Origin of the sequence: Comamonas testosteroni (assembly GCF_014076415.1) — a bacterium.
In the GTDB taxonomy this organism is placed as follows: Bacteria; Pseudomonadota; Gammaproteobacteria; order Burkholderiales; family Burkholderiaceae_C; genus Comamonas; species Comamonas testosteroni_F.
Genome location: NZ_CP043568.1, coordinates 2,443,762 through 2,556,243 on the forward strand (window position 1 = coordinate 2,443,762; position 112,482 = coordinate 2,556,243).

Annotated in this window: 109 protein-coding genes and 4 riboswitches (2 of these 113 cut by a window edge); of the genes, 51 read left to right on the top strand and 58 right to left on the bottom strand. The window is 59.6% G+C overall.

The features are described 5' to 3' along the window. From F0P97_RS11135 to F0P97_RS11180, 10 genes are all read left to right on the top strand, one after another. Window positions 1-39: the 3' portion of a thiolase gene (locus F0P97_RS11135; protein WP_182286756.1), read on the top strand. 1,125 nt of this gene lie to the left of the window's left edge; 39 of the gene's 1,164 nt are visible here — the last part of the coding sequence; the start codon falls outside the window, past its left edge; its stop codon occupies window positions 37-39. 13 nt (window positions 40-52) lie between these two features. Then, on the top strand, window positions 53-739 hold the full coding sequence (locus F0P97_RS11140; RefSeq protein WP_182286757.1) for a 3-oxoacid CoA-transferase subunit A: 687 nt from the start codon (window positions 53-55) through the stop codon (window positions 737-739). After that, window positions 736-1,395, top strand: coding sequence for a 3-oxoacid CoA-transferase subunit B (locus tag F0P97_RS11145; protein ID WP_182286758.1), 660 nt, complete (start codon window positions 736-738; stop codon window positions 1,393-1,395). Before F0P97_RS11140 ends, F0P97_RS11145 begins: the two co-directional genes overlap by 4 nt. Beyond that, window positions 1,395-2,582 carry an acyl-CoA dehydrogenase family protein gene (locus F0P97_RS11150; protein ID WP_182287177.1) on the top strand — a complete coding sequence of 396 codons (1,188 nt, stop codon included), beginning with the start codon at window positions 1,395-1,397 and terminating at the stop codon, window positions 2,580-2,582. Before F0P97_RS11145 ends, F0P97_RS11150 begins: the two co-directional genes overlap by 1 nt. A gap of 5 nt (window positions 2,583-2,587) precedes the next feature. Further along, entirely contained in the window at window positions 2,588-3,754 is a 1,167-nt protein-coding gene (locus F0P97_RS11155; protein WP_182286759.1) for an acyl-CoA dehydrogenase family protein, read from the top strand. 12 nt (window positions 3,755-3,766) lie between these two features. Then, complete coding sequence (locus F0P97_RS11160) at window positions 3,767-5,887, top strand: 3-hydroxyacyl-CoA dehydrogenase NAD-binding domain-containing protein (protein ID WP_182287178.1); 2,121 nt, start codon at window positions 3,767-3,769, stop codon at window positions 5,885-5,887. Beyond that, window positions 5,884-6,297, top strand: a complete 414-nt coding sequence (locus F0P97_RS11165) for a PaaI family thioesterase (protein WP_182286760.1) — start codon at window positions 5,884-5,886, stop codon at window positions 6,295-6,297. The genes F0P97_RS11160 and F0P97_RS11165 overlap by 4 nt, the downstream gene beginning before the upstream one ends. Before the next feature lie 137 nt (window positions 6,298-6,434). Then, a complete protein-coding gene (locus F0P97_RS11170; RefSeq protein ID WP_182286761.1) occupies window positions 6,435-7,592 on the top strand; it encodes a CaiB/BaiF CoA transferase family protein in 1,158 nt (385 codons plus the stop codon). Between the two features lie 87 nt (window positions 7,593-7,679). After that, on the top strand, window positions 7,680-8,657 hold the full coding sequence (locus F0P97_RS11175; RefSeq protein ID WP_182286762.1) for a Bug family tripartite tricarboxylate transporter substrate binding protein: 978 nt from the start codon (window positions 7,680-7,682) through the stop codon (window positions 8,655-8,657). Window positions 8,658-8,667: 10 nt separating this feature from the next. Next, window positions 8,668-9,441 carry an enoyl-CoA hydratase gene (locus F0P97_RS11180; RefSeq protein ID WP_182286763.1) on the top strand — a complete coding sequence of 258 codons (774 nt, stop codon included), beginning with the start codon at window positions 8,668-8,670 and terminating at the stop codon, window positions 9,439-9,441. Between the two features lie 712 nt (window positions 9,442-10,153). On the opposite strand, the gene F0P97_RS11185 is transcribed toward F0P97_RS11180, so the two are convergent. Further along, window positions 10,154-11,410: a hydantoinase/carbamoylase family amidase gene (locus F0P97_RS11185; RefSeq protein WP_182286764.1), complete on the bottom strand. Its 1,257-nt coding sequence runs from the start codon at window positions 11,408-11,410 to the stop codon at window positions 10,154-10,156. Then, window positions 11,407-12,078 carry an orotate phosphoribosyltransferase gene (locus F0P97_RS11190; protein ID WP_182286765.1) on the bottom strand — a complete coding sequence of 224 codons (672 nt, stop codon included), beginning with the start codon at window positions 12,076-12,078 and terminating at the stop codon, window positions 11,407-11,409. Before F0P97_RS11190 ends, F0P97_RS11185 begins: the two co-directional genes overlap by 4 nt. 177 nt (window positions 12,079-12,255) lie before the next feature. Here F0P97_RS11190 and F0P97_RS11195 point away from each other — a divergent pair, with 177 nt between their 5' ends. Beyond that, on the top strand, window positions 12,256-13,176 hold the full coding sequence (locus tag F0P97_RS11195; protein ID WP_182286766.1) for a LysR family transcriptional regulator: 921 nt from the start codon (window positions 12,256-12,258) through the stop codon (window positions 13,174-13,176). A gap of 120 nt (window positions 13,177-13,296) precedes the next feature. On the opposite strand, the gene F0P97_RS11200 is transcribed toward F0P97_RS11195, so the two are convergent. The 3 genes from F0P97_RS11200 to F0P97_RS11210 are packed head-to-tail and all read right to left on the bottom strand — an operon-like array spanning window position 13,297 to window position 14,519. Next, entirely contained in the window at window positions 13,297-13,716 is a 420-nt protein-coding gene (locus F0P97_RS11200) for a YeeE/YedE family protein (protein WP_182286767.1), read from the bottom strand. A gap of 18 nt (window positions 13,717-13,734) precedes the next feature. Beyond that, window positions 13,735-14,178 carry a YeeE/YedE family protein gene (locus F0P97_RS11205; protein WP_182286768.1) on the bottom strand — a complete coding sequence of 148 codons (444 nt, stop codon included), beginning with the start codon at window positions 14,176-14,178 and terminating at the stop codon, window positions 13,735-13,737. Next, entirely contained in the window at window positions 14,175-14,519 is a 345-nt protein-coding gene (locus F0P97_RS11210) for an ArsR/SmtB family transcription factor (RefSeq protein WP_182286769.1), read from the bottom strand. The genes F0P97_RS11205 and F0P97_RS11210 overlap by 4 nt, the downstream gene beginning before the upstream one ends. 93 nt (window positions 14,520-14,612) lie before the next feature. On the opposite strand from F0P97_RS11210, the gene F0P97_RS11215 reads away from it, so the two are divergent. Continuing rightward, complete coding sequence (locus F0P97_RS11215) at window positions 14,613-15,518, top strand: MBL fold metallo-hydrolase (RefSeq protein ID WP_182286770.1); 906 nt, start codon at window positions 14,613-14,615, stop codon at window positions 15,516-15,518. Here the strand turns inward: F0P97_RS11215 and F0P97_RS27500 are convergent. The 6 genes from F0P97_RS27500 to F0P97_RS11230 form a co-directional block, all read right to left on the bottom strand. Further along, entirely contained in the window at window positions 15,507-15,806 is a 300-nt protein-coding gene (locus F0P97_RS27500) for a hypothetical protein (RefSeq protein ID WP_232538202.1), read from the bottom strand. The two genes, F0P97_RS11215 and F0P97_RS27500, sit on opposite strands and share 12 nt — an antisense overlap. Window positions 15,807-15,866: 60 nt before the next feature. Further along, on the bottom strand, window positions 15,867-16,304 hold the full coding sequence (locus F0P97_RS27505) for a hypothetical protein (protein ID WP_232538203.1): 438 nt from the start codon (window positions 16,302-16,304) through the stop codon (window positions 15,867-15,869). A 14-nt stretch (window positions 16,305-16,318) separates the two neighbouring features. Beyond that, a complete protein-coding gene (locus F0P97_RS27510; protein WP_232538204.1) occupies window positions 16,319-16,702 on the bottom strand; it encodes an MBL fold metallo-hydrolase in 384 nt (127 codons plus the stop codon). Between the two features lie 87 nt (window positions 16,703-16,789). After that, entirely contained in the window at window positions 16,790-16,993 is a 204-nt protein-coding gene (locus F0P97_RS27515; protein ID WP_232538205.1) for a DUF1214 domain-containing protein, read from the bottom strand. Window positions 16,994-17,057: 64 nt separating this feature from the next. Next, window positions 17,058-17,315 carry a DUF1254 domain-containing protein gene (locus F0P97_RS27520; protein WP_232538206.1) on the bottom strand — a complete coding sequence of 86 codons (258 nt, stop codon included), beginning with the start codon at window positions 17,313-17,315 and terminating at the stop codon, window positions 17,058-17,060. A 45-nt stretch (window positions 17,316-17,360) separates the two neighbouring features. Next, window positions 17,361-17,771, bottom strand: a complete 411-nt coding sequence (locus F0P97_RS11230; protein WP_182287179.1) for a hypothetical protein — start codon at window positions 17,769-17,771, stop codon at window positions 17,361-17,363. A 328-nt stretch (window positions 17,772-18,099) separates the two neighbouring features. On the opposite strand from F0P97_RS11230, the gene F0P97_RS11235 reads away from it, so the two are divergent. The 4 genes from F0P97_RS11235 (at window position 18,100) to F0P97_RS11250 (ending at window position 21,271) form a co-directional block, all read left to right on the top strand. Further along, complete coding sequence (locus tag F0P97_RS11235; protein ID WP_046462032.1) at window positions 18,100-19,146, top strand: methionine ABC transporter ATP-binding protein; 1,047 nt, start codon at window positions 18,100-18,102, stop codon at window positions 19,144-19,146. A 5-nt stretch (window positions 19,147-19,151) separates the two neighbouring features. Beyond that, a complete protein-coding gene (locus F0P97_RS11240; RefSeq protein WP_003070061.1) occupies window positions 19,152-19,817 on the top strand; it encodes a methionine ABC transporter permease in 666 nt (221 codons plus the stop codon). A 141-nt stretch (window positions 19,818-19,958) separates the two neighbouring features. Beyond that, on the top strand, window positions 19,959-20,267 hold the full coding sequence (locus F0P97_RS11245) for a single-stranded DNA-binding protein (protein ID WP_012838140.1): 309 nt from the start codon (window positions 19,959-19,961) through the stop codon (window positions 20,265-20,267). A 203-nt stretch (window positions 20,268-20,470) separates the two neighbouring features. Continuing rightward, a complete protein-coding gene (locus F0P97_RS11250) occupies window positions 20,471-21,271 on the top strand; it encodes a MetQ/NlpA family ABC transporter substrate-binding protein (RefSeq protein WP_182286771.1) in 801 nt (266 codons plus the stop codon). A gap of 243 nt (window positions 21,272-21,514) precedes the next feature. Here the strand turns inward: F0P97_RS11250 and F0P97_RS11255 are convergent, their stop codons facing one another. The 7 genes from F0P97_RS11255 to F0P97_RS11285 form a co-directional block, all read right to left on the bottom strand. Further along, window positions 21,515-22,228, bottom strand: a complete 714-nt coding sequence (locus F0P97_RS11255) for a nitroreductase (protein ID WP_371878533.1) — start codon at window positions 22,226-22,228, stop codon at window positions 21,515-21,517. Window positions 22,229-22,253: 25 nt separating this feature from the next. Beyond that, window positions 22,254-23,477 carry an acetyl-CoA C-acyltransferase gene (locus F0P97_RS11260; RefSeq protein WP_182286772.1) on the bottom strand — a complete coding sequence of 408 codons (1,224 nt, stop codon included), beginning with the start codon at window positions 23,475-23,477 and terminating at the stop codon, window positions 22,254-22,256. Between the two features lie 5 nt (window positions 23,478-23,482). Further along, the gene (locus tag F0P97_RS11265) at window positions 23,483-24,994 is read right to left on the bottom strand and encodes an AMP-binding protein (protein WP_182286773.1); all 1,512 of its coding nucleotides are present in this window, start codon (window positions 24,992-24,994) and stop codon (window positions 23,483-23,485) included. Beyond that, window positions 24,991-25,584 (bottom strand): biotin transporter BioY, encoded by a 594-nt coding sequence (locus F0P97_RS11270; protein ID WP_182286774.1) that lies wholly within the window; start codon window positions 25,582-25,584, stop codon window positions 24,991-24,993. Before F0P97_RS11270 ends, F0P97_RS11265 begins: the two co-directional genes overlap by 4 nt. A 10-nt stretch (window positions 25,585-25,594) precedes the next feature. Further along, entirely contained in the window at window positions 25,595-26,188 is a 594-nt protein-coding gene (locus F0P97_RS11275) for an energy-coupling factor transporter transmembrane component T family protein (protein ID WP_182286775.1), read from the bottom strand. Next, window positions 26,181-26,930, bottom strand: coding sequence for an energy-coupling factor ABC transporter ATP-binding protein (locus F0P97_RS11280; protein WP_182286776.1), 750 nt, complete (start codon window positions 26,928-26,930; stop codon window positions 26,181-26,183). The genes F0P97_RS11275 and F0P97_RS11280 overlap by 8 nt, the downstream gene beginning before the upstream one ends. Before the next feature lie 622 nt (window positions 26,931-27,552). Further along, window positions 27,553-29,688 (bottom strand): TonB-dependent receptor family protein, encoded by a 2,136-nt coding sequence (locus tag F0P97_RS11285; protein WP_182286777.1) that lies wholly within the window; start codon window positions 29,686-29,688, stop codon window positions 27,553-27,555. Window positions 29,689-29,980: 292 nt separating this feature from the next. Further along, window positions 29,981-30,072: riboswitch (TPP riboswitch) on the top strand. A 70-nt stretch (window positions 30,073-30,142) separates the two neighbouring features. Here F0P97_RS11285 and F0P97_RS11290 point away from each other — a divergent pair. The 6 genes from F0P97_RS11290 to F0P97_RS11315 all read left to right on the top strand — a co-directional run bounded on the left by F0P97_RS11290 (window position 30,143) and on the right by F0P97_RS11315 (window position 36,196). Continuing rightward, window positions 30,143-31,237: a long-chain fatty acid--CoA ligase gene (locus F0P97_RS11290; RefSeq protein WP_182286778.1), complete on the top strand. Its 1,095-nt coding sequence runs from the start codon at window positions 30,143-30,145 to the stop codon at window positions 31,235-31,237. Beyond that, window positions 31,234-32,700, top strand: a complete 1,467-nt coding sequence (locus F0P97_RS11295; protein WP_182286779.1) for an acyl-CoA reductase — start codon at window positions 31,234-31,236, stop codon at window positions 32,698-32,700. Before F0P97_RS11290 ends, F0P97_RS11295 begins: the two co-directional genes overlap by 4 nt. 25 nt (window positions 32,701-32,725) lie before the next feature. Beyond that, window positions 32,726-33,463: an ABC transporter ATP-binding protein gene (locus F0P97_RS11300; RefSeq protein WP_232538255.1), complete on the top strand. Its 738-nt coding sequence runs from the start codon at window positions 32,726-32,728 to the stop codon at window positions 33,461-33,463. Continuing rightward, window positions 33,460-34,248 carry an ABC transporter permease gene (locus F0P97_RS11305; protein WP_182286781.1) on the top strand — a complete coding sequence of 263 codons (789 nt, stop codon included), beginning with the start codon at window positions 33,460-33,462 and terminating at the stop codon, window positions 34,246-34,248. The genes F0P97_RS11300 and F0P97_RS11305 overlap by 4 nt, the downstream gene beginning before the upstream one ends. 22 nt (window positions 34,249-34,270) lie before the next feature. Beyond that, window positions 34,271-35,269, top strand: a complete 999-nt coding sequence (locus F0P97_RS11310) for an ABC transporter substrate-binding protein (protein WP_182286782.1) — start codon at window positions 34,271-34,273, stop codon at window positions 35,267-35,269. Window positions 35,270-35,416: 147 nt separating this feature from the next. Further along, window positions 35,417-36,196: an SDR family oxidoreductase gene (locus F0P97_RS11315; protein ID WP_420093910.1), complete on the top strand. Its 780-nt coding sequence runs from the start codon at window positions 35,417-35,419 to the stop codon at window positions 36,194-36,196. 42 nt (window positions 36,197-36,238) lie between these two features. Here the strand turns inward: F0P97_RS11315 and F0P97_RS11320 are convergent, their stop codons facing one another. Together F0P97_RS11320 and F0P97_RS11325 are read right to left on the bottom strand one after the other, a co-directional pair. After that, window positions 36,239-36,637, bottom strand: coding sequence for a hypothetical protein (locus F0P97_RS11320; protein WP_182286784.1), 399 nt, complete (start codon window positions 36,635-36,637; stop codon window positions 36,239-36,241). Between the two features lie 232 nt (window positions 36,638-36,869). Then, window positions 36,870-37,487 carry an FMN-dependent NADH-azoreductase gene (locus F0P97_RS11325; RefSeq protein WP_182286785.1) on the bottom strand — a complete coding sequence of 206 codons (618 nt, stop codon included), beginning with the start codon at window positions 37,485-37,487 and terminating at the stop codon, window positions 36,870-36,872. Between the two features lie 194 nt (window positions 37,488-37,681). On the opposite strand from F0P97_RS11325, the gene F0P97_RS11330 reads away from it, so the two are divergent. The 7 genes from F0P97_RS11330 (at window position 37,682) to F0P97_RS11360 (ending at window position 44,443) form a co-directional block, all read left to right on the top strand. Next, on the top strand, window positions 37,682-38,623 hold the full coding sequence (locus F0P97_RS11330) for a LysR family transcriptional regulator (protein ID WP_182286786.1): 942 nt from the start codon (window positions 37,682-37,684) through the stop codon (window positions 38,621-38,623). Window positions 38,624-38,764: 141 nt separating this feature from the next. Next, a complete protein-coding gene (locus tag F0P97_RS11335; protein ID WP_182286787.1) occupies window positions 38,765-39,352 on the top strand; it encodes an RBBP9/YdeN family alpha/beta hydrolase in 588 nt (195 codons plus the stop codon). Window positions 39,353-39,569: 217 nt separating this feature from the next. Beyond that, complete coding sequence (locus F0P97_RS11340; protein WP_003079689.1) at window positions 39,570-40,571, top strand: sulfate ABC transporter substrate-binding protein; 1,002 nt, start codon at window positions 39,570-39,572, stop codon at window positions 40,569-40,571. Window positions 40,572-40,726: 155 nt separating this feature from the next. After that, a complete protein-coding gene (gene cysT, locus F0P97_RS11345) occupies window positions 40,727-41,584 on the top strand; it encodes a sulfate ABC transporter permease subunit CysT (protein WP_034352054.1) in 858 nt (285 codons plus the stop codon). A 1-nt stretch (window position 41,585) separates the two neighbouring features. After that, on the top strand, window positions 41,586-42,626 hold the full coding sequence (cysW, locus tag F0P97_RS11350) for a sulfate ABC transporter permease subunit CysW (RefSeq protein WP_182286788.1): 1,041 nt from the start codon (window positions 41,586-41,588) through the stop codon (window positions 42,624-42,626). 29 nt (window positions 42,627-42,655) lie between these two features. Next, window positions 42,656-43,783 carry a sulfate/molybdate ABC transporter ATP-binding protein gene (locus F0P97_RS11355; RefSeq protein WP_063661045.1) on the top strand — a complete coding sequence of 376 codons (1,128 nt, stop codon included), beginning with the start codon at window positions 42,656-42,658 and terminating at the stop codon, window positions 43,781-43,783. Window positions 43,784-43,942: 159 nt separating this feature from the next. Continuing rightward, on the top strand, window positions 43,943-44,443 hold the full coding sequence (locus tag F0P97_RS11360; protein WP_371878543.1) for a disulfide bond formation protein B: 501 nt from the start codon (window positions 43,943-43,945) through the stop codon (window positions 44,441-44,443). 119 nt (window positions 44,444-44,562) lie between these two features. Here the strand turns inward: F0P97_RS11360 and F0P97_RS11365 are convergent, their stop codons facing one another. Next, entirely contained in the window at window positions 44,563-45,279 is a 717-nt protein-coding gene (locus F0P97_RS11365) for a glutathione S-transferase (protein ID WP_182286790.1), read from the bottom strand. 139 nt (window positions 45,280-45,418) lie between these two features. Next, complete coding sequence (locus F0P97_RS11370; RefSeq protein WP_182286791.1) at window positions 45,419-46,282, bottom strand: LysR family transcriptional regulator; 864 nt, start codon at window positions 46,280-46,282, stop codon at window positions 45,419-45,421. A gap of 113 nt (window positions 46,283-46,395) precedes the next feature. Between F0P97_RS11370 and bla the strand changes: the two genes are divergently transcribed. The 9 genes from bla (at window position 46,396) to F0P97_RS11415 (ending at window position 57,057) form a co-directional block, all read left to right on the top strand. After that, window positions 46,396-47,301: a class A beta-lactamase gene (gene bla, locus F0P97_RS11375; protein ID WP_182286792.1), complete on the top strand. Its 906-nt coding sequence runs from the start codon at window positions 46,396-46,398 to the stop codon at window positions 47,299-47,301. A gap of 196 nt (window positions 47,302-47,497) precedes the next feature. After that, window positions 47,498-47,965 (top strand): sigma-70 family RNA polymerase sigma factor, encoded by a 468-nt coding sequence (locus tag F0P97_RS11380; RefSeq protein ID WP_182286793.1) that lies wholly within the window; start codon window positions 47,498-47,500, stop codon window positions 47,963-47,965. After that, window positions 47,962-48,957, top strand: a complete 996-nt coding sequence (locus F0P97_RS11385; protein ID WP_182286794.1) for a FecR family protein — start codon at window positions 47,962-47,964, stop codon at window positions 48,955-48,957. Before F0P97_RS11380 ends, F0P97_RS11385 begins: the two co-directional genes overlap by 4 nt. Window positions 48,958-49,066: 109 nt before the next feature. Continuing rightward, window positions 49,067-50,287, top strand: a complete 1,221-nt coding sequence (locus F0P97_RS11390) for an ISL3 family transposase (RefSeq protein ID WP_182284095.1) — start codon at window positions 49,067-49,069, stop codon at window positions 50,285-50,287. 85 nt (window positions 50,288-50,372) lie between these two features. After that, window positions 50,373-52,955, top strand: a complete 2,583-nt coding sequence (locus F0P97_RS11395; protein ID WP_182286795.1) for a TonB-dependent siderophore receptor — start codon at window positions 50,373-50,375, stop codon at window positions 52,953-52,955. A 10-nt stretch (window positions 52,956-52,965) separates the two neighbouring features. Then, window positions 52,966-54,606: a PepSY-associated TM helix domain-containing protein gene (locus F0P97_RS11400; RefSeq protein ID WP_182286796.1), complete on the top strand. Its 1,641-nt coding sequence runs from the start codon at window positions 52,966-52,968 to the stop codon at window positions 54,604-54,606. Further along, the gene (locus tag F0P97_RS11405; protein ID WP_232538207.1) at window positions 54,603-54,920 is read left to right on the top strand and encodes a hypothetical protein; all 318 of its coding nucleotides are present in this window, start codon (window positions 54,603-54,605) and stop codon (window positions 54,918-54,920) included. The genes F0P97_RS11400 and F0P97_RS11405 overlap by 4 nt, the downstream gene beginning before the upstream one ends. Beyond that, on the top strand, window positions 54,917-55,273 hold the full coding sequence (locus tag F0P97_RS11410) for a DUF3325 domain-containing protein (protein WP_182286797.1): 357 nt from the start codon (window positions 54,917-54,919) through the stop codon (window positions 55,271-55,273). The genes F0P97_RS11405 and F0P97_RS11410 overlap by 4 nt, the downstream gene beginning before the upstream one ends. 353 nt (window positions 55,274-55,626) lie before the next feature. Next, window positions 55,627-57,057 (top strand): chloride channel protein, encoded by a 1,431-nt coding sequence (locus tag F0P97_RS11415; RefSeq protein WP_182286798.1) that lies wholly within the window; start codon window positions 55,627-55,629, stop codon window positions 57,055-57,057. A gap of 172 nt (window positions 57,058-57,229) precedes the next feature. On the opposite strand, the gene F0P97_RS11420 is transcribed toward F0P97_RS11415, so the two are convergent. From F0P97_RS11420 to F0P97_RS11430, 3 genes are all read right to left on the bottom strand, one after another. Then, entirely contained in the window at window positions 57,230-57,874 is a 645-nt protein-coding gene (locus tag F0P97_RS11420; RefSeq protein ID WP_182286799.1) for a dihydrofolate reductase family protein, read from the bottom strand. 230 nt (window positions 57,875-58,104) lie between these two features. Beyond that, window positions 58,105-60,498, bottom strand: coding sequence for an adenosylcobalamin-dependent ribonucleoside-diphosphate reductase (locus F0P97_RS11425; RefSeq protein ID WP_182286800.1), 2,394 nt, complete (start codon window positions 60,496-60,498; stop codon window positions 58,105-58,107). A gap of 256 nt (window positions 60,499-60,754) precedes the next feature. Next, window positions 60,755-62,434: a 2-isopropylmalate synthase gene (locus F0P97_RS11430; RefSeq protein WP_182286801.1), complete on the bottom strand. Its 1,680-nt coding sequence runs from the start codon at window positions 62,432-62,434 to the stop codon at window positions 60,755-60,757. A gap of 275 nt (window positions 62,435-62,709) precedes the next feature. Between F0P97_RS11430 and F0P97_RS11435 the strand changes: the two genes are divergently transcribed. Further along, on the top strand, window positions 62,710-63,525 hold the full coding sequence (locus F0P97_RS11435) for an AraC family transcriptional regulator (protein WP_182286802.1): 816 nt from the start codon (window positions 62,710-62,712) through the stop codon (window positions 63,523-63,525). A gap of 131 nt (window positions 63,526-63,656) precedes the next feature. On the opposite strand, the gene argA is transcribed toward F0P97_RS11435, so the two are convergent. From argA to F0P97_RS11515, 16 genes are all read right to left on the bottom strand, one after another. Further along, window positions 63,657-65,003: an amino-acid N-acetyltransferase gene (argA, locus tag F0P97_RS11440; protein ID WP_003079639.1), complete on the bottom strand. Its 1,347-nt coding sequence runs from the start codon at window positions 65,001-65,003 to the stop codon at window positions 63,657-63,659. Window positions 65,004-65,295: 292 nt separating this feature from the next. After that, window positions 65,296-65,754, bottom strand: a complete 459-nt coding sequence (locus F0P97_RS11445; RefSeq protein ID WP_182286803.1) for an SRPBCC family protein — start codon at window positions 65,752-65,754, stop codon at window positions 65,296-65,298. 97 nt (window positions 65,755-65,851) lie between these two features. Next, window positions 65,852-66,409 carry a class I SAM-dependent methyltransferase gene (locus F0P97_RS11450; RefSeq protein ID WP_182286804.1) on the bottom strand — a complete coding sequence of 186 codons (558 nt, stop codon included), beginning with the start codon at window positions 66,407-66,409 and terminating at the stop codon, window positions 65,852-65,854. Between the two features lie 45 nt (window positions 66,410-66,454). Continuing rightward, on the bottom strand, window positions 66,455-67,348 hold the full coding sequence (locus F0P97_RS11455; RefSeq protein WP_182286805.1) for a phosphatase PAP2 family protein: 894 nt from the start codon (window positions 67,346-67,348) through the stop codon (window positions 66,455-66,457). A gap of 139 nt (window positions 67,349-67,487) precedes the next feature. Beyond that, window positions 67,488-68,399 (bottom strand): type II secretion system F family protein, encoded by a 912-nt coding sequence (locus tag F0P97_RS11460; RefSeq protein ID WP_182286806.1) that lies wholly within the window; start codon window positions 68,397-68,399, stop codon window positions 67,488-67,490. Window positions 68,400-68,426: 27 nt separating this feature from the next. Next, a complete protein-coding gene (locus F0P97_RS11465; protein WP_182286807.1) occupies window positions 68,427-69,416 on the bottom strand; it encodes a type II secretion system F family protein in 990 nt (329 codons plus the stop codon). Between the two features lie 21 nt (window positions 69,417-69,437). Further along, complete coding sequence (locus F0P97_RS11470; protein ID WP_182286808.1) at window positions 69,438-70,859, bottom strand: CpaF family protein; 1,422 nt, start codon at window positions 70,857-70,859, stop codon at window positions 69,438-69,440. 30 nt (window positions 70,860-70,889) lie between these two features. Next, a complete protein-coding gene (locus tag F0P97_RS11475) occupies window positions 70,890-72,050 on the bottom strand; it encodes an AAA family ATPase (protein WP_182286809.1) in 1,161 nt (386 codons plus the stop codon). A 16-nt stretch (window positions 72,051-72,066) separates the two neighbouring features. Continuing rightward, window positions 72,067-72,516, bottom strand: a complete 450-nt coding sequence (locus F0P97_RS11480) for a TadE/TadG family type IV pilus assembly protein (protein WP_182286810.1) — start codon at window positions 72,514-72,516, stop codon at window positions 72,067-72,069. Then, on the bottom strand, window positions 72,513-72,956 hold the full coding sequence (locus F0P97_RS11485; protein ID WP_182286811.1) for a TadE/TadG family type IV pilus assembly protein: 444 nt from the start codon (window positions 72,954-72,956) through the stop codon (window positions 72,513-72,515). Before F0P97_RS11485 ends, F0P97_RS11480 begins: the two co-directional genes overlap by 4 nt. A 4-nt stretch (window positions 72,957-72,960) precedes the next feature. After that, on the bottom strand, window positions 72,961-74,220 hold the full coding sequence (locus F0P97_RS11490) for a pilus assembly protein TadG-related protein (RefSeq protein WP_182286812.1): 1,260 nt from the start codon (window positions 74,218-74,220) through the stop codon (window positions 72,961-72,963). A 99-nt stretch (window positions 74,221-74,319) separates the two neighbouring features. Continuing rightward, on the bottom strand, window positions 74,320-74,517 hold the full coding sequence (locus tag F0P97_RS11495; protein ID WP_182286813.1) for a Flp family type IVb pilin: 198 nt from the start codon (window positions 74,515-74,517) through the stop codon (window positions 74,320-74,322). A gap of 48 nt (window positions 74,518-74,565) precedes the next feature. Continuing rightward, window positions 74,566-74,772: a Flp family type IVb pilin gene (locus F0P97_RS11500; RefSeq protein ID WP_182286814.1), complete on the bottom strand. Its 207-nt coding sequence runs from the start codon at window positions 74,770-74,772 to the stop codon at window positions 74,566-74,568. A gap of 139 nt (window positions 74,773-74,911) precedes the next feature. Next, window positions 74,912-75,241, bottom strand: coding sequence for a hypothetical protein (locus tag F0P97_RS11505; RefSeq protein ID WP_182286815.1), 330 nt, complete (start codon window positions 75,239-75,241; stop codon window positions 74,912-74,914). 14 nt (window positions 75,242-75,255) lie between these two features. Next, window positions 75,256-76,821, bottom strand: coding sequence for a type II and III secretion system protein family protein (locus tag F0P97_RS11510; protein WP_182286816.1), 1,566 nt, complete (start codon window positions 76,819-76,821; stop codon window positions 75,256-75,258). A 65-nt stretch (window positions 76,822-76,886) separates the two neighbouring features. Beyond that, entirely contained in the window at window positions 76,887-77,117 is a 231-nt protein-coding gene (locus tag F0P97_RS11515) for a hypothetical protein (protein ID WP_232538208.1), read from the bottom strand. A 190-nt stretch (window positions 77,118-77,307) separates the two neighbouring features. On the opposite strand from F0P97_RS11515, the gene F0P97_RS11520 reads away from it, so the two are divergent. Next, entirely contained in the window at window positions 77,308-78,582 is a 1,275-nt protein-coding gene (locus F0P97_RS11520) for a tyrosine-type recombinase/integrase (protein WP_182286817.1), read from the top strand. Between the two features lie 499 nt (window positions 78,583-79,081). Here the strand turns inward: F0P97_RS11520 and F0P97_RS11525 are convergent, their stop codons facing one another. Beyond that, window positions 79,082-80,842, bottom strand: coding sequence for a UvrD-helicase domain-containing protein (locus tag F0P97_RS11525; RefSeq protein WP_182286818.1), 1,761 nt, complete (start codon window positions 80,840-80,842; stop codon window positions 79,082-79,084). Beyond that, window positions 80,839-82,659 (bottom strand): ATP-dependent nuclease, encoded by a 1,821-nt coding sequence (locus tag F0P97_RS11530; RefSeq protein ID WP_182286819.1) that lies wholly within the window; start codon window positions 82,657-82,659, stop codon window positions 80,839-80,841. The genes F0P97_RS11525 and F0P97_RS11530 overlap by 4 nt, the downstream gene beginning before the upstream one ends. A gap of 101 nt (window positions 82,660-82,760) precedes the next feature. Between F0P97_RS11530 and F0P97_RS11535 the strand changes: the two genes are divergently transcribed. Continuing rightward, window positions 82,761-83,033: an endonuclease NucS gene (locus F0P97_RS11535; RefSeq protein ID WP_182286820.1), complete on the top strand. Its 273-nt coding sequence runs from the start codon at window positions 82,761-82,763 to the stop codon at window positions 83,031-83,033. Window positions 83,034-83,212: 179 nt separating this feature from the next. Here the strand turns inward: F0P97_RS11535 and F0P97_RS11540 are convergent, their stop codons facing one another. After that, window positions 83,213-83,767, bottom strand: coding sequence for a DUF3455 domain-containing protein (locus tag F0P97_RS11540; RefSeq protein ID WP_182286821.1), 555 nt, complete (start codon window positions 83,765-83,767; stop codon window positions 83,213-83,215). A 68-nt stretch (window positions 83,768-83,835) separates the two neighbouring features. Beyond that, on the bottom strand, window positions 83,836-84,429 hold the full coding sequence (locus F0P97_RS11545; protein ID WP_182286822.1) for a ferritin-like domain-containing protein: 594 nt from the start codon (window positions 84,427-84,429) through the stop codon (window positions 83,836-83,838). Window positions 84,430-84,666: 237 nt separating this feature from the next. Here F0P97_RS11545 and F0P97_RS11550 point away from each other — a divergent pair, with 237 nt between their 5' ends. Together F0P97_RS11550 and F0P97_RS11555 are read left to right on the top strand one after the other, a co-directional pair. Further along, complete coding sequence (locus F0P97_RS11550; protein ID WP_182286823.1) at window positions 84,667-85,242, top strand: RNA polymerase sigma factor; 576 nt, start codon at window positions 84,667-84,669, stop codon at window positions 85,240-85,242. Window positions 85,243-85,260: 18 nt separating this feature from the next. Continuing rightward, on the top strand, window positions 85,261-86,064 hold the full coding sequence (locus tag F0P97_RS11555; protein ID WP_182286824.1) for an anti-sigma factor: 804 nt from the start codon (window positions 85,261-85,263) through the stop codon (window positions 86,062-86,064). Window positions 86,065-86,218: 154 nt separating this feature from the next. On the opposite strand, the gene F0P97_RS11560 is transcribed toward F0P97_RS11555, so the two are convergent. The 3 genes from F0P97_RS11560 to F0P97_RS11570 form a co-directional block, all read right to left on the bottom strand. After that, window positions 86,219-87,340, bottom strand: a complete 1,122-nt coding sequence (locus tag F0P97_RS11560) for a sensor domain-containing diguanylate cyclase (RefSeq protein WP_182286825.1) — start codon at window positions 87,338-87,340, stop codon at window positions 86,219-86,221. A gap of 453 nt (window positions 87,341-87,793) precedes the next feature. Beyond that, the gene (locus F0P97_RS11565) at window positions 87,794-88,096 is read right to left on the bottom strand and encodes an H-NS family nucleoid-associated regulatory protein (RefSeq protein WP_182286826.1); all 303 of its coding nucleotides are present in this window, start codon (window positions 88,094-88,096) and stop codon (window positions 87,794-87,796) included. A 107-nt stretch (window positions 88,097-88,203) separates the two neighbouring features. Then, window positions 88,204-88,449: a helix-turn-helix domain-containing protein gene (locus F0P97_RS11570; protein ID WP_182286827.1), complete on the bottom strand. Its 246-nt coding sequence runs from the start codon at window positions 88,447-88,449 to the stop codon at window positions 88,204-88,206. A 370-nt stretch (window positions 88,450-88,819) separates the two neighbouring features. On the opposite strand from F0P97_RS11570, the gene F0P97_RS11575 reads away from it, so the two are divergent. Then, complete coding sequence (locus F0P97_RS11575) at window positions 88,820-89,434, top strand: hypothetical protein (protein ID WP_182286828.1); 615 nt, start codon at window positions 88,820-88,822, stop codon at window positions 89,432-89,434. 833 nt (window positions 89,435-90,267) lie between these two features. On the opposite strand, the gene F0P97_RS11580 is transcribed toward F0P97_RS11575, so the two are convergent. From F0P97_RS11580 to F0P97_RS11600, 5 genes are all read right to left on the bottom strand, one after another. Beyond that, window positions 90,268-90,960: a helix-turn-helix domain-containing protein gene (locus tag F0P97_RS11580; protein ID WP_182286829.1), complete on the bottom strand. Its 693-nt coding sequence runs from the start codon at window positions 90,958-90,960 to the stop codon at window positions 90,268-90,270. A 294-nt stretch (window positions 90,961-91,254) separates the two neighbouring features. After that, window positions 91,255-92,808, bottom strand: coding sequence for an LA2681 family HEPN domain-containing protein (locus tag F0P97_RS11585; RefSeq protein WP_182287182.1), 1,554 nt, complete (start codon window positions 92,806-92,808; stop codon window positions 91,255-91,257). 163 nt (window positions 92,809-92,971) lie between these two features. Further along, a complete protein-coding gene (locus F0P97_RS11590; RefSeq protein WP_182286830.1) occupies window positions 92,972-94,954 on the bottom strand; it encodes a hypothetical protein in 1,983 nt (660 codons plus the stop codon). Between the two features lie 388 nt (window positions 94,955-95,342). After that, a complete protein-coding gene (locus tag F0P97_RS11595; RefSeq protein ID WP_182286831.1) occupies window positions 95,343-96,137 on the bottom strand; it encodes a CbtA family protein in 795 nt (264 codons plus the stop codon). A gap of 15 nt (window positions 96,138-96,152) precedes the next feature. Next, window positions 96,153-96,368 (bottom strand): CbtB domain-containing protein, encoded by a 216-nt coding sequence (locus F0P97_RS11600; RefSeq protein WP_182286832.1) that lies wholly within the window; start codon window positions 96,366-96,368, stop codon window positions 96,153-96,155. A gap of 62 nt (window positions 96,369-96,430) precedes the next feature. Next, a riboswitch (cobalamin riboswitch) is annotated at window positions 96,431-96,582 on the bottom strand. Window positions 96,583-96,618: 36 nt separating this feature from the next. Between F0P97_RS11600 and F0P97_RS11605 the strand changes: the two genes are divergently transcribed. After that, window positions 96,619-97,191, top strand: coding sequence for a histidine phosphatase family protein (locus tag F0P97_RS11605; protein WP_182286833.1), 573 nt, complete (start codon window positions 96,619-96,621; stop codon window positions 97,189-97,191). Between the two features lie 49 nt (window positions 97,192-97,240). Here F0P97_RS11605 and F0P97_RS11610 read toward each other — a convergent pair whose 3' ends face one another. Then, window positions 97,241-99,406: a TonB-dependent receptor gene (locus tag F0P97_RS11610; protein WP_182286834.1), complete on the bottom strand. Its 2,166-nt coding sequence runs from the start codon at window positions 99,404-99,406 to the stop codon at window positions 97,241-97,243. 237 nt (window positions 99,407-99,643) lie between these two features. Continuing rightward, a riboswitch (cobalamin riboswitch) is annotated at window positions 99,644-99,834 on the bottom strand. Between the two features lie 687 nt (window positions 99,835-100,521). Next, a riboswitch (cobalamin riboswitch) is annotated at window positions 100,522-100,712 on the top strand. A 215-nt stretch (window positions 100,713-100,927) separates the two neighbouring features. Between F0P97_RS11610 and F0P97_RS11615 the strand changes: the two genes are divergently transcribed. The 5 genes from F0P97_RS11615 to F0P97_RS11635 all read left to right on the top strand — a co-directional run bounded on the left by F0P97_RS11615 (window position 100,928) and on the right by F0P97_RS11635 (window position 106,445). Beyond that, complete coding sequence (locus tag F0P97_RS11615; protein ID WP_182286835.1) at window positions 100,928-103,018, top strand: TonB-dependent receptor plug domain-containing protein; 2,091 nt, start codon at window positions 100,928-100,930, stop codon at window positions 103,016-103,018. 85 nt (window positions 103,019-103,103) lie between these two features. Continuing rightward, entirely contained in the window at window positions 103,104-103,676 is a 573-nt protein-coding gene (locus tag F0P97_RS11620; protein WP_182286836.1) for a DUF7676 family protein, read from the top strand. Between the two features lie 14 nt (window positions 103,677-103,690). After that, window positions 103,691-104,521: an ABC transporter substrate-binding protein gene (locus tag F0P97_RS11625; RefSeq protein ID WP_182286837.1), complete on the top strand. Its 831-nt coding sequence runs from the start codon at window positions 103,691-103,693 to the stop codon at window positions 104,519-104,521. 3 nt (window positions 104,522-104,524) lie between these two features. Next, complete coding sequence (locus F0P97_RS11630; RefSeq protein WP_182286838.1) at window positions 104,525-105,670, top strand: FecCD family ABC transporter permease; 1,146 nt, start codon at window positions 104,525-104,527, stop codon at window positions 105,668-105,670. After that, a complete protein-coding gene (locus F0P97_RS11635; protein ID WP_182286839.1) occupies window positions 105,660-106,445 on the top strand; it encodes an ABC transporter ATP-binding protein in 786 nt (261 codons plus the stop codon). The genes F0P97_RS11630 and F0P97_RS11635 overlap by 11 nt, the downstream gene beginning before the upstream one ends. Before the next feature lie 349 nt (window positions 106,446-106,794). Here F0P97_RS11635 and F0P97_RS11640 read toward each other — a convergent pair whose 3' ends face one another. The 3 genes from F0P97_RS11640 to msuE form a co-directional block, all read right to left on the bottom strand. Continuing rightward, window positions 106,795-107,832: a methionine synthase gene (locus tag F0P97_RS11640; RefSeq protein WP_182286840.1), complete on the bottom strand. Its 1,038-nt coding sequence runs from the start codon at window positions 107,830-107,832 to the stop codon at window positions 106,795-106,797. A gap of 98 nt (window positions 107,833-107,930) precedes the next feature. Beyond that, window positions 107,931-108,914 (bottom strand): DUF1852 domain-containing protein, encoded by a 984-nt coding sequence (locus F0P97_RS11645; protein ID WP_182286841.1) that lies wholly within the window; start codon window positions 108,912-108,914, stop codon window positions 107,931-107,933. 46 nt (window positions 108,915-108,960) lie between these two features. Next, window positions 108,961-109,542 carry an FMN reductase gene (gene msuE, locus F0P97_RS11650; RefSeq protein ID WP_182286842.1) on the bottom strand — a complete coding sequence of 194 codons (582 nt, stop codon included), beginning with the start codon at window positions 109,540-109,542 and terminating at the stop codon, window positions 108,961-108,963. A gap of 178 nt (window positions 109,543-109,720) precedes the next feature. Here msuE and F0P97_RS11655 point away from each other — a divergent pair, with 178 nt between their 5' ends. Beyond that, window positions 109,721-110,605 (top strand): LysR family transcriptional regulator, encoded by an 885-nt coding sequence (locus tag F0P97_RS11655; RefSeq protein WP_182286843.1) that lies wholly within the window; start codon window positions 109,721-109,723, stop codon window positions 110,603-110,605. A gap of 1,398 nt (window positions 110,606-112,003) precedes the next feature. Here F0P97_RS11655 and F0P97_RS28005 read toward each other — a convergent pair. Next, on the bottom strand, window positions 112,004-112,482 hold the end of the coding sequence (locus F0P97_RS28005; RefSeq protein ID WP_420093902.1) for a type IV toxin-antitoxin system AbiEi family antitoxin domain-containing protein. It continues 556 nt past the right edge of the window; only the last 479 of its 1,035 coding nucleotides appear in the window; its start codon lies beyond the right edge, outside the window; it ends in the stop codon at window positions 112,004-112,006.

A 112,482-nucleotide genomic window follows, 5' to 3' on the forward strand; every position in this document is an offset into this window, starting at 1 on the left:
TCCAGTCAGGCAACGGCCATCCTGGCTTCGTCACGGTAGAAGGAGCAGACACATGATCGACAAGATCCTCGATTCGGCAGCGCAGGCAGTGGCCGATATCGCAGACGGCTCCTGCGTTCTGGTCAGCGGGTTTGGCTTGGCGGGTCAGCCCAATGCATTGCTGGATGCCCTCTATGAACAGGGGGCGAGTGAACTCACCGTGGTTTGCAACAACAGCGGCAGCCGGGATATCGGTCTCGCCCGGCTGATCCGCGCCGGCAGAGTACGCAAGCTGCTTGCCTCCTATCCACGCGGTGCCGAATCAGAGGCCTTCGAGAGCGCTTATGCCCAGGGGCGCGTCGAGTACGAATGCGTCCCCCAGGGCACGCTGGCCGAGCGCTTGCGCGCTGCAGGCGCTGGATTGGGTGGATTCCTGACCCCCACGGGCTACGGAACAGAGCTGGCTGCGGGCAAGGAGACGCGGATCATCGATGGCGTCGGCTATGTTTTCGAGCAACCTTTGCATGGCGACTATGCGTTGGTGCAGGCGCATGTGGCCGACCGTTGGGGCAATCTGCTGTATCGCAAGGCGGCTCGCAATTTCGGTCCGATCATGTGCATGGCGGCGAAGGTGTCGATTGTGCAGGTAGCAGAGGTTGCGACGCTTGGGGAGCTGAACCCAGAGAGCATTGTCACTCCCGGAATTTTCGTGCAGCGCGTGGTCGTGAATGCCGCCGCTGCACAGGAGCGACGCGCATGAAGCAAGGAATGACACGCCAGCAGATGGCACAGCGTGTGGCCAGGGATATTCCTGCAGGTGCCTACGTCAATCTTGGAATTGGTCTGCCTGTCACCGTACTCGATCACTTCAAGCCTGAAGACGAAATCGTGGTGCACAGCGAGAACGGCATTCTCGGCATGCGTGCGCTGCTCGACGGTGAGGCGCCAGATCCAGACATGTCTAACGCCGCCAAGCTGCCTGTGAATATTCGGGCTGGTGGCAGCTTTTTCCATCACGCAGATTCCTTTGCCATGATGCGTGGCGGGCATCTGGACTTCTGCATTCTGGGTGGATATGAGGTCTCGGAACACGGTGATCTCGCCAACTGGTCTTTGGGGCAGAAGAACGTGGCGACCGCAGTGGGCGGTGCTATGGATCTGGCGGTGGGGGCCAAGGCCGTTTACGTGCTCATGGAGCATGTCACGCGAGAGGGCAGGCCGCGCATCGTGAGCCGATGCAGCTTGCCCTTGACGGGGCGACGTGTCGTCAAGCGTATCTACACCGATCTGGCCGTCATTGATGTTCGGCCCCAGGGGCTTGTTGTCATCGACATAGTGGAGGGGATGGACGAACAGACCCTCGAAGCATGCACGGGGGCCGATCTGCGGTTCGAGCTGGAAAGGGCGCTGCCATGATCGACTCCATCGGCAGCTTCGCGGTGGAAGCATTCCGTGATGAAGTGCGCGCCTTTCTGGCAGAACAGCTTCCGGTCGATCTGCGGCGCAAGGTGCTGGAGCACAAGCGTCTCAAGAAGGAGGATTTCCTGCACTGGCAATCCATCTTGCGCAGCAGGGGCTGGGCTGCACCCAATTGGCCTAGCGAGTATGGCGGGACGGGTTGGTCGCTGGCGCAGCGGCTTGTCTTTGATGACGAATGTGCAATCGCAGGCGCTCCTGAAACCGTTCCCTTCGGACTTCGCATGGTTGCACCGGTACTGATGAAGTACGGCACACAGCAGCAGAAAGACCACTATTTGCCAAGGATACTGTCTGGTGAAGACTGGTGGTGTCAGGGCTATTCGGAGCCGGAATCCGGCTCGGACCTGGCTTCGTTGCGCACTTGTGCAGAGCTGAAGGATGGCGAGTTCATCGTTCATGGTCGGAAGACCTGGACGACCTATGCGCAGTATGCAGACATGATGTTCTGTCTGGTTCGGACGGACCCACAGGCCAAGGCGCAGTCCGGGATTTCCTTTTTGCTCATCGATATGAGGTCGGCAGGCGTCACCGTGCGTCCGATCCGAACCATCGATGGCGACACTGAAATCAATGAAGTGTTTCTTGACGGAGTGCGTGTTCCCGAAGCTAACCTGGTGGGCGAGTTGAACCGGGGCTGGACTTGCGCCAAGTATCTGCTGTCGCATGAGCGCTTTGGTGCGGCTCGCGTCGGCCGCTGCAAGCGTGAGCTGACATTTCTGAAACGTCTGTTGGAGGAGCGGGTCGTCGATGGCGTTTGCCTGGCGCAGCGCGCGGACTGGGTGCATAACGTGGCGCGCCTTGATCTGGAATTGCTCGCGCTTGAAGCCTCTGTTCAGCGTTTGCTCCGTCAGACCGAGGGCGGGACAGGCAATGGGGTGGAAGCTTCGGTACTCAAGCTCATCGGCACGACGCTGGCGCAGGCGATTACCGAGCGCCAGCTCGAGGCGGCGGGCCCGCTCGCTCTGGAGTTCTGTCAACAGGCATTTGAGCTGACATCGTCCGAGCCGGAAAGCTCCGTATCAACGCTCGCGGGCTTCTATCTGAATCTTCGAAAGATCTCGATCTATGGGGGGACGGACGAAGTGCAGCGAAACATCATTGCCAAAATGGCTCTGGGACTGTGAGCGCCATGAGAGACTATCTGAACGACGAGCAGCGCCAACTGGCGGATTCGCTGGAGCGCTATCTGGAGCGGGAACATCCCATTCCCGAGTCCGGTATCCCTTGCTGCGCTGCAGGGCAGCTCAGTTCCGCTTCGGTGCATTGGGGGGAATTCGCCAACTTTGGCCTCCTCGCTCTCACCGTGGACGAAAGCCGTGGAGGCATCCAGGACGATCCGATCGCTGTGCATGTGATCATGGAGCACTTTGGGCGCCACTTGGTGCTGGAGCCTTATGTAGCAACCGTGGTACAGGCGGCTAGTCTGTTGGCGGCTACGGGCACGCAGCAGCTTGCAAGTGAGCTGCTGGCTCTGGTTCTGGCTGGTGATTGTCAGATCGCCATGGCCCATGCAGAGGAACAGACCGACTACAGCCTGCACAATGTCAGCACCCGGGCCGAAGTCTTGGAGCAAGGATGGGTGCTGGACGGCCACAAGGTGGGTGTTCGTCATGCGCAGCACGCGGATATGTGGCTGGTGCTTGCCAGAACGCGGGGATCGGCCCTGCAAACGGATGGTCTGTCCCTGTTCATGGTGAGACCGCAGACCCCAGGCATCCGTGTCCGCTCCTATTTCAACATCGACGGGTCTCCGGCGTCTGACATCTGGTTCGACAGGGTTCAGCTGCCCAAGTCCAGCTTGCTTGGAGAGCTCCATTTGGCCTGGCCGTTGTTCGAGCATATCTGTGCCAGAGCCAATGCCGCCTTGTGTGCCGAGTCCGTAGGAATCATGTCGGCTGTACTGGAGGCCACGCTCGGATACGTGAGGGAGCGCAAGCAGTTCGGCAGCTCGATCGGCAGCTTTCAAGCCATTCAGCACCGTCTGGTGGACATGTACATGCAGCTGGAGAAGTCACGCTCGTTGTCGCAAAAGGCCAGCGCCATGGTGCGCTCTGAAGACTTTCTGGCTGCGGTTTCGGCGGCCAAGGCCGTGTGCTGCCAAGCGGCCCGGTTCATCTGTCAGAGTGCGATTCAGCTGCATGGCGGCATAGGCATGACTGACGAACTGGCACTCGGCAAGTTTGTCAAGAGGTTGCTGGTGCTATCCCATACCCTCGGTGACGAGCAGCACCATGTCCAGCAATTCGCGCGCCTGACCCAGACCCCATCCGCGATGCATTCGCTCGTGCAGCACTGAAATATGACCTCCATGAACGACTACAAACAAGCAGTTTCACTTTCCGAAACCGTGCGCTATGAGGAGCGCCAAGGCGTTGCGCTCATCGTCATCGACAATCCACCCGTCAACGGGCTGGGTGACACGGTTCGACGCGGCATTGCCCAAGGCATTGCCCGTGCACAGGCCAACGCAGCCGTGAGAGCCGTGGTGCTGCGTGGGCAGGGCAAGGTCTTCTGCGGCGGCGCGGACATACGCCAGTTCAATAGCCCTGCTGCGACGGCGAGCCCCATGTTGCGTCAAGTCAACCGATCCATAGAGCGGTGCGTCAAGCCCGTGGTAGCCTGCATTCACGGTGTGGCGCTGGGCGGTGGACTGGAGCTGGCGCTTGCCTGTCACTACCGGGTCGCGGATTCATCCGCACGAATGGGGCTGCCTGAGGTGAATCTGGGGCTGGTCCCCGGTGGTGGAGGAACGCAACGGCTTCCACGGTTGATCGGGGCGGCAGATGCCGTGCGGCTGGTCACCTCGGGCAAGCATGTCGGAGCCAAGGAGGCTCTGCAGCTCGGTCTGGTGGATGCAATTTTCGAGGACGATCTGGAGCAGGCCAGCATGAGGTTTGCGCTGGGCATGGCAGACAATCATTCAGTGCTGCCAGTGCTGGCTGACATCAAAGTTCCCCCTCCCAAGGGTGAGCTGCCAGACTTCGAGCGTCTTCGTGCAGGCGTCAACCCCAAGGTCCGTAACGCGATTGCGCAGCGCGCCGCCATCCAGTGCGTGAAAAGCGCCATGAACTTGCCTTTCGAGCAGGGCCTTGACAAGGAACGTGAACTGTTTGAAGAACTGGTTGCCGGAGGGCCTTCCAAGTCCTTGCGTCACATGTTCTTCGCCGAGAAGGAAGCGGCCAAATTTGTCGGCAAGGACTGCAATGTGGTTGAGAGGAAGATTTGTCGTGTCGGTATTCTGGGCGCAGGCACCATGGGCGGCGGCATTGCCATGGCGTTTGCGAATGCAGGCATTCCCGTCGTCTTGTGCGAGCGAGAGCAGGCGGCACTGGACCGCGGCATGGCACTAATCGAGCGCAACTATCAGATTTCCGTATCGCGTGGAGGGCTCAGTGCCGAAGCGGTCAAAGAAAGGATGCAGCACATTCATCGGACATTGGACCTGTCGACGTTCGCAGAAGTTGATCTGGTCATAGAAGCCGTTTTCGAAGATATGGCTGTCAAGCGCAATGTGTTCGTGCTGCTCGACCGGATCTGCAAAAAGGGTGCGATTCTTGCCACCAATACATCGCGGTTGAACATCAACGAGATCGCTGCTGCGACCCAGCGACCCGAAGATGTCATCGGCCTGCATTTCTTCAGTCCGGCCAATGTGATGAAGTTGCTGGAAGTGGTGCGTGGAGAGCGCACCTGCGACGCAGTCATCGCGAGCTGCATGCAGATGGCCGTGGCCATCGGCAAGATCCCCGTGCTGGTGGGCGTTTGTGAAGGCTTTGTGGGAAACCGCATGCTGACCGGTTACTGGCGAGAAGCGGGATTTCTGCTTGAAGAGGGGGCCACGGTACCGCAGATCGATTCCGCCATGCAGGCATTCGGCTTCGCGATGGGCCCTCTTGCCATGGCAGATCTTGCAGGGATGGACATCAACTGGGCGACACGCAAGCGTCTTGCATCCACGAGGCCGTCTCATCTGCGCTACTCCAGGGTGGCTGACAGGATCTGCGAGCAAGGCCGCTTCGGTCAAAAGACCGGTGCCGGCTACTACCGCTACGAAGCCGGCAATCGCACGCCAGTTCCCGATCCCTTGATCGAGGAGCTCATTGCGGAATGCGCACGGGAGGCCGGCATCGAGAGGCGTCGGGTCAGCGATGAGGAAATCGTCGAACGCTGTGTGCTTGCGCTGGTGAACGAAGGTGCGCGCATCGTCGACGAAGGAATCGCTCAACGAGCCTCCGATGTGGATGTGGTGTATGTCAATGGCTATGGCTTTCCAGCATGGAGGGGCGGGCCGATGTTCCATGCGCAGAGCCTGGGATGGACGCAGGTTCTCGCAAAGATTCGGGATCTGCATGCCCGGCATGGCGAGCACTGGATTGCGGCGCCATGGATCGAACAACAAGCGCTGAACGACATATTGGCCCAGCCATGAGCAACTCCGTCTTCGTACCCCCAGAGGGATTTGAGGAACATGTGTCCCCCAGCAACTTCGTGCTTGCGCAAGGCCCCATGTACAAGAGGCAGCGCGAAGACGGCTCCACCATCATAGGAGTCAGGGTGCTCGAGCAGCATCTCAATCTGCACGGCATCGCACATGGTGGCTTTGTGGCGACGGTGGTCGACAACGCCATTGGCTATAACGTGGCGACGGCACTTTCCGCATCAATAGTGACGGCTCATATGAACATCGACTACCTGTCTAGCGCGCGCCTTGGGGACTGGGTCGAGGCCGAGGTGCTGATCACCCGCAGGGGCCGGAGAATGTGCTTTGCCGATTGCACTTTGAGCAATGGCAATGCGCTGATGGCGCGAGCCAGCTGCATTCTCGTACCCGTCTCCTGAGGTGAACAGGTCGCGCGCATTTCAGGCGTTTCGTCGGGCTGGAAGACCATCCAAATTCCGCGAACTCCGGGTGCAAAAATGGCCAATTGACCCTAGGCAAGCCCGCTCCAAGAATACAGAAAAATTTTGGAGGTGTGATGCTTGCGAATGCACTGGATGGAGTCCGTGTCGTGGACTTGTCAAGAATTCTGGCTGGGCCATGGTGCACCCAGAATCTGGCTGATCTTGGCGCGAATGTCCTCAAGATCGAGCGGCCTGAAACAGGGGACGATACCCGCAGCTGGGGGCCTCCGTTCCTGACTTCGGAAAGCGGTGAGCGGGTGGCTGCCTATTTCCTCTCCTGTAATCGAGGCAAGCAATCCGTCACGCTGGACTTTACCAGAGAGGCGGAAGTTGCCTGGCTGGTGCGCCAGATCCAGGATGCCGATGTGGTGGTCGAAAACTACAAGGTCGGAACGCTGGCTCGTTATGGTCTTGACTACGACACCTTGGCGCGTATCAACCCGGGACTGGTCTACCTGTCCGTCACGGGGTTTGGACAGACAGGACCGTTTGCTCACAAGCCCGGATATGACTACATCTTCCAGGGCATGGGTGGCTTGATGAGCTACACAGGCATTGCCGACGGTGAAGAGGGGGCAGGCCCCTTGCGCACCGGCGTGGCCGTGGTGGATCTGATGACGGGAATGTATGCCACCAGCGCGGTGCTTGCGGCCTTGGTGCAGCGTGGACGCTCCGGGCAGGGTCAGCACCTTGATATCGCACTGCTGGATGTAGCGGTGGCGATGAATGCGAATCAGGGAGCCAACTTCCTGGTTTCCGGTGAGAAGCCGGCGCGCATCGGCAATATGCACCCCAATCTCGCGCCATATGAAGTCTTTGAATGCAGCGATGGCCACATCATTTTGGCAATAGGCAACGACACTCAGTTTTCGGCCTTTTGCAAGCTCATGAAGAGTGAATGGCATCTGCAGCCCGAATTTGCGACAAATGCGGGACGCCTGACGAATCTGGCGCAACTCAGGCCGCTGTTGCGCGCCGTATTGATGAACTGGAGGACTGCCGATCTGGGCCTTGTTCTCGATATCAATGGCATCTCCTGGGGAAACATCAACAGTCTGGAGCAGGTCTTCCTGCACCCGCAGGTGATTCATCGTCAGATGCTTCAGACCGTCGAGCACCCCGAACTGGGGAAGCTCCAACTCGTGCGCAATCCCATGCTGCCCCCGAGTGCGGGATTGCAGATTTGTCCGCCGCCCACGCTGGGGCCGGCCGCAGCCGCATCTGCTGCTTGAGTCATTTCGGGTCAGCCTTCCAGCAGACGAACGATGCCGATGCTGATCAAAGCATCAGGTCTTGCTTCTACATAACAGGAGACGTGAATGAAGCCTTTGAAATCTCTGCTCGCCTTGGCCCTGGGTCTTGGTGCCATGTCCATGGCTCGTGCTGCAGGTGCCACTTCCTATCCGGATCGCCCCGTACGGCTGGTCGTCCCCTACGCCGTGGGCGGAGCTACCGATGTCATAGGGCGCGTGATGGCTCGCTATCTTGGCGAGGCGCTCGGACAATCCATCGTCGTGGAAAACAAGCCCGGAGCCGGAGGTAGTACGGGTTCGCAGTACGCCTCCAAGCAGTCTGCCGACGGCTACACGCTGGTCATGATGGTGGAGAGTTCTCATGCAGTGAATCCCAATGTTTATGCCAAGCCTGCCTATGATGCGGTGAAGGACTTCACGCCTATCACCAATATTGCCAATGTGCCGGGTGTGATGGTGGTGAATGTCTCGTCGCAGTACAGGACGGCTCAGGATGTGATCGATGAAGCTCGAAAGGCGCCCGCCAAGCTGAACTATGGCTCGTCGGGCAATGGCGGGCTGAGTCACCTGAGCGGCGCCTTGTTCGGCCATACCACCAGGACCGATATCACCCATGTTCCCTACAAGGGCCTGGGCCCCGCACTCAATGATCTGATCGCCGGCCAGATCGACGTTGTATTTGACAACATGCCCTCATCGGGTGCCCTGATCGCAGGCAATCAGCTGCGTGCCCTGGCGGTCTCCAGTCCCAAGCGTCTTGCCCATCTGCCCAACGTACCGACCTATGCTGAAGTTGGGTTGAAGCCCATGAACGATATGTCCTGGTATGGGCTGGGTGCACCTGCCGGCCTGGATGCTGCGGTGTTGCACAAGCTGAGCGTTGCTGCCAAGGCCGCGCTAAAGAATCCTGAACTTGTCAAGACGATAGAACAGCAAGGCGCGGTGGTCGATTACCAGTCACCGCAGCAGTTTCGCGACACGGTAGAACGGTCCAACAAGGCATGGGCCAAGCTCATCAAGGACATCGGCTTCAAAAAACTCTGACAGGACAATCATGTATTCGCAAGTGACCTATCCCACCTCGACCACCGCAGTGCTGTCCATCACTGACGCTGGTGTTCTCAACGTATTGAGCACTCCCGTCATTCAGGGCCTGATCCAGACGCTCAGCGAACTGGCAGAAAACAAAGAGCTGCATTGTCTTGTGCTGAGAGGCTCAGGCTCGCGGGCTTTCGTTGCGGGAGCCGATATCAAGGAACTGGCCAGCTTGAATGCCGCTACCGGGCGGGCCTTCATCAGCGGCCTGCGCGATCTTTGCAATGCGGTGCGGCACTTCCCGGTGCCCGTTATCGTGCGCCTGGAGGGGCATACTCTTGGCGGCGGCTTGGAGCTGGCGATGGCTGGTGATTTGCGAATCGCTGCTGAAAACGCCGTTGTTGGCATGCCTGAGGTGAAGGTCGGAATCCCATCGGTGATTCATGCCGCCATGATGCCGTCCCAGATCGGCACGACACGCGCTGCCTGGCTGTTGCTGACGGGAGAGAACATCCCGGCAGCTCAAGCGCGGGAATGGGGCCTGATCAACGAATGCGTCCCTCAGGAGAAGCTGGATGAGCGCATTCTGGAGGTGGCCGCCGGCCTCTCCGAAATCGGCCCGATGGTACTTAGGCAGCAAAAGAAACTGCTGCGCCGCTGGGAGCGCATGACACTGGATGCAGCGGTTGATGACAGCATTGCCGAGTTTGGTGCGGCTTTCCAGACCGGTGAGCCACAGCAGCATATGAATGCTTTCTTGAGGGAGAAAGCGGAAAAACACAAATCTCGTTAAGCACTTGCCATTCAACTGGTGAGTCAGGCGAGTTTGTGGGATTTAGGCCGCTTACATTACGCCTGAATTGGGTATGAGCTTTATACATGCATGTGTACATCGTTGCATTATGGGAGCTTCCATCAATGCAAGCGCTGATAGGTAACTTGGGGCCGACCTGTTTGGGCTGACCAGTTTGCCAAGATAATCAAGGGCTTGAGACGAGTAGCAGACTGCATATCTACAGACGGAGTCAGGCACGGGGCGTGCGTCTCAAGAACAAGCTGCGCAACAGGGCTCCATGCAAATTATGTGGTGTCTTTCGAATTGCCGTGCAACAGCCGAGCTTGCCTGCTGTTGATCTGAGCTCTCTATTGCGTCTTTGATTTCACGACCGGCATGTTGAAGTGCCAGTCTTAGGCTGAGGCAGAGCTTGGTGTCTAGGGCGTTCGCTGATATCGGGCGCCTTATAAGTACGCCCATTTGCTGTGAGCGCCTTCAGGATGCGTGCTTTTTGTTGGTCAAGGCCACGGATGGCATTTTTCTTTGCTCTCTCAGGCGTTGGTGCTCAGGTAGAGGCTAAAACACTGAGTCTGAGAGCTGCACTGGACCCCCATTCCGGGCAGGATGCCATAACACGGGTCATTCGCTTTTCACACCAGAGCCTTGGGCTCGGAGTTGCTCACCTCTTGCTTGTGGCGTGATCGCTGTGCCCGCCCGGACCGGGCAGGGTTCAGGCAATCAGCGCGCGGGTCAGCAGATCGACTCCTGCCAGGAAGTCGCCGATGTCCATGGCCTCATGCGGATTGTGAGAGCCATTTTCGTTGCGAATGAAGACCATGGCCGATGGCACGCCTGCATTGGCGAACACTGCTGCATCATGGCCGGCACCGCTTGCCATGCGCTCCAGTTTCATGTTCTGGGCAGCGGCTGCTTCCAGGCGGTTCAGCCAACCCGCATCCATGGTGGCAGGCTCCGTGAACAGGCGCTCGTCGAACTCGAAACGCACGCTGCGGGCGCGCTCTATGGCCTGGCACTCTTCACGCATCAGGGTATAGAAGCGCTCCAGGGTCTGCGTGTCCTGGCTGCGCACCTCAAAGCTGAATGCCACTTCGCCGGGAATGACGGAAACGGCATGCGATTGTGCCGAGGTGGAGCAGATGCCCGTGGTCATTACCATGTCCATACCCATCTGCAGCAGCACGCGCCAATGCTCGTCCATGCGCGACAACAGCTCGGCAACCGCCAGCAAGGCATCCTTGCGCAGCCAGCGCGGCACGGCGCCCGAGTGGCCGGTTTCGCCGATGCAACGGATCAGGTTGTGGCGGACGTTGCCGCGGATGCCTGTGACCAGGGCCACTGGCCAGCCGCGATTGACCATGACAGGTCCCTGCTCGATATGCAGTTCCAGATAGGCTGAGACATTCGCGAGATCGAGCAGCGGCTCGGCGTGCTGAATGGCATCGACATCGGCGCCGCAGCGCGACATGGCCTCGCTGAGGATGCCTGCGCCATCTCGGTGAGGGCGTTTCAAGGTGGCGGCTGGCAGCTTGCCCAGCAGGGACAGAGAACCCAGATAGGCCTTGCCGTACCATGCGCTTTCCTCGCCGCGCAGGGCCAGCACGCGCAGCGGTGGGGCCTGTTCGTGGCGACCGCGCAGCTGAAGCAGCATCAGCATGCCGGCGACAATGCCTGCCAGTCCGTCGAAGTTGCCGCCCTGTGGCACGGAGTCGGCATGCGAGCCAACCACGACGTAGGGTTCCGTCCGGTTTTCCTCTGGCAGGCTAAGCCACAGGTTGCCGGCTCGATCCCATTCATGATTCAGGCCCAGATCTTCGGCCCGCTCCTCAAGTATGCGCAGCGCAGCAGTCTCGCCTTCGCCATAGCTTTCACGGGTGACGCCCAGGCCGTCACGGGTGGCCTCGCGGATTTCAGAGAGCAGGGCTTGCGCCAGTGCGCTGGTATCCGTCATGGTGTTGCAGGCCATCATGCTCCGCTACCTCCATGTCGGATGGACCAGTCCACAGGCGAGGCCGAGAAGTCCGCCAGCGTGGCCTTTTGCTCGTCACTGAGCTGTCCGCTCGCCAGCAGCGCTTCATGCAGCTGATTCCAGGTCGCCAGAGCATGCAGGGACAATGCGTGATCGGCCAGGGTGCCAGCCTGGGGGGCATAGAGCGCATAGTCGAGCAGAACCAGCACGTCCTCGACAACGGGACCGGCGCGGCGCAGGGCGGCAACCGTCCCGGCCTTGGAGCGACCGTCGGTGGTGACGTCATCGACCAGCAGTACCTTGGCATCGGCAGGCAGGCGGCCTTCGAGCTGAGCGGTGATGTCCCAGCCGACAGGGCGCTTGCGCAGATAGAGCATGGGCAGCGCCAGTCGCTCGGCCAGCCATGCCGCAAAGGCAATGCCCGAGCTTTCGGTTCCCACGATGGCATTGATGCCGCTGGCGGCAATCAGTGGTCGCATGCGGCGGGCCGCGATGTCCATGATTTCGCTGCGCAGAGCGACGTCGGACATCAGGACCTGGGCATCCACATAGACCGGGCTGGCCCAGCCCGAGGTGTAGATGAACGGTTGATGCGAAGCAATGCGTACAGCGCCGAGGCCGACCAGGACCTGGGCAACGCGTGGCGCGTCGGAAGCGGAAAGAAGCATGAGCGTGTGTGTTGGCAAAGTGGGCATGTTAAGTAGGCAGGCTTGCGGCAAGAAGTGGCTAAAATTCCTTGAGCCGTTCCAAAACGTGATGGCTTGAGCTGCGGGTCTGGGTTTTGACCGCTGCGTCCTGGCTGAAATCCCTGGCTGCGCTTCCGTGCGCCTGTTTGTCATCGCCCCATGTCCGACTTCACTTCGCCGCGCAGTTTTCTGCGCCAGATAGATCTTGCATCGCTGGATTTGTTCGTGCTGATCTGCGAACACGGCAGTATTGCGCGGGCGGCCGAGCAGGGCGGCATGGTCGCCTCGGCGGTCAGCAAGCGTGTTGCCGAACTGGAATCCCTGGCCCGCACTCCCTTGCTGCTGCGCCATGCCCGCGGGGTGCGCCCGACCCCTGCCGGAGAGTTGCTGCTGGCGCATGCGCGCACGATTCTTCTGGGTGTCGAACACCTGCGTGACGACCTTGGCGAATATGCGCGGGGCGTACGCGGGCTGGTGCGCCTCAGTGCCAATGCCTCCGCAGTGGAACAGTTCTTGCCCGAGGATATTGCTGTCTTCGTGAAGCATCATCCCGACATCCGCATCGATCTGCGTCAGGCAACCAGTCGCTCGGTAGCGCGCGCTGTGCGCGATCACATGGCTGATCTGGGGGTCTGCAGTCCCAGCGACGAAGTCGAGGGCCTAGAGTCCATGCCGTACCGGCATGAACGCATGGTACTGATCATGCCCAATGACCACGCTCTGGCCCGGCATCAGGAGCTGGCCTATGAAGAAGCACTGGACTACGCCCAGATCGGTTTGCGCGACAGCAGCATCGTTCAGGAGGTGCTCAATCAGGAAGCCCGCGCCGGCCGACGTATGCTGCGCCAGCGCATCGAGGTCGACAGCCTGAGTGCCATGTGCCGAATGATCGAATGCGGGCTGGGCGTAGGCGTCATGCCCGAAGGCGCGTACCAGAGACTGGGCGAGGCTCGCGCTCTGCATGCGGTGCCGTTGACCGATGCCTGGGCAGAGCGCAGCCTCAAGCTGTATGCCAATAGCTTTGCCGACCTGACTGCGCCAGCCAGACATTTTGCACAGGCACTGATGCCGAAAGAGTGAGGCAGGGCGGGTTTCATGAAGCGCTAGGGGCGCTGCAGCCATGGATAAGTGGCGCAGGCGGCTTGCACGGTCCAGGGGGCTTGGTTGCTGAGTGCCTCCCGAGCGGATCGCCGCCAGATCTCAGCTATTTTTTGCCGTCCACAGATGCTGCGCCCACATGCCAGCCAGCATGGCGGCGACAAACAGCCAGACTTGCGGTGTGAGGGTCGCCAGATTCATCAGCGCCGGGCCGGGGCAAAAACCTGCCAGTCCCCAGCCTATGCCAAACAGGGCTGAGCCTGTCAGCAGCTTGCGATCAATGACGGTGCTGGTGGGCAGTTGCATGGGCTCGCCCAGCAAAGCGGTCTTGCGGCGCTTGGCCCAGCTGAAGGCAATCAGGCCTACGGCGATGGCTCCGCCCATGACGAAGCCCAGCGAAGGATCCCATTGACCGGAAAAATCCAGAAAGTTCTGCACCTTGGTGGGGTTGCCCATGCCCGAAAGAATCAGACCGAGGCCAAACACCAGGCCGCAGAGCAAGGCTGCAATATTGATGATCATGATGTTCTCCTTGCTGACTCAGGCAATGACATGGCGCATCACGAACACGGTGATCGCGCCCGTGGCGATAAAGGTCGCCGTAGCGACCAGAGAGCGCGGCGACAGGCGTGAAAGACCGCACACGCCGTGGCCGCTGGTGCAACCCGAACTCATGCGCGTGCCGAAGCCCACCAGCAGCCCGGCGGCAATGATGATGGCCGGGCTGGAAGGCAGCTGCATTGCTGGCAGCGGGGCAAACAGCGACCAGACCAACGGCGCTGCAACCATGCCCACTATGAATGCCAGGCGCCAGCCCCATTGTCTGACAGAGGACCAGGTCGGCAACTGCAGCAATGCACCGGCAATGCCGCTGATGCCGGCCACGCGACCGAGCAAGGCAATGAGCAGGGCAGCGGACAGACCAATCAGCAGGCCGCCGATCAGAGATGTCCAGGGCGTAAATTCACTCCATAAGATATTCATGCTGTCTCTCCTGGTTGGCAGAACAATTGATACAGGGTTTGCATCAGCTGCAGGGCGCTGGCATCGGCCAACTGATACCAGATGAATTTGCCTTCGCGGCGGGTGGTGACCAGACCCTCACGCCGCAAAATGCCCAATTGCTGGGACAAGGTAGGTTGGGACACGCCTGTCAGTCGCTCCAACTCGCCCACGGTGCGCTCCTGTAGGGAGAGCTGGCACAGCAGCAGCAGTCGGTCTTCATTGCCGAGTAGCTTGAGCATGGCCACAGCTTTGCCTGCATGGGTTCGCATGGCATGCAAATCCAGCGTGGCCTGTGCTTCGTCAAAGGTTGATGAGCTCACTGTTTCACTTTCAAAATATTTTCATATATTATATAAAAAAGTAAATTAATTGCTGTGCTGCGGTGTTTCGGGCACATCGTTTCAGGAGTCACCATGTCAGCCAATATGATGCATATCGAGCCATTTTTTGATGCAGCTACCGGTACCGTGAGCTATGTTCTGGCCGATACGAGCAGTGGTCAGGCCGCAGTGATTGACCCGGTGCTGGATTTCGAGCCCAAATCCGGCACCTTGAGCAGTTGCTCCGCGGACAAGCTGATTGACTATGTGCGAAGCAATGGCTGGCAGCTGCAGTGGATTCTGGAAACTCACGCTCATGCGGATCATCTTTCCGCGGCCCAGCATATTCGTCACCATCTGGGCGGCAAGGTGGCGATCGGAGCCCATATTCGCGATGTGCAGGCCGTGTTTCGCAAGATCTATCACTTCGAGCGCGGTTTCTTGCCTGACGGCAGCCAGTTCGACCATCTGGTGCAGGATGGCGAACGTCTGCCGCTGGGCCAGTTGGAGTTGCTGGCCATGCATGTGCCCGGCCATACTCCGGCCGATATGGCCTATCGAGTGGAGGATGCCGTGTTTGTGGGCGACACCCTGTTCATGCCCGATGTGGGCACGGCACGTGCCGACTTTCCTGGCGGCGATGCGGCGACGCTCTATCGTTCGATTCGGCGCATCTTGGAACTACCTGGGCAGACCCGCATTTGGGTCTGCCACGACTACCCGCCGGCTGGGCGCAAGCCGCAATGGCAGACCACGGTGCAGGCCCAGCGCGACTGCAACATCCATGTGAGTGATGGCATCAGCGAGACGGAGTTTGTGCAGATGCGCACCGCACGCGATGCCACGCTGGAGATGCCCACGCTGATTCTGCCCTCGGTGCAGGTCAATGTGCGTGCCGGCAAGCTGCCGCCTGCACAGGACGATGGCCGTACCTATATTCAGCTGCCCATCAATGCCTTTGCCAAGAGTGGGCAGCTGCCGCAGGGTCTACTGCAGTGACTGATGCACAGTGCTGCTCTGACTGGCACTGGCCGCGTGTGTGCTGTCCAGCTTATTGAGCTTGAGCTGCAGGCGCACCATGTGCTCGGCATAGACCGGCACTTCCTGCTTGTGCAGAGGCTTCGCAACACGCGTGGAACAGACCTTCAGTGCGCCTTGAGGCACCTCGAGGTCATCGCTGTCTGCATACCGGGTCCAGTCGGCCAGATGAGAGGCCAGCTCCGGGTTGCTGTCTGCCAGCGTCACTGCACGTCGAATCACCGGCCTGGCGCCGCCTGTTAGCTGCACGATTTCTTTTGCCTTATTGGCCAGGGGCGTCGGGCGCCTGTGCGATGGAATATCGTCCCATCAGCCGCTGTGCTCGCTGCCCACCATTCGGTCGATGTGCTTGGCCGGGACATAGAGCTCGCGCGCATCGCTTCGCCGGGCCAGCTCCGGCGGCAGTGTGATTTTGTCAATCACCAGATCGCGGCGCTCGCCGCTGTTCAGGCCAGCCACCACTTGCTTGGAGATGCTATCCAGCAACTGGGCCTGGGTGGGCTGTCGGTCCTGAGTTTCCTCGGGCCTGGTCATGGCTGGATCATGGGCGGGCAGAAGCAGCCGGGGCTTGAGCGCAGCCATGTCGCGCAGAGCTTGAGCCCACTCCTCGGGGTAGCACCGACGGCGCTTGCCATTTCCCGCATTGGGCAAAAAGTCCTGGAAGTAATCGGCACTGGCCACAATGCCGCGACCGGGTACAGCTATCCAGATGTGGTCTTCGGTCTCGCCGCGCGCATGGGGCAGCACAAAGTCTTCGCCGCCTATGGTGGGAGTGGTCGCTGGTTGTTGTGCGCGATCAGACCGTTGCTGCGCATGTCCAGCTCCATCTGAGTGATGAAGCGCTGCTCGGTTGCTACACGCGGTTTCTGGTCCGTCAGCGCCCAGGCGCCGAAGGCATGGTCGGCATGGAAATGCGTGAGGATGACGGTGTGCAGCGGCTTGTTGCTAAGCTTCTTCAGCGTTTCTGCCAGCGCGGGACCGGCAGGTGCATAGCCGTTATCGACCAGAACCAGGCCTTCATCGGTCTCGAAGACCACCACATTGACGATGGGAAGGCGCAGCAGCCAGGTGCGTGAAGCCACGGCCTTGACTTGGAGCTTGGCTCGGGCATCTGCAATGGCGTTCTGGCCGGTTCGGCTGTACATGCTGTTCGCTGCTGCATACGACAGCTCAATGCTAGGGCCGTGACAAAAGCGTATCGGGAGATCTGAGATATTTTTTCATGTGTGCCATCACTGCATTGATTGGGCGTTGATCCGTTGCACGGGGTCCAGAACCCATGAAGCATCCCGCACCTCTGGCCAGGGCTGGTAGGCACTGGCCATCAGATAGAACAGGTTCTTCTCGGGCGTGGGCAGCCAGTTGGCACGCTTTTCAGGGCCCGGGTCTGTGGGCTGCAACCAGATGTCGAGGCAGCCGTCGGCGTTGAACTTCATGCCCTTGGTGCGGTCGCCAATGAAGTAGCGGTTGATGGGTTGTCCACCAGATATTGGCCTCCGTTCACGAATTCATAGAGAGATGGACCAGAACGACAAAGCGGCTCCAGTCCAGGGCTCGGGGCTTGAGACGCGGACTGTCCTCGGCCGTTGGGAGCACCGGCGCTATGCGAAAGCCGTCCTGAACAGCGTGGGCGGCCTTGAGGCCGTCTTCGCCGGTGACCAGCACCCGCAGATTCAGGTAGACATCACGCGTAGGCGCTCGCACTATCTGGTCGACCTGCGGGATCTGGCCGCTCCAGTACGGGCCGACCAGGGCCATCTGGCGAAGAGTCTGCTTTGCTGTCGGGCGTTGCCGGTGTTTGGCTCAGCTGCCGGGCATGCCAAACAGGTCATGCGCATCCAGCAGGGCCCAGGCAATCTCGGGCCTGCGCTCCAGCCCCTTGCGGATCGCGGCGGGGATGCTCTGACGCGTTTTACGGCATAGACCGGGCATATCGCCGAGATCGATCTGGATGCCGCGCATGGTGCGCACCTCGTTGTTGCCGGGGGTGATGCGTATCTCCAGGCCCAAGAGCGCGTGAATGCGCTGCTGCATATGCTCGAGATCGACCAGGCTGCTGATGCTTTCCAGGCGCTGCAGCAGCTTTTTCTCTTCCTCGCGCGTGAGCTGCAGAATGCGCAGATCCGCGTCCGGCGTGCCAAGCAGCTGCTCACGTCGGCAGTCGCAGGCGCCGGGTGGGCATTCAACACGGATGGGCAGAGGCGGCGGCTGCATAGGGAGGCAGAGAAAACCAGGGGCAGATGCAAGCATGCTAAGGCCTGCAAGGCCTTGCCGCCAGTGGGGACAGGCCCGGGCAAGGCCTGCGTTTGCTGGCTTGCTAGCGGCGCCATAAGTGAATTCACTTGTCCCAGTTGCTCTCAGGTTTGCCTAGACTCAGGCATTATTGAGGGTTACTACTAAAAGTAGGGTGGCCTGATCTGCCCGCACCTACCAGAACGAAGGCCTGCATTGCCCGCTTCCCGGCAGCGCTGCAGCCGGGATGGGAACAATCACTTTTTATAGCGTCAAGCGCATTATTCATGCGTGATTCGCGATATTCTTCATGATAGAAATTCGGGATTTATCCCTGACATACCAAGGCCCCAAGGGCCCGGTGCACGCCTTGCGTGGCATCAATCTGGAAATCGCTTCGGGCGAGGTGTTCGGCATCATCGGCCGCTCCGGCGCGGGCAAAAGCTCGCTGGTGCGTTGCCTGAATCTGCTCAACCGCCCCACAGAAGGCAAGGTCATCGTCAACGGACGGGACCTCATGCAGCTGTCCGATGGCGAGCTGCGCGCCGCGCGCCGCGACATCGGCATGGTGTTCCAGCACTTCAATCTGCTGTCGTCCCGCACCGTGTATGACAACGTGGCCCTGCCGCTGGAGCTGGCCGGTATTTCCAAGGACGAGATATACCAGCGCGTGACGCCGCTGCTGGAACTGGTGGGCCTCGATCATCTGGCCGACCGCTATCCGGCCCAGATTTCCGGTGGCCAGAAGCAGCGCGTGGGCATTGCCCGGGCGCTGGCCAGCAACCCCAAGGTCCTGCTGAGCGACGAAGCCACTTCGGCACTGGACCCCGAAACCACACGCTCGATTCTGGATCTGCTGCGCAAGGTCAACCGCGAGCTGGGCGTGACCGTGGTGCTGATCACCCACCAGATGCTGGTGATCAAGCAGATCGCCGACCGCGTGGCCGTGATCGACGGTGGCGAGATTGCCGAACTGGGGCCTGTGATTGATGTCTTCACCCGCCCTCAGAAGACGATCACCAAGAGCCTGATCGACGAAATCGTGCCCCAGCAACTGCCCGAGTCGGTGATGACGCGCGTGAACCAGCTGGCCGCACAGTTGCAGCCCGGCCAGCAAGGCCAGCTGCTGCGCCTGTCCTATGCGGGCGAGAGCGCCTATCAGCCCATTTTGTCCCACCTGATTCGCGAACTGGGTCTGGACCTGTCGATTCTGCACGGCCAGATCGACGAGATTCAGGAGCAGACCTTTGGTTCGCTGGCTGTCTATGCCAGCGGCGAGGCAGCCAAGATTGATGCTGCCGTGGAGCACCTGCGTGCCAGCGGTGTGCAAGTGCAGATCGTGTCCAGCAAGGATTGAGAGCGATGTTTGAGAATTTTTCGGAAATGATGCTCCAGCTGTTGCTGGATTCCTTCTGGGAGACGCTGATCATGGTTGGCGTCTCGGGCCTGATTGGCGGTCTGATCGGTATTCCGCTGGGCGTCTTCCTGCGCCTGACCGACCATGGCGGCATCTTGCAGAACGGCCCGGCCAACAAGGTCGTGGGCTGGATCGTGAATGCGCTGCGCTCCACCCCCTTCATCATCTTGCTGGTGGCCATCATTCCGCTGACGCGTCTGATCACGGGTTCCTCCATCGGTACCTGGGCGGCCGTGGTGCCGTTGACGATTGCTGCAGCGCCTTTTGTGGCCCGGCTGGTGGAAACCGCCTTGCGAGAGGTCGATGGCGGTCTGATCGAAGCGGCCCAATCCATGGGCGCGACCACCGGCCAGATCGTCTGGAAGGTGCTGCTGCCCGAGGCGCTGCCTGGCATCGTCGCAGGTCTGACCATCAGCTTCGTCAGCCTGACCGGCTACTCGGCCATGGCAGGCGCCATCGGAGGTGGTGGCCTGGGCGACCTGGGTATTCGCTACGGCTACCAGCGCTTCTTGCCCGACGTGATGCTGGTCGTGGTGATCATCCTTATCTTCTTTGTGCAAGCCATTCAAAGCCTGGGCGACTGGGCCGTGCGCCGTCTGAGCCATCGCTGAGCCGTGCCGTACATTACAAAAAATTAAGAAAAGGGTTGCTGCCTGGAAACAGGCGCCGCCCTAAAATGCAGGTTCAAGATTTTTTGAAAGGCCGCTCTTGCTCAAGGGCGGCCATGATTTTTTCTGGGTAGATAACAGCAAATGATGGATGGTTTGATTACCGGCCGACTGACCGGCATCCCCGAGAGTCGCGTAGACCGAAACCGCCGCCCCTATATGGTGGCCCGCATGCGAGCCAATGCAGGCGACGGCTCCTCGATTCCCGTGAATATCGTCGCTTTCGACAACGCACCTTGCGCCGTGCTGCGCAGCCTTTCCGAAGGCGATGCGATTGCCTTGCGTGGCAGTTTCACGCCCAAGGTCTGGATCGACAGGCAAGACGAGTCCCATGCTGTGCTCGACGTGGTGGCCCAGCAAGTGCTGGCAGCCCCTACGATGTCCGATCTTTGACAGCCTGCGCATGCAGACAAGCCCGCCACCGTGAAGGAGCGGGCTTTTTTGTGGGTGCTTGGGTTGCCGCATGCAAGCCGTTACGGCTTGCATTGTCAATCTGTAGTTTGCATCTGAGCAATCTGTCTAAGAAACAGCGCTCCGGCACATGAAACTGACGCTACAGTCTTAGCCACTCTCAATCTTCCGCACAAGGAATCTGCATGTTGAACAAGCGCTCGCTTTTGCGCACCACATTGGCCGTGGCTGCAGCGGCCACCTTGGGTTTTGCCGCCCAGGCCCAGGACAAGACCATCAAAATCGGCGTGACCGCCGGCCCCCACGCGCAGATCATGGAAGTGGTCAAAAAAGTTGCTGCCAAGAATGGTTTGAACCTCAAGGTCATCGAGTTCGGCGACTATGTCCAGCCCAATGCGGCGCTGGCTGCAGGCGACCTGGATGCCAACAGCTACCAGCACCGCCCCTATCTGGATGCTCAGCTCAAGGATCGTGGCTACAAGATCAGCTGGGTGGCCGATACGGTGAATTTCCCCATCGGCATCTACTCCAAGAAGATCAAGGCTTTGTCCGAACTCCCCACCGGCGCCAAGTTCGGCCTCCCCAATGACCCCACCAATGGCGGCCGCGCGCTGCTGCTGCTGCAGGCCCAGGGTCTGATCAAGCTCAAGGAGGGTGCTGGCCTGAAGGCGACGCCCCTGGATGTGGTGTCCAACCCCAAGAAGCTCAAGTTCGTCGAGCTGGATGCGGCCCAATTGCCACGTTCGCTGGACGATCTGGATGCCTCCACCGTCAACACCAACTTCGCGATCTCGGCTGGTCTGAACCCCAAGAAGGATGCGATTGCACTGGAGTCGGCCAAGAACCCCTATGTGAACATCATGGTGGTGCGCGATGCCGACAAGAACCAGCCCTGGGTCGCCCAGCTGATCAAGTCCTATCACTCCGATGAGGTGCGCCAGTTCATCGACAAGGAATTCAAGGGCTCGGTCTTCCCGGCGTTCTAGAAGCTCCCCCTGAGCCGCTTTGCGGCTTCCCCCTGAGGGGGACGACAGCATTGCTGCGCGGCGGCGCTTGCTGGCTGTCTCTTTGATGGGGCATGCCCGACTGAGGGCATGGAACTAAGCGCTGCACCTGCAGCGCTTTTTTGCTCTCTTATTGATAGCTGCATGCGCTGGCTGCACATTGATTTTCGCTTCTTTCTATGGAAAACCATTTAATCACTGGCGCTGGCAGCTATTGTTTTTTGCTTATTCCATGACCTGAAACCATTCAGCCAGCGCTGCACGAGTGGTCTGGGTCTGGTTGACGGGAGCGGTCTCGTCGGGCCATCCCAGGGCCAGGCCGCAGACGATGTGCTTGTTTTCGGCCAGACCCAGCACGCGGCGCACGGTGGCCGGGTACGAGGCCAGGGCACCGATGGCGCAGCTGCCCAGGCCCATGGCGGCGGCAGCCAGCTGCAGGCCGTAGAGCATCATGCCCAGATCCATATAGCCGCCGGGACCGTAATGGGCGTCGATGGTGACGACCAGCGCCACGGGCGCATCGAAGAAGCGGTAGTTGCGCGCAAACTGTGCTTCGCGCCCCGCGCGGTCGTCGCGCGCCACGCCCAGTGCGCCGTAAAGCGCCTGGGCCGAAGCCACCTGGCGCTTGCGCAGCTGCATGGGCATGGGACGTGGAAAGTAGGCGTAGTCCTCGCATTCGGGCACCTGGCTTTCAACGTCCTGCAGCAGGGCCGCAGTCAGCTGCTCGCGCAGCTTGCCGCGTACCGCAATCAGCTGGCCTGGTTGCAGATTGCCGCCGCTGGGCGCCTGGCGCGCCGTCAGCAGCAACTGCTGCAGCAGCGCATCAGGCACGGCATCGGGCAGGAAAGCACGTGTGGAGCGGCGCTGCTGCATCAGCGCCATGCCTGCGGGCAAGTCGGCGCTTTCAAGTGTTGTGGCGGCTGAACCGTTGCTGGACATGAGGTAGTAGCTATCAAAAATGAATTCAGGGAGCGGCTTGCAGCCATTGCACCAGGGTTGCTGCGCCGATGCCGCCGGCTCCGGCAATGGCCGCCAGACCGAGCGCGGTGCCGGTTGTCGATGAGCGGGCCTGAAGCTGGAGCTGAGCCAGGCAGCGCACCAGCGCAATCGCGCCTGAGGCACCGATCGGGTGGCCGCGCGCCAGGCCGCCGCCCGCGCTGTTGATTTGCTCGGGCTCAAGGCCCATGGCGGCGCAAAAGGCCAGGCCTTGCACGGCAAAGGCGTCATGCAGTTCGATGACTGACAGCTCTCGCGCCAGCAATGGTGGTTTGCGCGGCTTCGCCAGTGCATGGCTGCCTCGGGCCAGCGCCATCTGCGCTGCGGCAATGGCGGCCAGCAACGGTGTTTCCGGCGCGGCACCCACGCTGGCGCTGGCCAGCCATTGTGCGCGGGGCTGCAGATTCCAGCGGGCGCAGGCCTCGGGCGTGGCCAGCAAAAGCAGGGCCGCGCCATCGGCCTTGGCCGAAATGGTCAGCGCACTGAGCGCATGGGCGGCGATATCGCCGAGACTGGCGGTCTGGCTGCAGCCCCGGGCCGCCACCGGCATGCGCGCGGCACGTGCGGGCTGCAGCGCGCGCGGATAGGCGTCGGCCGCAAGCCCGGCCACAGGCACGATTTCAGGGGCGAGCAGCGCCTGGGCGGCCAGGGCCCGTCTGTGACTCAGCAGCGCATACTGCTCCTGCTGGCTGCGGCTGAAGCCATGCGTGAGCGCATAGTCGGCCGCCGATTGCAACATATCGGGGTCGCGCTCGGGATCGGGGGCAAATGGCGGGCGCTCGTAGCCCTGGGCTTGCTCGCCGGGGTGCAGCGGGCGGGTCTGGCGAATGGGGGCGCGGCTCCAGGCCTCGATGCCGCCGGCAATCACCACCTCGGCCTGACCCGATTGCAGCAGACCCACTGCCATGGCCACCGCATCCAGGCCCGAGCAGCACTGGGTATCGATGGTGTGTGCGGCGCAACTGTCGGGCAGGCCGGAGGCCAGTGCCAGCATGCGCGCCGGGTTGCCGCCGGCGCCCAGGGCGTTGCCGATGACGACCGCGTCCACGGCATGGGCCGGCAAGCCGCTTTGCTGCAGCAGTGACAGCAGCAGCGGCCGGCCCAGTTCATGGGGACTGAGCCGGGCCAGGGCCGAGCCTATCGGAGCCACCGGGCTGCGGGCCCAGGCAATGATGGGGGACTTGCTTGGCATGGGCCTCAACTCTGCCACGGCCGCAATGCGGGGAACTGGGCAGGGGATATGCCAGCATCGGCAGGCGCTGTCATCCGGGTGCGCAGGGCCTGGGCCAGCTGGTTGTGGTCGGTCTTGCCGCTGGCTGTCTGCGGCCAGTGCTCGCAGATCCACCACTGGCGGGGCACCTTGAAGGCTTCGGTGCGCTTGCGCAGCCACTGGTTCAGCTCCAGGGCCGAAGGCGCCTCGGTCTGCGGCCTCCATTGCAGCACCGCGTGTACCTGCAGGCCGCGCAGCGCATCGGCCTGGCCGTGCAGCGAGACCTGGGCAATCGCCGGGTGGCTGGCCAGCAGGTTCTCCACTTCCTCGGGAAACAGGTTCTTGCCCTGGGTGACGATCATGCGGCTCTGGCGGCCTGCCAGGCACAGCATGCCGCGTTCGTCGATATGGCCCATGTCGCGCACGGACAGCCAGTCGCCATCGCGCAGCACGGCCGTGGCGTCATGGGCGTCGCCCACATAGTCCATGAACAGCATGGGGCTGCGGATATAGATCAGGCCGTCGCTGGCGTGGCTGGTGCCATGCTCGGCCAGCGCATTTTCTGGGGCATCGCTGCCGGTGGGGCGAATGGATAGCTCCACATTGCTGAACGGTCTGCCCACGGCCTGCGGGCCGCTGGCTTCGTCGGCATCCATCCAGGCCACAAAACTGGCCTCGGAGGCGCCATAGAACTCGATGATGCGGGCCTTGGGGAACAGGGCGCGCAGCGCCGGCGTGTGGGCACGCATCCAGCGCGCGCCGCTGATGGTGATCAGCTCGACCTCGGGAATCGGTGCGAGCTGTCGATGTTCTGCCCATTGCAGCATCAGCAGCAACTGGCTGGGCACGGCGACAAGACAGGGGGTATCGCCGCGAGCCAGGGTTGCAAGACAGCGCGAGGCCGAGAACTTCTCCTGCATGACGGCGCCGCAGCCATACCAGATGCCTTGCATGGCCCCGAACAGAAACAGCGAGTGCGAGATGCGCCCCGGTGCCAGCGTGCGCTGGGCGACGACGGGGCCGAAATCCTGCAGGCCGACGCGAAAGCTCTCCGTCCACGAGAGGTGATGGCGCTTGAAGCCCTTGGGCAGGCCGGTGCTGCCCGAGGTAAAGCCGGTATAGAAGGCGGCTGTCGGTGCTGCCGATTCCAGTTCGCAGGGCTGCTTGGGCAGCCAGCTTTCAATGCGCTGGCGCACGGCCGGTTGCCAGTCGGGGTCGGCGACAGCCGCGCAGCGGCCGCTGTGGATCACGGCCAGAAAGTCCACCAGTCGCTCCAGCGTGGAGCGGCTGGCGTCCAGCAGCAACATTTGCGGTGAGCGTTGCGCGACCAGACGTGCCGAGCGCTGCTCGACCTCCGCATTCAGCCTGCCAAAGGTCCAGGAATCGGCCTCACTCTGCAATGCCACCGCATCGGGCCGGTGCTGCGCCCAATGGGCCAGCGGGCCATGCACCAGCTGCCACAAGCCCTGCAGCGGCGCTGCTGTGGACAGCGCGTTCACCGGCGACCACCAAAGCGCCAGTCAGGCATTCCGCGCGCCACAGTGTGGACGATGATGGCGCAGAGAACACATTTGATGAAGTCGCCGGGCACAAAGGCCAGCGTCACGACAAAGGCCTGACTCAGGCTCATCTTGGCGACCAGCATCAGGCCCAGCACGCCAAAGGCATGCAGGCACAGCAGGCCGCCAATCAAGGAGGCGATGAACGCACTCAGCGCCGTGCGACGCGGCGTGCTCTGCGGCAGGGCGGCCATGATGGCGCCAGTAATGCCTGCGGCCAGCATATAGCCGACCAGATAGCCGGCAGACGGTGCCATGAAGACGCCGATGCCGCCGCGGCCGCCAGACAGCAGGGGCAGGCCCACGGCCACGGCCGCGAGAAACAGCGCCATGGCCTGCAGGCCGCGCCAGGGCCCGAGCATGACGCCTGCCAGCATCACGCCCAGCGATTGGATGGTGATGGGCACGCCGAGCGGCAGGTCGATCTTGGGAATCAGGCCCATCACGGCCATCAGCGCCGCGAACAGAGATACCTGAGCCATGGAGCGTGCGCCGCCGCGCGATACGGTGTGAGAGGGAGTGGTAGTCATCAACGATCTCCTAGAAACCCAGTCTTGCCCAGAGGGCGTCGGCTACACGGCGCGTGGCCTGCAGCATATGAATCGTCAGCGGTGCAATCAGGCGCAGGCCGCCGCTTTTGCCGGTGCGCAGGCGGTATGCCTCGTCCAGCTTTGTCCATTGCACAAAGAAATGTTCGGTAAAGCGCAGCATGAGTGCAAGCTGCATGGCCACGCGCTCGGTGGGGATGCCCAGGCGGGCCAGCGGGGCCAGCAGCCATTCCAGTACCTCGACCAGATCGCTGGGGCGTGTGGTGATGGTCAGCGCAATACCCAGGGTCGAGGCGCAGACCAGCCGCAGACTGCCGAGGGCTGCCAGCACAGGGTTGCCCATGAAGACATGAAAACCCGCCACCAGCAGCGCCGCGACGATGACCGAGCGCATCAGCCGGCGCGCCACCTGCGTGGCCTGGCCCAGCGATATCCAGAGCATCAGGCAGGCCGCGCCGCAGCCCGCCAGCACCCAGGGGTTGGCTATCAGGAACAGCAGCGTGCCAAAGACCGCCAGCAGCAAGAGCTTGAAGCCGGCCGACCAGCGATGCAGCCAGGTCGCAACTTCGCTATAGAGGCTACCCATGCAGGTCTCCGTGCGCGCTTTTCTTCATCAACAGCTCCCGCACTGAGGTCTCGTAGGCGCTGCAGATGTCGCGGCCCGGGCCGTCGCCACGCAGTCGGCCTTGCTCCAGCCAGATCACACGCTCAAAGTCGCGCACATGGTCGAGCACATGGGTGGAGACCAGCACCTGTTGAGGTGCGGTGGCAATATCCTGGGCCAGGCGGGCCTGACCGGGCAGGTCCAGGCTGGCGAAGGGCTCGTCCAGCAGCAGCAGTTGCGGCGCGGCAATCAGCAGCGAGAGCCAGCATACCTGCTGGCGCTGGCCCTGGCTCAGACTGGTGACAGCACGCTCGGCCCAGTGGGCCAGGCCGCGCGCGGCCAGCAACTCGCGCGCCCTGGCTCTGGTCTGCTGCTTGTTCAGGCCCTGGGGACGCAGTCCCAGCGCCAGTTCTTCCTCCACGGTGGGGAAGATGATCTGGTCGTCCGGGTTCTGGAACATCAGGCCGATCAGGCCGGGCTTGTGCTGGCGCGCCTGCAGCAAGGGCATGCCGTCCACCAATACCTGTCCGGCTTGAGGCAGCTCAAGTCCGCAAAGCAGGCGGAACAGGCTGGATTTGCCCGCGCCGTTGTTGCCTATCACGCCGATGCGCTTTTGCGTCAGGCTTAGGTTCAGGCCGTCAAACACCTGGGTCTGGCCACGCTGCAACCGGATATCGACCAACTGCACGCCCTGTTGGTTAGGGCTTTGCAAACCGTCGCTCATGCACCCGCTCCTGCTGCGGCAAGGGCAGGGCTGCAAGACGCCGGGCTGGAATGTGGATGGCAAGAAACGAAAAGGGCTGACATACGGAGACGAATCTGAAACCTGCCCCGGCTTCAAACATGCGAGGCAGCGTTGGTGGCGGATTCTAGCGCTGTGAATTTGCTTTCAAAAGACTGCCATCTGAGCTCTTTTCAGGTGAATTTCCTATAAGAAATGATTTCTTTGCCGGGGATCGGCACCGGTTGCCGTTTGCCCTGCATTTCGTGGCAGTTGCATGCCTGATGGCAGCGTGTTGCATAGTGAAGGAGTTCTGTGTGCTGTTCTTTCCTGTTTCAGCGGCTAACTTCGTTCAATTTGCATGGGAGCAGGCTTGAAGATTCATGCGGTTGGCCGTGGATAGCCCTGTTTTGACGTGGCTTGCATGGCTGACGAGCCCCAGCTTGTTGCAGGCGTCTGCCGTCAGGCCGGAAAATCGGCGCGGAATTCGCGGCTTTCGGGCTTAGGCAGGCAGTTTGCAGGCAGCAAATATTTTTCTGAAAAAAATCGTCTTTGATCTGTCCGGACATGAAAAAAGCGGGCACAGGGCCCGCTTGCTGCTGTCCGGCAAAGCCGGATGACATGCCTAGAACTGGTAGCTGAGGCTGGTTCCGGCCATCCATTGGCGCCCCGGGGCCGGCTCGTAATAACGTCCGTTGCCTTCGTTGACGATGGCCGAGCCCACATAGTTCTTGTCCGCCAGATTGTCGACGCGGGCAAAAGCACTGAGCTTCCAGGCGCCCAGACGCCGGGTGTAGCCAACGCTCAGGCTGGCCACGTTGTAGCTGGGGGCATAGACCTGGTTTTTGTCGTCGGCGGCAATACGGCCCACATGACGCCAGTCCAGGCCCACACGCCAGTCGGTGGCGGGAAGCCATTCCAGCCCCAGATAGCCCAGATTTCTGGCCGCGCCGGCAATGCGGTTGCCGGCGGGAATGCAGTCCTGGCCCTTGCTGTCGCAGTAACCGCTGCGCAGGCTGGCGTCGAGTAGCGTCAGCGCGCCGTTCAGTCGCAGCTGGGGCGTCAGCCAGGTGCTGCCGCTCAGCTCCATGCCGCGGCGGCGTGTCTTGCCGGCGTTCTGATAAGAGGTGCGGCCGTTGTCGTTGCTGGCCACCACGATTTCATTGTCGGTGCTCGTCTGGAACAGCGCTGCAGACCAGTCGCCGCGCAGGCCGGCCACATTGAAGCGCTGCTTGATGCCCAGCTCGGCACTGGTCGATACCGCAGGCTTGAGGCCGAAGTTCAGGCCGCCGACCAGATCGGGGCGGTACGAGATCTCGTTGAAGGTCGGTGTTTCCATGCCGCGGCCCAGCGAGGCATAGATATTGGTGTCCTGATTGAGTTCGTGCTGCAGCGAAACCACCGGCAGAAGCCTATGGAATCCGGCATTGCCGCTATCGTCCTTGTCGGCCAGGAAATGGTCGCGCGATTGGAACTGCACATTGCTCCAGCGCAGGCCGGCATCGAGCTTCCAGTGCGGTGCAAAGGCCCAGGAGGCTTGCAGATAGGGATCGATGCTGGTGAGCGTATTGCGCTCGTCGCGCACCAGCTCGCCGACCACGCCCAGCTGGCTGCCGACAAAGTTCTTGTAGCCCTGGCGATCTTCCCTGACGGTATTGGCGGCCAGACCGGCAATCAGGCTCAGGCTGCCGCTGCCCAGCTCGTATTTGCCGCTCCAGCGCGCATCGATGCCGCCATAGTCGCGCCTGAGGCCGATCACCCCGCCTTTGTACTTGTCCTCAAGTTTGCTGCTGGGGGGGACAGACTGGAACTGCATCATTTCGCGCTGACCGGCATAGGCCATGAGGCGCAGCGCCTGGCCGCCGTCCAGCTGGCGCTCATAGGTCAGGCCGGCCTGGGTCTGCTTCACGCTTTTGCGCGAGTTCATTTTGATCGCATTGGCGTTGACGTCCTTTGGATTGAGGGCCCACTCGCTGGGTTTGATGCCGCCCGGGTCCTTGGCATCGATGTCCACATGGTTGGCCACCAGGGTCAATTGGCTGTATTCGTCAGGCTTGACGTCGATGCGGGCGTTGAACAGGTTTTTGTCCGCTGCGCTCTGGGCACGGTAGCCGTCGGTCAGAAAGCGGCTGGCGCTGATCACATAGCCAATCCCGTTGGCTTCGCCCTTGGCCTTGAGGCCCAGTCGCTTCTGGCCGTCGCTGCCCAGCGCAAAGCTGCTTTCCACCGAGGGCGCGCCCTCGCCGCGTTCGGTATAGGCATTGATCACGCCGCCCGAGGCATTGCCGTAGAGCGCGGAGTAGGGGCCGCGCAGAACTTCCACGCGCTCCAGCGAGGCGATATCGATATTGTTGGTCTGGCCCTGGCCATCGGGCATGGTGGAGGGGATGCCGTCGACATAGATCTGTATGCCGCGCACGCCGAAAGTGGAGCGCGCGCCAAAGCCGCGAATCGACAGCTGCAGGTCTTGCGCGTAGTTCTGGCGGTTCTGCAGCTGCAGGCCCGGAGCTGCGCTCAGGGATTCCGAGAGATTGACCTGCAGATTGCGCTCGCGCATGCGCTCGCCGTCGAGCACGGTGACGGATGCCGGGGTCTGCTCAAGCGCGGACTCCTGCAAGGTGCTGCGCACGGTGACTTCGGACAACTGGGGCAGGTCCGGCTGGGCGGCGGCTTGCTGGGCTGTTGCGGACTGTGCCGTTAGCAGCAGTCCGGCGGCGGCCACAGGCCAGCCTGCCAGATGACAAAGGCGCGAAAAATGCATGTGAATATCTCTGGGACTTGGGGCGGGCATTCAGTGCCCTGGATGGCTTGCAAGCTTTGCTGACGCCGTCCATCGCCACGACATGCCGCGCAGCACCATTGTCGGCGCCGCGGCAGGTTGCGTCTCAGACAGCTTGCGGAGCTGGGTCGATTGTATTTGGGCAGCCGTGTTTTGATGTTTTTGCCCTGGATGTCCTTCTTGTCCTTGCTGAAGCCTTACCCCAGGTTACAAGTGACGCGACTTTCATGCGGCAGCTCAGCCTCCTTGCAGCGATGCCGTTGGGGTAAGATGGCGCCGCGCTCCGGGGTGCACGCCAGTGCTGAGATCTACACCCGCGAACTTGACCCGGTTCATACCGGCGGAAGAAGAGCTTGCAAGCTGACCTCAGGGCAGTGCGTTCTCGCATGGTCAGCAAGCCTTCGGAGCATGATGTCCCCGCTCTCGAAGGAATTTCATGGACAAGGCCGCTTCGCTGGTCGCCGATCTGCTTGCTTTCATCGCAATGGATGACTGTACCGACGACCAGTTCAATCAACTCGCCCTGCGCCTTTTCGCCTACCAGTACGAATGCAATGCGCCGTTTCGCAGCTTTTGCCAGCGACGCGGCGCCACGCTGCGCAATGTCAGGAGCTGGCGCGATGTTCCGGCCGTGCCCATCGATGCCTTCAAGGCCATGGAACTGCGCAGCGAGCCGCCGTCGCCCGCCGAGCGCGTATTCATGACCAGCGGCACCACGGGCCGCGCCGCACGTGGACGTCATTTCCATCCGCAGCTCGAGGTCTACGACCTGTCCATGAAGCGCTATTTCTCCAGGCGTTTCATGCAGGGTCTGGAGCGCATGTCCATGGGCATTCTGTTTCCCGATGAGCAGGCCATGCCCAATTCCTCGCTGGCTCACTATCTGGCCTTGGCCCGGTCCGAATTCGGTTCGGCCGGCAGCCGCTACTACCTGAACTCGGAAGGGCTGGACATGCCGGCCCTGTGTGCCGCGCTGGCAGAGTCCGAGCGCAGCGGCCAGCCCTTTGCCCTGCTGGGCGCGAGCTTCAGCCTGGTCCATGTGATGGATGCCCTGCGTGCGCAGGGCCGCAGCTTTCGCCTGCCCGCAGGCAGCCGCGTGCTGGATACGGGTGGCTACAAGGGGCAGTCGCGCGAGCTGCCGCTCGAGCAGTTCTATGCCGAGCTTTCCCAGCTGCTGGGCGTGCCCCGCAGTCTGTGCATCAATATGTATGGCATGACGGAGCTGAGCACCCAGTTCTATGACGATGGCAATGCGGTGCTGCCTTCGGTCAAGTCCGGTCCGCACTGGATCCGTTCGCGTCTGGTCGAGCCGATCACCGGCAGGGACGTGGCAGCTGGTGAGCGCGGCATTCTGGTGCATTGCGATCTGGCCAACTACAACGCGGTGACCACCATCCTGACCGAGGATGTGGGCCTGTGGGCCGGCCAGCAGGAAAAAGACGGCTTTTTGCTGCTGGGGCGGGCCGAGGGTGCCGCAGCCAAGGGCTGCTCGCTGGCGGTTGAAGAGTTTGTGAAAGCTGCCGGCGCATGAGCGAGCAGCGCAAGCTACAGCGCATCAGGGCTGGCTATCTGCCTGGCCTCGGCGATGCTGAAGTGCAGTGGCAGACGCTGGACTTCAAGTCTGGGAACGGCCGGGGGCTGGAAGTCTGCGTTCCCGTGCTGACGGCGCCGCAGATGCAGGCACTGGCCAGTCGTGTGCGTACAGCTGCGGCCATCCATCTGCGTCCCATGCCGGTGGCCGAGATCATCGATGCCGTCGATCGTGCGATGGCCCGTCTGCTGGATCGCAACGATATCTACCGCCAGCAGGCCGAAGCCTGGCTGCCCGTGGTCAGCGGCTATGACGCCGATATGGTGCGGTTGGGGCTGACAGGATTTTTCAAGACCTTTCGTGCGGCGCAGCTCAAGCGCTTTGTGGCCGAGGATTTTGCCAATCCGGCAGTACTCGATGGTTTTCAACCGACAGCCAAGGGCGGGGCCGTACGTGCTTTCGGCCCGGATCTGCTGGTGCATAGCTGGGCTGGCAACGTGCCTGCGCTGTCACTGTGGAGTCTGATCTGTGGCTTGCTGGTCAAGGCCCCTGCGATTGGCAAGCTGGCCAGTGCCGAGCCCTTGTTTGCGGGATGGTTTGCGCGCTTGCTGGCCGAGGTCCACCCGCCGCTGGCCGATTGCCTGGCCGTGGTGTGGTGGCGCGGTGCAGGTGGCGAAGAGGCCGACGCTCTCTATGCCCAGGCCGATACGGTGCTGGCCTATGGCGGCAACCAGACGCTGGATGCGCTGCGCCGTCGCCTGCCCGTGACGACGCGCTTTTTGCCCCATGGCCACAAGCTGGGCTTTGGCCTGATCGGCGCGCAGGCGCTGGATACGCTCAAGGCTCCGGCCATGGCAAGGCTGGCAGCCTGGGACGTGATGCGCTACGACCAGCAGGGCTGCTACTCGCCCCATGTGTTCTATGTACAGAGTGGAGCGCCGATCTCGCCGCGTGCTTTTGCCGACTATCTGGCGGCCGAGCTTGCCAATCTGCAGCGACGATTCGCACGCCGCGAGCTGGATCTGGAAGAAGGGGCGGCGCTGGCCCGCTGGCAGCAGAACATGGAGTGGGGCGGTGAAGCTCACCAACTGCTGGGGCCTGTGGATGCGCCTTGGAGCGTGGCCTACAGCGAGAGTCTTCAGCCTCTGGCACCGACAGCGCTGTACCGCACGATTGCCGTGGTGGCTGTGGATCGGCTCGATGCCGTGCTGCCCGTGGTGGCCGCTCAGCGTGACTATCTGCAGACCGCCGGCATTGCGGCCGGTCCCGAAGAGCTGTACCGCCTGGCCGGGCTGCTGGGTGCGGCCGGCGTCACGCGTATCAGCGCCATCGGCTCCATGAGCATGCCCGAGGCGGGTTGGCACCATGACGGGCGCTTCAACCTGCTGGATCTGGTGCGCATGACGGAGATCGAGCAGTCGGCAGAACTGGCGGCCCAGCCGCTGGCCTCTTATGCGGACTGAGGGAGTGGAAACCGCCGTGGCATTCATGGAGTTCAAGCAGGCTCGATTCAGCTACCCGGGACGAGCGCCCGTGGTGGATGGCGTGGACTGGCAGGTCGGGGCCGGAGAGTTTCATTGCCTGCTGGGGCGCAGCGGCTGCGGCAAGACCACGCTGCTCAAGCTGGCGGCTGGCCTGATCAGGCCCCAGTCGGGGCATGTCTTGCTGCGCGGCAGCGAACTGGCAGCGCCGGGGCCGCAACTGGGCTTCATGTTCCAGGCTCCGACATTGCTGGATTGGCATACGGTGATCGACAATGTGCTGCTGCCCGTGTCGCTGCAGCGCAAACCCACGCAGCAGGATCAACAGGCGGCCATGCAATTGCTGGAGCAACTGGGTCTTGTCGCCCATGCCCGGCTTTACCCGGGGCAGCTCTCGGGCGGTCAGCAAAGTCGCGTGGCTCTGGCGCGAGCCCTGATTCTGGAGCCGCCGCTGCTGCTGCTCGACGAGCCTTTTGCGGCACTGGATGCCATCACGCGTGCCGAGCTGCAGGACGACTTGCTGCGCACCTGCCATAGGCATGGCACGACGGTGCTGTTTGTCACCCATGACATCAACGAGGCCGTCTATTTGGGCGACCGCATTGCACTCATGCATGGCGGCCGCATCGTGGACGATTGGTCGATAGAGCTGCCAGAGCCGCGGCAGCAAAGCATGCGCCATGGTGCGGCGTTCAACGACTATTGCGCGCGCATTCGGGCATCCATGGACCGGGGTGGCGCATGAGTGGCTTGCTGAACAGAACACACTGGCTATCTGCCTCGCTTTTGATAGCTGTTATCGCAATGTGGGAGCTGGCTGCGAGGCAATTTGGCTTGTCGGCGCTGGTGTTGCCTGCACCCTCGGCAGTGGCGCTGTCGCTGTGGTCGGGTCTGGCATCCGGCTATTTCTGGCCGCATCTCTGGGCGACCTTGCAGGCCTTGCTGCTGGGACTGCTCGTCGGCAGTGCCGTGGGCCTGCTGGCCGGCATGGCTCTGGCCGAGTCCGAGTTGCTGGAGCGCGTGCTCAAGCCCTATGTGGTGGTCAGCCAGGTCGTACCCAAGCTGGCCCTGGCGCCATTGTTTGTGCTGTGGTTCGGTTTCGGCATGTTGCCGACGGTGCTGATCACGGCGCTGATCTGCTTTTTCCCATTGATGGAAAACACATTGACGGGCCTGCGACAGGTGGATGCCCAGCGTCTGCAGCTGTTTCGCATGCTGGGTGCTACACGTCTGCAGACCTTGCTGCGCCTGAAACTGCCGACCGGGCTGCCCGCGATTCTGGCCGGGCTGCGCGTGGCCGTGGTGCTGGCGCTGGTCGGGGCCGTGGTGGCCGAGTTCATGGGTGCCAGCCAGGGCCTGGGCGCCGTGGTCATCGCTGCCCAGGGAATGATGGACACCACGCTGATGTTTGCGGCGCTGGTGCTGATTGCCGCCATGGGCCTTCTGCTGTATCAGGCCTGCCTTGTTCTGGAGCGCTATTTGCTGCGCTCCCATCACTTCTCAACCTCGCAGTCGGGCGACCGGGCCTGACTGCATCTTCAAACCATTTGTCATGAACACCAGCAACCAGACTTCGTTCATCTCTCGCCGCAGCCTGCTCGGCGCCTGTGCAGGCCTGAGCGGCCTTGCCATGACCGGCACCAGCATGGCGGTTCCCCTGCAGGGCAAGATTCGTCTGGCCGGCTGGAGCAAGCCCATCAGCGAGATCACCAATATCCTGGTCGAGCCCGAAAAAGGCTTCTTCAAGGCGAACGGCGTGGAACTGGCCTATCTGCCCGGAGCGGGCGGCGGCGATGCAATCCGCAACATCCTCAGCGGCCAGGCCGACGTGGCGTTTACCGACCCAGGCTCCTTCTTCATGGCTCTGGACAAGGGCGAGAAGCTGGTGGCGATCTACGACATCTATCCGCAGAACGTGTTCAACGTGGTCTCGCTCAAGTCCTCGGGCATTCGCAAGCCCGCAGACCTCAAGGGCAAGAAGATCGGTGTCTACAGCCTTGCCAGCGGCACGCGCCAGAACCTGCTGGTGATGCTGCATCAGGCCGGTCTCAAGGAGTCGGATGTGAGCATTGTCGTGACCGGCCTGCTGAACTTTGCGCCCCTGATGCAAGGGCAGGTTGATGCGACTGCCGCCACGGATACCGGCCTGGCCGTGGGGCTGCGCAAGGGCATAGGGGAAGTCAACGTGATGCAGGTCAGCGACCACCTCAATATGTCCAGCGACATGTTTGTGGTGCGCGAGGAGGTGTTCCAGCAGAAGAAGGACTTGCTCAAGGCATTCGTCAAGGGCTACCGCGAAAGCGCTGCCTGGATGATGGCGAATCCCGAGGAGGCCTCGGTGCTGGCCAGCAAATATGCCATCGACGGCACGCGTCGCGACATCAATCTGGATGTGATCCGCCTGCGTAACGTCTCTTCCATGCCTGCAGTCCAGGGTCAGCCTCTGGGCAGCTTCGATCTGGCTGCGCTGCAAAAGGGTGCCGATGTCTACCGATCGCTGGGCATGGTGCAGCGTCAGATCAAGGTGGCGGATGTGGTTGTGCCGCTGTAAATCTCCCACTGAGGCGTGTTACCAGGGCGGCCCCGCGTCTTCCCCTCTCGCTGGGAGCCGGTGCCGCCAAGGGCCTTGCTTGCTGTCTCTTACTTGGGGCCTGCCAGTGTTTGAATGGAAATCGTGAATATGAGTCAGTCTTCTTCAATGGGCTTGCACGGCAAGGTGGTGCTGGTGACGGGCGCCAGCCGCGGCATCGGTGCGGCGATTGCACTGGCGTTTGCGCGTGAGGGTGCGACCGTGGCCGTCAACTACCTGTCCAATGACGAGGCTGCAGCCAGCACCGTGGATGCCTGCCTGGCCGCGGGCCAGGGCTCGGGGGGGGATGCCTGGGCGGTCAAGGCCGATGTGGGATCGCCCGATGCGGTGCAGGGCATGGTGGACGGCATAGTGCGCGAAGCGGGGGGCATCGACATCGTGGTCAACAACGCCTTCAGGCCCTATGCATTCGACCCGGAACGCCGCAGCCGTTTTGAGGATCTGCAATGGGCGGACTATCAGGCACAGTTCGACGGGGCTGTAGGCGCAAGCTTCAATGTCTGCCGTGCGGTGCTGCCGCTGATGCGCCAGCGCGCGCGCGGCAGCATTGTCAATATCGTCAGCAATCTGGTGGAGCAGCCTGTTGTCGCCTACCACGACTACACCACATCCAAGGGTGCTTTGCTGGCCTTCAGCCGCAATCTGGCCAGCGAGCTCGGGCCAGTGGGCATCCGCGTCAACTGTGTGGCGCCCGGTCTGGTCTATCCCACGCAGGGCACACAGGGCAGCAAGGAGTCTTTTCGTGAATCGCTGATGGCGGCCACGCCGCTGCGGCGGCTGGCACGGCCCGAAGATGTGGCAGGGCCGGTGCTGTTCCTTGCGTCGGAACTCAGCGGTTTCATGACCGGGCAACTGCTGCTTGTCGACGGCGGTCTGGTGATGCGCTGAGCTGCCGGGCAGTCAAGGCAAAGCCTGTCTGCCTTCTTGACCTTACTGTTTCGCAGATGCCTGGGCGTGATCCATCGCATCGATGATGGCCACGCCGGTCTGCTGTACGCCGGGGGCGTTGAAGCCCGGGCCAGGCGTGACGGCCGGGTGGCTGAGCAGCTTCTCGGTCATGCTGGGTGGCGCGGCAGGCGCGCTGACCTGTGCGGGGGCTGGCGGCTTGGTGGCTGGCTCGGGAACTGCCTGCTCGGTGGAGTTCAGATAGTCGTTGTAGCGCTTGTAGGCCTGACGGTCGGTACGGGTCTGCTCTTGCTGCTGCGAATGCTTGAGATATTGATAGGCGACCGTACCCAGAATCAGTGCTGCCACCAGAAACGCGGCAATAGCGGTGACGACGAGGTTTTCGTCGGAGCGCTGAGGCGCTTGATGGGTGGCGGTGGACATGGGGCGAGAAGCTGGCATCTGGGAAAACACGTCCGAGTCAACCGGGACTCGGACCTGATAGGTATCGAACTGTTTTCAGAGTATCAAAAACAGCGGGTTCAGGCCTGCAGATCGGCAGTTTTTTCCAGAACTTCAGTCGGAAATGTCCGAAGCCTTGGTCGTGAGCAAGTTTGTTGCGCAAAAAAAGCCGGTACGCCATGGGCGGTACCGGCTTTTGCAGCTCTGCCAGCTATCAGGCAGCAACGGCTTGTGCTTGTTCGATCTGGGCCTTGGCAGCTTCCATGGCAGCAGCCTTGGCGTCGGGGCCCATGGCCACGCCTTCAGCGCGCACGATGGTCACGTCGGTCACGCCCATGAAGCCGAAGATCACCTTCAGATAGCTTTCCTGGTGTTCCATGGCCTGGCCCGCGTCGCTGGTGGAGTATGCGCCGCCGCGAGCGGAAGCGACAATGACCTTCTTGTCGCCGGCCAGGCCCACGGGGCCGGTAGCGGTGTACTTGAACGTACGGCCAGCCTGGGCGATGCGGTCCAGCCAGGCCTTCAGCTGCGAGGGAATGGTGAAGTTGTAGAAGGGAGCGCCCACGACGATCACGTCAGCTGCGAGGAACTGGCTGACCAGGGCTTCGGAGACAGCGTTTTCCTGACGTTCGACTTCGGTGGCAGCGGCCTGGCCGGTGCGAAAGCCCAGAGACTGCGCGCTCAGGTGGCTGGGGGCGCTCACGGCCAGATCCAGGTAGTCCACCTTGGCTTCGGGGTTGGCCTGCTTGAGGCTGGCAACGATATCTGCTGTCAGTGCGCGGGTCACGGAATTGGAGCCAGTGATGGAAGAGTCGATGTGCAGGATTTGCATATTGGTACCTATACCTCTAAAAATGAGTAAGAGAGCACTTCTTGCCCAGCCCGGATGCTGCGTTGCGGCAAAACAGTGATTCGTTTTGAATTGCAATGGGATAGATTGTAGATTTGTTTAGATTCGGCAATAAGTCTGCAAAAATGCGATAGATCGTTCCAAATATCAATTCAATCGAGTCCAAGGATATATGCATGGTGGATCTCAACGACATGCTGTACTTCGTCGAAGTGGTCGAGCGTGGCGGCTTTGCCGCTGCGGGGCGAGCACTGGGCATTCCCAAGTCGCGCCTCTCGCGCCGTGTTGCCGAGTTGGAGGCCCATCTTGGGGTGCGCTTGCTGCAACGCACCACCCGCAAGCTGTCTCTGACGCAAGTGGGGGAGACCTTTCTGCGTCATGGCCAGGCCATGCGCGATGCAGCCTTGGCCGCATCGGATGCCGTGGCCGAAGTCCAGACCGAGCCGCGCGGCACCATTCGTGTGACCTGTCCGGTGACACTCGCGCAGACGGTGCTGGGTGAGCTGATGCCCGAATTCCTCAAGCGCTGCCCGCTGGTGCAGGTGGAGATGCAAGTCACCAACCGCCCTGTCAATCTGGTCGAGGAGGGGGTGGATGTCGCATTGCGCGTGCGTGCCACTCTGGAGGACAGCGGCTCCATGGTCGTCAAGCGACTCGACAGCTCACGCCAGATTCTGGTGGCCAGCCCCGATCTGCTGCAGCGCCAGGGCACGCCCAGGTCGCTGGAGGACTTGCAGTTGCTGGACAGCATGGCGATGACGGCGGTCGACGGCCATTCCAGTCTGCTGCTCGTCGGGCCCGAAGGCAAGGAGCACCGGCTGCAACTGGAGCCGCGCTATGTGGTCGACGATCTGCTGACGCTGAAGTTTGCGGCCCTGGCCGGCAGCGGCATGTGCTGGCTGCCTGACTATATGTGTCAGGACGAACTGACCCAGGGTACTCTGGTGCAGTTGCTGCCGCAATGGGCGCCTCCGCGCGGCATTGTGCATGCGGTGTTTCCCTCGCGGCGCGGGCTGGCGCCGGCAGTCCGGCATTTTCTGGACTTCCTTGGCGAGCGCATGCCGGGCAGCAGCATCTCTGCCGCGCAGAAGGCTGCATCGGCCTCGGCGCCGCATTAGCTTCTGCCCATAAGGTAACAACAAAACATTCGTTGGGATTTGTGCAGGCCCTGCCCACAATGACTGCCTTGTTATCAGATCAGGAGCGCGCCGGGCTTTTTCCTCTCGCCCGGCTGGCGCTCCGAGATTACAGGAGGCAGCATGACATCCCCATTTCGCATCGTGATCGTGCCTGGATGGCGCAACTCCGGTCCAAGCCATTGGCAAAGCCTGTGGGCAGAGCAGCTGGAAGGGGCTGTGCGTGTACAGCAGCAGGACTGGCTGGTGCCGCACCGCGATGCATGGGTTGGGGAGCTGGAGAAAGTCTTGCTCTCCGATGAGCGTCCTGCCGTCATCGTGGCTCACAGCCTGGGCTGCATCACGACCGCGCATCTGGGCGAGGCCGCTGCGGCGTGCGTGCATGGCGCCTTGCTGGTGGCTCCGGCCGATCCCGAGCGCCGAGCCCAGCTGGCCGACTTCGCTCCCGTGCCCTATGCGCCGCTGCCCTATCGCAGCGTGCTGGTGGCCAGCAGCAATGATCCGTTCTGCCCCATACGCCGTGCGGGCGCTTATGCCAGGGCCTGGGGTAGCGAGCTGGTGCGCTTGCAGAACGCCGGACACATCAATATCGAATCGGGCTTTGGCGCCTGGCCGCTGGGACTGGCGCTGCTGCAGTCGTTGACCGAGCAGGGCGGCTGGAATGCCCAGACCTCGGCCCGGCCCTTGCAGTCAGCTGCACTTTCGGCTTGAAGTCCTTGTTCAGTTTTCCGATCATGCTTTTCTTTTGATAGCTGCAGGCGCTTTCTGATAAAGCACTTCCAGCTATTTTTGCATTGGCCTTGCGTGCTGTTTCATTCTTTATATTGAATTTCGGAAAAACAAAGAAAAATATATTCTTTTGAGTTTTAAGGAGTCGTTCGCACAATGTGTACATCTATACACATTGCTCAAGAAAAGGCCGCGAACCATGCATTCCGTGAAGCTCAAGACATTGTTGGCATCCATCGCACTGGCAGCAGCAGGCGCTGCCTCGGCGCAAACTCAGCTGCTCAATGTCTCCTATGATGTGGCGCGCGAGTTCTACAAGGATTACAACGCTGCCTTTATCGCCCATTACAAGAAGACCAAGGGCGTGGACATCAAGGTGGACCAGTCTCATGGCGGCTCCAGTGCTCAGGCCCGCGCTGTCAATGACGGTCTGGCTGCCGATGTGGTGACCTTCAACACGACCACCGATGTGGATTTCCTGGCCCAGAACGGCGTGGTCGCCAAGGACTGGAACAAGAAGTTCCCGCACGATGCATCGCCCACGACATCGACCATGCTGTTCCTGGTGCGCAACGGCAACCCCAAGAACATCAAGGACTGGTCCGATCTGGTGCGTCCCGACGTGAAGGTCGTGGTGGTCAACCCCAAGACTGGCGGCAATGGTCGCTACGCCTATCTGGCAGCCTGGGGCTCGGTGCGTGAAAAGGGCGGCACCGATGCGCAAGCCGCCGAATTCGTGCAAAAGCTCTACAAGAACGTGCCCGTGCTGGGCAAGGGCGGCCGCGATGCGACCAGCATCTTCTTGCAGCGCAATATCGGCGATGTGCTGATCACTTTCGAATCCGAAGTTGTATCCGTGGACCGTGAATTCGGCCAGGGCAAGGTCGACGCCGTCTACCCATCAGTGAGCATCGTGGCCGAGAACCCTGTGGCCGTGGTCGAGCGCACTGTGGCCAAGAAGGGAACCACCCAGCTGGCCACCGACTATCTGCAGTGGCTGTACTCTGACGAAGCCCAGGAAATCGCTGCCAAGCATGCGATCCGCCCTCGCTCCGAAGCGGTGCTCAAGAAGCACGCCGACCAGTTCAAGCCCATCAAGCAGTTCACCGTGGCCAAGTACTTCGGCTCTCTGACCGAAGCGCAGAAGGTGCACTTCAACGATGGCGGCCAGTTCGACAAGCTGTATACCCCCGGTAAGTAACCGGCTCCCCCCTGGGCCGCTTTGCGGCTTTCTCCTCTCCCGCTGAGCGGGAGGGACAACACCCTCGCTGCGGGACGGCCCTTGCTCGATGTTTTCGAGCTGGGCCGTGCTTGATTGACCTTCAGTGAAATCCACCCCCCGTTTCGTCCTTGAATATGTCCTCTGCTGCTCTAGCCCCACGCAAGGCGCGTAGTGCCAAGCGAGTGTTGCCCGGTTTCGGGTTGACGCTGGGCTACACCATTTTCTATCTGAGCATCATCGTGCTCATCCCGCTGGTAGCCCTGCTGTTCAAAAGCTTCTCATTGACCTGGGAGCAGTTCTGGACTGCGGTCTCGGCACCGGCCGTGGTCGCTTCGTATGAGCTGTCCTTCACCATGTCCTTTATCGCAGCCTGTGTGAACGTGGTGTTCGGCATGCTGATTGCCTGGGTGCTGGTGCGTTACCAGTTCCCCGGCAAGAAGGTGGTGGATGCGCTGGTCGATCTGCCGTTTGCGCTGCCCACGGCCGTGGCCGGTATTTCGCTGTCGGCGCTGTATGCGGGTAACGGCTGGATCGGGCAGTACTTCGAGTCGCTGGGCATTCAGATGGCCTACAACCCCAAGGGCATCGCCATTGCATTGATCTTCATCGGTCTGCCTTTTGTGGTGCGTACCGTGCAGCCGGTGCTGGAAGACTTCGAGAAGGAGCTGGAAGAGGCGGCAACCAGCCTTGGGGCATCGCGCTGGCAGATTTTCTACAAAGTCATACTGCCGCATATCGGCCCGGCGCTGCTGACCGGTTTCGCCATGGCTTTTGCGCGCGCCGTGGGTGAGTATGGCTCGGTGATCTTCATTGCCGGCAACATTCCCATGGTTTCGGAAATCACTCCGCTGATCATCATGGCCAAGCTGGATCAACACGATGTGGCGGGTGCCACGGCCGTGGCCGTGGTGATGCTGCTGATCTCTTTTGTATTGCTGCTGCTGATCAACGCACTGCAGGCATGGCAGCGCAAGGCGCAGGGAGGCCGCTGAGATGTCTTCGATTCACGCAGCCATTCAGGCGCTGTTCCCCAATCTGCTGCCCATCTGGGCGCATCTTTTCACCATCGTCGCCATTGCTCTGGTGGTCCTGGTCGCCCTGTACAAGATCACGGCTCCGCCCAAGACAGCAAAGCTCGAGAAAATGACCACGACCGAGCCACGCTGGGTGCGCTGGGTTCTGACCACAGTGGCCCTGCTGTTCATGCTGATCTTCCTGATCCTGCCATTGCTGTCCGTTTTTGGCGAAGCATTGCGCAAGGGCTGGGATGTCTATGTCACCTCGCTGGGCGAGCCCGATGCGATCTCGTCCATCAAGCTTACGCTGATCACGGCGCTGATTGCCGTGCCCTTGAATCTGGTCTTCGGTGTGGCGGCCGCGTGGTGTATTGCCAAGTACGAGTTCAAGGGCAAGGCATTCCTGACGACCTTGATCGATTTGCCGTTCTCCATCTCGCCCGTGGTCGCAGGTCTGATGTATGTGCTGGTGTTCGGTGCCAATGGCTGGCTGGGCCCCTGGCTGGCCGAGCACAACATTCAGATCATCTTTGCCGTACCCGGCATTGTGCTGGCCACCGTGTTCGTGACCTTTCCCTTCATCGCTCGGGAGCTGATCCCGTTGATGCAGGCCCAGGGCAGCGACGAAGAGCAGGCTGCTATCGTGCTTGGAGCCTCGGGCTGGCAGACCTTCTGGAATGTCACCTTGCCCAATATCAAATGGGGTCTGGTCTATGGGGTGATTCTGTGCAACGCCCGTGCCATGGGCGAATTCGGTGCCGTGTCCGTGGTCTCCGGTCATATCCGGGGCCAGACCAACACCATGCCCTTGCACGTGGAAGTGCTGTATGCCGACTACCAGGCGGCTGCCGCATTTGCCGTGGCATCGCTGCTGGCGCTGCTGGCGCTGGTGACGCTGGTGATCAAGTCACTCGCCGAGTGGCGTGCCGAGCAGCAGGCCAAGGCCGCAGCCGAAGCACCACCCGAGCGCCCAGGCCAGATCAGCCTCGCAACGAACAAAACCGCCAAGGCAGCCTGAGCTGCCCGGGTCAGAACAAGAGATTCATCATGAGTATCGAAATTCGTAATGTCAGCAAGCAGTTCGGCGATTTTCAGGCCCTGCGCGATGTGAGTCTGGATATCAAATCGGGCGAACTGATCGCCTTGCTCGGCCCATCGGGCTGCGGCAAGACCACGCTGCTGCGCATCATCGCGGGTCTGGAGACTGCCGACGTGGGTAGCATCCACTTCAGTGGAGAAGACACCACCGATGTGCATGTGCGCGATCGCAACGTGGGCTTTGTGTTCCAGCACTATGCGCTGTTCCGCCACATGACCGTGTTCGAGAACGTGGCTTTCGGCCTTCGTGTCAAGCCGCGCAAGGAACGCCCCAGCGAGGCCGTCATCAAGGAAAAGGTCATGAAGCTGCTCAAGCTGGTGCAGCTGGACTGGATTGCAGAGCGCTATCCGTCGCAACTCTCGGGCGGCCAGCGTCAACGTATTGCACTGGCCCGTGCCCTGGCCGTCGAGCCCAAGGTGTTGCTGCTTGACGAGCCCTTTGGTGCGCTGGATGCCAAGGTGCGCAAGGAACTGCGTCGCTGGCTGCGTCAGTTGCATGACGAATTGCATGTGACTTCCATCTTCGTGACCCACGACCAGGAAGAGGCGCTGGAAGTGGCGGACCGCGTCGTGGTCATCAACCAGGGCAAGATCGAACAGGAAGGCACGCCCCAGCAGGTCTGGGACAACCCCGCCACACCGTTTGTCTATGGTTTCCTGGGCGATGTGAACCTGTTCAAGGGGCGCGCCAGCGATGGCCGAGTCTATCTGGACGAAGGCATGCAGCTCGACAGCAGCGATGCGCGCGGTGCCCAGGACAGCCAGGCTTTTGCCTATGTGCGACCCCATGATCTGGAAGTGGAGCGCTATTCACCGGGCCAGAACCTCGACGCCCAGGGGCGTCCGACAGGCATTGTGGCCCAGCTTTCGCGCGCCATTGTGGTCGGCCCCATCGCCAGGCTGGAACTTATTCCCTCCGAGACCACACCAAATGCCAGCCATGCCGGTGAAGAGGGGCTGATCGAAGCCCAGATTCCCGCACAGCAGTTCAAGGACATGGGTCTGCGCGAAGGTGAAACCCTGGTGGTGACGCCGCGCCGGGCCAAGGTGTTCCTGGATGAGGCGGCTGGGATTTGACACCCTCTGAGGCGCTATGCGCCTTCCCCCTCTCGGGGATCACACAGGGTCGCCGCGAGGCGGCCCTGGCTTGCAGTCTTCTGCGAAGGAGTCATGCAGGCATCAGAGGGCGTTATCCTTGATGTTGGCATGATTCAGAAATTTCGCAGAAAGATAATGATGCTTCAATGGTTTGAAACCGCGCCGCGGCGCATCCTGGCGCTGATCAGCGTCGCCTGTGTGGCCATGCTGGCGTTTGGCCTTTACTTGCAGCATGTGGTGGGCCTGGAGCCTTGCCCCATGTGCATCGTGCAGCGTTATGCACTGATTTTGGTAGCTATCTTCACAGGCTTGGCAAGCCTTAGAGGTCAAAAAGGCTGGTGGATGAGCTTTGGCATTCTGGCCCTGTTGACCAGCGGTTTCGGGGCGTTTGTAGCAGCACGCCAAAGCTGGCTGCAGTGGTATCCCCCCGAGTTCGCGACCTGCGGCCGTGACTTCTACGGCATGATCGAGCACTACTCCTTCAGCCGCTCCATCCCTATGATCTTCCAGGGCTCGGGCGACTGCGCTGCCATTGACTGGACTTTGCTGGGCGGCTCCATTGCCAACTGGTCGTTTGTCTGCCTAGTGGCGTTTGTCGTGATTTTGGCGGTACTGCTGTTCAAGGGCGCGAAGCGCTGAATCTCGTTGATGGCAATGCATTAAAAAACCCCGGCAAGCCTAAGCTGCCGGGGTTTTTTAATGGTTCTGAAACGCTTGCCATAGCTGTCAATCACGCGTTCGCAGCTCTGGTTGCGCCATCAGAGGCTTTCCACACTCTCGCCAACAAATGTCGGCCCCTTGCTGCCCGGCACCCAGCCTGGATAGGTTTCCATGACTTCGGCAAACAGGGCCGAGTCAATCCAGCGTTGCAGCCAATGCTGCAGATGAGGCCATGGCTGCTCGTTCCACTGCGCTTCGTCGATGCGCGCGTACTGCCTTACGAAGGGGCGCAGTGCCATATCGGCCAGGCTGGGGTTCAGGCCGAACAGATAGCCGGTCTCCTCGAGCTGATCGTTCAGTGCCGACAGCCAGGTCAGCGCATCGGCCTGGGCCTGGTTCACTGCCTCGGCGTCGTGGCGCTCGGGGTATTTGCAGCGGTCAAGAGCCTGCTTGAAGAAGCCGTCATTGCGCTCGATCAGGCCCAGCATGTCCTCCAGGCTGCCATGCGTGGGTTGCAGCCAGCCATCGGGGTCGTTGTCGCGCAGCGCATGCAGCATCACCTCCAGGCTCTGGTCGATGACTTTCCCATCCAGCAGCACCAGCACGGGCACCGTGCCCTTGGGCGATGCGTCGAGCAGTGCCTGCGGCTTGTTGCGCAGATTGATTTCACGCAGTTCACAAGCCAGGCCCGCATGGGCCAGCGCCAGACGGGCGCGAATGGCATAGGGGCAGCGGCGGAAGGAGTACAGGACGGGCAGGGTGGCGGCGGCAGTCAAGGCAGGTGTCTGATGAGATGAATGAAACCAAAGCGCCATGGCGCTTGCTGGGCGTGTACTGTACCTGTTGCCCTGAAGCCATGCAGGCCTGTGCGGCTTAGATGTTTTGGAGTGCTCACGGATTGATGGCTTGAAACGATGGGCATGAAACGGTTTGATCCATTAAGGAGAGCTGGTTTCAGTCGGTTTGCAGCTGGGTCATCAGCCATTGTCTGAAGGTCTGCAGGGCGGCGCTGGCCTGGCGTGACTTGAGATAGGTTAGCCAGTAGGCGCCGGTATCGACCTCGTGGGCAAAAGGGCGCACCAGTCGACCCTGCTGCAGCATGTGCTCGAACATGCGCGCGGGCAGCAAGGCCACGCCTGCGCCTTGGGCGGCGGCCTCGGCCAGCGTCAGCGAAGAGTCGAACATGGCTCCACGCGCCATTGGGGCAGCCTGGTCAAGGCCGGCAAACCAGCCTTCCCATTCCTGGGTCCGATAGGAGCGCAGCAGGGTTTGCCGGGCCAGGTCGGCAGGCTCGCGCAGTTGCTGTGCCAGCATGGGGATGCACATGGGAGAGAGCGGAGCGCGCAGCAGCATCTGCGCGTGCGTGCCATGCCAGGCACCGTCGCCAAACCGCACGGCGGCGTCCAGTCCTTCGCCGGCTAGATCCACACGATTGTTATTGGTCAGCAGCCTGAGGTCTATATAGGGATGCAACTGCTGGAACTGGCTCAGCCTGGGGATCAGCCAGCCGATGGCAAAAGTGCCGACTACGCCCACGGTCAGAATTTCGCGTGGTCGTGGCTCTGCCACCTGCTGCAGCGATTGTTCTATGCGCTCGAAGCTCTGCGCTACCACGGGCCACAAAGCCTGGCCTTCGTCGGTCAGGGCCAAGCCACGCGGCAGGCGACGAAACAAAGGTTTGCCCAGGCGTTCCTCGAGATTGCGGATGTGCTGGCTGACGGCGGCCTGCGTCACATGCAGCTCCTGTGCTGCGCGGGTCAGGCTCAGGTGACGGGCGGCTGCATCAAACATGCGCAAGGCGTTCAGTGGTAGCTGCATACCTCAATCAAGATAAAAGTTTTTCTAATGGATCGTGTCAATTATTACTGCTGGTTCGTACGAATCTACCGATTTATGCTTCAAACCATGGCAGTTAACCAAAAGAGGATCTTATGCAACGACGCAGCATGCTGACAACAGGACTGGCCTTGGGCCTAGGGGTCTGGGGACTGAGCGGCTGTGCTTTTATCTCCAAGCAGCAGGCCGCAGCGGCGAGAGCATTGAGCGACGAGCTGGCGGCGCTGGAAATTCAGTCTCGGGGCCGGCTCGGCCTGTATGTGCTGGATACCGTCAGCAGTGCCGAGGCAGGCTGGCGTGGCGACGAGCGCTTTCCCATGTGCAGCACCTTCAAGACCTTGCTGGCAGCACGTGTGCTGTATCTGGCCCAGAGAGACGAGATTCGACTGTGGCGCAAGCTCTATTACTCTCCTTCCGAGGTCGTGGCCTGGTCGCCGATATCCGAAAAGCGTGCTGGAGCCAATGGCGGCATGACGGTGCAGGAGCTGTGCGAAGCGATGGTGCTTGTCAGCGACAACACGGCGGCCAATGTGCTGCTAGAGGCCAGCGGCGGGCCGGTGGCGCTGACGCAATGGCTGCGCGAACTGGGTGACGGCATCACTAGGCTGGACCGCAACGAACCTTCGCTGAACACCGCGCTGCCCGGCGATGAACGCGACACCACGACGCCGCAGGCCATGTTGCAGAGCCTGCAGAAGTTGCTGCTGGGCGATGTGCTGGAGGGCTATGCCCGCGCCCTGTTGCAGCAATGGCTGGTGGACAGCCGTACCGGCGACAAGCGTGTGCGTGCCGGCATGCCCGCCGATTGGAAGGTGGGTGGCAAGACGGGCAGCGGCGAGAGGGGCACGGCCTGCGACACCCTTATCGTCTGGCCTACCGAGCAATCTGCGCCGCTGCTGGTGACAGCCTATCTGACCGGCAGCCAGCTCGATGGTGCGGGGCGTGAGGCCGTGCTGGCCAGGGCCGGTGAAACCGTCAGGCGCTGGTATTACGCGATCTGATCAGCGATGGAGCCGCAGGTTCACCGCCTGTCGCGACGCCGGCTCTGCATCGATGCGAAGAGGCTTTGAGATTGTCTATTAATGAGATTGATTCTTATTATCTGGTAAAGTCTGCGCTTCCCGCCCCGTAGCTGCATGCTTTGCGGCCGATTCCAGAGCCTGGGCGGCATGCCTCGCAAGAGGTCGAGGTGTATCCGTGGTTGCGCACTATTACGCAGAACTCGTCAGTTTCTTTGCTCGCTCGCTCAATAGCCGAGATGCTGCTGCAGATGTGGTGCAGGAAAGCTATGCCCGGGTATTTGCCATGCAGTCGCGAGAGCTTGCGGTGCGGGACTTGCGGGCACTGCTGTTTCGTACCGGCAAGAACATCGTGATCGACGATGCACGCCGCCGCACTGCCGAAGCCTGCATGCTGCAGACCTTGGCCGTGGTGGCTGCGAACGAAGCTCCCTCGCCCGAGCGGCAGGCGCAAGAGAGACAGCAACTGGCCCTGCTGTCTCGCCGTTTGCAGGCCATGCCGCGCAAGCGCCGCGAGGTGTTTGTGCTGGTGCGAATCTATGGCTTCAGCCATGCCGAGGCTGCAGCCCATATGAATATCAGCGAAGCCGCCATTGAAAAGCATGTGGTGCGCGCCGTATGTGATTGCATGGGGCTGACCTCATGAGTGTCGACGTTTCCTTCGGCATGCCGGATCGCAAGCGCCTGGAGCAGGCCTTGTTGCTGATTGCGCGCCAGCATGGCGCAAGTCCTGAAGCGGCGCAGGCTGCGACCGAGGCGCTGGCGCGCTGGCGAGCCAGGGGACCGGCGAACGAACAGGCGGCGCAGGCCGCCATGGCAGCCTGGAAAGCGACGCAATGCAGCGCTTTGCAGGGCGAGATGCCTTTGCCCGCCACTCATTCGGCGCGTGTGCAGCAGACCCGCCGTCGTGCGCTGTCCGTGCTGGGGGTGGCCGGTGTGGCCGGCCTTGCCGGCATGCTCGGCCGCTGGCATTGGCTGCAGCCTCTGGATCAGATGGCGCTGCATACGGGCCATGGCCAGCAACTGAGTCGCCATCTTCCCGACGGCAGCCAGCTTGATCTGGCGCCAGGCACCGATGCATCGGTGCTGCTGTACCGCCAGCGTCGCGAGGTTCATCTGCAGCAGGGCGAAATCCGGCTCAACGTAGTCCATGACGCAGAGCGTCCCCTTGAGGTGCACACGGCCCTGGGCCGCGTACGTGTGCTGGGCACGGTTTTCTCTGTGGCGCTACGGCCCGCCGGCCTGCAGGTCAGTGTTGCTCAGGGGCGTGTGGCAGTGTGGAAGCAGGGCGGCATGGCCGATCGCCCCCCGGACGCGCTCCTGACCGCAGGCCAGGGCCTGCGCGTGGATGCAGGCGGCCAGCCTGCCCCTTACTCCCTGAGCGCGGTGGATGTGGGCGCCTGGCGCGAAGGCTGGCTGGTGTTTGACCACACGCCTCTGCCCGAGGTTGTAGCGCGCTGGAATGACTACCTGGCCCAGCCAATGGTGCTGGACGATGCAGCTTCTTTGCAAGCGCTGCGTTTGACCGGCAGCTTCAAGCTGCGCGAGCCTGCCATTTTCATCGCCAGCCTGCCGCGCTCCCTGCCGGTGCGGCTGCAGTCGCTGCCCGATGGCAGAGTCGCCATCCACCGGCGCTGACGGCAGGCCTGGCAGGCTGAAAATTTGGTTCATCGAGGAATTCCGTGGAGATGAGCCCGTTCGTTTTGTAATCTGACGACAGCGAAGCTGACATCGGAGAACAAATCAAATGCTGGACTCGAAGTTATTGCAGGCTCTTGGCGGCTGGGAGGGCTACGAGGTTGAACGTGTGCAGTGGCCCCAGGGCGATAGCCGCACCGTGTCGATCTATCTGAAGCCGCAGGCCAGCGTCATGCATTGCGAACGCTGCGGTGCGCAGTGCAGCCAAGTCCATGAGACCACGACACGGCGCGTGCGCGATCTGGCATTGTTCGAGTACAAGGTGGTGCTGCATGTGCCGCGTCGGCGTCTGTGGTGCGATAGCTGTGGTGGCCCGCGCCTGGAGAAACTCAGCTGGCTCGGTCGCTACCAGCGCGTCACAGACCGTCTGGCACAGGCGTGCAGCCAGTTGCTTCGCAGCAGCAGCATCAAGGCAGTCGCGGCCTTCTTCGATCTTGGGTGGCACACGGTCAAGTCCATCGACAAGACCTTATTGCTGGCCACTACCGCGCAGCCGCAATGGGAGCGGATCGAATACTTGGCAATGGACGAGTTTGCGTTGCACAAGGGCCATCGCTACGCCACAGTCGTCATCGACCCCATCAGCCGGCAGGTGCTGTGGGTGGGGCAAGGGCGCTCACGCGAGACGGCCCGCCAGTTCTTCGAGCAGTTGCCCGTTGGCGTTGCCCAGCGCATTCGCGCGGTTGCTATCGACATGACTACTGCCTACGAGCTGGAGATCCAGGCCAACTGCCCCAACGCCGAGATCGTCTATGACCTGTTCCATGTCGTGGCCAAGTATGGCCGGGAGGTTATCGACCGAGTGCGTGTCGATCAGGCCAACTTGCTGCGCCAACAGCCCTTGGCGCGCAAGGTGCTCAAGTCCAGCCGCTGGTTGCTACTGCGCAATCGCAACAAGCTGCAGGCTCAACAAGCAGTGCAGCTCAAGGAGCTGCTGGCGGCCAATGAGCCATTAATGGCGGTATACGTCTTGCGCGATGAGCTAAAACAGCTGTGGTTTTACCGTCGTCCGGCTTGGGCGCATCGCGCCTGGCAGCACTGGTGTGAGCAAGCGCGCCAAAGCGGTATTACAGCACTGAGCACCTTTGCTCAGCGCTTGCAAAGCTACCTGCACGGGATCATCGCCCGATGCCGGCATCCGTTGAACACAAGTGTTGTCGAGGGCATCAACAACACCATCAAGGTCATCAAGCGCCGGGCCTATGGCTACCGCGATCAGGACTATTTCTTTCTGAAGATTCGCGCAGCCTTCCCCGGTAATGCGCGATGAACCGAAAATTTTTTGTCCGGTACAAGCCGTTTCATGCGTCTTCACTGTGAAAGCACTTTGACAAGCAATTCACAGGATTCATCTGATGAAAAGAAATCACTCTCATTTTTCTTCTGAACAAGAGGAGGGTACGGCTGCGGGTTCACATTGTGGCAGTCTGCGCAGCGTGGCTCTGGCCAGCGCCATGGCTTGTCTGGCATGGTCAGCTCTGGCGGTGTTGCCGACGGCTCATGCCCAGAGCGCAAGCAGCCAGACGGCCATGTCCACCTCGCGCAGCCTGAGCCTGCCTGCCCAGCCCCTGGGACAGGCATTGAATTCGCTGGCACGCACCTGGGGGGTGTCGGTCTCTGTTGATGCTGCCTTGGTGGAGGGCCGCACGGCGCCGGCGCTGCAAGGCGTTCAGACCTTGAACGAGGCGCTGGCCAAGGCGCTGGCGGGGAGCGGACTGGAGGCTGTGCCTGTCGGGTCGGCCATCACCGTGCGCCGTCACAGCAGCCAGACCGGCATGCTGGGCGAAGTGACGGTGACGGCCCAGGCTCAGCGCGAAGCCACGGAGGGCAGCGGCTCGTATGCCGCCTCGCACGTGTCCCTGGGCAAAGGGCAGGACATCCGCGAGACACCGCAGTCGATCTCGGTGGTGACGCGCCAGCGCATTGAAGATCAGGCCCTGAGCAATGTGGGGGAGGTGATGCAACAGACCACCGGCGTGACGGTGGACTATGGCGGTGCGGGAGGGTTGGGCGGTGCGGCCACCAAGTTTCTGTCGCGCGGTTTCGAGATCAGCAATGTGCAGATCGACGGAGCCAGCGTGGACGCTTTCAGCCAGCAGCTGTTCGACCCCAATCTGGCCATGTATGACAGTGTGCAGGTGGTGCGAGGCGCCAACGGCCTGTTCAGCGGCAACGGGGAGCCTGGCGGTGCCATCAATCTGGTGCGCAAGCGTCCCACGGCGCAAAGGCAGATTCTGGGCTCGGTGGGCGCCGGCAGCTGGAACCGCAAGCAGGCCGAGCTGGATGTTGCGGCTCCATTGAATGAAGCAGGGAGCCTGCGTGGTCGTGCAGTGCTCGCGCATTCGGACAAGAACTTCTTCTATCGCGGAGCGGATTCGCAAAACAGCCTGCTCTACGGCACTCTGGAGGCCGATGTGAGCAACTCCACGCGTGTGAGCCTGGGAGCCAGCTACGACAAGCTCAAGGCCACACCCTGGCGCGAAGGCCTGCCGCGTGCCGCCAATGGCGACGATCTGAAGCTGTCCCGCAAAACCGCGCTGATGGCAGGCTGGAGCCACTACGACAAGAGTGCCAAGGAGGTTTTTGCGCAGCTCGACCAGCAACTGGCGGGGGACTGGAAGCTCAAGGCTCAAGTCAATTATCAGAAGGTGGACAGCGATGCGCGGCTGGCCAGCCTCAGCGGAGCCGTTGATCCTGCAACAGGTCTGGGCTCCAGCTGGACCGGCTTTTCCAACGACTTTCGTTCGGAGAAAAAAAGCCTGGATGTGCATGCCAGCGGCCCGTTCTCGCTGTTCGGCCGCAAGCACCGCTTGCTGCTCGGCGCGGACTGGAGCAAGGTCCGTGACGATCAGGACACCTATTACTCCGAGATGGATACATCGCTGTCTCTGACCAATGTCCATGAGTTCGATCCCGGCAGAATTCCCCCTGCGGTACGCGAGCGAATGACGCGCAGCTATCCCGGCTATGGTGCCACGCAAAAAGGCTTTTATGGTCGTGCCAACCTGAGCCTGACGGATCAGCTCACCGCCATTGTCGGAGGACGCTATGCCAGCTACTCCTACGACACGCCATACATCAACTACAACTCCGATGGCAGTGTTCGGGCCAGCGGTCGTGAGTACTACAGCGAAAGCGGCATCTTCACCCCCTATGCGGGCCTGGTGTATGACCTGGGCAAGCAGTGGACGGCCTATGGCAGCGTGACCGAGATCCACAAGTCTCAGGCCAATATGCTGGCCGGGCCGGCACCGGGGGCTGCGCTGGACCCGATCAAGGGTCGAAGCTTCGAGCTGGGCATGAAGGGAGAGCTCGCCGACGGCAAGCTCAATACTGCGCTGGCCTTGTACCGTATCGAGCGCAAGGGGCAGGCGGTGCGTGATCCGCGTTATCCGGAAACGGATGTGGGGAATCTGGGCCTGAGCTGCTGCTATGCCCCGCAGGGCAAGATCATCAGCCAGGGGCTGGACATGGAAGTGAACGGTCAGCTGGCGCAGGGCTGGCAGTTGTTTGCCGGCTATACCTATAACCACAATCGCAACAAGACCGACCCGTCGCAACTGGTCTATAGCTCCATCACACCCAAGCACCTGTTCAAGCTGTGGAGCACGTATCAGTTGCAGGGCCAGCTCTCGCCATGGACGTTGGGCGGTGGCGTGACGCTGCAAAGCGCCACCTATGTCAGCGGCACGGCCAACAGCTACAACCCGGCATCGGGCCAATACGATGGAGATGCCGTTCCTTTCCGCTTCGCTCAGGCCGGCTACGCCGTCTGGGGCGCCAGCGTGCAATACCGCATCAATCGCAACTGGTCGGCCGCACTCAATGTGCACAATCTGTTCGACAAGACTTACTACAAGACGGTTGGGACCTCGGGCAGTGGCAACTGGTATGGCGAGCCGCGCAGTGTCCTGCTGACCTTGCGTGGCGCATTCTGAGTGGGCTGACATGAGCGGCAAGCCAGCATCTCAGCCCGGACTTCGCCAGACCATGTCATGGCTGCACACCTGGTGCGGCCTGGTGTGCGGCTGGCTGCTCTGCGCCATTTTTCTGACGGGCTCGATCAGCGTGTTCCGTGAGCCCATCACGCTATGGATGCAGGGAGGGCCACTGGAGGGCAGCGGCCAGCAGCCGCTTTCTCTGGACGAGCGTCTGCTGGCCTTGCGGCTGGCCGAGCAGCACCTGAGCAAGACGGCGCCGGATGCGAGTATCTGGCGCATCGGTCTGCCGCTGCGCACAGGCGAAGGTGTCAAGGTATTCGCACATACCCAGGACGGCGATCTGCAGGCCAGCCTGCATGCGCAGACGGGCGAAGCCTTGCCCGAACCCGCCACGCGCGAGACCGAAGGCGGCCGGCATTTCATGTCCTTTCATTATTCCCTGCAGGGCGGCATCGCGGGCTTCTGGGTGGTGGGACTGGTATCGATGTGCATGATGGTGGCGCTGGTCTCGGGCGTGATCGTTCACCGGCGCATCTTTCAGGACTTCTTCACTTTCCGGCCTGGCAAGGGGCAACGCTCCTGGCTCGATGCACACAATGCATCGGCCGTGCTCACGCTGCCGTTTCTGTTCATGATCGTCTACACGGGACTCGCGCATTTCTACACCAGCTATATGCCTTGGCCGTTGCATTCGCTGTATGGGCAGGACCGTTCGGCCTACAGCCGCTATGAGTCCGAGTTGAGCGCCAGACCCAAGGCGAATACGCCTTCAAATGTGCTTGCCATTGCAGCTGTGGACCTTGTCAGCCTTGCGCAGCAGCCCCAGCCCCTGCTGACGGAGCCTGTTGTGGGCGTCGTGGTGCAGCGACCTGAGGGGGCGCCGGCCACGATACGCTTCACGGAAGGCAAACCGGAGACAGCGGCGACGCGCCGCCTGGTCAACGCCTCGCGTACCGTGACCTTCGATGCCGTCAGCGGTCAGGTGCTGGAGCCACCTACAAATCCCCTGTCCCGCAATCTGGCGAGCGATACCTATCCAGTCATCAGCGCGCTGCATCTGATCACCTTTGGTGGCTGGACGATGAAGTGGCTGTACTTCGTTCTGGGTCTGATTGGCACCGCAATGATTGCCACCGGATCGATATTGTTTGCAGTCAAGCGTCGTGCAAAAAGCGGTCATGAATGGGGTGGGGCAACGCATTCCATGTACCGCAGCATCGACGCGCTCAATGTGGCAGCGCTGGCAGGGGCTGCACTGGCGTCGATTGCCTACCTGTATGGCAATCGCCTGCTGCCCCTGGTACTGGAGGAGCGTTCCAGCTGGGAAATCCGCGTGTTCTTTGCCGTCTGGGCCCTGAGCCTGCTGCATGCTCTGCTGCGCACAACGTATAAGGCATGGCGCGAACAGCTATGGATGCTGGCCTTGCTGTGTCTGGGTTTGCCACTGCTCAATGCCATCACTACAGGCCATCACCTGCTGCTATATCTGGCGCAGGGCGACGACCGGCGAGGTGGGCTGGAGCTGACCTGCATGGCGCTGGGTCTGCTGGTGGCCTGGGGCGCATGGCGGCATGAAAAGTCGCAGCGTAGCAAGAGCGTGAAGCAGCAGCGTGCGGGTCGTGGCGCGGTTACGGGAGGTCTCACATGAAAGCGGCGGCAATGACCAAGGCACAGACCACGCGCTATCGCTGGGCCGTGCTGCTGCGCGTGCTGATGGTCACGCTGGGTGGCTATGCGCTCACGGCGCTGGCATGCGCCGTGCTGGCCCATGCGCTTGCGGCCGTGGGTGCCATGCAGCGTGCACCTGCGGTGTTGTTATCAACCTTGGTCAGCTTTTTGCTCTACACCGCAGTGGCACTTTGGGCCTTCCATGTGCGCAACCTGCTGCGCGTGATGGCATGGATGGCGGGCTCGGCTGCCTTGCTGACGGCTGCGCTGCAGGCGCTGAAAGGCCTGGCATGAGTCTGTGGCCGGTGATGGTCTGCGCCGTGGCGCTATGTCTGGCAGGCATGCTGGTGCTGAGCCAGGCGATGGACAGGCATTGCGATCAGCTTGTACCGCGCGGCGAGCCCGGGCCGGCGGTGCGGGTCGTGCTGCGTCTGGCGGGGGCGGCGCTGATGCTGCTGGCACTGTGGCACTGCGCAGGCTTCTGGGGTGGCGCGGTGGGAGCATTGGTCTGGCTGGGCTGCCTGAGTGTGGCCGCGCTGGCCCTCACATGGCTGCTCGCCTATATGCCTCGGTGCGCTGCAGCGCTTGTGGGGACGGGCGGCCTGGCTGCCTTGGCCTGGACGGTTCTGGTCGCATCAACGAGATGACCGCTGCTGCAAGATCGCAGTGGTTATTTCAGGGGGAGTCAGAGGCGTGATCTTGGGCATAGTCCGGAGTTCACAGGCCGAGACCGCGGACTCCGGATCGTTTTGTCGCAAAGGGCTGTCCGGTTATCGATGCATCCAATCGGCAGTCTAAAGATGGACCGGAGCTGTCTGCTCGGCCATGAGCTATCTACCGGATGCTGGCCGGGATTTTTGACGGTTTTTTGCACCTCGGGCGGCCGTTCTGGAAACCTCTTTGTGGATTGTTGTGGCTATTGCCGATGTGTGAAGCCGTGTAGCAGGCGCAAAATACATGCATTCGCCGATTTTCCCCGCTCCGAAACGATTGCCCGCCCATGCAGCAAGAGCCAGATTTCTTTCACAACCTCAATGAAGAGATGCGCGACGGAAAGCGCTGGCTGGAGCGGACGGTGGTGCTGGCATATGCCGCGGCAGCGGGCCTGAGTGTGGTGGCTTTCACGCTGCTGGCCGAAGCGGCGTTCGGCTTTTTCGAGAGCATCTACCACGGTGTCAATGGCTGGCTGGTGCTGATCTGGATGCCCGCCATCACGGCGGCAGCAGTCTGGGCAACGCGCAAATGGGCTCCCGGTGCCAGCGGCTCGGGCATCCCGCAGGTGATTGCCACGCTGGAGCCATCGGTCGATGCTGGTTTGCGCAAGCGCTTTGTGTCGCTGTGGCTGTCGTTTGCAAAGATCGTGCTGTCCAGCGCGGGCTTTCTTGCGGGGCTGTCGATAGGACGGGAAGGGCCGTCTGTGCAGGTGGCTGCAGGTGTCATGCATTCGGCGCGACGCTGGTTGGGCCCCAAGTCCGTCATCAATACCCATGCCTTGCTGGTGGCTGGTGGAGCGGCGGGTATTGCTGCAGCCTTCAACGCGCCGCTGGCGGGCGTGGTGTTTGCAATCGAGGAACTCTCGCGCAAGCTGGAGTCGCGCTCCAGCGGGCTCATCATCGCGGCCATTGTGCTGGCCGGTCTGATGGGGGTCTCGGTCTTCGGCAACCTGAGCTACTTTGGTCGCATTCGTGTGGCAGAGCTCGGCTGGCGTGATCTGCTGCCTTGTCTTGCCGTGGCCCTGACCTGCGGCGTGCTGGGCGGCTTGTTCGCCAAGCTCATGACCCACTCGCTGACTTCGTCCACCGAGCGTCTCAACAAGCTCAGGTCACGCTTTCCCATCCGCTTTGCGGCAGCGCTGGCCCTGCTGATTGCCGTCATTGGCGTGGTCACCGGCGGCGCCACCTTTGGCGCGGGCTCCGAAGCCGTCAAGCATATGCTGCAGGGCGAGGCCGATGTGCCCGAGTTCTATGTCACGCTCAAATTCATCGCCACCTGGCTATCGGCCTGGGTGGGCGTACCCGGCGGTATCTTTGCGCCTTCGCTGTCGATTGGCGCAGGCGTGGGGAATAACGTTGCATCGATTGTTGGAACTACGGATATAGCTCCTGCATTGATAGCAATGGGCATGGCGGCCTTCCTGGCGGCAGTCACCCAGGCGCCGCTGACGGCCTTCATCATCGTGATGGAGATGGTGGACGGCCACTCACTGGTGCTGAGCCTGATGGCATCGGCCATGATCGCCAGCATGATCTCGCGCATGATTGCGCGGCCGCTGTATGAATCGCTGGCCTTGCACATGCTCCAGGTGGCAAGGGCCTCTTTGCCCAAGGAGCCGGAGCCTGAAGCCACTGCGGCTCCAGCGGAGTCCACGCAGCCAGTGACACTGGATGAGTCATCCGAGCCCGATGCGCTGCAAAAGTCGCGTCAAGACTAGGCTGTCGGTTGAATCGATGAGCAGCGTCTAAGCGGAATTGAACAAGCTCTGGGCCAACGGTCTTATGCACGGGTGACGTCAGGCGTGAAGGTAATCTGGACGTGAGGTGTAGTCGCTGAGTCGGGTCTACATGCTCTTTGAGCGTGTCGCTGTGCATGGCGCGCTTCGGGCATTACGCTTGTTTGCGCACCATCACATGCATGGCTCGTTCGCCCTGTCTCACTTCGGCGACCTCATAGCCCAGCGCACGCATGTCCAAGCCCTGCCAGAGGTTTTCGCCGGACCCCATCAACAGAGGACGTACAGCTAGGTGAATCTCATCGACCAGGCGCGCCTGAAGGAACTGTCGCACGGTGGCTACGCCGCCGCCAATGCGAATATCGCGATCACCTGCTGCCTTGGCTTGCGCCAGCGCCGATGCAATCCCGTCAGTGACGAAGTGAAAATCAGTGCCTCCCTGCATGCGCAGCGAGGGCCGCGCATGGTGGGTCAGGACAAATGCGGGCACGTGATAGGGCGGCTCATCGCCCCACCAGCCCTTCCAGCTTTCGTCGGGCCAATGGCCGCGTATCGGTCCGAACATATTGCGCCCCAGAATCCACGCACCGATGTTCTCGAAGGAGCGTTCGGCCATCTGATTGTCGACACCTGTTTCGCCGATCTGAGACCCCCCATGCATGCGCTGAAAGACTTGAGTGGGGAAGAACCACTCAAGGATCTCAGGCCCACCGACGCCGAGGGGGTGCTGCAAATCCTGGTTGGGGCCAGCGGAGTAACCGTCCAGCGAGATGCCGAAGCAGAGGACTTTGACTTTCATGACGGAACACCTTTCAGATGAGAGAGCGATGATCGATGGCCTCGATATCAACGTCTGTACCTAGCGTTTCCACATGCCTCGGCCCCCCTTCGCATTGTTGAGCGCAGGGTGTTGGGCCCGAAGACGCGTCGGACCGCTGCTTTGGGCATCCGCCTGAATGGACGCTGCTGCTGCGGGCCCTGTCATCCAGCTCGCTGCTCCGCTTGGTCGCAATTCAAGCGATCCATTCTTCAACCGCATGACCCCACAAAGCCGCAGGCGGTACAGAACTGACAGCCATCCTTTTTGATCATGGCATGTGCTCCGCAGTCGGGACATTTTTGACCGGTGACTGAGGCATTGCTCTCAGCTGGAGATGCCGGCGTGGCCGCCGTGCTGGGCGCGGGCTGAGGCAGGCCACGGTTGGCGATGATGCTCTGGATGGCATAGGCCAGCAGGGCCACCTCGCTGTCGTGCCAGAGCGGGATGCTGCTGCCGTCCTCGCGCGTTCTGCTGCCATAGCGCACGGGGCCGCGATCCCAGGCCACCTTGCGCAGATCGGCCAAGGCCTTGTCGAGAAAGCCGCCACGCGCGGCCAGGCTCAGGCTGCGCATGGTGGCCGTGATCCATTGCTGGCTCTCCCCGGTCTGGCCCACGGGCATGAAGAACTCGATGGGACGCTCCACACCGTCGACCACCATGAAGCTGACGACCAGGTAGAGACGCCTTATGCCGTCATGCGTGAAATATTCGATCTTGTCCACCACGGCGTTGAGCGGCCCCTCGGGGCGGCGCTCGATCACGGCTGTCATGCCGTTGGAGCCTGAAAAACTGATAGCGGCTTGCGCTTTATCAGTGGGCGTTTGAGAGGGTTTTGAGGCCGATTCTGTGGAGAGCACTGCACCCAGCGTATCGTTGGGGCGGTAGGTGGCACAGCCCTTGAGGCCGGCCTCCCAGCATTCCATATAGAGGTGTTTGAAGTCCTCGAACGGATAGTCGGCCGGGATGTTGACGGTCTTGGAAATCGAGGTGTCGATAAAGGGCTGGACGCAGCGCATCATGGCCACATGCTCGCTGGCGCTCAGCTCCAGGGCGCTGACAAAGCACTCGGGCAGCGGTGCCTCATCGCCGTGCAAGGCCTTGTACAGGCGGTAGGCGTGATCCTGCACGGTGTAGAACTGCTCGCCGCCGTCGGCCGTGCGCTTTTTGCGCGTATAGGTCCAGGAAAAAGCGGGCTCGATGCCGTTGGATGCATTGTCGGCAAAGGCCAGCGACACGGTGCCCGTGGGGGCGATGGACAGCAGATGGCTGTTGCGCAGCCCATGTTTTCTGATGTCCGCACGCAGTTCCTTGGGAAGGCGTTTGGCAAAGCCGCTTTTCAGATACTGCTTGGCGTTGAGCAGCGGGAAGGCACCTTTTTCCCGTGCCAGCTCTACCGAGGCTGCGTACGCTGCATCACGCATATTGCGGGCTATGGTTTCGGCCTGCTGCAGACCTTCATCGCTGGCGTAATGCAGGCCCAGCAGAATCAGGGCGTCTCCCAGCCCTGTGAAGCCCACGCCGATGCGGCGCTTTTGCTGTGCCTCGCGCTGCTGCTCGGGCAGGGGCCAGACGGTGGCATCCAGCACATTGTCCAGCATGCGTACCTGAACCGCGACGGCGGCGCGAAAGGCTTCCAGGTCGAAGAAAGCCTGGGGGGTGAACGCCTCGCGCACAAAGCGCGTGAGGATGACCGGGCCCAGATCGCAGCAGCCGTAGGGCGGCAGGGGTTGCTCGCCACAGGGATTGGTGGCGGCAATCTGCTCGGCATACCAGAGGTTGTTATCGGCATTGATATTGTCGAGGAACAGAATGCCGGGCTCGGCGAAGTCATAGGCCGAGCGCATGATGGCATCCCACAGCGTGCGTGCAGGCTGGCTTTGATAGACCCAAAGACCATCGTCGCGGCGATGGGCGCCGGCCTGTATCTGTGCCTCGCTGGGGCTGGCGACATGCACCAGCTCCCATTCGGCGTCGTCCCTGACTGCCTGCATGAAGGCGTTGCTGACACCGACCGAGACATTGAAATTGTTCCAGCGGCCCTTTTGTCGCTTGGCGGTAATGAACTCCAGCACATCGGGGTGGTCAATGCGCAGCACGCCCATCTGGGCGCCGCGTCGCGCACCCGCCGACTCCACCGTGGTGCAGGATGCATCGAAGACATCGATGAAGGAGCAGGGCCCCGACGCATTCGAATTGGTGCCGCGCACCAGCGCACCACGTGGGCGCAGATTGGAAAAGTCATAACCCACGCCGCCGCCGCGGCGCATGGTCTCGGCCGCCTGCGACAGCGCCGTGTAGATGCCGGGGTTGCCCTGGGTGTCGAAGCCATTGGTGGCATCGGCGACGGGCTGCACAAAGCAGTTGATCAAGGTGGCCTTGGTGTCCAGCCCCGCAGCCGCCATGATGCGGCCGGCACCGATGGCGCCGAGTTGCAGATTGAGCAGAAATTTTTGCTCCCAATGGGCTTGAATCTCGGGCTTCTCAACGGCTGCCAGGGCTCGTGCCACGCGGGCAAACAGGTCTTGTTCGGATTGCTCGCCGTCGGCCAGATATTTTTCGGCCAGCACATCCTGGCTGATGGCCTGTGGAGGGAGTGTGTTCATGGCATGCCTCATGCTAATCGGATGTCGCCTTTGTAGTGCAGACTGTTTGGTAGTGCTGTGACGCAGCGCAACATCGGCGATGCACCAAGTGGCCAGAGGCCTCCATCGGCAGAACGGGCCCGCCCCAAAATTGTGACAGACCCGCCGAAAATAGATGGAAAAGACCGGGTCGGCGTATGAGGGAGGGCACCGCGCAGGCCAGGCCTCAACAAACGGTATCGGCCGACGACAGGGCGAAGCAACGATCTATCGAAGGCTACGCTCGGGTCTGAATCATGTCCCCCTCAAAGCGCGCAGCGGCATTCATGACCGCCATCACCGATGCGGTGACGATGTTCGCGTGCATGCCTACGCCAAACCGTGAGCCGGGCACGCCAGGCCATGCGGCTTCGATGATGGCAACGGCGCAGGCATCGGCGCCGTTGCCCAGGCTGCGCTCTTCGTAGCTGTCGATGCGCAACGGCAACTCCAGTGCAGCGACTGCGGCTGCAATAGGGCCGTTGCCGATGCCGGTGCGCAGCCTGGGTTGCCCGTCGGCATCGTTCCAGTGCAGTTCGATACCCTGGCCTTGCGGGCTGTCGAACAGGCGATGGCTTTCATAACGCAGTGACCGAGACCCGGCTCGGACATGCAGGTAGGTGGCTTCAAACAGCTCCCAGATTTGTGCGCTGCTGAGCTCGGTTTCGCTGCTGTCGGCCCAGGCCTGGACGATGGCGCTGAACTCGATCTGCATGCGCCGCGGCATGGTGATGCCTCTGTCCTTCTGCAGCAGGAAGGCAATGCCCCCCTTGCCGGACTGACTGTTGACACGCACTATGCTGTCATAGGTACGTCCCAGGTCCTGCGGGTCTATGGGCAGATAGGGTACGCGCCACGGAGCATCGGCTTTCTGCGCCGCAAAGCCTTTGGCAATCGCATCCTGGTGCGAGCCGGAAAATGCCGTGAACACCAGATCGCCCACATAGGGGTGGCGTGGGTGGATGGGCAGGGCCGTCGAGGCTTCGGCGATGCGTGCCACGGCCGCGATGTCGGAGAAATCCAGGCCCGGGGCAATGCCCTGGGTGTAGAGGTTCAGGGCCAGCGTCACCAGATCCACATTGCCGCTGCGCTCTCCGTTGCCGAACAAGCAGCCTTCCACGCGCTGGGCGCCGGCCAGCAGGGCCTGCTCGGCACAGGCTACGCCAGTGCCTCTGTCGTTATGGGGGTGTACTGACAACGTGATGTGTTCGCGCCGTGCCAGGCGCTGCTCCATCCATTCGATCTGGTCGGCAAATACATTGGCAGTGGACACCTCCACCGTGGTCGGCAGGTTGATGATCATGGGGCGCTTGGGGCCGGCATCCCAGGCGGCAATGGCGGCATTGCACACCGCGAGGGAAACCTCCAACTCGGCCATGCAAAAGGTTTCCGGGGAGTACTGCAGCACCCATTCGGTTTCGGGGTGCTGCTCGGTCAGCTCGAGCAGATAGCGCACATGGTGCTCGACCATGGCAATGATCTGCGGCACTTCCATGTCAAAGACGATTTCGCGGAAGGCCGGGGCTACGGCGTTGTACAGGTGCACGATTACGCGGCGTGCGCCGGCCACGCTGCGCACGGTGGTGGCAATCAGGTCCTCGCGCAGCTGGGTGATGACCATGGGCGTGACATCGTTGGGAATCAGCTGGGCGTCGATGAGGTGACGCACGATGTCGAAGTCGGTCTGCGAAGCGGAAGGGAAGCCGACTTCGATTTCCTTGAAGCCGATGGCGACCAGTTCCTCGAACAGTCGCAGCTTGCGCTCGCGGTTCATGGGTTCGAACAGCGCCTGGTTGCCGTCGCGCAAATCGGTCGAAAGCCACACGGGCGCTTGCGTCAATGTACGGGCAGGCCATTGGCGGGTGGGCAGGTCCACAACGGGAAATGCGCGGTATTTGGTAGAGGGATCAGCCAGCATAGAGACCTTGGAGTTGAAGAAACGATCACCTGGTCTCCCTGCCCGGATGGGGCTGGCTAAGGCCGGGGTCTGGGAAGACCAGGATGGGAGCATGCGCGAACGCGTGCATGCGGACCCCGACCAGATGTCAGAGCCAGTAGGCGTAGCGAAAGCGGGTGGCGATGTTTCACGGCAAAAGTGCGGGTTGATGCAGACGGTAGGGCTACTTTATGTCGTCAACGGTATAGACTTCTATCGATAGACATCCATTTGTTGTAGATATTTGGACAGATTGAATGGGTTTTGCATCCCCCGAACATGGCGCGCATGCGCTGGATCTGCAGCATGCTCAGCTTTCGTCACTGCCTGTCACCGGCGTGGAGCAGCGCTATCCGCCTGGTCATGTGGTGCCGCAGCACAGCCATGCCCGTGGTCACGTCATTTATGCCTCTGAAGGCGTGTTGCTGGTCGAGTCCCCCTGCGGGCAATGGCTGGTTCCGCCGACCACTGCGGTGTGGCTGCGCCCGGGCATGCTGCACCGGATCACGGCGACCACGGCGGTGCGAGCCTTCGGTCTGTTCATTGATCAGGCGTGCTCGGCAGGCTTGCCTGCACAGGACTGCGTGCTCCATGTCTCGCCGTTGGTCAGGGAGCTGATGGCGGCGCTTGTCGACTTGCCCCATCAGGGGCCGCATCGCTCGCGCGATGCGCTGCTGGGCGATCTGCTGCTGGAGGAGTTGAAGGCGCTGGCGCCGCTGCCGTATTACCTGCCATGGCCGGAAGACATGCTGATGCGACGCATCTGCGAGAGCATGCTGAGTGCACCGGCGCAGCGCACCACGGTGGAAGCCCTGGCCCGGCAGCACGCGCTGACGCCAAAGACGCTGCACCGTCGTTTTCTGAAAAGCACCGGGATGAACTGGGGTCGGTGGTATCAGCAGATGCGGCTGATGGCTTCCATCCCCCAGTTGCTGCAGGGCATGGCCATCATGACCGTGGCGCTGGAAAGCGGCTATGAAAGCCATAGCGCCTATTCGGCGGCTTTCCGCAAGCAGTTCGGCCGCCCGCCGTCAGAATTCGCAGCTACGGCGGACAGAGCAAAGTTGCGTTAGCCGGTCTTGCAGCGCCCTGAGCTGTTGCTTGCGTAGCCGGTGCCTGCCACGTCACATCTCTTTGCTTCCCCAAAATAGCCTCCAACGCTTTCTCATCAGGTGCTGGAAGCTATGTTCGATAGTGGAGCGGATTAGAGCTTCTTCACCAGCACCTGGCTCTTGCGGCCCCAGTTGTACTTGGCCTTGCGGGCTTCCGGCAGCCATTCGGGCTCCACGGGCTGGAAGCCGCGCTTGATGAACCAGTGCATGGTTCGCGTGGTCAGCACAAACATGGTTTCGCAGCCCAGGGCGCGAGCGCGCTGTTCGATGCGTTTGAGCAGTTTTTCGCCATCGCCCGTACCCTGGCTCTTGGGAGAGACGGTGACGGCGGCCATTTCGGCGGTCTTGGCCTCGAGGTAGGGGTGCAGGGCCGCGCAACCGAAGATCACGCCGTCATGCTCGATGACGGTGTAGCTGGCGATATCGCGCTCGATCTCGGTGCGGTCGCGCTTGACCAGCGTGCCGTCGCGTTCGAAAGGCTCGATCAGCTGAATGATGCCGCCCACGTCGTCGATCGTGGCCTCGCGCAGTTCTTCGAGCTTTTCGTCAATGACCATGGTGCCTATGCCGTCGTGCACATAGATCTCCAGCAGAAGCGCTCCGTCGGTCGAGAAGGGCAGGATATGGCTGCGCTCCACGCCATGCTCGCAGGCGCGCACGCAGTGCTGCAGATAAAAGCCCACATCGGTAGGCTGCTGTGCAGGCGGGAGCTGGGCCAGCAGGCGGCGCGCGGCGTCCAGCGGCAGCTCGGTATCGATGGGGTTGTTCTCGTCGGCCGGGCCGCTGGGGTCCATGCGCACGCCGGGCACTTCGGTCAGGAACAGCAGCTTGTCGGCCTTGAGCTCGATGGCCACGCGGGTGGCCACTTCTTCCATGCTGAGATTGAACGCCTCACCCGTGGGCGAGAAGCCGAAGGGCGAGACCAGCACCATGGCTTCGGAGTCCAGTGCGCTGCGAATGCCTTCCACGTCGACCTTGCGCACCAGGCCGGAGTGCATGAAGTCCACGCCATCGACGATGCCCACGGGACGTGCCGTGAGGAAGTTGCCCGAAATCACGCGCACGCGCGCACCGGCCATGGGCGTATTGGGGAGACCCTGGCTGAAGGCTGCTTCGATCTCGTAACGCAGCTGGCCGGCCGCTTCCTGGGCGCAGTCCAGCGCAATGGAGTCGGTGACTCGCATGCCGTTGTAATAACGCGGCTCCTGGCCCTTGAGGCGCAATTGCTCGTTGACCTGGGGGCGGAAGCCGTGCACCAGTACGATCTTGACGCCCATGGCCTGGATCATTGCCAGATCCTGGACGATGGAGCTGAGCTTGCCCGCATCAATGGCTTCACCAGTCAGGCCCACCACAAAGGTCTGGTGTCGGAACTTGTGGATATAGGGGGCCACAGACCTGAACCAGGGAACAAAGGTGAAATTGAAGACGGTGGACATGGCAGTGCGCGAAAACCTCGAAAAGCGGGAAAAAAGGCCTGCGTCGGGTATTACGCAGGCCTGAGGCGCAAAGTGTAGCGGTTACTCGCGTGCCTTCGCTGGGTGCAGCAGGGTTTTGTGCGCGCTGATCGCACAGTTTGTGGTTTTTGTGGCGCGGTGTTTTCAAAAAATGACGACTTGTACCCGGGAGTGGCTCCCGGGGCCATGTAAGGCAGATGCGGACATGGCTTGCCGGTCATGATGGGCCTGGACCCAGATTCCAACGGACCTTGCCTGGCCGCGCATTGGAGCGCTAGTTCCAGTTGTCGATCTTGGTATCTTGGGGAGACGGGCTGCCTTTGCCGCTCTCGGCCAGAGCTTTGAGACTGAGCAGGAAGACAGCCCATTTCATGCTGCAATGGGCTGTGAACTCGACCGTTTCGCGCCAGTTCCGGTGGCCGAACAACAGAATGGTGTACCCGTCCTGGCGGCTCAACTCGAAAGTTGCCTCGGTACCTATCCATTCTTGGGGCCCGTCCGTGAAGCGCCAGCGCACGCTGTGCTCTGTGTCCTGCCTGACGAGGTCGAAGCATATTTTCCCGAGCTCCTGACCGGTCTGGTCGGTGAAGCGCGCGCTCATCGCGACTTCGGGCCCTGCGCTTGCGCTCATCTCCCGGGTCCACCAGCCGGCTATACCTGCAACGGAAGAGATTGCCTGGAAAACATCGCCGATAGGCGCTCTGATGCCAATTCTATGAATGATGTCCACCATGTCCTCGATCTCCTCGCGGATTCAGATGGCTCAACGATACAGGTAAATTGGCGCCTGCCATGCAGCAGCTCCACCGGGAAGGCCAGGCAGCGCAGGCTCAGGGGCGTGAGAACACTTCCACCCGTGCCGGCGGCAGATTGCCCCACACGGTTTCGCGGTCTATGCGCTTGAGGCCTGCGCTTTGCCAGGCGGATGCGCCAAACAGCGAGTAGGTGAACTGGATCACGCGGCCATCGCTGGTGAGCGAGCGGGCCCAGGTATCGGTGATCTTGTGCACGGACTGATGGGGCAGTGAGCGAAGCGGCAAACCGGAGACTACGGCCTTGACCGCTGCACGACCGAGAAGCGAGGGCCAGTCACCGGCATCGGCATGAAAAACGCTGATCTGAGGGAATCGCTCGGACAGGTAGCTGGCGAACGAGGAGGACTTTTCTATGATCACCAGTCTGCCGGGCGCGATGCCGCTGCGCAGCAGTGACTCGGTGATGACTCCTGTTCCTGCTCCAAGCTCTACCACCAGGCCCTCGTCTCCGCCGCACACCAAAGAGGCCATGGTGTTGCCCAATCGCTCCGAACTCGGGCACAGGGCGCCGATCTCGCGGGGAGACCGTATCACTTCGTTCAACAGCATGAAGTTGCACGACATATTTTTCATTCAGAACTCTCCCAAGTCTGACCCATTGTGCGGATGAGTTTGAAATCATCGCTGCAGGAAATATTGAACGCGCCTCGTCAGATAGATGGAAAAAACGGTAACAATGCCGCTGCCCAGCATGTCCACCAGATAGTGCCCGCCGTTGATGGGCGTGGAGATCAGCATCAGGATGTTCAATGCAAGCACCCAGCGAAAAAGCCGGAGCTGTCTGTAGGCATGGATGAGCAGCAAGGCAATCGTCGCGTGATAGGAGGGGAACGTGACAATGCCCTTCAGATCCCCGAATGCGAACTCGCTCAGGCTTCTCTCCCTGAGCGCCATGAAGTGAGGCAGGTGCACGGCGTTTTCCAGACCTACGGAGTGGTAGAAAAGAGTGCCTGCGGCCGGCAGCAGGCCCGATAGCAGGGCCGTCAGCATCAAGGCAGTGAACGACGACCACCACAGCTCCTCGTTTCTGTCGTCTCTTCCGCAGTGCGAGAGGTAGATGATCGAGAAAAAGATCTGTGGCAGCAGGCTGAAATAGGCCAGCGTGAGGATGGCTCTGAGAAGTGGGTGTTGCTGGACAAAGTCATAGAAAGCCAGCCAGTTGAATCCCAGAGCCTGATCCAGTCTGGTGAATTGGGCATCGAGCAGCGGCAGGTTCAGGGTCGCGAATATATAGGTCAGTATCGTGCCGATCAGCGCTGTCACTATCCACAGGGCTGCGTAGAAAGACATCTCGGACAAGGCCAGGCTACGCCCCGAATATCCATAGATCAAGCTGATGCTCAGCAGGATCAGAGTCGTCCAGAGCACCGGCTCGGTACCGGAAAAGGCAAGTGGACGGGCATGTATCCACAGGGCTTCTCCGAGGGCAACGGCGGCCAGGAAAAGCATGGGCGCGAGCTTTCGGGGACTGATCAGTTGCCAGCCATTGACGGTTCCCTGCATCAAGTTCATCGCAAGCTCCCTTGTGGATCCATTCGATCGTCCGTGAAGGCCGGCTGCCGCAGGCGCTCCAGGCCAGGGCCGTCCTCGCTTGGCGGCATGCCCGGATCGTCCGGGGCATGCAGCAGTGGTGCGGCAGTCCAAGCCCGCCCTAGGCGCTTCCCGCGATCATGGGCAGTACCATGCGCAGCAGTCTGATGATTGCCGGCCCCAGAACCACCATCACGATGGCAGGGAAGATGCAGGTCACCAGCGGCAGCAGCATCTTGGTGGGGATCTTGGCGGCCAGCTCCTCGGCACGCATCTGCCGCTTGTGACGCAGATCGTCCGAGAATACGCGGATGGAGTCGCCGATGCTGGTGCCGAAGCGGTCCGCTTGCGTCAGCATGGCCGTGAAGGCGTGAATCTCGTCCACTCCGGTGCGGGCGGCCAGGTTGCGCAAGGATTTCTCGCGGGTGCTGCCGGCGCGCATTTCCAGGTTGGTCCAGTGAAGCTCCTGGGCCAGGGCTTCGCTTTTGATCCGGATCTCGGCAGTCACCTTGCCCAGCGCTGCATCCAGTCCCATGCCTGCCTCCACGCAGACCAGCATGAGGTCGGCGGCATCGGGGAAATTCTCGAAGATCTCGCGTTTGCGGCGCGCGGCCATCCAGCGCAGCACCAGATTGGGCAGATAGCAGGCCACCAGCCCGGTGACCAGCGGATAAAGCAGGAGTTGCAGGCTGTCTGTCGTGCCCTGGGCCAGCATCAGCGAATAGACCAGGAACATCATCACCAGAGGCAGCAGCGTCTTCGCGCCAAAATACAGCAAGGGCGCGTTTTCGTTGCGAATGCCTGCATTCAGAAAGCGCAGGCGCAACGGGGTGGCATCACTGCCTGCGGTGGGGGAGGACAGGTGAGCGAACGGCCCCACCAGCTTGACGGCGGTTTCTGTCCAGCCGCTGGACAGAGGGGCCGGGCTCAGCTCTTGCAGGCGCTGTTCGGTGACCGTGGGCGTGGCCCAGAAGAACAGGGCTCCTGCAGCCAGCATGAGGGCAGCGAAAGTGAGCAGGGCGACGATTAACATGGCGGACTCCTTGCGGTTTGGACGCACTCATACCCGTATGCGGACAATGCGGCGCAGCATCAACACGCCGATCACCATGAGTCCGGCCAGCCATTGCAAAATGACGATGCCTATGGGGTCGGTCCACAAGGTGGACATGAATTCCGGGTTCACGAAATTGAGCAGGGCTGTCAGGGCAAAAGGCATCAGCCCCAGGATCCAGGCCGACAGTCGACCTTCGGAGGACAGAACCCGGATCTTGGCGTGAAGCTTGAGCCGTTCGCGGATCAGGCGACTCAGATTGCTCAGCATCTCGGTGAGGTTGCCACCCGATTCGCGCTGTATCAATACGGCGACGATGAAGTAGCGCAGATCGGTGATCGGTATTCTTTCTCCGAGATTGTTCAAGGCCTGCTGCAGCGCTGTGCCGTAGTTGATCTCGTCGTGCACAAGGCGGAACTCGCCGGCTATGGGCTCGGACAGCTCTTCTCCGGCCATTTGCAGGCCTGCCGAAAATGCGTGGCCGGCGCGCAATGCCCGTGCAATCAGATCCAGCGCTTCGGGAATCTGGCGCTCCAGCAGGCCCAGGCGCTGACTGCGCTTGCGCTGCAGGTAAAGCCACGGCAGGCTGCCCAGGACGGCACCGGCGAGCAGTGCCAGCTCCATGGGCACATGGAACATGCTTGCGGCCAGCGCACCCAGGAAGAACATTATCCCGATGCCGAGCAGCAAACCTGAGACCGTCCATTCCAGGCCTGACTGAACAATCACGCGGTCCAGCTGGTGGGCGCGTGGCATGCTTTGCAGCATGCGCTGCATCCTGGGCATATCGCTGAGCACGCGTTCCTTGACCAGCTTGGTCGGATTGCTGTGATCGTCCGCGGCGGACAAGGCCCTGAGCCGGCGTTCAAGCCGCTTTGCCTCGGGACTCTTGTACTGCTTCCAGACCATGTGAGCGCCTTCGAGCAGCAAAAGCACGGCGGCAAACACCAGTGCAATGATCACCAGGATCGAGTGGGAAGAAGAAAAAGACAGCATGGCAGCACCTTTGGGCCGAGTTCATTGATAGTGACGCTCTGGAGCGAAGATGCTGTCGGGCAGCGCAATGCCGAAGCCTTTGAGCCGGTCGGCGAACTTGGGCCTGACGCCCGTGGCGTGGAAATACCCCTGGACTTCGCCGCTTGCACCAACGCCGGTCTGGGTGAAGGCAAAAATCTCCTGCATGGTGACCACATCGCCCTCCATGCCGGTGATCTCCTGGATGCTGGTGATCTTGCGCTTGCCGTCGGTAAGCCGCAGCACCTGCACGATCACCGTGATGGCCGAGGCAATCTGCTGGCGCGCGGCCTGGTGCGGCAGATTGAGGCCAGCCATGCCGACCATGTTCTCCAGACGTGCCAGCGAGTCGCGCGGAGTGTTGGCGTGGATGGTCGTCAGCGAGCCTTCGTGGCCGGTATTCATGGCCTGCAGCATGTCTACCGCTTCGGCGCCCCGGACTTCGCCGATGATGATGCGGTCAGGGCGCATGCGCAGCGCGTTACGCACAAGGGATCGCTGCGTGATTTCTCCACGGCCCTCTATATTGGGTGGGCGCGTTTCCATGCGCACCACATGAGGCTGCTGCAGCTGCAGCTCGGCGGCATCCTCGATGGTGACCACACGTTCCACGGCGGGAATGTAGCCCGAAAGAATATTGAGCAGCGTTGTCTTGCCGGCGCCCGTACCCCCGGAGATGATCATGTTCACCTTGGCCTTGGCCAAGGCTTCCAGAGTCAGGGCCATCCCTGGTGTCAGACTCTTGAGGTCCTGGATCAGGTTCTCCATGCGCAGCGGGATGCGCGCAAAGCGCCGGATCGACATCATGGGGCCATCGAGCGCCACGGGCGGGATGACGGCGTTGACGCGCGATCCGTCAGGTAGGCGGGCATCGACCATGGGACTGGACTCGTCGATGCGCCGGCCGATGCGCGAGACGATCTTGTCGATGATGCGAAGCAGATGCTTGTCGTCCGTGAAGACCACGGGCGTGAGTTCCAGGCGACCAAGGCGCTCCACATAGATCTGATCGTGGCGGTTGACCAGGATGTCGGAGATCGCAGGGTCGGTCATGAGCAGCTCGAGAGGGCCGAAGCCCAGCATCTCGTGCTGGATGTCGCGGATCAGCAGCCTTCTCTCCAGATCGTTGACGACCGCAGAGTCCTCCTCCAGCAGGCGCTCGGTCATGCTGGCAATTTCCTGCTGCAGCGTCTGCGTGGGCAGCGACTCCAGCGCTGCCAGGTCGAAGCGCTCCAGCAGCTTGGCATGAATGCGCGCCCTGAGCGCCAGATAGGCGGCGGAGTGCCCGTAATGCGGGGCGGCGGGCGCAGAGGGCGGCGTTTGCGGCTCGGCGACCTCGGGCGTGTCCGCCGCTTCGGGAACAACCTGCAGCGCCGGCTTGGAGGCGCGTGTCGCTGATGTGGCCAAGAAATCTCTGAGTGACATGACGGTCTCCTTGTGCGCTAGGGGGATGGCTCATGCCCGGCGGAAGAGCCGGTTCAAAAAGCCGTTGCTGTCTTCCCGGACCTGAGGCGACAGTGCATCGGCCCAGGCGCCCAGTTCGCGGACCACGGCGCTGTTGCGGCAGGATTCGGCCAGCGGCACTCCCGCATTGATGGTCGCCTGCACTTCCGGTGCGGCGTCGGGAATGCTGCGCCATTGCTGCTCCAGGCCCAGTGCCTTGCGCACTTCGGGCAGGCCGATTTCGCTGCGCCGGTCGACCCGGTTAAGTACCGGGTACAGGCGGCTTTCTGGATAGCCCAGATCGCGGAACATGTGCAGCAGCTTCTGCGCATTGCGCACGGCTGGCACATTGGGCAGCAACACGGGAACGATCAGCTGGGCCCTGTCGAGCACCCGCAGCGCCAGCGGATCAAGCACACGCCCCATGTCGATCAGGACAAAGTCATAGTGCATGCTGGCGAGCTGCAGGATTGCATCCACATGCGCCGGCTCCACTTCCATGGCATGCATGGCGCTTTCGGGGGCCGCCAGCACATGCAGGTGAGGAGTGATCTTGACGGTGCTGGCCGTGAGAAAGGACGCATCGAGGCGATGAATGTCGCGGGCCACATCTGCCAGGGTCGAGGCGGGTTTGGATTCATGCAGATAGGCCAGGGTGTCACCGAACTGCAGATTGAGGTCGATCAGCAACACCGAGTGCTTGCGCGCCAGCATCCAACCGAGATTGGTGGTCAGAAAGGTTGCTCCGCTGCCGCCCTTGCAGGGCAGCAAGGCCATGATCTGGCCCTGATGGCGGTCCGCTGTGTGATGCTGCAGCTTGGCCGCGATGCGGTGCACTGCGTCCAGCAGGGCCTGACGCGGAGCCGGTGAAGTCAGCACTTCGCGAACGCCGGCACGCATGGACTGCAGCAGGAACTCGGGGGTCTGCTGGGCACACATCAAGATGACGGCAATGTGCGGTTGATGCGTGGTCACATACTCCACCGGCGCGAGGTCGGCCGGCTCGCAGCACATGCCGTCCACAATCATCAGATCAGGCCGGTGCTGCTCGGCAATCGAAGGCATGCGTGTCTTGCCGCCTTCGAAGGTCTGGACCTGGTGCGATTGCTCCTGCAGCACGCGGGCCATCTCCTGAAGATGGGTGGTGTTGGGAGAGATGATGGCGATTTTCATGATGTGGCACCCCTGGTTAGCTTGAGCAGGCCGTGCTGCTGTTGATGTCCTGGCGCATGACTTCCCGGGGCAGCGTGCTGGCGAAACTGGGCATGGGAATGGCCGTTTGCAGCCCCTGGCCCACGATGGGCGATATCCATTGGAATTTCAGTCCCGTGATCGAGACGGTCACGCTTTGGCAGCTTGCCGTGGTGCAGCCGGAGGGGGCCCAGCTGACATTGATGGTGCTCACCTGGGGCAGCAGGGCCTGCATGCGGGCAAGCACCTTGGACTGCTGGGCGGTGTCGTCGCAGACCGCGGCATACCGTGCCCCGGCCCGCGCAGCCTCGTTGGCCGCCACCCAGGTGAACAGCATGCGGCTGAAATCCAGGATGCCGAACAGAAACATCAGGAAGACCAGCAGAGCCAGGGCAAACTCGATGATGGTTGCTCCGCGCTCGGAGCGGGAGTGACGTGGCGTTTTCATGTCTGTGTCCTCATCGTGGCGGCGATATTGCTCAGCGTCAGGCCGCCGTTGGCATCGCCTAGTTGCAAGCCGAAGACGCTGGCGGTCATGGAGCGAAAGCGGTAGCCGGTGACGGTTACGGTGACGGTGTTGATCAGCGGATAGGTTCCGCTGGTCTGCCAGGAGCAGCTCACGGAGCCGGTGTTCAGGCCGGGGGCCAGAGGTGTGGTTCCCGCCGTGGTCTGGCCGTATACCACCAGGTTCTGTGCCTGGCTGCAGCCGGTGTTGGGCAGCTGCACCGAGAGATAGCGCACAGCATCGCGCACCGATTTGGTGACTGTGTTGTATTCGTAGAGCGCGCGGCCGAATTCGACGACCAACATGCTCAGCAGGAGTAAAAAGGGCAGGATCAGAGCCAGTTCCACCAGCTCCACCCCCTGTTGCCTATGGTGCTTGGACATGTGTTCACCTCACGAGGACGGGAACCAGCGGGCCGGCCGAGCCGCCTGCGAGTCCGCTGGTGGTGCAGGGGCTGCCAGTGGCGCTGGCATTGCCCAGGTACTCGAGCTTGACGTCATCGACCGGGATCGCCATGGGCTCGAGCATCAGCATGCAGGCGAAATCGACCACCTTGCGGCCGGTATCGACGATGGGCACCGTCACGATGCGGCGGTCCGCGCCATAGGCCCTGTGCTGGGCCGATGTGGCAACCGAAGAAAAGCCGCCACCCTGCTGCCCGCACTGGGCGGGGTTTTTACCACAGGGCGTGAACGCCAGGCGCTGGGCGAGAAAGTTGGGCGTGCTGCCCGAGCTGCCGTTGTAGGCGCTGCGGCCGGCACTCCAGGTGCTGGTGTTGTAGATATAGCCGGTGTAGTCGGGCCGGCCCACGCTGGGTCCGCTGGAGTTCTTGTAGATGCCGAACCGGTAGTTCCAGATTTCGACGATGGAAGCCTGAACGCCGGGTGTGCCCAGGGTGTCGCCCAGCTTGCTGCCGCAATGGCCGTTGAGCTCGTCGGCGGTCTCGGAGGCACTGTTGGAGCCGTCCAGATTGGCCCAGCCGAAGGTGCTGCCGCCGCTGGACTTGGCCAGCAGGGTGAGCCAGTCCCCGGCTGTGTAGCCGTAGTCGGGCTTGGTTGCCCCAGGCGTTTTTGCCTGAAGTGCTACGGGAATCGGGCAGGCGCTTTGCGCACTGGCCCGTGTGGCCACCGCATAAGCGCCCACACTGCCGGTGGCCGGAAAGCTGGTGCTGTCGCCTGATAAGGCTCCCAGTGCCTTCAGCAGCCATATGCCGATATTGGATTGAGTGTGCGTGCACTGCGAATAGACGGCAGCCGTCGCGCTGGTGGTGCTCAGATAGCTGGCGTCGCGAAAGCTGACATCGGCGGCGGTGATCTGACCCTGGCCGCTCCAGTTGGCCGACTGCAGGTTCACTCCGTTGAGATTGCCGGCAGCAACACCTGCGCTTACGGCGCGGCTGATTGCATCGGGCTGCTTGTTGAGTTCGCGCGCTGCGGCCAGCGCGCAGCTGTCAAGTGCCGTCTGCAGCTCTGTCCTGACGATGAACAGGCGCCCGAAATCCAGCGCGATGCCCATGAATCCCAGCAGCAGCAAAAGAGCCAGTGCTGCCGTGACGATGATGGCGCCATGCTGCTGGCGCCGTGAACTGCGCCGGCTGCGGCTTCCGGCAGGCCGCACCAGGGTCGGGGCAAGAATGCGGGTGCTCATGATGGCCTCTCATAGGGCGGCAGAACCGGTGAATGATTGCGGGTCAGAGGCGGTCGGCGCCCCAGCAGGACTGCTGCGCCGACCCCTTTGACGTCGCTGCTAGGAGCAGGTGCCCGTCAGGCAGTTCGAGACTCGTGTGATGAAGTCCGCAAACTTGCCGCCAGCCAGACCCTGAATTGCCAGTACCAGTGCGATGGACACCACGGCAATGATCAGCGCGTACTCGACGACCTGAGCACCTTCATCGTCCCTGAGGAAGTGCTGCAAGTGATTGCCCCATTGGGTGACGGAGTGCATGGCTTTCTCCCGTAAAGGTGTATGTCCAGGACGACCGGCGGGACCGGGTCAAGCGCAGGTCGTGCTTGTGAGGCAACTCGAGACGCGGGAGATGAAGCCGCTAAAGCTTGTACCGGTGGTGAGGGCCCGGAGCGCGACGACCAGCGCGATGGAGACCACGGCAATGATCAGTGCGTATTCGACGACTTGCGCACCTTCATCGTCACGAGCAAAAGACAGCAGGGAATGGCCAAATTGTTGAGCGATATGGGACATGATGAACCTCACAATGTTGATGGATTGAATACCGTTTCGAAAGGTCGGCGGCTGTGCCGAGGGCTGGCGTGCAAGGCCGATGTGCGATCAGGGCTCCTTTCGGAATCAATTGGCTGGATGGTGAAAATCTGGCGGCTGCTCAGGGCGTGCCGCCGCTGTTGCCACCGCTGTTGCCGGAGTTGTTGCTGGTCAGCGAGCCGCCAATATTGATGACGTTGATGGCCTGAGGCGGGCTCTTGTAGCTTTGCTCGTATCTCTCCATGCTGTGGCGCGTGGCGCGACCATCCATGCCGGTGGCGCCATCCACGCCGACTCCGGCCGCCTTGCCCGCTTGCGGGTCTATGGTCATCTGCAGGCGGGCGGTGCGCACGGCTTCGCCAAAGCGGGCGTCGTAGTTGGGGGTTGTGCTGCCGCAGCCCGCCAGCAGGGCGGCGAGGGCCACGGAAAATAGGATGCTGCGTTCGGTCATGGCTTGACTCCGGTTCAGGTGGGCGGATTCAGGGGGGCGGGACGGTCGACCGGGGGCTCGACCGGTGCCGGTGGTTGCAGCTCCTGGGGTGCTGCGGTTGGTGCTGGCATCGGTGTGGCTGCGTCGGCAGGCATGGCAGGTGCAGGTGCTGTCTTATCTGCAGGCGCGGGCTTGGAGCTCTCCAGTGCACCGTTGAGGTAGCGCTCGGCGCGTGAGGGTGGTACATGGTTGTCGGTGGGCACTCTGGGGGCTTCGGCCAGGGCCTGTACCAGGCGCGGAGTGATGATGAACATCAGCTCGGTCTGATCGGTCTGGAACTCGGTGCTGCGGGCCAGCGCGCCGAGAATCGGTATTTCCCCCAGCCCCGGAAAGCGTTTGACGGCCTCGGTGATATTGTTTTTGATGAGGCCGGCAATGACCAGGCTTTGCCCGTCATTGAGCTGCACCGTGGTGTCCGCGCGCCTTACCGTGAGCGAGGGGATCACGGAGGTGACGCCATTGATGGAGGTGAAGGGCGAGCCGGTCTGCGACAGATCCGAGACCTCGGACACCAGCTTGAGGTTGACGCGCGAGTTGCCGAGCACGGTCGGTGTGAACTTGACCCCGATGCCGAATTCCTTTTCCTCCAGCGACATCACCGGTACACCGTTGGTATTGGTCTGCGCCACAGGAATGAAGATCTTGCCGCCCGAAAGAAAGCTGGCCTGCTGGCCACTGATGGCCATGATGTTGGGCTCGGCCAGGATGCGCACCAGGCCGTCATCCTTCTGCCCATCGATGCTGATCGAGCCTTTGCCGATGCGCAAGGCGCTCAACACGCCACTGCCGCCGCTCAGGAAGTTGGAGAGGATGCTGTAGCTGTTCTGGCCATTGCTGGCGATGCGCTGGCCACTGAGGCTGGAGCCCAGCTTGTCGAGCAAGGTCTTGCTGACCTCGGCAATCTTGACTTCCAGCATCACCTGGTGAGGCGAGGTGGTGCGCAGCAGATTGACGATCTTCTTGCTGTCGCTGTAGGCGCCGGCGAGCGTCACCACATCGTCCAGGCGCAGCGGATTGCTGATCTCTCCGCTGAGGACCAGGGCATTGTCGGCCCCCTGGACGCGAATGCTGCGCTCCTCCGGCATGAGCTCGCTGAGCTTGGCCTGCAGCGGACCCGGGTCCATGGTGACGATCACGTCCTTGATGAAGCAGGCTCCCTGGGCGTTCTGCAGGATGACGTTCATGGAGCCGGACTTGCGGCCGCGAAAGAACAGATCCCTGGGGCTGAGCAGCTGCACTTCGATATCGCCCATGCCGTTCTGCACCTGCATCTGCGGCTGTCCGTTGGCGGCCATGGGGGCTGACTGGCCGGCTCCCGGTGTCTGGCCGCTGACCAGGATGCGCGCCATGGGCGAGTTCAGCGGAATGACCACGGATTTACCCAGCGTGACCGTGGTCGGGTCCTCTGTGTGAATGGCCGTGCAATTCCTGGCTGGCAGGGTGGTGCGGGGAGCTGCGGGAGCGGCCGCAGCCACAGGGCCGGGCTGGGCAGGCGTGCCCGCAGACTGGGCCAGCACAGGTGCTGAGCTGGCGAGCAGCATGCTAGCTGCCAGATATAGGTGATGGTGTTGCACGGCCGACCTCTCTGAGTGGTTACGGTAGAAGATCAGAAGCAGTTGAGAGTTCGAGCGCCGCCCTGGATCACTTCGACACAGGTGGCTGTCGAAGCCTGGGGAGCGGGCCTGGCTCGCTGCATCACGGGTTTGGCGGGTGCTGCGACCTTGACGGGGGCAGGCACAGGCTCAGGTGTTCCAAACAGCTGGTGCTTGGTGATGCCGACGGTGCTGGTCGGGTCCTTGTCGATCTGGTTGCGCAGCACCAGTGAAAGATTGCCCACGCTGCGTGCAAGATCGAGCTTTAATCTCGAACCTTTTCAAAAACGTAAACAGTGCTGGCCGACGAAGGGTTCAAGCTCCACTCTCTCCTCTGGAGCGCTGCTTTTTGAGATGCCTAGGCCTTGTTTACTTTTTTTTGTGAGAAGCTACGGAGAGAAATTTATCGTCCAAGCTTTGAAAAGAGTAAACAGATTGAGCACTTATCAACTTCGCACTTTGGAGATGGAGTCAGGCGAGCGTTTGCGGCTGCTTTTTTCTGCTACATCATCCGAGCCTCTGTACGACGCACTGATGTTCAATTTATTCATGCTGCGAGCGAGAGGCCTTGCTCACAGAACGGTGGATCAGGCACTTAGGAGCGTGATGCTCTTGCTGACCGTTTTCGACAAGTGTGAGGTCGACTTGGAGCGCTGTCTTAGAGAGCGTGTGTCGCTGAAGGACTATGAGCTGGAAGCTGTATTTGATGCCTGTTCCTATGAACTATCAGAGATTCAAAAGTGGCAATCTTTGAAATTAGTTGCTGGTGCAAAAAGCATAGTCAGAATAAGCGAGCATGCGCGTATGCGGTCAGGAATCAAGCCGTTGAAGCAAGTTCAAGAGCAGACGAGAACAATTCGACTTCTGTACATACGTAAGTATCTCGAGTGGTTGGTAGAAACAAAGCAATTTGAATTCCCAATTGATAGCGTTGAGTACCACCATCTACTTACTCAGAAAAATGTAATCAAGAAGTTTTTCAGCGAAAGGACTCCCTCCACCAGGAGCCGTAACACCTTAGACCAGCGCAGTGGCCTCGAGCCCAGCGTCAGGGCTCGTTTGTTGGAGGTCATTGAAATTGACCATCCTGAGAACCCGTGGGGTCGCTGTGTTCGTGAACGCAACAGGCTTATTGTGCTTTGGTTCTACCACACTGGCGTACGCAGAGCTGAGCTTCTGGGCGTGAAGGTTGCGGACATCAATTTTCAGCAGGCTGAGGTCCTGATAGCCAGGCGCCCAATTGACGTTGAAGACTCTCGACGCGATAAGCCTGATGCCAAGACTAGGGATCGTGTATTGCCGATTGCGAGAACGCTAGCGAAGGATACGCACGACTACGTTGTGAAGGCTCGGCGCCGAACGGGCCGAGCTCGCAGTCATCCATTCCTGCTTGTCGCAACCGGCTCAGGGAGTCCGTTGACGCTCTCAGCAGTGAATGCGGTTTTCGCAGCCCTGAGACGAAAGGTACCGGGAATCCCCGATGACTTCTGCCCACATGTACTTCGGCACACCTGGAACGACCGATTCTCTGAACTTTCGGACAAGGAGCGTTTTGAACCTGCTGAGGAGAAAAAAATACGCTCGAATTTGATGGGGTGGTCAGAGACCTCAAGCACTGCCGAAACCTACACACGCCGTCACGTGAGGCGCAAGGCACGCAAGGCTAGCTTGGCAATGCAAGATGGTGCTTTTGGTGATATCGAGATTTGAGCTAACGCTCCCATTCAGCTTAGTTTGAATTCGTGCCGTAGTCCCATGTCAGTTACACCATGACTGCACGGGTGGAGCATATGACAAGCGGTTATCACATCCAGGCTTTGGCTCTCCGCAGGCTCTATGGAGCTTTGATTGGGGTTCAAGCTTGATGATCTGCGTATTGACCATCTGTGCAGGTTGCGGCTGATGAAGCTGCTGGTCGTGACCGGCTGAGTTCGGCCAGAAGCAGCTGTGCACCGTGCGATCACGAACGGATGGTACAGGCTGGGCACGGGCGTTCGCCGTTCTAAAGCGAATGTCAGCAGCAGCTGGAACCGGTCTTTGACCTTTCTCGTGCGAAGTGATTCCTCTCGTCACCGACAACTCTCAGTCGGAATCTGTAGCCGGCCCGGTCGGCTAAAGAGGGAATGACCTTGGTCTTCGTGCAAAACTCCGTCACCAATCGTCCTTCATCATAACGCCACGCGCCAGTCCGACTGACGAGGAGTTTTCATTAGAGCTTGTGCCCCTTGAGCAGGGGGCATTGCGGCCAAAGCGGATCGAGGATGAGCGTGTGGACTTTTGCTCGCGTGATGCCGACGCGAAGCACACGTCGGCTTTTGGGATACGGAGCCGCGTCGCCTCGCCAAACGAAAGATGACTCGACGGCGGGGCCGGTCCGACGAGCTTCGCGGACGAGGATTACTCCGTCGAACTGCTTGCCCTTGGCCTTGTGGAAATTCATAACTTGCAAGCCCATCTGCGGCTCCGCGCCGTCGAGAATTTGCTCCTGTGCGAGAGCCAAGTCGAGGGCGGTGCGGGCGTTGGTGTAGGCGCCGTCGCGAAGCCATTCACTAGAGAGGGCAGCCGAGATGCGATGTCCTCGACGGAACGCTACCAAGAAGTCTAACTGCGCAGCGACCCGGGTGAGTTCGCCTTGATTGGTCGCCCACAGCTTATGTTTGACCGTGAGCCAGTCCTCGGCGGGATCGCCGCTGAAATCGTTGACTGCCAAGCCTGAGATCAGGCCGCGCAGCGCGTTGGCGATATTGATGTTCAGGGCCTTGCCACCCTTGATTTTGTTGGCCTGCTCCAAGAGTTTGGCGACTTCCTTCCGGCCCTGTCCCGTCGCGCGCCTCGCGGCGGCGATCATTTCCATGCTGGTGGCGACATTGGCCTCCAGTTGGGCGTGGTCCTTGGGTTCCAGCAGAAAGGCCGCGAAACGGGCTGACAGCAGCGCTTCGGCCTCGTCGAACAGCAGCTTGTGCCGAACCGGCTTCCCAACATTGGCCCCCAACGCATTGAGGGCGTTGGACATCTTCAAAGCACTGCGGTTGTTGGTGACCAGTATCGCGATCGTCTCCACCTTTTTGTCGCTCTGAGCACGAATTGATTTCAAGAGTTCTCCGAGGGCTCGGCGCAGGAGATGATTCCAGTTCGGCGGTGGCTTCTCAGGGCGGTAGGCAAGGGAGGATACGCCCTTATAGGGCGCGCTGCGTGGCTTGGCTGTCAGGATGTCATTGCCGAACGCCAAGATTTCGGAGCCCGCGCTGCGGTGGTTCTGCGTCCCAAGGTCGATCTCGTGCGGCTTCAGCGCCTCCCGGATGGCGATTACGCGCTCCGGGCCGACGCCAGGCAGGTAGTCGAAGATTTGCTGCTCGAGGTCTGCTAGGCACAGCACCTGCGTGTGTGGCGCGAGCATCTGGATGCAATGCCACGCGTATTGGCCGGTGTCCTGGGCCTCGTCCACGATGATGATGGGATGCCGATGGGCGATCGACGCCAAAAGATACGAGCTGCGAGCCAACAGAGCTGTCGCATTGGCCGCGAACAGATCGAACGCGATCCGCCCTTCTTCGCGAAACAGCCGCTCACGCTCGACGAGCCACTCGTCCCAGCCATCGTCTTCGTCGCCTAGGCCGCCCGACAGGGCCTTCTCGTCGTGTGGTAACAAGATTGAGAGCCTATGCGGTGCCCCAAGCAGGTAGGCGTGGGCTTTGAGGATGTCCCAGAAGAACGAATGGAACGTCTGAATGGAGAGTTGCTCCTGTTCGGCTTTGGTGGATTCAAGCTTGGCGGCATCCAAGATGCGCGCCACTGCCGCCCGCGAGAAGCTCAGGAACAAGGCCGACTGACCCGGAAGCATGCCGTCGCGAATCCGTTTGACCGCCTTGCGCAGCGCGAGCGTCGTCTTGCCGCTGCCGGGGCCGCCGATGACCAAGGCATGGCCTTCGCAAGCCATGACGCTTTCACGCAGCTTGCACGGCTCGTTCATGGAGCGGCAGCAGCGGCGGCTGGTTCGGGTGGTGCTCCATCGCCGTCGTCGATCGGTGGTGGAGGTGGGAACAGTGCGAACACTGACGCCAGAAACTTCGTCACCGTGACCGGCAGCTCGTGGAGCTCGCACTCCTCGAACAGGCGCGCTGACCAGCCGGCGCCCTTGTTGCCGCCGAGGGCTTCTTTGGCGATGGCCTTGACCGCGTCGTCGTTCGGGCGCGCATCGGGGATGGCGACGTTGCCGTTCTCATCATTGGCTTTTAGGCCCGACAGGAAGGACCACAGCCGATCCACGGGCACCTCCGCCACGACGAGGTCTTCGAAGCCCTTGTAGGCGTGCTCGACATTGATTTCGAAGTTGTCCGCCAGAGCCTGCGCCTGCTCGGCCTTGCGCTTCTTTTTGTAGTCAAGGTCGTAGAAGGCGAAGGTACGTAGCCCCAGCGTCTTGAAGAACTTTCCGAACTTTGGCATGTTCGACTCGCCATCAGCGTCGAAGAAGGCCACGCCCGCGATGTCCAGCGGCTGCAAGTTGGCATCGTTCTCTTCCATGCGCCGTGCGACGACGGGCATCGCATGCAACTCGGTAACGCCTTCGACGACGATGGCTGCTCGTCCCAGCATGCATTCAGACAGCCCAGAGCGAGAGAAGCGCTTGTAGTCGTTGTCTTTGAGGCCGGTGGCGTCGGAGACCTTTCGCGCCGTGACCACCCCGGCATTGCGAGCCAGCAGCAGTGTCTTGGATGGCTCGAACTTCTCGATCACGAATGGCGAGTGGGAGGTCACGAAGGCCTGCGTCGTCTTGGTCAGCAGATATTGGGCGATGCGTCGCTGGGTATGCGGCGGCACCGCGATCTCGGGCTCCTCCATGGCGAAGATGACCGTGTCGGGCTTGAGGTCGGCGATGAAGGAGAGCAGTGCGAGCACCAGTGTGTTGATGGTGCCCGTGCCGGCGTGGGGAAATGGGACGTGTCCTTGGTCCTCCGACAGTGCCAAGAAGAACGTCATCGTCTTGCGCAGATGCTCACGCGTCAGCTCCGAGACATGCAGCTTGGTGGCGTTGCCGGGCGACTCCAATGCGATGTAGCGGGCCAGCCGCCTCTCCACGGATCGCAGAACCGGCGCGATCTCGGCTGCGTCGGCTTCGATGTCGAGTCCACGCAGGCGCTCGATGGTCTTCTCCCACAGGCTGGTGCGCACGCCCTTGGTCCGCAGGATGATGTCGAGAAGCGACCCACGCTCCAAGCTCAGCGCCCGCGAGCCGGTCCGAAGCGCCCGCAGGTAGAGGAAACCAAACAGCCGCTTGATCGGCCTGGGAAGCTTGGTCAACTCCCCGGCGGGAGCGTCGGGACTATGGGAGAAGTAGGTGCGTGCCTCGAACTCGTCTTCCTCAGGGTTGTATTGGCCGATGGTCTCGATCCGAAGGCAGGGGACGACATGAGGCGGATTGGCGGCGTCGGCCTCACCCGGCCCGAGCAGTCTTTGCTCGGCCACATGCCAAAACTCGATGTTGCCGCCGCACTTGGCCCCGATCTCGGCGCCGGGTTCAATGAGGACCGCCTCGATCCGAAGTGGAGTCGGCACCCGCTCCGCGTCTTCTTCTGCGGCAGGGGCCAAGTATTCAGCGTTGTAGAAGTCGAACTCATCGACCGGGGGGAAGCGGTTGAGCCGGTCGGGGCCCAGGACCAGGTCGAGGGCTTCGCAGAGCGTGCTCTTGCCAACATTGTTGGAGCCCACTATCAGGGTGTGTCCGTCGAACAGCAGCTCCGCCGACTTGATGCCGCGAAAGTTCGAGATGGTCAGCCTGACAACCTTCATGTCTTCTCCCGTATTGGCGTAAGACTTAGTTTGGTGGTGTTGTGGTCATCATAAAGAGGCGCGCATGGCCCGTATGCTCAAGCCAGCCTGGAGCGGCCGCTTTGTGGCAGTCAGCGTCAGTTGATCTCGCAGCAACCACTGCTCAGCATTCGCAGGTCATCATCGAATTGAAAGCAGGCGAAGCGAAGGACTCGTCAATCGGACAAATTGCGCGCTACATCGGCTGGTATGCGCAAAAAGAAGGCAGACCGCCAAGAGCAATTTTGGTCGCATCGGGTTTTGCTGAGCCGGTAAGGTGGGCGGCCAAGGCGATTCCGGGACTGAAACTAGTGACGTATGGAGTGAACTTCGTGTTCGAAGAGGCGACAGTATAAAAATGGGGACGGTGTACCTCGGTCACCAGACCAGGCCACTGACGTACTTTGCATTGGACGGCCATTAGCGGACAGCCATATGCTAGGACAGCGTGTTGCACTTGAGTGGTATCGAGTGATCGATATAAAAAAGCGCACCTTCCAATCGCTGACAGTAAGGTGCGCTCCTAGTCTTAACATCAGACCGCTTTCCAAAAAATATAATCGGCCTGATATTGCACGATCTGCTTGCTGCCCAGATTCGCGGCTCCGCAGGCCATGCTCGGCGCGACGCCCCCCTTGGTTGCCACGCGCTGGATATAGGTCACCCCCTGCATAGCTCCCATGCCGGTGGCAGGATTGGCTTTGACCAGTTGCAGGGGGATATTGCCCGCTCCGGCGGGAGCCACGGCAAGCTGCGTGGCTGTGACCTTGGAGCCGTTATTATTCTCCCAAGTTGCTGGCGGCCCCCAGTATTTGTCGATAACCGAGCCGCTTCGCGTTTGCAGCTTTGCGTCTGGACCGACAAACACCCATTCATATTCGGCCGCCATATCTTTTTTGGTCCGGCATTCATAGGTGATCTGGCCGACACCCACGGTTTCCATCGCTACTTTGTGTCCCGCAGGCACTTGCACGGACGCAGGCAACTCGGCTTGTGAAAACATGGAATGAGAGCCCATGGATGAGCAGGCGCTCAGGCCGAGCGTGGATAGGCACAAAACGGTCAGCGAAAGTGTGTGTCGATGCGTCATGATGACTCCCTCAAATAAGATGAAAGATGCACCGGGCCTGACTGCCCGGTACCCGGGGTTTCGCCAGGTCAGCCACCAAAAGACAGGGCATTGCTTGGCAAGGGGCGGCCGAGAGCCGAGATCAGGGCCGTGTAGTGCATGGTTTCATCGGCGGCCAAGCGTCCTGCGACCTTGGCCAGGTCACGGTTTTCGAAAGCGGGAATGACGCCCAGGTAGGCATTGGTCGCGCCAAGTTCCAGTCTGGCAGCCAGATTGAGAACATCGGCCTGACTCTTGAGCGTTGCGGCCTTGAGAGATTCGGCATAGGCCTGCATCGAGGCTTCGGCCACTGGCTTTCCGCCCATCTTCTGGATGGTGGCAATCAAGGCGTCACGGTGGGCCTTGTGGTGGCTCTGGAACAGCAGGGCCACATCCATAACGGGCTTTTGCAGCAGGCCACTGCCGGCGCCTAGTTGGTAGGCGTTGATAGCCTCATGCTCCAGTCCCAGTGCCACATTGAGGATGGAGACATCCTTGGCTGGATCATTTCCCATGCCTTGGGCCAGGGCCTCGTTGCCTGCCAGCATTGCGACCGCCACGGCTGACAAAGTGCCGGTAGTGCCGAGAAATCCGCGACGCGAGGCCATGGGCGAGGAATGGCCTTCAAACAGATGGATGCTCATGATGACTCCTGGTTGACTGTGGGGATATGTCTATCGGCTTTGATGTCCGACGCTTGGAATACGCAGCCTTTTGCACCGTGGATTCAAGTTTCTGAAAACTTTTTTCAGATTTTTCGTGCACTTTCCACATCCACCACGCGAGATGCTGCGTATAGGTGATTACCAGGAACTGCAACATGCCTTGGCAGTTATCCAACAGAGACGCATGCAGGAGGTCCTACTCATCACAATGGCTGCATGAGAGCCAATACACCGGACAAAGAACTGATGGACTTAATCGACCGCGTAGCAGCCCGGGATGAGGTTGCTCTCAAGCTTCTGTATGACCAGACCGCCTCGCGGCTGTATGGTCTGGCTTTGCGCATACTCGGCAACAAGGAGTGGGCCGAGGACGTGCTGCAAGAGAGCATTCTGGGTATTTGGCGCAGTGCTGGGACTTACCGGGACTCGCTCAGCCCGCCCCTGGCCTGGATGGGCATGCTGGTGCGCAGCCGGGCCCTGGATTTTTTGCGCCGACGCAGAGCCGAGCGCCTGCATCTCAATTTACCGATTGAGGACTTTGAGCAGTTGCCGCAGGGCGAGGACGCACAAGGGCCCATGCAATTGGTGGAGGCCAGCGAACAGGCTGTGGTCTTGCACCAGTGTCTGGAAAAGCTGGAGCAGCCACAGCGCCAGGTTGTGAGTCTGGCCTATCTGAACGATCTAAGTCATAGCGAACTGGCCAGCAGCCTGAAGCTGCCGTTGGGCACGGTCAAGACTTGGATGCGCCGTAGCCTGGAGCAGTTGCGCAAGTGCATGGCGCGCCACGTCTGAGTGCCAGGAGTCCACATCATGAATCTGAGCCAAAACCCTGAATTACTTGACCGCTTGGCTGCCTCCTATTCACTGGGTACCTTGCACGGAGGTGCACGCCGTCGCTTTGAGCAACTGGCACGCGAATATCCCCAGGTGCGCGCGGCAGCCTTGCTGTGGCAAGGCCGATGGTCGGCCTTCTCCGAAGTGCAGACTCCGGTGCAGCCCGATGCGGTGGTCTGGACACGCATTGCCAACCTGCTGCAAGCCGAAAATGCCGGCATCAGGCTGGCTCGCCAACGTGAGGCTGCTGAGTCAAAGCGACCGACGCGATCACTCGCATGGTGGCGTGGACTGGCAATGGCAGGCGGTTTGGCCACGGTGGCGGCTATCTCGGTAGGGCTTTGGTCGCATCAAGGGCTCAGGGATACCTCGCAGCAGAAACTGTCTGCGTTACAGACTCAACTCCAGATGGCGCAGGCTGAATTGCAGGCGGCCCCCCAAATTCAATATGTGGCAGTGCTGGCCGATGGCAAGGCCGATGCGTCCATGCTGGTGACCTTCGATCCCCGGCACCAGCAACTGGTGTTGCAGCGCGTGAGCGGCTTCAAGGAGGCCGACAACAAGTCTCTGCAATTGTGGGCCTTGCCTCAACAGGGCGCTCCACGATCCCTGGGGGTCATGGGGGATGGAAAACTTGACCAGCTCACGGCACAAGAGACTGATGTGAAAGCAGTTCCGGCCCTGGCTATTAGCCTGGAGCCCAAAGGCGGTGTACCCAGCTCGATGGGGCCAACTGGCCCGGTGTTATTCAAGGGTGCACTCATTCGCAGGGACCTTTGACTCGGGCCTTCGCAAACACGCAAACAATCTCTACCAAGGCAGTGCAAAGCTGTTGAATCTCAATGGCTGCTCTGGGTCGTTCAGCGAAGGTTATCTACCGACCAGTAGCAGTCCATGAGATCCTTGGTTTTGTATTCCGAATGGATCGCCAGGACTACTGACACGCCACAGCCTGTGGAGCTTGGGCACAGCAGCTGTGCACTTGGTTACGGCCGTTTGATTTAGCGTGATACATGGCCGCATCGGCCTGTGTCAATAGAGTGGATATATCGGCGCAGGCCGAGTCCGCTTCGGCTACCCCGACGCTGATGGTGACTTGCAGTGTGGTGTCATTGACGGGCTCCTCAATAGCTTGGACGGCAAGTCTGATCTTTTCTGCGATCTGTGTAGCCTCTTGCATATTCGTGCCAGCGAGCAGTACCCCGAACTCCTCCCCTCCAAGTCGACCGCACAGGTCCGCCTCGCGGAGCGTCGACTTGATCTGCCGCACCACGGCTTGCAGCACCTTATCTCCCGCTGCGTGACCATGGGTATCGTTGATCTGTTTGAAGTGGTCAATGTCCAACAACAGCGCACACAGAGGGACTCCGTAGCGCCGGGTATAGGCGAACATGGTGTCGGCCTGTTCATTGAAAGCGCGACGGTTGTTCACTCCTGTCAAATCGTCCGTACGGGCTGCGTTGCTGGCGATGCTGTGTTGGATCTCCAACTCATGGTGCAACCGCAGAAGTGACTGCAACGCGCCCGACAGCTCCCGAGTTGCGCGCACGACGAAGGCGCAAAACGCCAGCGACGCCAAGGCCAGCAGGCGCTGTTCAGTGCTAGGTTGGATGAGCAGCCACAGTGTGGAGGGAAGTAGCACCAGACCGACGGCAGTCAGCGCCATGTAGCGATAGGCCGAGTAGGCAGAAATTGCACTCCCCGCCATTCCGACCGCAAAAAAGAGCGTGATGACCTGCGACAACAGGTTGTTGCTGGACGTGAGCAGAAAAGCACCGACTCCCCAAGCTCTGGATGTGAATACCAGAGTTACCCAATACACGCCTTCCCAGCGAGCAAACGTAAGATGGTTGGCGAGGCGGTGGTTGTAAACCCGGAACAGAGCCAAGCGAGCGATGGCGGCCAGACAAAGCGTGATAAGCCACGGTGCGATGACGTTGCGGTTGCCCAAATCCAACTGCAACCAAGACAGCGCCAGTGCCCCGCCGACGCTACCGTATGGAGCCGGCAAGGACTGACGGAACAGAAGCTGCAACTGGTCAGTGCGCACCTGCATGGCAACTGACCCAATGGCGGGGAGCTCTGGTGCTGGCAAGCGTGGCATGGTCGATGCTGAGGACTGTGCAGGGGATTTTGTTACATCATACTGACGCATGATGAGTCAGTCAGTATTTGAAATACAGCAGCTTTTTAATTGCCAAATATCCGAATAGTAGATTCTGGGTCGCTGCTTCATTGGCAACACTACTGTCGCCTATGCGGTGGTTAGTGTGTTGCAACGACCAGTTGAAGCTGCCGCCGTTTGCTGCCGTCGGCCAGTGCAAGCAGACCAGCCATCTCGTATCGGAATGATGGTCAATTAACGCCCGCGCCCGCATGATCTATGTGGCAAGCACGTTCCGTAGACCTCCAAACTCAACTCCTGAAGCTTGGTCAGCAAGAGGATTTGAACAGCTATGCTGGAACAAAAAAAGCGGCCTATACAGGCCGCTTTTTTGTTCCTTGGGGATCATTGGATCTCAAACTCAGAGCGATCCTTGTCTTTGATCCATGTTGGAGGCTTGCCTCGTCCAGTCCATGTCTGGCCAGTAGCAGGATCCCGATATTTTGGGGTAACGGCTGTTCGTGTTCCAGCGCGCCGTTGCTTCGCTTGAGGGTACACATCGTCCTGGGTTAGACCGTACGTCGCGATCAAGCTGCGAACCTCTCGAACTGCATTGGCTAGCTCCGACTTTCGGGCAGCAGCAATCTGCTGCTCCAGGGCTTCTCTTTGTGCAAGCAATTCTTTGTACGAACCCGTATGTGTCGTCATTGTGATTTCCTGTTTAGTTACTTTGTGGCGCTCTCTGATTGACCTACAAAGCTTGATTCTGAGGCATGTGGCACGTCTGTTGCACCCTCGCGGGTACCTCATTGGTACTAGGTACTGGGAACAGAAACGAGGAGCTCTGATGGATCCACACCGAGCCCACCCGCTAGACGCTGGAGGTTGTCGATTGTGATGTTCGTAGCGGCCCGTTCGACTTGACTAATGTAGGTCCTATGGAAGCCGCACTCAGCGCTTAGCAATTCCTGCGAGATGCCCTTTCCTGTGCGCAGCCTACGGACATGCTCCGCCAGCCGTTTGCGCAAGTACGGGTCTATTTCATTGCTATCAATTTCCATAGCACCGAGCGTCTCGCAATGGGATTTCCTCGTCTACCTCGTATACGTATACTGTCTAAACATCTACTGTTTATACATATACAATCCGCTTGCTTAAAGCATCTAACTGGCCTTGTTCCCGGGTGCCTTGCTATGGCTGGGATGTGCTGATCTGTTCTTACTTTTAAGAATGTGATCATGCAAGAGCCTTCGACTCGAGGTGTTCGCCATAGCTTCTAGCTTTCGAAATGGTTGGAGGGAAATGAGAGACCTCAATTTTTTGAGACTGATCGCAGTTGTAGGGGTTGCGGCTGTAGTCGGTGGATGTGGGACGACTTCGGCGTCACCAGCTAAGTCGGTGTCTGACTTAGACACTAAACATCCAAGGAAAGTGACGCTGCATACTCAGAACTCTCTGAAGAGCTCCTTTGGTGCAGGAAAAGCATTTGTCTTGATCCGCCAAGGAAGCGCTAGCGAGCTATGGGAGATCGTGAGTGTGACTACCAAACCGCCACGGGTAGGGACTGGTCAGGAAGTGTTTCTTGTCTCAGATGACCTGAAGAACTGGGAGACGACGATTCCGCGATTCCAGGACTGTTCCAAGTCCAAGTCAGCGTATTCCGTGTGTTCTAGTTCTCTGGCACACAAGGACTGGCTTGGTTACGCAAACTACAACGCTGAAGCAGTCGTCAACGCTGTGAATTCGATCTCTCAGGACCAAGCTAAAGCATGGATGCAAAGCTACCTTGAAGCTGAGGATGCAGCTGCGCTAGCCGCGTTCCAGCAAAAAAGAAAAGAGCAGGCTGAGTGCTACGCAAGCCACGAAGAGGATTTGCGCGATGTTGAGTCAGCAGGTGGGAAAGCCATGGCATTGGCCATTGCAGGTAAACCATTGAAGCCAGAGGATTTGGCCGCAATTCGTCGGGCCCAGCAGCGCATGTCTGCAAGTAGCGTTTGTGGTTACAACATTCAGCCGCCGAAGATGCGCGCAGCTTTAGTCAGATAGGAGTTAGCAATGGGACGTCTATATGATGAACTGACAAAGCTGGAGCGTTTGTATCCAGATAAACCTGAGAGCACACTTCCTCCACGGCTCTCAGAGGTACCCGAATTAGCACTTGCATACCGTGAACTTGAAAAGCTCGCTCGAGGCGATGGTGACATCGGGGCCGAGTACTGGGGCCGTGTAATCAGGTTGCTTGAATGGGCAGAAGCTGCACATCAAAACGCTTCTAGAGAAGGATAGATCTACAAAAACGTTTGCGGAAAATGCTCTTTTATGTCTTTTTTCGCAAATATTTTTGCTAGAGAATTGGCTGTTGAGTGGCTAGATCTTCGGTTGCAGGCGATCTGATCGGATTGGCGTAGGCAAGACACCCTGTCATCACGTGGCAGGCTTCAATGATGGCCCGGGCCTGGGAAGTCGTTTGCTGGTTTTTCCGCCTTGTTTGCGTCCAACGGCGGCTGCGAACCTTATTGCCGCTGTTACTGAGAGGACGCAGGCGTCAAGCATCCATGTGCCAGTTGGTGGGTGACAACACCAACACGACCTAGAGTGCGGGTGCTGGTCTTTATTAAACATCACTCTGGTCACCGGCAGCAATCGAACAGCTACAGTCAATCGAGCTGTCACTGGCAATATCCTCTGTGCAGCGGTTGCAGTCTGTCATGCCTGCATCGCGACTGACCAGTCACTGCTGCATAGTGGCCACACGCAGAGCTCGATAGTCCTTGAAGCTTCGCAATCTAGGAAAACTGGGAGCTTCATGATGAGTTTGAAGTGTGCAGTAGCCTGATTCTGGTGTACGGTTTAGGCATCTGATTGCCACCATGGCGTTACTAACCAAATTGCACTTTCTTGGTCACCACAAGCTGCTCAGGTTCCTCTCCGCAAGGGAAAACGATCAAGTAGACAACTGACACCGGAACACCATCTGTGGCACCTTTGGTGAGAAGTTGTGTTTGACGGGTAGCACTAGTGAGCACGAAACCCAGGTCAGCCAGTTCCGCGATCATCTGTTCGAGCTCCTCATAGACTCCCAGCTTGTCCATTGCCGAATACAGCTCGTCGCAATCGGCATACTCTCGGCAGAAGTCCGTGAGACGTGCAAATGCCTGTGCCGCTTCAGGTGGCAAGTCCACTGACGCATGAAACATGTTGGCGGAAGCCTGCTCCATCAGATATCCCAATTGCCTTCCGGTCTTGATGCGCTCAGCATTGAGAGTCAAGTGCTCCTTATCGAAGCGCGTCTTTTGCTCAGCAAGCTGTTCTGGCGTAGGAATTAAGTGTGGCTTGTTCAGTGCGTCGATGTCCTCGAAGCCAAGGGCACTGGCAAGTGCGCGACGGGTATCCAGTGACGACGGCAGTCCTTCCTCAACTCGCTGCACAGTCCGGGTGCTTAGTTTGGAGATTTCTGCCAGCAGTTCCTGAGACCATCCTTTGGCGTCTCGAAGAGTCCGAACCAAGAGCGCCAATTCTTCAGGCGTGAGGGTCCGCGGTTGAACAGGGGTTTTGGCAGTATTGGTTTGCATATCGAGTACCGTCTTTTGAAGATGGCGTCAGTTTCTCGTTCGCGAGGACGCGGGACCACGACAGGGACACGACAGCTAGCCGACAGGCCCATTTGCCACTATTGAAGAAGCAGGAGCGCTGTTAAATTGAGAGCGGATCCTGGTCAACCCACTTCCTTATACCTATCGCATCAACTGCGTCCTCTGCGTGTGGGGATAGCCATCCGGAGAACTGTTTCCTAGCTGTCCATTCGAACAAGTGACAGCGGTGAAAGCAACTGCTGTCTCACCATAAAGAAAAAGACAAGAACGGCCTTAGGATTCGTCGTCGCGTCCACGAATCCAATCGTGGTCGGGAACGACGAGTGATCCAACAAAGCCGGCTGTTCGCTGTGCCAAACTTTGTTCGTGTTGCGAAATCGAAAGCGCAAGCATTTGGATGGCGGATCTGGCAACACGCAAAGCGCGCAAGGCCTCTTGGGTGAATGGCTCCCGTCGATGATGTTCAACTTCAGGAGCCTGTCTGCTTTGCGCTGGATTGCCAAGGTCATGCAGCACCACGAATCGGTGTGTGCCCGCGTTGCGGAGGTCTTTCTGAGAGCGCAAGATTCCCGCGCTGCTGTCATAGTCCTCAGCAAGCTCAACAAGACCATATAGGGCACTAGCGCCTCCAAGAATCGCCTGCTCCACCTTTTGGTTGAGTGGGCGCTTGCCAGTCGCCTTGTCAGGGCCTCCTCGCCACAGCTTGCCAAAGTACACCTTATCTGGCGGTAGTCCAAACTCGAAGTAATGATTCGCCACTACTGCGATCTTGTCGAGCAGGTCAAGAGCCGTCCTGTGTGCCAAGATGAGTGCAGACACATCTGGACCATAGTCAGCGTAGTCAAGAGTGTCCCCAAACCGGCCTGTTGCAGGCCACACGCTTTCATCTTTAGACCTCCATAACAAGTCGCGAGCTAGGATGAAATCGCTCTTCAGCATGTTGAACATTGCGAACACCGGTGGGGGCATCCCTGCTGCACCGGACTCTCGCTCCAGAATACCAGGGAGCATGAGCCAGTCCAGCTTGCCCATGCTGGGGTCGATGAGCTCCACGACTGGCGCAAGCGTCAGACGCTCACGTTCGACCCAGTTGAGGAAGTGATCTTTATGTGACGATCGCTGCGGCGGATCTCCCAACTCGCTTGCGAACGCTGCGATCTGCTCTGCGGCCTGTACGCCGGCATATTGGATGACACGTTCCCTATGCTGAACCGCAATCTTGGCTAGCATGATCGCCTCGATGCGCGTCAGTTCTGAGCAGCCGCCGCGCTCATAAAGCCAAAGCAGATTGCGGGCTGCGGAACTTGCTGCTACTCCATTCTCTGGATCAATTTCTAGCGCGGCAAGCCATCCATCTTGCGCTTCGCCAAGCCGATAGCTGCTGCTGAACTGGTTGGCAAGGTTCGTCCAAGATTGTGTTCGCAGCGTTGAATCGGCCTCCATATCCTGCGCGACCTTCCAGAAGCATCGTCTTGCTTCTGCGCGACGCTCTCTGGTTGACTCCTGATGGCTCAACCAATTTTCATTGGTAGGTGGGAAGCCTATCGCGGCAACCAGCGCATTGGCCAAGTTATAGGTTACGTCTGCAATTGGAAATGAGCTATGAAGTTCACGAAGCAGCGCAAGGCCTTCTTCAATCGCATCCTGCTGCTGAGTCAACGCACCGCCATCGACTAGGATCGCCGCACGCAGCCCCATCAGGTTGAATCGTTCATCTGTATTGAGATTGATCTCTCGGGCCTGGTTCACCGCCTCGAAAGGATTGCTGTTCAGCAAGGCATTCAGATGAGCGGCACGAGCATAGAACAGGTCTAGTGCTGATGACATAAAGATCTCCAGGGCGCGCTTTACGGCAGGGCGTGGTTTCTTGTGAGGTAATTGAATTTCGCACTCAAGGCTCTCGATGTCGAAGAATTCCACTTCGGCATTCGCGCTCAATACATCATGGATCGTCTTGAAGGCCCGGTCTGATTCACAGACGACTATTGGATTACTTACTTAAGCCATAGCCGTTGGTAAGACGCGGTGCCATTGGGGGAAAAAGCACACCAAGCACGGCGTCATAGAGTGCTGGACGCAGATGAGTCTTGTCACTAGCATTTACCTTGTCGATGATGCCTTGCCGCCAGTTAGCGTACCGCTGTTTTTGTTCTTCAGTGAACTTGGCTTCTAGTTCGTAGGCCTTGACAGCTATGGGATACAGCGTGTGCCATTGTTGATCGTCAATCCCGCATTGCATAATGGCATTGAGGACTTGGTATCCGGTATTGAACGCATAGCCGATCCCGCGGTTGTGCTTTATCGACAAAAGCCTTGGAATGATGCGCGCTTCATCCACCATTTCCGAGTCGGAACCACCTGGGTAGCCATGCATGGCAAGAGCCTCTGAAGCTTCCTTGAGTTGCTGCCATGGCATGCTGTCTTTGCCCAGCAGCACAGGCTTTGGCTTATCTCCTTTATGTGCCCGTCTGGCCTTCTCGATGCGAGTATTGGTCTCATAAAACTCTTTCGCAGCTGCCAGATAGATGGTCGCCCACTCCGAGGCTGTAGCAGCGAGAAACCGAGGACGCCGCAGCTCCGTCAGACGCTCCTGAAAGTGGAGCGCAGCTGGATGTTCGCTCAGCTCCGAGTCGATGACCCGGCGACGGAATCGCCAGATAGGGTGGTGAACCCAGCGTTTACCGATGGTTTCGTTCACAACTAGGTTACGTAGACCTTCTCGGGTCACTTGGCCGCCCAGAGAGCTTATGTCAATTTCTAGCGTGGGCAGATCAAGTTCTTGAATGCGACGTAGCTTTACCTGGTCAATGCCGTGGGTCACCGTGATTTCGATCAGCAAGGTCTGGGGCCAGCGATAGCTGCTGTACGTGTCTTCAATCAACTCCTGGAAGTCGCCATCCAGATAGATTTCGGTCCCCCCGTAGATATAGGATTGAGGCGCACTGAGGGTACAAATGACGTCTGGGACAATGCTGCCCTGCCGTTGCTCTAACTGTGACGTTGCCAACGATAGCGTTTGGGATGCACTCATCCAAAGAATGCGCAGTGTGCAATCCTCCCAAACATCGCTGAATTCGTCAGCGGTAGAGCGGACCACTTCAACCTCAAGTCCTGGCGTCGCAATCTGTGATGTTTGTCCCAGAATTGACTTGACCTCGCTATGCAGCAGCGTCTCCCTGCGCCACTTCTGAGCAATGGAGGGGTCAACGTTGGAGGGAAGGTCCCGGCGGAACAGTTCTTCTTCAGCATCCTCCCAGGCATCCATTGCATCCTGTGCGGCTTGGCGGGCATGTGCAACCGCAGTTGTCTGTAATGCCTGGTCATTCCAATGTGCACACCAGCGGATATCGGGAAGCAAGCGCAGCCGCGCGCGGATCTCCTCAGGAGACATCATCGCAATCGAGAGATCGGAAAGGGACAGCGTGACGATGGCTCTTCCGTGACCATCGCTGCCGGCATCGCGATGTCCGGTCAGATCAACCAAAAGCTCACGCCCATCATCCAACGTCAACAGCGCCGTGGCGTGGTCATGAAATACAGCGCCGCTGATCGAGAGGCGCTGCTCGGGAGCTTCTGCCCACCCTTCATAGCCTTCGCCGCTGAAGCCGGTTGCGTTGGCTGACATCCGGCGCCTGGGCAGATCAATGAAGCCTCGCTCTTGTAAGTGACGAATCGCTGCAAGGCGAGCGGCAATGAGGGTGCAGTCATCCTTGAGGGCCCCCTTGGGGTGGCGGAAATGTGCCGTGGGTTTTTTGCTCAGAGGTTGGCCTGCTAACACTGGCGTTAGTGATAGATCGCAGGCAGGACATTTGCATCTAGCGTTTCCGTCGATGACTTCGGCATCGTGGATGTAACGTGGCTCGCCAGTGCGCGAATCATGTGCCCATTTCAGGGGTACGGAGTCAGTGTTGAGAGAGGCGCGCACTGACGCTGCGTGGGAGTTCACCTGCCAGATACTCGAATCTTGCGTCATTGGGATCTCCTAGTTGTGGGAAATTGATCCTTGCCTCACTTGTTGATGCTGGCCGTACGGCTCGCGGCGAATGCGCAGAAGGAAGCTCGGGATGTGTGTTCGCCACCGATGCTACAGATATTGACTGCTCTGCATTTAATCCTGATTGTCCCCCCGCCACCCGGGATTTGCCGCTCGCACTGACGGATTAAACCAATCGCGTCGCAATGTCTAATATCGACACCAGCAGTCATTGACCAAGCCAAGTTTGATGAGACTTTCAGCCTTGATCAGGCTCTCACGGCGACGCGCCGGACGACTGCTTCAGCCGGTATATGACCGTTGCAGAACGACCCATTGCAGACTTTTGATTCGCAGCGAGAAGCGCCTTTCTATACTTGGTGCTTTTTCACTTTGAATGAAACGCGTCATTCGCTCGTGAAGGATTTAGCTCCAATTTTTTCTCTGCGAGCCACCCGAACGTCAGCCCCAAACTCGCCCAGATCAATGCTTGCAAGCCCAGTGCTGCAACTCTGAAATCCCACAGCAAGGAGGCGGGGAAATCAACGGGAACCTCATTGATGGTTGGCAGTATCTGAAGACAGGTCGTAGTCAACACCAAGAAGAGGCAAGCGCGCAAAATCACAGCCTCCCATGAACCAAACCGTTGCGGCAATTTGCGCCCCGCATAAAGCGCTATGACCAACGCAGCCACACAAATGGCAATGGAGCCGAAAAACAATGCTGTGCGCAATTCGATCGTTCCACCTTGCCCAACCGAAGGTGGATTGGGTGGATATTTGATATAGGGGATCAACGCAATGCAGGTGAAGCCCAGCACGGCGAGGCTGGCAGATAGTGCCCTAGCGGAAAGTCGGCTCCAGCGGCCGTAAGCCATGGAGAAAACGATTGCAAATATCCCGCCTAGAGCCGATGTGAAAACGACGATGGCAACAAACAGACCAATGCCTGATTGCGTGTCTCTGCTCACCAGTTCTTCAGGCAAATAAGGGCGATGACTGTGCTCTTGCGTCTGTGCAGGACTATGGTGCGAAGAGGCATGGTCTTCATGACTAGCACCGGATGCCTCCAGCGCAATTGCTTGTTCAATCGATGACTCACCTACCAATTTTGCAAACGAGAAAGCCAACAGGCCCGCGACCAAGCCCGCGATCATGCCGCGCAGCAGTAGTTGTCTAATCATAGGAGCCCTCGGCTGTCAGTGGCAGGGGAAGCCTAGCAAGTGGCGGCCATCGTGCACAAATTCGTGCACGTACATACTGTTGAAGACGGCCAGCGCACCTTCTTCAATGCCGACAAAGTAAATGGCCAGCATGAAAAAAAGGCCCGCAAAAATGATCCAGGGCAACTGGTCACGGATAGGAAAAGAAATCGGTTGGACAACCGATGGCAGGGCAGAAACAGATGGCTGCATAAGAACTCCAGGAATACGCGTCCTAGGTAAGTCAGCGCAGGCTTGCAGCATTGCACTGACCCAGTGGGGTAGTTTCTCTTGGCAAAGGTCTGACTCGATGAAAGCAAAGCCCAAGAGCTTTCATTCACGTTACAGTGGCGCGACCGTGCTGGGTTTACACCAGCTTCTTTGACAAGAAAGTTCGCAAGATTCTACCGCCGCCTCATCCAAAGTATCGAAGATTCGCTGAGTTCAGTAGGAGCGCAAAAGCATGAGAACGATGCTCACACTGTTATGTGCACAGGTGCCTCCTGCATTGCGTGCAGGACACTTTCCTGATGACGATGGGCTCGATACGACTCAGCTTGCTGATGCTTCACTGAACTTATCTGGCCCGGAGCGGCATTCCGCGCGTGTCATTTGCAGTTCGTCTCGGGCCGCACAGCAAACAGCTCAAGCAATGGGCATCAATGACTATCAACTGGAGCCTGCCTTGAAGGAGGTGGACTATGGCCTCTGGTCTGGCGTCAGCCTCAAAGATATCGAACCTCAGTTGCTGGGGACTTGGCTGCGGGATCCATCCATGAGTCCTCCGAATGGGGAGTCGCTGGATATGGTGTGCCGCAGAACAAGAAGCTGGTTTGAAGCATCTCAACACCAGCAGGGCATGTCGTTGGTGTTCACACATGCCAATGTCATTAAGGCCCTGGTGTTGAGTGTGCTGGGTGCACCGATGACTGCAATGTTCCACCTGGATATCGCACCACTGAGTCTGACCAGACTCACCTGCCATCAAGGAAGATGGCAGGTTCAGTGCCTAGGCGTTCCTCTGAAGCATCAATAGTCGCAGGCCTGAGCAGATTTTGGATGAGCAGGCCCACTGCTCTTGCTTATCAGAAGGTAGTGCGGAACGTCACTCGCACGGCCCGAGGCTCACCTGGATGGACGATACGACCATCAACTGCGGTGGCCTCATTGGGCAAACGTGATCCGTAATAGTATTGAATGTCGTCAAACTTCTTGTTGAAGAGGTTGAACACATCCAGCGTCAGGCTCGCATCACGTCCCAGAATATCTTTCAAGCTGCGAGTCAGGCGCCAGTTGACCGTTGATACTGGTTTGGAGCGCACGGTGTTGTCTTCCACCAGCGCACTGCTACCCAGGTAGCGCCACTGAAGGCTGGTGGTCCATGGGCCCAAGTCACGCCAGGTTGCGGCGACAGAGGACACCACATCCACCGCGTTGGGGATGCGGTCGCCGTTGGTGAAACGTGCCTTGGACAGAGCCAGGTCGGCATCCAGCAAAAAATGCTTCCCAGGCGTCCAGCGGTTATTGATTTCCACACCGTGACGCCGGCTGGCAAGGCTGGCTTCAGTGGTTCCGGCATCACCAACATAGATCAGCTCTGACTTGGAGCGGAGATGCCAGTACGAAATCGATGTTTGCAGGTCGGTAATGGCCTCCGTGCGTGCACCGATTTCCCAGCCGCGAGAAGGAGCAATTCCGGGAGACGGCTCCACAGGCTCACCGCTGCGCGGGTCGATGCGGCTCATCACGCCTCGCGCATCGTTGCTATGAAAGCCTTTACCCGCATTCAGAAAGAATTCCGTGTTCTGCCAGGGGCCCGCAACAAACGTCAGTTTGGGCGAGATCCGGCTTGCATTAGCCTTGCCTGAGTTCAAGGGTTGGCCGAGGCTGTTGACATCAAAGCGGTAGCTGTCCCCGCGTAGGCCCACAACACTGCGCAACCATGAGGTGAGTTGCACTTCTGACTGCGCATACAGACCCACATGAGTTTGCTTGACCTGATCGGCTCTGACCGTGGAGAGAATCTTGCGGGCCTCCGTGTCGTAGAAGGCCACGTTGATATTGTCGTGGCGCAGTTGCAGTCCAATCTGACTGCGCGCATCCAGGCCTGCCAGCTTATGGTTCCAGGCCCTTGAAATGGCTGCACCGAAGACATTTCGATTGTCCTTCTGAGAGAACTGGTCTCCGGTATCTGGGCGCTCCAGTGCATAGGTGAAGTTGGAGAACAGTTGCAACGCATAGTGCATCGCATAAGCGGAAACTTTTGTCTCGCCCGAGTTGTCGCGCTGATGCCATTCCCCCGACAAACTGTAGCGCGACGTCTTGCCGCCATCGGTGGGGTCGATGGAGTCAAATCGGCCGAAGGGCCTGCCCTGATAACGGCCTGCATCAATGAGTCGCTGCGGCACCTGGTCTGTCGATGTCCAGCTGGCGTCGTAGGCCATCACGCTCAGTGATCCGCCTTGTGCCTGAGTTCCCTTTGTCAGGCGCAGTACCGCATTTTTGCGTTGCAGATTTTCGGGCACGGACCATGGGCCATCATTGCCCATCCACTCAACAGCAGTGAGCAACGTCAGATCATCACCCAGCTCTTTTGACCCGCCGGCGAGGCCGCGCAGATATCCATTGCCGCCAGCTGTGAACTGTATGAATGGTGCATCCAGACGCCGCTTGTAGCTGATGTCTGCCGCTCCTGCGGAAGCAAAGTCGCCTTTTGTCGCAAAGTACGGGCCTTTGCTGTATTCGATACGGTCGACGAGCTCCGGAACCAGAAAGTTCATATCGGAATAGCCCTGCCCATGTCCATGCGTTGGCATATTCACCGGCATGCCATCGACGCTGGTCGCAAAGTCGGTTCCGTGATCGAGATTGAAGCCGCGCAGAAAATACTGATTGGCTTTGCCATCTCCCGAATGCTGGGTGACGATGACCCCAGGCACGAACTCCAGCACTTCGCCGGGGCGCAGCGCCGGGCGGCTTTCCAGCAGCTCGGAGCGGATGACACCTTGCGATGCCGCATCACTCATTCCAACTGCGTTGTCATAGTGACGGCTGGTGACGGAGACCTCCCCAAGTGTTGCGGCTTCCGGGGCTGTATCAGCAACAGGCTCGTTGCTGCGGCTGCCATTTTCTGCCTGAGCAATGTGTATTGATGTAGGGAGCCCTGTCGTTTTTGACTGGGCAAGCACGTTGAAGGGGACCAGGGCGGGGAGCAGACTCAGAGCGCTGGCGTGAACGATTTTTGATTTCATGGAGTGGCACGTCAGTAGCTTGCCGCAACCAGAATACTTTTTATGCGCAGCGCCGCCTTGCTGGCCAGCATTGGTGAGATGCAGGGCTATCGCAATCGTCTTTGTGCAAGAAAAGGGCAACTCGATCCAGATGTGGACGAGGCTCCGGGGCAGCAAACATAAACATCAAAACGAAAAACGCTTGGTTTACGCTACTGAACGGAGCTATCCGTCCACCTAGAGCCCTCGCTCGATGGCACAGTAACGAATCGCACTGGCAGGTCTCCTGGCTCGCACCGTGTTTGGCGCCATTCACACCTTCCCGCCTTGAGAACAAAGCAGTGGCTTTCGTGAAGGACTCAGTGCTTACAGTTGCGAGGACAGCCACGTAGTTTCAACGTGTTCCCTTTTTCATCCCGAGATGGGAGCGCAGAGCTTGGCAGATTGTAACGATGGCATGAGTTTACTGCCTCGGTCACGAATCCGCTCGCAACGTTAATAAACACATTCTCTTGGAAGCGGACACTCAGAAAGATGTATTGGAATTCCGCTTCTGGCCGAACTCAGTCGGTCAAGACCCGCAGACTTGTCAGCCGTAACCAGCACAGGCGGTTAATTCAACCGGAATACGTAGACCCCCTCAGTACCTACCCGTGGACTGCGAAAGCCGCTCCGTACGGATGACAGCAGAAGGGCTGGAGCTGTTACAGCGCTGCTCGACAGAGATGGTTGTGCTAGATCTAGCATTCCGGACAAAAGTGCCATCGATTAGGAATCAGCCATCAGTACGCATGTCAAATGGCGACATCGTACTCATCATCGCTGTGAACGATTGGGCCTTGATGAGGTCAACTGTGAACGCACGTTTGCCCGTTGCGATGAGCTCAGATAGATAGGTGTAATCCATTTATCGCTGGGTCTCATCCGTTGGCCGATGTGTTTGATTACATCGAGGTGTTCTGCAACCGGTCACGCCGCCACAGTCATCTGGGTGGAGTCAGGCCCGACGATTTTGAGCGCGCCGGGGCTTGAGTCACGGAAGTGTCTACAGGAGTGGGGGAGATTCAGCCTGCCTAGAGGGAGCGCTGCACCACATCGTCTAAATGAGCGAGGAGACAAAATTTTTAAGCCATGTAGAATCCCGCTTCAGCATTGAGCTTCCCTTTTCTAAGGGAATGAAAACGGGAACACGTTGCAAATACGTGGCTGTCCTCGCAACTGTGAGCACCGAGCTGCTGCCATAACCACTGCCAATTTCGGCGGGAAGGGGCACACAGCGCCAAAGACGGTGTGAGCCAGGAGACCTGCCAATGCGAGTCGTTACTGTGCCATTGAGCGAGGGCTCTGAGTGGACGGGTCTACCGATGCAGTAGCGTAAACAAACTCTTTTTGTTTATGTTTGCCGCATCATGATAGTTCCGCATTCACGGTCCCATCGCACCTGACAAGCTCATACTTCGACGACACAGCTCATCGATGCGATGGGCTGCGTTCCGCTGTCTGTTTGTCTGGTGGCGGCAAGCCTTATGACTTGCTACCTCAATGAAAACCAGATTGATGAGCGCTGCGGCGCTCGGACTGCTTCCACCTCTTCTCTCGTCGTTCGCGTTTGCGCAAAGCTCTCCTGGAACTGAACAGGCCACGGGACAAGCTGCGCCATCCTCTCAGCAACGGCCCAGTTTGAGAGATTCCGGCTCAGATGCCGCCGGAACCCAGTTGGCGGAAACGCTGGTGGAAGCATCCAAGCTGGATAAAGATGTTTTCACGCTGACGCAAGCTGCAACCATCATCGAGCAGGAGCAGATCGAGCGCGGCTCGTACACTGATCTCACCGAAGTTCTTCGAAGTGTGCCTGGGCTGGAGTTCAAACAAGTCGGAGGCCCAGGTCAGTACAACTACATCAAGATGAGAGGCTTTGGCTCTGCCAACGTGTTGGTTGTGGTCGACGGGGTTTCCATGAATCTGCCCAGCACGGGAGATGTGGCCAACCTACTGAGCCAATATGATCCTTCGTCCATCTCTCGCATTGAAATTCTGCGAGGACCACAGACGGTTCTGTACGGCTCGAACGCAACTGCTGGAGTCATCTCGATTACGACGAAGCGTGGTTCGCTCGAGCCCAAGCGCAGTATCTCTGTTGAAGCTGGTTCTCTCGGTTGGAAAAAGGCCAAAGCCTCGTTTCAACAGGCCTTTGATGTTGCCGATGGCAAGCTGAGCACCTCTTTATATGCGTCTCACACTGACAGCGATGGTCTGCTGAAGTACGAAGGTACTCGTGACACCACACTTCAAGCGTCTGCTGATTTTCGTGGAAAGTCCATCGATGCCGGCATCGCCCTCACACATAACAAGAATCGCTTTAACTATGCCCAACTGAAAGAGGTCACAACGGGTCCTAACGGCGCCCCGGCCTATTGGGGCATGCAGCTTCCGGATCCCAACGCCTACAACGATCGCCGCACAGACACAGCTAGCGCCTATCTTGAGCAACGTCTCACAGAGCAACTCAGCCAACGCTTGGAGCTTGGTTGGACGCAGACACGTCGTACCAACGCGGATCCCAACGACGGGTTGCTGGGATATGTCACCGCCCCCTGGAATCATTTCTCTCTGGACTATAAAAATTACTTCAATCAGGGAGAGCTGGTTCCGTTCTACGACAGCGGTTTTGTCGGCACTGCCAACTACAAGGATCAGAGCAAGCAGCTGAACTACAGCCTCAAGTATGCGGGTCAAGGATTCAAGGTCCTTGGCGGCGCAGAGCTCTACGATGCGAGCGCATCACAGTGGGGGGCTTATGGCAGCTTGCAGGGCAAGAATAAGCGCAAGTCGCTCTATGCCAACGGGGAATACCAAGTTGGCGTTTCCGGTCCTATTCTTGCCGCAGGGGTTCGTCATGACAAGTACGACGTCTGGGGGAGCAAGACAACAGGGAGCGTGGGGATCAATCAGCAAGTTGGCAATGTGACCATCTTTGGCAACTATGCGACCAGCTATGCAGCCCCGACTTTGTCGCAGCTCTACAACCCGACGTATGGCAACACCAACCTCAAGCCAGAAAGTGGTCGCATGGTTGAGTTGGGCATCCGCCAGGTCCTACCCAGCCTTGGCGCGAACTGGGAAGCCAATCTCTGGAAGGGCAAGGTCAAAGATGCCATTCTGTATGACGGCAGTATCACTAATTCACGCACCAGCAGCGGCTATGGGTTGTATGCGAATGGCGACGCGCTGGAAACGCAAGGCCTAGAGTTGAGTGGGGCTCTGCGTATCAACACGCAGTGGCAACTGAAAGCCAACTACACCTACACTGACTCCCAGACCAAGAAAAAAGGCAAAGACTTTGCTCGCACAGTCCAAGTGGCGCGGCACAAAGGGAACATTGGTCTGGCCTATGCCAATGGTCCCCTGAATGTGGATTTCTCTGCATTCCTGACTGGCAAGCGCTATGACTGGACCGGGGTGGACTGGATTCCTGGCTACGTGCGCTTCGATGTATCTGCACGCTATGCAGTGAACAAGCAACTCAATCTCTTTGCTCGTATCGAGAACATCTTCGACCACAAGGTCCAGGAAGGTCTTGGCTACAAGCCCATGGGTATCTACGGCATCGTTGGCGCTGAATACAAATTCTGAGCCCGGTAGAGCGCCGATGCGTGTACCTCTCAATGGATGCGCAGGCGCGTCTTTTCACAAAACTTGATAACAAAGGAGAAACCCCATGACGACGGAAGTGCGCCTGCAACAGCCGATAGAAACAAATGAATCCAGCCTGGGCCATGTGCAAGCCTGGGCGCTTCCAGCCGATGAAGACAGCCTTTGGATGCTCTGCAAGGACATCTTCCAAAAACACTGGGGCGAAATTGTTTTTGGCTCACTGATTCCTGGTGCCGTATGGGAAATCAGAGCTCCCAATGCGCCAACAAAGGTCAGCGTTCTAGATGGCTATCTGACTGTCGATTTTGGAGCCTGGCATTTCCATATCTGCATTGGTCATTTCAAGGGTGCTTCGGATGAAGATGCATTCATGCGCCGCACGGGCCGTGCTGAGCTATACCGCGTCCTGAATAAGGAAGGCACACCCAAGTCCTGGGGGGTGCGCTTGTTCAACAACGCGGGGCAGCAACAAATGACAGTGTTCTTGCCAAACCCTTTCCTTACACCGGAGCAGCAAATTGCTCCAGCCCCTGATTGGTCGCGCTTGGCCATCTGGGACTGGTTGCGCGAAACCTACCTTGGGTTGCCCAGTGATCCAGCCGACCGCAGCGGCCGAGGATTTTCATGTGGCGGCTAAGGCCCAATAAGTATTTGACGATTGCTGCTCTCTTTGTGAGTGCAGCTACGTTATGGCCTGTTCAACAGGCTTACGCACAGCCTGAAAGCAATGTGCCGCAACGCATCGTTTCACTGAATTTATGCACAGACCAGTTGCTGCTGCAACTGGTCGACCCCCAACGGATCGCTGCACTTTCCCATCTGAGCAAAGATCCGCGCAGCTCTGCTTTGCACGCGAAAGCCGAAGGTCTACCTACTGTGCGTGGCAATACTGAAGAAGTGCTCGCGCTCAAGCCTGATCTGGTGCTTGTGGGAACCTATACAACGCGACACACAAATTCCATGTTGCGCAAATTTGGTATTCCTGTAGTAGCAATCCCAGGGGCTAACAGCTTCGATGATGTACGTAAAGAAATCCGTGAAGTCGCCAAAGCGGTTGCCGAAGCTCCCAGAGGAGAGCAACTGATTGCCCAATTCGACCAGAGATTGGAGCAACTAAGGGCTTCTGCGCCCAAGCATAGAAAAACAGCGATGCGCTATAGCGCAGGTGGCTACACCGCGGGCAGCAATACCTTATATGACTCGATTTTTGAAGCTGCGGGCTTCATCAATGGAGCGAAGAACGCCAACGTCAAAGGCTATGGGCGATTGCCAATAGAGCGGCTGATTGAGCAAAAGCCGGAGGTAATTTTGGGCAGCGACTACAAGCCCGAAACGCCGACACAAGGCAATCGCATGCTCAGTCATCCCGCCATTCAAGGGCTCCATGCACGAAGCCTTGTTCTGTCTTCGCGCGACATTGTCTGTGGCGGAATCTGGAATCTTGAAGCTGCACAGAAACTTCGGGAAGAAGCTGGAAGCTAATCTATGGATACGCATAATCTGAATTCAGTTGCTGGAGGCAATGTCGGCAGCTTTGTAGTTCCTCCAAAGCGGGACCACAGACACAAAGTCATAGTCAGCAACGGTGATGAATTCGCTGTACCTCAAAGCGCTGCCCTAGGACTGCGAACGTTGTCGAGTGCATCGCCTGTGATTGTCCTGCTGCTTTTGGCGACAGCACTTCTGGCTGCTTGCTCACTGTTTGTAGGGTATGTGGACATGGATCCTTTGCGATTGCTTCATGGAGCGATGGCCAGTGACCTAGTCCCATCAAGAATTCTGATTGATATCAGATTACCTCGGACTGTTTTATGCATGGCGGTGGGCGCTACGTTGGGACTGACTGGAGCAGCCATGCAAGGGCTGCTGAGAAACCCTCTGGCCGAGCCGGGCCTTCTTGGCGTCTCTAGTGGTGCAGCCCTAGGTGCGGTCGTCGCCCTGTATACAGGTATCGCCAACGCCTTCTATCTGGCTTTGCCGTTGGCGGGTTTTCTGGGCACGGCTCTCGCATGCGCTTTCGTATTTATTCTTGCTGGACACAACACCCCTAGAACCACGCTCATCCTGGGCGGGGTTGCGGTTTCTGCACTCTGTGGTTCCTTGATCTCCTTGATCCTGAATTGGTCGACCAATCCCATGGCCATGAGCGAGATCGTGTTTTGGATGATGGGGTCTCTGGCAGACCGTAGCAATCAAGATTTGCTGCTTTCAGTTCCCTTCATGCTGGCAGGCTGCGTCCTCTTGATAACTTGTGGGAAGGCACTTCAAGCACTGGCTTTAGGTGAAGAAACTGCTCATTCAATGGGCGTAAATCTGAGCCGCTTGCGCATCAAAATTTTGCTCGGCTGTGCTCTGGCTGTCGGTGCTGCCGTCTCTGTATCAGGCAGTATCGGCTTCATTGGTTTAGTAGCCCCTCACTTGATGAGAAAGACTGCCCAGGGAGATCCTGCAAAGCTGCTACCACTCTCCGCCCTCGCTGGGGCAGCGCTTCTCCTCATTGCAGATCTTGGTGTCCGCTTTCTCTACAACAGTGGCCAGGAATTGAAACTTGGCGTGCTCACATCACTAGTTGGAGCGCCATTTTTCATTGCACTCATCGTACGCAGCAGAGGCGCATCACATGATCAGTAACCTCGCTACCAGCCGCCTTGTCTGCCGCAATGTGTCCATTAAAACTCCAGATAAGAACATTCTCGATGGCGTTGACTTTGAGCTGGCCCCTGGAGAGCTAGTAGGCATTATTGGAAGCAATGGAGCTGGCAAATCCAGCTTGCTCAAATCCATGATCGGCCTCATCAAAGGATCATCGGGATTGATCTCTCTTGGCGAACGTAAGATGGCCAGTATGACGCCAGGTGAGCAAGCCAGGCTGGTGTCCTATCTGGCACAAGGACAACAGATCAACTGGCCGCAAACTGTAGAGCGCGTTGTTTCTTTGGGCCGAATACCGCATGTCCGTGACAGCGTTTTAGATGCCAGGATCATTCGTGAAACCATGCGACAGGTGGAAGTTCATCACTTGGCTAAGCGCAATGTCCAGACCCTTTCTGGAGGTGAGCGTGCGCGAGTTCTACTAGCTAGGGCGCTTGCAGTTCAAGCCCCCTTTTTGTTGGCCGACGAGCCATTGGCCGCGCTGGATCCCTCTCATCAACTTCGCATCATGCAATTGCTGCTGGAGCAGGCGCATGAAGGCTTGGCGGTTGCCGTGGTTTTGCATGACTTGTCGCTGGCAATGCGTTTCTGCACACGCATTGTGGTGCTTCACCAAGGCAAGAAGATTGCCGATGCAAAGCCCGATATTGCATGCTCAGATGCTATCTTGGCGCAAGCTTTTGGTATTGACGTCGCGCGTGCAAGCTGGAACAGCAACACCTTCGCAGTGCCGTGGGCTATATGCGAAAGATAGTCCCGCCGCAGCGAGATCTCGAAAGTCGTCACATAGGACAGCACATTAAAGGCTTTCGCCGATCGCGGATGCTTTCGTGTACTGCGATGGCTCATGCGCTAGGAGTGAGCAAAGCTTATTTGATTTCGCTGGAAGAAAATCAAAAACCTATAACGCCAGCACTTGAAGCTAAATTTCGACGGGCTTTTGGAATAGAGGTAAAGAATTTATGTGAGCTTGATATTGGCGCGGCAAGGACATAGATAGATGCTTTGTGTTCTCTACGGAAAAGCCGCTCAATCTGGTATGCGCAGGATGTGTCGCGCCACCGACGGCGCGACCGGCATGACTGCTCAGGACGACAGGGCGGTCACGCTATAGTAAGCCGCGCTTTGGCCAGCTTCGTGCCTGCTGCCAGAGCTTCCAACTTACGCCACGCCACGTCCCGCCCCATCGGTGCCAGACCGCAATTCGTGCATGGGAACAGTCGCTCCTTCGGTACGAACTCCAGCGCTCGGCCAATGGTGTCAGCAATTTCTTCGGGGGTCTCGACCACATCGCTGGCTACGTCGATCACACCGACCAACACGTCTTTACCTGCCAGCAGCTTCATCAGATCGGGCGGTACATGGGAGTGAATGCATTCCAGGCTCACTTGGTCGATGCTGCTGCGGGCAAGTGCTGGAAACACCGTCTCATACTGACGCCATTCTTCGCCCAGGGTGCTTTTCCAGTCTGTATTGGCCTTGATTCCATAGCCGTAGCAGATATGTACCGCCGTCGTGCAGCTCAAGCCCTGCACTGCACGCTCCAGCGCTTTCACGCCCCAGTCGGCAGCGTCCTTCATGTAGACATTGAAGGCAGGTTCGTCGAACTGGATGATGTCTACGCCATCAGCCTGAAGCGCCAGGGCCTCCTGGTTGAGCAACTCGGCAAAGGCGAAGGCCATCTTGACCCTTCCGTCAGCATCACCGCCGTAAAAGCGATCCGCCACAGTGTCCACGATGGTCATTGGACCAGGTAGAGTGAATTTCAGCTTCTTCTTCGTGTGCGCGCGCGCCAACTGGGCTTCGAAGGCATGTACGCGGCCCTTCAGGGCCAGGGCTGACGTCACCTGCGGCACCATCGCGTCGTAGCGGTTGTCGCGGATGCCCATTTTCACCTTGTTCTCGAAGTCAATGCCCTCGACTTGTTCGAGGAAACCATGCACGAAATGCTGGCGCGACTGCTCCCCGTCACACACGATATCCAGGCCTGCATCTTCCTGGGCCTTGATCCATAGCAGGGTTGCATCGGCCTTGGCTTGGCGAAGTGCATCGCCTTCAGCCTTCCACTGGGGCCAGAGCTTGTTGGTTTCTGCCAGCCAGGCGGGTTTCGGCAGGCTGCCTGCGATGGAGGTTTCGAACATCAGAGAAATTCCTTTCAAACAAAATTGGGGGAGCCCAGGTGCTGCTTGCCTGGGTAGCCATGGGATGCAATGAAGCTGCTAGTGCCTGCGCAGGTCACTCAGATCGCGAAATCGGTAGCCCACTGTTCAAGCACATTCTTGTAGGGCTTGATGAAGTGCTCTTCCGTGAATTTCCCCTGCTTGACAGCCAACTGGCTGCGCTCTTCCCGGTCATAGACAATCTGCGTTAACGAATAGTCTTGGTGCTTCAAGCTCGGTTGATAGAGCTTTCCAGCAGCAGAGTTGGCGTTGTAAATCTCGGGCCGGTAGATCTTCTGAAAGGTTTCCATGGTGCTGATCGTGCCGATCAGCTCGAGGTTCGTGTAGTCGTTCAGCAGGTCACCGTAGAAGTAGAAAGCGAAGGGAGCAACGCTGTCGGGCGGCATGAAAAAGCGCACCTGCATCCCCATCTTGGCGAAATATTGGTCCGTCGATGACAGCTCGTTCTGTTGGTACTCAATGCCAAGTACCGGGTGCAGATTTCCTGTCCGTTGATAGGTCTTGCTGGTCGAGGCGCTGATGCAGATGACCGGCGTCTTGTTGAAGCGCTCCTTGTAGGTGCGTGAGTTGACAAAGTGCTTGAACAGCTTGCCATGCAGGTCGCCAAAATTGTCCGGGGTTCTGAAATCAGTCCGGTTGAGGTTGTACTCAGGAAGCAGAACGCTAAAGTCGTAATCGCGCACATAAGATGAGAAGCTGTTCCCAACAATGCCGTCGATGCGCTTGTTCGTCGTCTTGTCGAGAATGCTGGGCTTCAGGATCTCAATCAATGGAAAAGTTGCATCGCAGCTCTTGCCATTCAGGTACATCTCAACGGAGATGATCTCAAGCCCGACGGCGTAGCGATCTCCTGCCGGATTGTCCCAATGGGCCAAGTCATTGAAGCGCTTGTCAATCATCTTCAACGTGTTGCGCAGGTTTTGCTGACGACTTATTCCGCGGGCTAGGTTGGCGAAATTGGTGGTCAAACGCGTGCTGTCCGCTGGGTGGTAGTTTTCATCGAAGCTGATGCTCTTGAGCTCAAAAGTAAGTTCGGTGTTCATGGCGATCCAGTGATTAAATTTTCTAAGAGAACAGACGATTCTTGTTTCAGGCGACGAGCAGTTCTTCGGCCAGAGAGGATTGGCCGCGTTGCGCCAATTGCAACAACGGCAATGCCCGTTGAACCGCCAGTCTGGCCCGCTCGATCAAGGCCTCATCCCGAAGTTGGTAGTCCACAAAATCCTTGTCGGTTGCATAAACACCCAACGGCAAGGTGCGCGCCTGAAAGAAGCTAAACAATGGTCGCAGTTGGTGGTCGATGACCAGGGAGTGCCGTTCACTGCCGCCGGCGGCAGCCAACAAGATGGGCTTGTCGATCAGAGCATCCTGATGAATAAAGTCAAAGAAGTGCTTGAATAGTCCCGTGTAGGAGCCGCGATAAACAGGGGTTGCCACTATCAGAACATCAGCTCGCTCGACGGCTGTCAATTGCTGCTCCACTGCGTCGGGTAGTTGTGAGCGCCAGACAGCACCAGCCAACTGAGGTGCGATCTGTCCAATTTCAATCAGGCTTTGCTGACACGGGACTTCGACGGAGATCAGGCCCAATAGATGCTCCGCCAGCACTGTGGATTTAGAAGGATGTTGCAGCCCGCCGGAGAGCGCTACTACATGGAGTGGATTTGTCATTTTTACTTTCAAAGATACGTATACAGGACACCGCGATCTCACCAATTGCACCCGAGCAGCAATAGGGCCTTGACTTCGAGGCAGGCTTAATGCTTGTCACATTGGATGCAGATGCTAATGATGGTTATCAATGAAGTAAAATGGTCTTATTTCACATATCCATGAGGTTTGCTCATAAATGATTGAGCGCATTCATCTAACTATCGTCCGGGAAGTAGAAAAGCAGGGATCTTTGACTGCGGCAGCAGATGTGCTTTGTGTCACGCAATCCGCTCTGAGCCACAGCATCAAAAAGCTGGAGGGTCAACTAGGCTTGGATATCTGGCTACGCGAAGGCCGTAACTTGCGTCTCACGCAGGCTGGTCAGTACCTCCTGGCGGTTGCCAATCGCGTGATACCGCAGCTTGATCTGGCTGAGTCGCGGCTCCAGCAGTTCGCGCAAGGCGAACGCGGTAATTTGCGTATCGGTATGGAGTGCCATCCTTGCTATCAATGGCTGCTGAAAATCGTCTCTCCCTATCTGACTGAATGGCCTGATGTGGAAGTTGATGTGAAGCAGAAGTTCCAGTTTGGAGGCATTGGCGCGCTGTTTGGTTATGAAATTGATCTGCTGGTGACGCCTGACCCGCTTCATAAGCCTGGGTTGGAGTTTGTGCCAGTGTTCGATTACGAGCAGGTACTGGTCGTGTCCAAACAGCATCAGTTGGCCCAGGCGGAGCATGTATTGCCCAGGCACCTCAGCGATCAGATTCTCATTACTTATCCGGTAGCGACTGACCGCCTGGATATCTATAACCAATTTTTGTTGCCTGCGGGTATTGCGCCGCGTCGCCACAAGACGATTGAGACCACAGACATCATGTTGCAGATGGTAGCCAGCGGACGCGGCGTGGCTGCGTTACCGCGCTGGCTTGCTCAGGAGTATGCTGAGAAGATGTCGGTTGTGCCTGTGCGTCTAGGAAAAAAAGGAATTGCAAAGCAAATCCACCTCGGTGCTCGCAAGGTGGATCTGGATACAGACTATCTGCAAGCTTTTATTGCGTTGGCGCGTAAACCTTTGTGAGTTTTTGAGTCTTATCGGTGCTTCTTTTCCTGAGCATCCCACAAGTCATTGTTCACCAAACGCTGACGTTCTAGGAGGGGTTCGACGCTGGTAGGACCTTGGCCTACCTTGTGCTCATCGTGCAGCAGGGGCAGGCAGATTGACATATCAGTGACAGCGCTTTGCAGGGCAGCATTAGCATGGAACATGACACCGAAGCTCAGCGACGTCATTAAGGATGGGGGTCTTACTGCCGACCACCAGCTTCATGAGCTTGGGCACCTTGGTGCAACCGCTGCATTGCAGTAGTCAGGTAGGTGCGTCGAGTGGCTCCGGCGTTGTGGATGCAACCGATCGATGCAACGCATGCGTTAATCATCTCAGCCGGGGTTCTGTACCCAAAGTTTTCCTAGGTGCGCGCCGAAGAAAAAGTACCAAGACACCAATCTAAGCAAGCCACCATTACCGATCATCGTGATCCGGTCGCGTTGCGTGAATACTTTGGTTTTATGACGCGCTTTTTCATTGCGTCGTAACTACCTATTCAAGTAACCTGACCAGTCGGTATCTACCTTGAGTGGCCGTTTGAACTTCGCCCATCTATGCCTCTAAGCAGCGACACATGTCGCTGCCATTCAGCCTCATACCGCCCTTATTGACGGCCATCAGATTGCAACAGGTCAGTGGTCGGATGAGGTCCCTGACACTGCCCGGGCTTTGGGAGTAGGTGGGCTTGGCACTTAGGCATCCCAATGCCGAGTATCGTTGAATACATGCACAACCATACTTGCTGAGCAAGCGAGGTGTGGATGGGATGTAACGTTTTTGATCGATTTTTCCTATATTAATTTGTACGAGCTGAAAACAGCTCCGCCGCGCTTCACGCCGCCGGAATGCTGAGTGATGACCTTGCCATTGCAAGGCTCGCTTGACGCAGCAGATGGATAACTTGCTCCTTGCGCCGAACGACAATCCGGGCTTTGGGCAAACTGGTCACAATTGTGGCCAGCGAACTGCCAAGTACCGCCGCAGACGACGCCTATGCGCCAGGACTGCGGGGATATGCAGGTGCTGGGGGAAAGCGTTGAGATACCTGCAACGGCGGCGAAGCAAGCACCGTGACGTGAAAGGCTTGCGGGTAGTGCGGCTCCATACGTTCAGCCAATCTTGAAGGTCTAGCCTAGTCTTCCTAGGAGGCTAGGCTATGCCCACCAACGTTCAGTTCAGGGTAGAGAGACTCAAGGGAGGGAATCCAAGCTCTGAGTAGCTCCACGGGCATAGCCATGGATTCGCTGGATAGGAATGCATCATCTACAAAGAAGGGAGTTTTGGAAGATCAGAGCGTGAATTCAACGTGGAATTCTCATCAGCAGCCTGATTGATCAGCCAACTTTGCAATCCTAGCTAAGTCGATGAACCCTATGATGTTGGCACTAGCTCACGCAGTTGTGCATCATGGCGGATGCTCCACTTGGTGTTGACTTCGAATGTGCTTTCTCGTTCTGCATCTCCCAGGACCAGAGGTTGGATATTCTTCCTTCGCGATTGGAGCCATGCATACACAATCTGAGACAGGCTCGTCAATCGTAGATGATCCAAGATGAATCCGAGTCGTTGTGCCACAGGGACTTGGTGTATCGCATCTAGAGCCTGTTTCAGTGCTCGCTGGTTCAGGCTGGGTGCGAAATCTCTTGTGATACGAGTTATGTACTCAATTCCCCCTACATCTGCCTGATGACGTATGAGATCCAAGAGTGTGGCCTCCCTGGTACTGACTCGCCAAGGCGCGACGCCTGCATTCACTGTGGTTGTTGGGGTTTCGGCGACGGATCCTTTGCTGAAGAACCTCACCTTGAGTGAGCCTGGAGTTAATGGTTGGCGTGGGCAAGCGACCATCA

Bases quoted from the DNA above. Each gene is read 5' to 3' on its own strand.
- F0P97_RS11140 (WP_182286757.1), top strand. From the start codon at position 53: ATGATCGACAAGATCCTCGATTCGGCAGCGCAGGCAGTGGCCGATATC.
- F0P97_RS11145 (WP_182286758.1), top strand. From the start codon at position 736: ATGAAGCAAGGAATGACACGCCAGCAGATGGCACAGCGTGTGGCCAGG.
- F0P97_RS11155 (WP_182286759.1), top strand. From the start codon at position 2,588: ATGAGAGACTATCTGAACGACGAGCAGCGCCAACTGGCGGATTCGCTG.
- F0P97_RS11160 (WP_182287178.1), top strand. From the start codon at position 3,767: ATGAACGACTACAAACAAGCAGTTTCACTTTCCGAAACCGTGCGCTAT.
- F0P97_RS11165 (WP_182286760.1), top strand. From the start codon at position 5,884: ATGAGCAACTCCGTCTTCGTACCCCCAGAGGGATTTGAGGAACATGTG.
- F0P97_RS11170 (WP_182286761.1), top strand. From the start codon at position 6,435: ATGCTTGCGAATGCACTGGATGGAGTCCGTGTCGTGGACTTGTCAAGA.
- F0P97_RS11175 (WP_182286762.1), top strand. From the start codon at position 7,680: ATGAAGCCTTTGAAATCTCTGCTCGCCTTGGCCCTGGGTCTTGGTGCC.
- F0P97_RS11180 (WP_182286763.1), top strand. From the start codon at position 8,668: ATGTATTCGCAAGTGACCTATCCCACCTCGACCACCGCAGTGCTGTCC.
- F0P97_RS11185 (WP_182286764.1), bottom strand. From the start codon at position 11,410: ATGATGGCCTGCAACACCATGACGGATACCAGCGCACTGGCGCAAGCC.
- F0P97_RS11190 (WP_182286765.1), bottom strand. From the start codon at position 12,078: ATGCTTCTTTCCGCTTCCGACGCGCCACGCGTTGCCCAGGTCCTGGTC.
- F0P97_RS11195 (WP_182286766.1), top strand. From the start codon at position 12,256: ATGTCCGACTTCACTTCGCCGCGCAGTTTTCTGCGCCAGATAGATCTT.
- F0P97_RS11200 (WP_182286767.1), bottom strand. From the start codon at position 13,716: ATGATCATCAATATTGCAGCCTTGCTCTGCGGCCTGGTGTTTGGCCTC.
- F0P97_RS11205 (WP_182286768.1), bottom strand. From the start codon at position 14,178: ATGAATATCTTATGGAGTGAATTTACGCCCTGGACATCTCTGATCGGC.
- F0P97_RS11215 (WP_182286770.1), top strand. From the start codon at position 14,613: ATGTCAGCCAATATGATGCATATCGAGCCATTTTTTGATGCAGCTACC.
- F0P97_RS27510 (WP_232538204.1), bottom strand. From the start codon at position 16,702: ATGTACAGCCGAACCGGCCAGAACGCCATTGCAGATGCCCGAGCCAAG.
- F0P97_RS27515 (WP_232538205.1), bottom strand. From the start codon at position 16,993: ATGAAGTTCAACGCCGACGGCTGCCTCGACATCTGGTTGCAGCCCACA.
- F0P97_RS27520 (WP_232538206.1), bottom strand. From the start codon at position 17,315: ATGGCCCTGGTCGGCCCGTACTGGAGCGGCCAGATCCCGCAGGTCGAC.
- F0P97_RS11230 (WP_182287179.1), bottom strand. From the start codon at position 17,771: ATGCAGCCGCCGCCTCTGCCCATCCGTGTTGAATGCCCACCCGGCGCC.
- F0P97_RS11235 (WP_046462032.1), top strand. From the start codon at position 18,100: ATGATAGAAATTCGGGATTTATCCCTGACATACCAAGGCCCCAAGGGC.
- F0P97_RS11240 (WP_003070061.1), top strand. From the start codon at position 19,152: ATGTTTGAGAATTTTTCGGAAATGATGCTCCAGCTGTTGCTGGATTCC.
- F0P97_RS11245 (WP_012838140.1), top strand. From the start codon at position 19,959: ATGATGGATGGTTTGATTACCGGCCGACTGACCGGCATCCCCGAGAGT.
- F0P97_RS11250 (WP_182286771.1), top strand. From the start codon at position 20,471: ATGTTGAACAAGCGCTCGCTTTTGCGCACCACATTGGCCGTGGCTGCA.
- F0P97_RS11255 (WP_371878533.1), bottom strand. From the start codon at position 22,228: ATGTCCAGCAACGGTTCAGCCGCCACAACACTTGAAAGCGCCGACTTG.
- F0P97_RS11260 (WP_182286772.1), bottom strand. From the start codon at position 23,477: ATGCCAAGCAAGTCCCCCATCATTGCCTGGGCCCGCAGCCCGGTGGCT.
- F0P97_RS11270 (WP_182286774.1), bottom strand. From the start codon at position 25,584: ATGACTACCACTCCCTCTCACACCGTATCGCGCGGCGGCGCACGCTCC.
- F0P97_RS11275 (WP_182286775.1), bottom strand. From the start codon at position 26,188: ATGGGTAGCCTCTATAGCGAAGTTGCGACCTGGCTGCATCGCTGGTCG.
- F0P97_RS11280 (WP_182286776.1), bottom strand. From the start codon at position 26,930: ATGAGCGACGGTTTGCAAAGCCCTAACCAACAGGGCGTGCAGTTGGTC.
- F0P97_RS11285 (WP_182286777.1), bottom strand. From the start codon at position 29,688: ATGCATTTTTCGCGCCTTTGTCATCTGGCAGGCTGGCCTGTGGCCGCC.
- F0P97_RS11290 (WP_182286778.1), top strand. From the start codon at position 30,143: ATGGACAAGGCCGCTTCGCTGGTCGCCGATCTGCTTGCTTTCATCGCA.
- F0P97_RS11295 (WP_182286779.1), top strand. From the start codon at position 31,234: ATGAGCGAGCAGCGCAAGCTACAGCGCATCAGGGCTGGCTATCTGCCT.
- F0P97_RS11300 (WP_232538255.1), top strand. From the start codon at position 32,726: ATGGAGTTCAAGCAGGCTCGATTCAGCTACCCGGGACGAGCGCCCGTG.
- F0P97_RS11305 (WP_182286781.1), top strand. From the start codon at position 33,460: ATGAGTGGCTTGCTGAACAGAACACACTGGCTATCTGCCTCGCTTTTG.
- F0P97_RS11310 (WP_182286782.1), top strand. From the start codon at position 34,271: ATGAACACCAGCAACCAGACTTCGTTCATCTCTCGCCGCAGCCTGCTC.
- F0P97_RS11315 (WP_420093910.1), top strand. From the start codon at position 35,417: ATGGGCTTGCACGGCAAGGTGGTGCTGGTGACGGGCGCCAGCCGCGGC.
- F0P97_RS11320 (WP_182286784.1), bottom strand. From the start codon at position 36,637: ATGTCCACCGCCACCCATCAAGCGCCTCAGCGCTCCGACGAAAACCTC.
- F0P97_RS11325 (WP_182286785.1), bottom strand. From the start codon at position 37,487: ATGCAAATCCTGCACATCGACTCTTCCATCACTGGCTCCAATTCCGTG.
- F0P97_RS11330 (WP_182286786.1), top strand. From the start codon at position 37,682: ATGGTGGATCTCAACGACATGCTGTACTTCGTCGAAGTGGTCGAGCGT.
- F0P97_RS11335 (WP_182286787.1), top strand. From the start codon at position 38,765: ATGACATCCCCATTTCGCATCGTGATCGTGCCTGGATGGCGCAACTCC.
- F0P97_RS11340 (WP_003079689.1), top strand. From the start codon at position 39,570: ATGCATTCCGTGAAGCTCAAGACATTGTTGGCATCCATCGCACTGGCA.
- cysT (WP_034352054.1), top strand. From the start codon at position 40,727: ATGTCCTCTGCTGCTCTAGCCCCACGCAAGGCGCGTAGTGCCAAGCGA.
- cysW (WP_182286788.1), top strand. From the start codon at position 41,586: ATGTCTTCGATTCACGCAGCCATTCAGGCGCTGTTCCCCAATCTGCTG.
- F0P97_RS11355 (WP_063661045.1), top strand. From the start codon at position 42,656: ATGAGTATCGAAATTCGTAATGTCAGCAAGCAGTTCGGCGATTTTCAG.
- F0P97_RS11360 (WP_371878543.1), top strand. From the start codon at position 43,943: ATGCTTCAATGGTTTGAAACCGCGCCGCGGCGCATCCTGGCGCTGATC.
- F0P97_RS11365 (WP_182286790.1), bottom strand. From the start codon at position 45,279: ATGGCGCTTTGGTTTCATTCATCTCATCAGACACCTGCCTTGACTGCC.
- F0P97_RS11370 (WP_182286791.1), bottom strand. From the start codon at position 46,282: ATGCAGCTACCACTGAACGCCTTGCGCATGTTTGATGCAGCCGCCCGT.
- bla (WP_182286792.1), top strand. From the start codon at position 46,396: ATGCAACGACGCAGCATGCTGACAACAGGACTGGCCTTGGGCCTAGGG.
- F0P97_RS11385 (WP_182286794.1), top strand. From the start codon at position 47,962: ATGAGTGTCGACGTTTCCTTCGGCATGCCGGATCGCAAGCGCCTGGAG.
- F0P97_RS11390 (WP_182284095.1), top strand. From the start codon at position 49,067: ATGCTGGACTCGAAGTTATTGCAGGCTCTTGGCGGCTGGGAGGGCTAC.
- F0P97_RS11395 (WP_182286795.1), top strand. From the start codon at position 50,373: ATGAAAAGAAATCACTCTCATTTTTCTTCTGAACAAGAGGAGGGTACG.
- F0P97_RS11400 (WP_182286796.1), top strand. From the start codon at position 52,966: ATGAGCGGCAAGCCAGCATCTCAGCCCGGACTTCGCCAGACCATGTCA.
- F0P97_RS11405 (WP_232538207.1), top strand. From the start codon at position 54,603: ATGAAAGCGGCGGCAATGACCAAGGCACAGACCACGCGCTATCGCTGG.
- F0P97_RS11410 (WP_182286797.1), top strand. From the start codon at position 54,917: ATGAGTCTGTGGCCGGTGATGGTCTGCGCCGTGGCGCTATGTCTGGCA.
- F0P97_RS11415 (WP_182286798.1), top strand. From the start codon at position 55,627: ATGCAGCAAGAGCCAGATTTCTTTCACAACCTCAATGAAGAGATGCGC.
- F0P97_RS11420 (WP_182286799.1), bottom strand. From the start codon at position 57,874: ATGAAAGTCAAAGTCCTCTGCTTCGGCATCTCGCTGGACGGTTACTCC.
- F0P97_RS11425 (WP_182286800.1), bottom strand. From the start codon at position 60,498: ATGAACACACTCCCTCCACAGGCCATCAGCCAGGATGTGCTGGCCGAA.
- F0P97_RS11430 (WP_182286801.1), bottom strand. From the start codon at position 62,434: ATGCTGGCTGATCCCTCTACCAAATACCGCGCATTTCCCGTTGTGGAC.
- F0P97_RS11435 (WP_182286802.1), top strand. From the start codon at position 62,710: ATGGGTTTTGCATCCCCCGAACATGGCGCGCATGCGCTGGATCTGCAG.
- argA (WP_003079639.1), bottom strand. From the start codon at position 65,003: ATGTCCACCGTCTTCAATTTCACCTTTGTTCCCTGGTTCAGGTCTGTG.
- F0P97_RS11445 (WP_182286803.1), bottom strand. From the start codon at position 65,754: ATGGTGGACATCATTCATAGAATTGGCATCAGAGCGCCTATCGGCGAT.
- F0P97_RS11450 (WP_182286804.1), bottom strand. From the start codon at position 66,409: ATGAAAAATATGTCGTGCAACTTCATGCTGTTGAACGAAGTGATACGG.
- F0P97_RS11455 (WP_182286805.1), bottom strand. From the start codon at position 67,348: ATGAACTTGATGCAGGGAACCGTCAATGGCTGGCAACTGATCAGTCCC.
- F0P97_RS11460 (WP_182286806.1), bottom strand. From the start codon at position 68,399: ATGTTAATCGTCGCCCTGCTCACTTTCGCTGCCCTCATGCTGGCTGCA.
- F0P97_RS11465 (WP_182286807.1), bottom strand. From the start codon at position 69,416: ATGCTGTCTTTTTCTTCTTCCCACTCGATCCTGGTGATCATTGCACTG.
- F0P97_RS11470 (WP_182286808.1), bottom strand. From the start codon at position 70,859: ATGTCACTCAGAGATTTCTTGGCCACATCAGCGACACGCGCCTCCAAG.
- F0P97_RS11475 (WP_182286809.1), bottom strand. From the start codon at position 72,050: ATGAAAATCGCCATCATCTCTCCCAACACCACCCATCTTCAGGAGATG.
- F0P97_RS11480 (WP_182286810.1), bottom strand. From the start codon at position 72,516: ATGAAAACGCCACGTCACTCCCGCTCCGAGCGCGGAGCAACCATCATC.
- F0P97_RS11485 (WP_182286811.1), bottom strand. From the start codon at position 72,956: ATGTCCAAGCACCATAGGCAACAGGGGGTGGAGCTGGTGGAACTGGCT.
- F0P97_RS11490 (WP_182286812.1), bottom strand. From the start codon at position 74,220: ATGAGCACCCGCATTCTTGCCCCGACCCTGGTGCGGCCTGCCGGAAGC.
- F0P97_RS11495 (WP_182286813.1), bottom strand. From the start codon at position 74,517: ATGCACTCCGTCACCCAATGGGGCAATCACTTGCAGCACTTCCTCAGG.
- F0P97_RS11500 (WP_182286814.1), bottom strand. From the start codon at position 74,772: ATGTCCCATATCGCTCAACAATTTGGCCATTCCCTGCTGTCTTTTGCT.
- F0P97_RS11505 (WP_182286815.1), bottom strand. From the start codon at position 75,241: ATGACCGAACGCAGCATCCTATTTTCCGTGGCCCTCGCCGCCCTGCTG.
- F0P97_RS11510 (WP_182286816.1), bottom strand. From the start codon at position 76,821: ATGCTGCTCGCCAGCTCAGCACCTGTGCTGGCCCAGTCTGCGGGCACG.
- F0P97_RS11525 (WP_182286818.1), bottom strand. From the start codon at position 80,842: ATGAACGAGCCGTGCAAGCTGCGTGAAAGCGTCATGGCTTGCGAAGGC.
- F0P97_RS11530 (WP_182286819.1), bottom strand. From the start codon at position 82,659: ATGAAGGTTGTCAGGCTGACCATCTCGAACTTTCGCGGCATCAAGTCG.
- F0P97_RS11540 (WP_182286821.1), bottom strand. From the start codon at position 83,767: ATGACGCATCGACACACACTTTCGCTGACCGTTTTGTGCCTATCCACG.
- F0P97_RS11545 (WP_182286822.1), bottom strand. From the start codon at position 84,429: ATGAGCATCCATCTGTTTGAAGGCCATTCCTCGCCCATGGCCTCGCGT.
- F0P97_RS11550 (WP_182286823.1), top strand. From the start codon at position 84,667: ATGAGAGCCAATACACCGGACAAAGAACTGATGGACTTAATCGACCGC.
- F0P97_RS11555 (WP_182286824.1), top strand. From the start codon at position 85,261: ATGAATCTGAGCCAAAACCCTGAATTACTTGACCGCTTGGCTGCCTCC.
- F0P97_RS11560 (WP_182286825.1), bottom strand. From the start codon at position 87,340: ATGCAGGTGCGCACTGACCAGTTGCAGCTTCTGTTCCGTCAGTCCTTG.
- F0P97_RS11565 (WP_182286826.1), bottom strand. From the start codon at position 88,096: ATGACGACACATACGGGTTCGTACAAAGAATTGCTTGCACAAAGAGAA.
- F0P97_RS11570 (WP_182286827.1), bottom strand. From the start codon at position 88,449: ATGGAAATTGATAGCAATGAAATAGACCCGTACTTGCGCAAACGGCTG.
- F0P97_RS11580 (WP_182286829.1), bottom strand. From the start codon at position 90,960: ATGCAAACCAATACTGCCAAAACCCCTGTTCAACCGCGGACCCTCACG.
- F0P97_RS11585 (WP_182287182.1), bottom strand. From the start codon at position 92,808: ATGTCATCAGCACTAGACCTGTTCTATGCTCGTGCCGCTCATCTGAAT.
- F0P97_RS11590 (WP_182286830.1), bottom strand. From the start codon at position 94,954: ATGACGCAAGATTCGAGTATCTGGCAGGTGAACTCCCACGCAGCGTCA.
- F0P97_RS11595 (WP_182286831.1), bottom strand. From the start codon at position 96,137: ATGATTAGACAACTACTGCTGCGCGGCATGATCGCGGGCTTGGTCGCG.
- F0P97_RS11600 (WP_182286832.1), bottom strand. From the start codon at position 96,368: ATGCAGCCATCTGTTTCTGCCCTGCCATCGGTTGTCCAACCGATTTCT.
- F0P97_RS11605 (WP_182286833.1), top strand. From the start codon at position 96,619: ATGAGAACGATGCTCACACTGTTATGTGCACAGGTGCCTCCTGCATTG.
- F0P97_RS11610 (WP_182286834.1), bottom strand. From the start codon at position 99,406: ATGAAATCAAAAATCGTTCACGCCAGCGCTCTGAGTCTGCTCCCCGCC.
- F0P97_RS11615 (WP_182286835.1), top strand. From the start codon at position 100,928: ATGAAAACCAGATTGATGAGCGCTGCGGCGCTCGGACTGCTTCCACCT.
- F0P97_RS11620 (WP_182286836.1), top strand. From the start codon at position 103,104: ATGACGACGGAAGTGCGCCTGCAACAGCCGATAGAAACAAATGAATCC.
- F0P97_RS11630 (WP_182286838.1), top strand. From the start codon at position 104,525: ATGGATACGCATAATCTGAATTCAGTTGCTGGAGGCAATGTCGGCAGC.
- F0P97_RS11635 (WP_182286839.1), top strand. From the start codon at position 105,660: ATGATCAGTAACCTCGCTACCAGCCGCCTTGTCTGCCGCAATGTGTCC.
- F0P97_RS11640 (WP_182286840.1), bottom strand. From the start codon at position 107,832: ATGTTCGAAACCTCCATCGCAGGCAGCCTGCCGAAACCCGCCTGGCTG.
- F0P97_RS11645 (WP_182286841.1), bottom strand. From the start codon at position 108,914: ATGAACACCGAACTTACTTTTGAGCTCAAGAGCATCAGCTTCGATGAA.
- msuE (WP_182286842.1), bottom strand. From the start codon at position 109,542: ATGACAAATCCACTCCATGTAGTAGCGCTCTCCGGCGGGCTGCAACAT.
- F0P97_RS11655 (WP_182286843.1), top strand. From the start codon at position 109,721: ATGATTGAGCGCATTCATCTAACTATCGTCCGGGAAGTAGAAAAGCAG.